Here is a 115,343-nt window from a genome sequence, read left to right as displayed (position 1 = left end):
TCGGTCCGGCGGGATTAGGCTTGACCACGGGTAGACGGAGACCATCTGTATGAAGAGCACGCACACGAGCATCACGTCGCTGCCGGACACACCGGAGCAGGACCGGGCGCACCGCCTGTCCCGCTACGTCTGGCAGATGGCCATCCGAGTGGTCCTCTTCATCTCCGCGGTGCTCGTGTACTCGATCTGGCACTCGTGGCTGGCGGTCATCCCGATCGTCCTGGCCGCGGTGATCCCCTGGGTCGCCGTCGTCATCGCGAACGCCGGCAGCCGGACCGAGAGCGACATGATCTCCCCCGCCGGGTCCATCGAGCTCTACGACGCCGTCGACCCGCGTCTCCGCGAACAGCAGGAGGACGCCCGGGCCCAGGCCTACCGCGACGAGCAGGACCGCCTCCGCCAGCAGGCGCAGCACGCGCAGGACGAGTGGCAGCGCAACGGCGACCGATCGAAGATGTGGGGACCCCGCTGATGGGTGCGACGTTCGACCTGCAGACCGAACCCGGTTCCACCCCGGTCTGCTCCCGCGCCGGCTGCGTGTCGACTGCCGGGTGGCGTGTGAACTGGCGCAACCCCCGGATCCACGCGATCGACCGCGTGAAGATCTGGGCCGCGTGCGACGAGCACCGCGACTTCCTCGCCGACTACCTGCGCTCCCGCTCGTTCCCGGTGCGCGTCACCGGCATGCACGAGGACGTCGACCACCTCGACGACGAGCGCGAGTCGACCGCGGCGCCGAAGAACGACGTCGGGGTGCGCTCCACCGGCACCTCGCGATGACCGACGGCTTCGACCCGCAGTCCCGGTACGGCCGCAAGCACGCCGCCAAGCTGCAGCGCGCGTCCGCCGAGTCGGGTGCCGCGGCGCAGCAGCACGACCCCCGCGAACCGTTCGTCGGCTGGCGCTTCGTCCGGAGCCGCCGCTGGCTCGGCTACTTCGCGATCGCCGTCGCCTTCGCCGTCGTCTGCGCGCTGTTCGGCATGTGGCAGTGGGACCGCCGCAACGAGGCCGTCCGGCAGAACGAGCAGGTCGCGCAGAACTACGACCACACCCCCGTCCCCCTCGACCGGGCGCTGCCGAAGGCCTCGAGCTGGCAGGACGAGCAGGAGTGGCTCCGGGTCTCCGTGACCGGCCGCTACGACGTCGACGCGCAGCTGCTCGTGCGCAACCGCGTACACAACGGGCAGCCCGGGTTCGAGGTCTTGACACCCCTGGTCACGTCCGAGGGCCGCGCCTTCATCGTCGACCGCGGGTGGGTGCCGACCGGCAACGCCCAGGACGCGCCCGACCACGTGCCCGCTCCCCCGTCCGGCGAGGTCACCGCGATCGTCCGCCTGCAGCAGAGCGAACCGCGCATCCCCGGCCGCTCCGACCCGAAGGACACCGACCAGGTGCAGTCGGTCACGCTGGCCGACGTGGCGAACAAGGTCGACGACCCGATCTGGACCGGTGCGTACGGGCAACTCGCATCCGAGTCCCCCGCCCCGACCGAGGCCCGCCCGCTCGGCTGGGAGCGTCCGACCGCCGACACCGGGCTGCACCTGAGCTACTTCATCCAGTGGTTCCTGTTCGCCGCCGGCGGCTTCGGTTTCCTGGCGTACGTGATGGTGCAGGAGTACCGGAACCTCAACCAGGACGACCCCGAGGAGCGCGAGCGCGCCCTCGAGCGCGAACGCCGCAAGAACGCGAAGCCGAAGACCGACGCCGAGATCGAAGACGAGCTCATCGCGTCACGTCGCTGACGCGCTGGTGCTGTTCCGCAAGACGCCGTCGTCATCGCAACACGCCGCCGAACACGGCGGCGTCGCGCCGCTTTCGGGGCGTCTCGCCGACGCGACGGGGTCTGACGTGTCCGCGAACGCGACCCCACAGCGGACGGGAAGCCCGTGGCGGCGTCGCCACGGGCCTCCCGTCCGCCTGTCCCCACGGCGAGTGCGCAAGACACCGTCTCGCAGGCAGCTACGCGAGCTCGATGAGCTCCGCGTAGTCCTTGTTCCAGTGGTCCTCGGTGCCGTCCGGCAGCAGCAGCACACGCTCGGGGTTGAGCGCCTCGACCGCGCCGGCGTCGTGGGACACCAGGACGACCGCGCCCTCGAAGCCGGCGAGGGCATTGAGGATCTCCTCGCGCGACGCCGGGTCCAGGTTGTTCGTCGGCTCGTCGAGCAGCAGGACGTTCGCGCCGGAGACCACGATCATCGCGAGCGACAGACGCGTCTTCTCACCACCGGACAGGACTCCGGCCTTCTTGTAGCCGTCGTCGCCGGTGAACAGGAACGACCCGAGCACCCGACGGGCCTCGGTCTCGTTGAGGTCGGTCGACGCCGACACCATGTTCTCGATCACGGTGCGGTTGATGTCGATGTTCTCGTGCTCCTGCGCGTAGTAACCGATGCGCAGACCGTGGCCGGGCTGGATCTCACCCGTGTCCGGCTGGTCCGCACCCGCCAGGATGCGCAGCAGCGTCGTCTTGCCCGCACCGTTGAAACCGAGGATGACCACGCGCGAACCGCGGTCGATCGCCAGGTCGACACCCGCGAAGATCTCGAGCGACCCGTAGGACTTCGACAGCCCCTCGGCCATCAGCGGGGTGCGGCCGCAGGGCGCCGGGGTGGGGAAGCGGATCTTCGCGACCCGGTCGGCGACGCGCTCGTCCTCCAAACCGGCGAGCAGCTTGTCGGCACGCGCGACCATCTGGTGGGCTGCCGCGGCCTTCGACGCCTTGGCGCCGAACCGGGCGGCCTGGTCCTTGAGCGTGGCGGCCTTCTTCTCGGCGCCCGCGCGCTCCTTGCGGCGGCGCTCCTCGTCGGCGACGCGCTGCCGCTGGTACAGCTTCCAGCCCATGTTGTAGATGTCGATGGTCTGGCGGTTGGCGTCCAGGTAGAAGACGCGGTTCACGACCTCGTCGACGAGCTCGACGTCGTGGGAGATGATGATGACGCCACCGGGGTAGGTCTTCAGGTGCTCGCGGAGCCACACGACGGAGTCGGCGTCGAGGTGGTTGGTCGGCTCGTCGAGGATCATCGTCTCGGCGTCCGAGAACAGGATCCGGGCGAGCTCGATGCGCCGCCGCTGACCACCCGAGAGCGTCTTGAGCTGCTGGTCGAGGATGCGGTCCGGCAGCTTCAGGTTCGACGCGATCGAGGCAGCCTCGGCCTCGGCCGCGTAGCCACCGAGCGCGTTGAACTGGTCGTCGAGGCGGCTGTAGCGCCGCATCGCCTTCTCGGCCACGGCCGCGTCGTCGCTCGCCATGTCGAGGGTCGCGAGGCGGATGCCCTCCACGAGCTCGCCGAGCCCGCGGGCGTCGAGGATGCGCTTCCGCGCGGTCTCCTCCGGGTCGCCGGAGCGGGGGTCCTGCGGCAGGTAGCCGATCTCCCCACCGCGCTCGATCTTGCCGCCGGTGGGCTGCGTCTCGCCCGCGAGGGCCTTGGTCATCGTCGTCTTCCCCGCGCCGTTGCGGCCGACGAGTCCGATCTTGTCGCCCTTCTCGACACGGAAGGACACGTCTTCCATGAGGAGACGAGCTCCGACGCGGATCTCGAGTTCGTGCACGGCAAGCACAGTGGACGTCCAATCAGTTGGTGGGTTTGCACAACGGTGTGTGCGTGAGGTGCACCGCTACGCTGACGGGACCGATGGTTCCGAACGGAACCAGCAGTCCATTCTAGGAGAATCCATGACGAACGCCACCGGGTTCGCTCCCCGCGCAGTCCTCGCCGACCGTCTGCGCACGCACGGGCTGGCCACCGACGCCGCCCTCGTCGCCGGCGGAGCCCTGTTCACCGCCGCGATGGCGCAGCTCGAGGTCCCGATGTGGCCGGTCCCGATCACCGGGCAGACGCTCGCCGTCGTGCTCGTCGGCGCGACCCTCGGCGCACGTCGCGGCATGCTCTCGCTGCTCGTCTACGCCGTCGCCGGACTCGCGGGTGCACCGTTCTTCGCCGACATGCAGGGCGGCCTGCAGGCCCTGGCCCTGCCGAGCTTCGGGTACGTCATCGGCTTCATCCCGGCCGCCGGGCTCGTCGGCTGGCTCGCGCGCCGCAACTGGGACCGCAACGTCGGTCGCGCGGCGGTCGCGATGCTGCTCGCGAGTGCCATCCCGTTCGTGACCGGCCTGCCGTACCTGGCCGTGGCGCTCGGCCAGCTCGGTGCCCCGAACGACGTCCAGTCGGTGCTCGCCGCCGGCCTGTACCCGTTCATCGTCGGTGGCGTCGCCAAGGCGTTCATCGCCGCCGGCATCCTGCCGCTCGCGTGGAAGGCCGTCGGCCGCCGCTGACGTCTCGCACGAGAACGGCCCCGCACCGATCGGTGCGGGGCCGTTCTGCGTTCGGTGCGGGGATGAACTGTCGGTGCGGGGACGTGCCGGGGCGTCGGTCGGTGCGGGGCCATGCAGGCGCGTCGGTGCGGGGACGTTCTGCGTCCGCTGCGGGGACGTGCCGGGGCGTCGGTCGGTCACGACTCCCCGCCGGCCTGACACCGAGTGGTCGCTTTCCGTCGTCTGGAGCACCGTCAGCCGACAGCACGTGACCACGCGGCGAACGTGAGCGGGCGGTCACGACCGATCGGCGGCGCGCCCCGCGCGTGGCATGCGCACAGACAGACGGGAGGCGGGGTGCCAGCTGGCACCGCGCCTCCCGTCCGTGGTGGGTCGCGACTAGATCGCGAACCCGAGGGCGCGCATCATCTCGCGTCCGTCGTCGGTGATCCGTTCCGGACCCCACGGCGGCATCCAGACCCAGTTGATCCGGAAGGCGTCCACGATGCCGTCGAGGGCGTTCGCGGTGTCACCCTCGATGACGTCGGTCAGGGGGCAGCCCGCGCTGGTGAGCGTCATGCTGATGACGAGCGCGTTGGCGTCGTCGTCCCAGGCGAGGTCGTAGATCAGGCCGAGGTCGACGATGTTCACGCCGAGCTCCGGGTCCTGGACCTCCTTCAGGCCCTCGACGACCTCGTCGAACTTGTCGGGAGCGAGTGCGGCGATCATCAGGCCTGCGCCTCGGCGGCAGCGGCCTGCACGTAGCGGTCGTAGCCCTCGTTCTCGAGGCGGTCGGCGAGCTCGGGGCCGCCCTGCTCCGCGACCTTGCCGGCGACGAACACGTGCACGAAGTCCGGCTTGATGTAGCGGAGGATGCGCGTGTAGTGCGTGATGAGCAGCACACCGAGGCCGGTCGCGGCCTTGGCGCGGTTGACGCCCTCGGAGACGATCTTCAGCGCGTCGACGTCGAGGCCGGAGTCGGTCTCGTCGAGGACGGCGAACTTCGGCTTGAGGAGCTCGAGCTGCATGATCTCGTGGCGCTTCTTCTCGCCGCCGGAGAAGCCCTCGTTGACGTTGCGCTCGGCGAACGACGAGTCCATCTTCAGGTCGGCCATCGACTGGCGGAGTTCCCTGATCCAGCCACGGAGCGCCGGAGCCTCACCGTCGATCGCCGTCTTGGCGGTGCGGAGGAAGTTCGACACCGTCACGCCGGGGATCTCGACCGGGTACTGCATCGCCAGGAACATGCCGGCACGGGCGCGCTCGTCGACGCTCATCGCGAGGACGTCCTCGCCGTCGAGGGTGATCGTGCCACCGACGACGTTGTACCGGGGGTGCCCGGCGATCGTGTACGCCAGGGTGGACTTGCCGGAGCCGTTCGGCCCCATGATCGCGTGGATCTCGCCCTCGTTGATGGTGAGGTCGACACCCTTCAGGATCTCCTTGGTGCCCTGATCGGTGTCGATCGAGACCTTGAGGTCACGGATTTCCAGAGTGGACATTGCGTTCCTTCGGTTGCAGCTGTGGTGCGGCGTCAGCCGCGGGAAGTGTTGGTGTGCTCAGTCGACCGGGACGACGTCCTGCACGTCGACGTAGACGTCGCCGTCGCGGACCTCGACCCGGAAGACCGGGACGGGCTCGTAGGCCGGGAAGTTCTGCGGCTTGCCGCTGGTCAGCGAGAAGCGGGACCCGTGGGCCCAGCACTCCAGCGAGTCACCCTCGACGAAGCCCTCGGCCAGCGAGATGTCGCCGTGCGTGCAGGTGTCGCCGATGGCGTGGACCGTGCCGGACGAGTCCTTCACGATCGCGACCGCCGTGCCGCCGACGACCACCCGCATCGGGCTGTCCACCGCGATGTCGGCTTCGGCGCAGACCTTCTCGGCCATCAGGCGCTGGCCTCCGCGCCGTCGGACTGCGCGGCGCCCGCTTCGGCCGGTGCGGCGATGACCGAGCGGCCCTCGGCCAGCTCCTGCTCGACCGCGGCGATGAGGCGCTCCTCGAGCTCGGGAGCACCGATCTTCTGGATGACCTCGACCAGGAAGCCGAGCACGACGAGGCGCCGGGCTTCTACTTCCGGGACGCCGCGGGACTGCAGGTAGAACAGCTGCTCGTCGTCGAAGCGACCGGTCGCACTCGCGTGTCCGGCGCCCTCGATGTTGCCCGTCTCGATCTCGAGGTTCGGGATGCTGTCGGCGCGGGTGCCGTCCGTCAGCACGAGGTTGCGGTTCTGCTCGTACGAGTCGGTGCCGTCGCCGGCGCGGCCGATCAGGACGTCACCGATCCAGACGGTGTGCGCGCCCTGGCCCTGCAGCGCGCCCTTGTAGTTGACCCGACCGCGCGTGTTGGGCGCGTCGTGGTTCACGTAGACCTGCTGCTCGATGTACTGGCCGGCGTCGGCGAAGTACACGCCGTACATCTCGGTGTCGGCGCCCTGCGCACCGAGGTGCGTCGAGGGGTTGACCCGGATGACGTCGCCGCCGAGCGAGACCACGACGTGCTTGAGGAACGCGTCACGACCGACCTCGGCGAAGTGCGTCGCGACGTGCACGGCGTCGTCGTCCCAGTCCTGCAGGCTGACGACGGTCAGTCGCGAGTTCTGCTGCGCGACGATCTCGACGTTCTCGCTGAGCAGGGCGCCGCCGCGGTTGTCGAGCACGACGATGCCCTGCGCGTTCGGCTCGGCCGTGATGACCGTGTGCGCGGCGCGGGGCTGCGACCCGAAGTCGGAGCGGGTCACGGTGATGAACTCGTGTGCCTCGGTGGCCTTGATCGTGATCGCCAGCACGGCGTCGCGCGCGGTCCAGGCCGCAGCCGAGGCGCGATCTTCGGGCAGCCCGGCGGAGCCGACGCGGGGGTCGTCGCTGCGACCCCACTCGACGTCGGCACCCTCGGACTGGCGGGCGAGGTACGGGTAGGCGGATCCGTCGAGTCCGCCGTCCAGAAGCGGCTGGAGCTTGGCGAGCGGCGCGAACTTCCAGTTGACCTCTCGGCCGGTGACCTTCGGGAACGCCTCGACGTCGCCGGACTGGAACCGCTCGGAGCGGGTCTGGACCGGCACCTTCTTGTCGGGGGCGTCCCAGCCGCCGTCGGAGTGGGCTCCGGCGCCGTGCTGGGCGCCGCCCTGCGCTGCGGCAGCGGGCTCGATCGGCTGGTCGATGTGGGGAGGGGTGGTGCTGGACATCTAGCCGACGGATCCTTCCATGCTCATCTCGATGAGCTTGTTGAGTTCGAGTGCGTACTCCATCGGGAGTTCGCGGGCGATCGGCTCGATGAAGCCACGGACGATCATCGCCATCGCCTCGTCCTCGGCCATGCCGCGGGACATGAGGTAGAAGAGCTGCTCCTCGCTGACACGCGAGACCGTGGCCTCGTGCCCCAGCTGCACGTCGTCGACACGGATGTCGATCGCCGGGTAGGTGTCGCTCCGGCTGATCGTGTCGACCAGCAGGGCGTCGCAGCGCACGGTGTTGGCGGCGTGGTGCGCGGCCGGGTCGACCCGGACCTCACCGCGGTAGCCCGCACGACCGCCACCACGGGCGATCGACTTCGAGACGATCGACGACGTCGTGTACGGCGCCATGTGGATCATCTTCGCGCCGGCGTCCTGGTGCTGACCGGGGCCCGCGAAGGCGACGGAGAGCGTCTCGCCCTTGGCGTGCTCGCCGGCGAGGTAGATCGACGGGTACTTCATCGTGACCTTGGACCCGATGTTGCCGTCGATCCACTCCATCGTCGCGCCCTCGTGTGCGATCGCACGCTTGGTGACGAGGTTGTAGACGTTGTTCGACCAGTTCTGGATCGTCGTGTACCGAACGCGGGCGTTCTTCTTCACGATGATCTCGACGACGGCCGAGTGCAGCGAGTCGGACTTGTAGATCGGGGCGGTGCAGCCCTCGATGTAGTGGACGTACGAGTCCTCGTCCGCGATGATCAGCGTCCGCTCGAACTGGCCCATGTTCTCGGTGTTGATCCGGAAGTAGGCCTGCAGCGGGATCTCGACGTGGACGCCCTTGGGGACGTAGACGAACGAGCCACCGGACCAGACGGCTGTGTTCAGCGCGGCGAACTTGTTGTCGCCGGCCGGGATCACGGTGCCGAAGTACTCCTCGAACAGCTCCGGGTGCTCACGGAGCGCCGTGTCGGTGTCCATGAAGATGACGCCCTGCTGCTCCAGGTCCTCGCGGATCTGGTGGTAGACGACCTCGGACTCGTACTGCGCGGCGACACCGGCGACGAGGCGCTGGCGCTCGGCCTCGGGGATGCCGAGCTTCTCGTAGGTCGCACGGATGTCCTCGGGGAGGTCTTCCCACGACTGCGCCTGCTTCTCGGTGGAGCGCACGAAGTACTTGATGTTGTCGAAGTCGATGCCCGTCAGGTCGGCACCCCACGTCGGCATCGGCTTGCGGCCGAAGAGCGACAGCCCCTTGAGGCGGTTCTTCAGCATCCACTCGGGCTCGTTCTTGAGGTTCGAGATGTCGGTGACGACCTCTTCCGAGATCCCACGACGGGCGGAGGACCCTGCCGAGTCGGAGTCGGACCAGCCGAACTCGTATTGGCCGAGCCCTTCGAGCTCGGGACGGTCGATGAGCACGTCGGACATGGTCTCCTCGTTTCCTTCTCGCGGGACAGCGTTACAGGTGTGAACCCGTGGCGTCTGGACGCCATTCCACCGCGGACCGCTGACATGCGGACCCGGTGCTGCTCCCTCGCAACGACAATGGTTCCACGCAGTCCGTGGAGTGATCGGCGATCTCGGCCCATTCGGAGCCGGCGCCTGCCTAGACTTGACTGCTGCTGAACCCTCGAATCCTACAGGTTCACCGCACGGAACAACAGGAAGGCACCACCCTCGTGACACGCGTCGGATCCCCCGTCGAGCAGGATCTCCGGACCGGACGGTGGTGGTCGCTCCCCCGCGTGGTCGACCGTCGCGTGGTCGCCCTGGCCTGGGCGTCCTTCGTGGTCGAGGTCGTGCTGATCGGCACCGGAGGCCTGGTTCGCCTGACCGCCTCGGGCCTCGGATGCCCCACCTGGCCCAAGTGCACGGCGGATTCGCTCGTCTCCACGCCGGAGATGGGCATCCACGGCATCATCGAGTTCGGCAACCGTCTGCTCACCTTCGTGCTCGTGATCGTGGCCGTCGCGATGTTCCTCGCGGTCGTCCGGATGCTCCGCACGCGCCCCGAACTCTTCTGGCTGGCGTTCGCTCAGGGCGTCGCGATCCCCGTGCAGGCCGTCATCGGCGGCATGAGCGTCTGGACGAACCTGAACCCCTTCGTGGTCGGGCTGCACTTCGTCGTCTCCGCCGCCCTCACCTCGGTGACCGCTGCGCTGGTCTACCGCACCACGCACGGTCCGCGCACCGCCCAGCGGCTCGTCCCCGGCTGGTACACGGGTGTCGTCCGCGGCACCGTCGCCGCCGTCGTCGTGACCGTCCTCGTGGGCATCCTGACCACCGGCAGCGGCCCGCACGCCGGAGCCGACGCCGCCGTCGACGGTGGCCGCCTGCACCGCACCGGGTTCGACCCGGCGGTCATGGAGCACGTGCACGCCTGGCCCGCGTACGCCCTCTTCGCCCTGACCCTGGTGCTCGTCATCGGAGCCGTCCGCCTGGGCCGACCGAGCAAGTGGCCGCTGCTGCTGCTCGTCGTCGAGTTCCTGCAGATCGCCGTCGGCCTCACGCAGGCACGCACGGGTCTGCCCGTCGGGCTCGTCGGCACGCACATGGTGCTCGCCGGGCTGCTCGTCGGTGCGGTGACCGCCGTGGTGCTGTCGACGCGGGCCTCGGCCGGCCGAGACGCCGTCCGGGAACCCATCGACGCCTGACGCCCGGGCGCGTCGCGCGCTCGACACCCGTTCTCCGACACCCCACGAGTCATTCGACTCGTGGGGTGTCGCGTTCGTGGTGGGCCTGGACGGGAGGGCGCTGCGGTCCGCGCCACGCGTCCGCCCCGCGGCCGACGCCGGCGAGACCGGACAGGAGGCCCGTGGCGGGCACGCACCGTGCCTCCAGTCCGCCCCGTGCCCGACGCAGGACGCCGGTGTCCTGCTGATACGCCGCCGAACGCGCGAGACGCCCCCGGATTCGGCGGCGTCTCGGCGGGTGGGGGGCGTCGTGCCCACACGACGGCGTCAACAGGACACGACGGCGTCGTGCGGACCGAGCGCGCGCGGGCGGCGCCCGCTCGACCGCCTAGAAGGTGAAGACCTGCGGCAGCAGCGGGTCGATGCCCACGGCGATGAAGAGCAGCGTCAGGTACGTGATCGAGCTGTGGAAGACCCGCATCGGCTGCACGTGCTCGACGTGCTGGATGGCCCGCGAGTACAGGCGGTGCGACTCGAGGACGAACCAGATGCCGCCGGCCAGCGCGACGACCGTGTAGAGCGGCCCCATGTGCCCGACCGGGATGAGCAGGAGCGAGCAGACGAGCGTCGCCCAGGCGTACAGCACGACCTGCAGGCCGACGACGGTGCGGCCGCGGACCACGGCGAGCATCGGGACGTCCGCCGCGTCGTAGTCGTCGCGGTACTTCATCGACAGCGGCCAGTAGTGCGGCGGCGTCCACAGGAAGATCACCATGAACAGGATGACCGGGGTCCAGGTCAGCGACCCGGTGACTCCCGCCCAGCCGATGAGCACGGGCATGCAGCCGGCCGAGCCGCCCCAGACGATGTTCTGCGGGGTGCGGCGCTTGAGCCACAGCGTGTAGACGAACACGTAGATGAGGATCGCGATGACGCTCAGCGCAGCGGCCAGCCAGTTCACCAGGAACCCGAGCACCGCGGTCGACAGGATGCCGAGCACCCACGAGAACACGAGGGCCTCGCGGTCCGACAGTTCACCGGTGACGAGCGGGCGGGTGCTGGTCCGCTTCATCAGCCGGTCGATGTCGCGGTCGATGTAGCAGTTGAAGGCCGACGCCGAACCGGCCGACATCGCTCCGCCGAGCATCGTCCAGAAGACGAGCCACAGGTCGGGGACGCCGCGTTCGGCGAGGAACATCGTCGGCGCCGTGGTGACGAGCAGCAGCTCCATCACGCGCGGCTTCGTCAACGAGACGTACGCACGGACCTTGCGGGACAGCGGCGATCGGGGTCGATCGGTGTCGGGCCGGGTCACGGTGGCAGTCGGCAAGAGAACCTCAGTCTGTTCGCATCAGCTCGCACACTCGGTGGACGACTGCGACGGCGTCCGGGCATGCGCTGACCCGGAATGTCCACGGGTCCCGACCAGTTTACGGGATGGAAGCGCCGCGACGGTGCCCCGCTCCGACATCCCGGCGTGATCCGGACGCGCTCGACACGCCCGGATCGACCGTCGGCGGCCACCCCGGTGTGAACATCGGGGGTCACCTGAACCCCTTCTGAGTACCGGGTCACTATGCTGGACACGCCCTCCCGCAGTGCGCGCCCCGATGACGTCGGCCGCGATGAGCCGGTCGGCCGCCGCTAGACGGCGACACGACTCGGCCCCGGGATGGCCACATGTCCGTGCGATGGCACGAGCCCTCGCACATGTCGCATCAAGAAGGGTCAACATCCAAGTGGCTGAATTCACCTGGGACGCCATCGACCGGAAGGCCGTCGACACGGCCCGCGTTCTCGCCGCCGACTCGGTCGAGGCCGCCGGCAACGGTCACCCCGGCACCGCGATGAGCCTCGCTCCGCTCGCCCACCTGCTCTTCCAGAAGGTGATGCGTCGCGACCCGAGCGACTCCACCTGGATCGGCCGCGACCGCTTCATCCTCTCCGCCGGTCACGCCTCGATCCTCCAGTACGTGCAGTTCTACCTGCACGGCTACGGGCTCGAGATCGACGACCTGCAGCACCTGCGCAAGTGGGGCTCGAAGACCCCGGGTCACCCGGAGTACGGCCACACCGACGGTGTCGAGATCACCACGGGCCCGCTCGGCCAGGGCCTCGCGTCCTCGGTCGGCTTCGCCTACGCCCAGCGGTTCGAGCGCGGCCTGTTCGACCCGGAGACCCCGGCCGGCCAGTCGCCGTTCGACCACTACACCTACGTGATCGCCGGCGACGGTGACATGCAGGAGGGCGTGACGAACGAGTCCGGCTCGCTCGCCGGTCGTCAGCAGCTCGGCAACCTCATCGCGTTCTACGACTCGAACCAGATCTCGATCGAGGACAACACCGACATCGCGTTCTCCGAGAGCGTCGCCGACCGCTACGAGGCGCTCGGCTGGCACGTCCAGATCGTCGACTGGAAGAAGACCGGCGAGTACTCCGAGGACGTCGAGGAGCTCCACGCCGCGATCGAGGCCGCCAAGCAGGTCACCGACAAGCCGTCGCTCATCGTCCTCAAGACGATCATCGGCTGGCCGTCGCCGACCAAGCAGAACTCGGGCAAGATCCACGGTTCGGCGCTCGGCGCCGACGAGATCAAGGGCCTCAAGGAGATCCTCGGCTTCGACACCGACAAGACCTTCGAGGTCGCTCCCGAGGTCCTCGAGTACACCCGCGGTGCCGTCGCCAAGGGCCAGGCCGAGCACGCCGAGTGGCAGAAGTCCTTCGACGCGTGGGCCGCGGCCAACGCCGACAAGAAGGCGCTGTTCGACCGTGTCCAGTCGAAGGAGCTCCCGGAGGGCCTCGAAGCAGCGCTCCCGGTCTTCCCGACCGACAAGGCCGTCTCGACCCGTGCCGCCTCCGGCAAGGTCATCAACGCCATCGCGCCGCTGATGCCCGAGTTCTGGGGCGGTTCCGCCGACCTCGCCGAGTCGAACCTCACCACGATTGAGGGCGCCAAGTCCTTCGGTCCGGCCGAGGCCTCGACGTCGACGTGGAGCACCGACCCGTACGGCCGCGTGCTGCACTTCGGCATCCGCGAGCACGCCATGGGCTCGATCCTGAACGGCATCGTCCTGCACGGGAACACCCGCCCCTTCGGTGGCACGTTCCTCATCTTCAGCGACTACATGCGTCCGGCGGTCCGTCTCGCCGCGCTCATGCAGGCGCCGGCGATCTACGTCTGGACCCACGACTCCATCGCCCTCGGCGAGGACGGCCCGACGCACCAGCCGATCGAGCAGGTCTCCTCGCTCCGTGCGATCCCCGGTCTCGACGTCGTCCGCCCGGCCGACGCCAACGAGGTCGCGTACGCGTGGCTCGAGATGCTCAAGCACACCGACCGCCCGGCCGGCATCGCGCTGAGCCGTCAGAACCTCCCCGTGTTCGAGCGTGGCGAGGGTGACGCCTCCGGTGAGGTCTTCGCCTCGGCGAAGAACGTCGCCAAGGGTGCGTACATCCTGGCCGAGGCGCCCAACGGCACTCCGGACGTCATCCTCATCGCGACCGGTTCCGAGGTCCAGATCGCGGTCGAGGCACGCGAGCAGCTCAAGGCCGAGGGCATCAACGCCCGCGTCGTGAGCGCCCCGTCGATCGAGTGGTTCCGCGCCCAGTCCGAGAACTACCAGGACCAGGTGCTCCCGAAGGACGTCACCGCTCGCGTGTCGGTCGAGGCCGGCATCGCCATGAGCTGGCGCGACATCGTCGGCGACAAGGGCCGCAGCGTCTCGATCGAGCACTTCGGTGCCTCGGCCGACTACCAGACGCTCTTCAAGGAGTTCGGCTTCACGACGGAGCACGTCGTGGCCGCCGCGAAGGAATCGATCGCAGCTTCCTGACCTGCAAGGGCCGGGTCCGGTTTCCGGATCCGGCCCTTCTTCCGGGAGGCCCGGCTCGGTTCCGCCACGGGCCTCCCGTCCCCGAAACCCCGACTCACGGTCCTCACGGACCCGTCGATGAAAGAAGAAGAGAAACACATGGCTGAGAACACCCCCACCGCCGCCCTCTCCGCGGTCGGCGTGAGCATCTGGCTCGACGACCTCTCCCGCGAGCTCCTCGAGACCGGCAAGCTCACCGAGCTCATCGAGCAGAAGAACGTCGTCGGTGTGACGACCAACCCGACGATCTTCGCGTCGGCCCTCGCCAAGGGCGAGCGCTACGACTCGCAGGTCAAGGAGCTCGCCGCTGCGGGCACCGACGTCACCGACGCGATCTTCGAGATCACCACGCAGGACGTCGCGAACGCCTCCGACGTCTTCAAGCCGATCTACGACGAGACCAAGGGCTTCGACGGCCGCGTCTCGATCGAGGTCGAGCCGGGCCTCGCGCACGACACCGCCAAGACCATCGAGCAGGCCAAGTTCCTGTTCGAGAAGGTCGGCAAGGAGAACGTCCTCATCAAGATCCCGGCGACGCTCGAGGGTCTCGAGGCGATCACCGAGGTCATCGGCGCCGGCATCTCCGTCAACGTCACCCTGATCTTCTCGCTCGAGCGCTACCGCGCCGTCATCGACGCCTACCTCGGTGGGCTCGAGAAGGCCAAGGCCGCCGGCCACGACCTCTCCAAGATCCACTCGGTCGCGTCCTTCTTCGTGTCGCGCGTCGACTCCGAGATCGACAAGCGCCTGGACGCCGTCGGCACCGACGAGGCCAAGGCCCTCAAGTCGAAGGCCGGCATCGCCAACGCGCAGCTCGCGTACCAGGTCTGGACCGAGGCGTTCGCCTCCGAGCGTGCCCTCGGCCTGCTCGAGTCCGGTGCCAACACGCAGCGTCCGCTCTGGGCCTCGACCGGTGTCAAGGACCCGTCGCTCCCCGACACGCTCTACGTGACCGAGCTCGCCGCCCCGAACACCGTCAACACGATGCCGGGCAAGACGCTCGACGCCACGTTCGACCACGGTGAGATCCACGGCGACGCCATCGCCGGCACGTTCGACCAGGCGCAGCAGGTCCTCGACCAGCTCGCCGCACAGGGCGTCGACTACGACGAGGTCGTCGCACTGCTCGAGAAGGAGGGCGTGGACAAGTTCATCGTCTCCTGGGGCGAGCTCGTCGACACCGTCAAGGCAGCGCTCGAGGGCGCCAAGTAGTGACGGTTTCCATCGCAGCCAGCGGCGACGCCGCGCGGGCCATCGAACAGGTGGTCCCGCGGCTCGTCGCTGACCTGGTGGCCTCGGGCATCACCGCCCAGGACGCCGATCTGTGGGGAACCGTCGCCGAGGCCGAGGCGTCGAAGCGCCTCGGCTGGGTGGAGGCCGTCTCGGTCTCCCGCCCGCTCGTCGCCGAGGTCACCGCGCTGCGCGAGTCGCTCCGTGCCGAAGGGGTCGACCACGTCGTCCTCGCCGGCATGGGCGGCTCGTCCCTCGCACCCGAGGTCATCACGCGCACCGCCGGCGTGCCCCTCACGGTCCTCGACTCGACCGACCCCGCACAGGTCCGCGCGGCCGTGACGACCGACCTCGAGCGCACGGTGCTCGTGGTCTCGTCGAAGTCCGGCTCGACCCTCGAGACCGATTCGCAGCGTCGTGTGTACGAGCAGGCCTTCCGCGACGCCGGCATCGACCCCGCCCGCCGCATCGTCGTCGTCACCGACCCGGGCTCCGCGCTCGAGGCCGCTGCGATCGACGCCGGGTACCGCGTCTTCACCGCCGACCCCACGGTCGGCGGACGCTACTCCGCGCTCACCGCCTTCGGCCTCGTGCCGTCCGGGCTCGCGGGAGCGGACATCGCCGAGCTCCTCGACGAGGCCGACGCGATCTCCGCGCTGCTCTCGGTCGACCTGGACGAGAACCCCGGGCTCGTGCTCGGTGCGGTCCTCGCCGGCACCGAGCCGCTGCGCGACAAGATCGCCATCGTCCCCGACGGCACGCACATCGTCGGTTTCGGCGACTGGGTCGAACAGCTGATCGCGGAGTCGACCGGCAAGGACGGCCGTGGCCTGCTGCCCGTCGTGCTGCACACGGACTCCCCCGAGGTCACCGCCGGCCTGCCCGACGTCCAGGTCATCCGCCTGGTCGGTTCGCGCGAGGACGAGCGTCACGTGGCCGAGGGCGAGGTCGAGATCACCGGCACGCTCGGTGGCCAGATCCTCGTCTGGGAGTACGCCGTCGCGGTCGCCGGTCGCCTGCTCGGCATCAACCCGTTCGACCAGCCCGACGTCGAGGCCGCCAAGGTCGCGACCCGCGCGCTGCTCGACGACCGCCCCGTTCCGGCCGAGCCGGCGTTCTCCGAGGAAGGCATCGCCGTCCGCGCGACGCCCGGACTCGTGGTCGGTGCGACGCTCTCGGAAGCCGTGTCGGGCCTCCTGTCCGCACTCGACCCGACCGGCTACGTGTCGGTGCAGGCGTACGTCGACCGCACCACGAACAGCGGCCTCGAGTCGCTGCGCGACGCCATCGCGGCGCGCACGGAGCGCCCTGTCACCTTCGGGTACGGTCCGCGGTTCCTGCACTCGACCGGCCAGTACCACAAGGGCGGCCCCGCCACGGGAGTGTTCCTGCAGATCGTGGCCGACGAAACAGACGACCTGGCGATCCCGGGTCGGCCGTTCACGTTCGGGCAGCTCCTCCGGGCCCAGGCTGCCGGCGACGCGAGTGTCCTCGCCGAGCACGGCCGGCCGGTCCTCACCCTCACCACGTCGGACGTCCACGCCGCCACCGCGGCGATCGCGTCCGCCGTCTCCCACTGACTCGTAAGGAGTTCACCGACTCATGTCACCGGTGGCAATCACCCCGGAGCACAACCCGCTCCGGCTGCCGACGGATCGTCGACTGAACCGGATCGCGGGACCGAGCACGCTCATCATCTTCGGCGTGACGGGCGACCTGTCACGCAAGAAGCTGATGCCCGCGGTCTACGACCTGGCCAACCGGGGGCTCCTGCCCCCGGGGTTCGCGCTCGTCGGGTTCGCTCGTCGCGACTGGGAGGACCAAGACTTCTCCCAGCTTGTCCACGACGCCGTCAAGGAACACTCCCGAACCCCGTTCGACGAGGACGTCTGGCGTCAGCTCGAACAGGGCATCCGCTTCGTGCAGGGCTCGTTCGACGACCCCGAGGCGTTCCGCGAGCTCAAGCGCACCGTCGACGACCTCGACGCCGAGCGCGGCACGCTGGGCAACCACGCGTTCTACCTGTCGATCCCGCCGAAGATGTTCCCCGTCGTCACCGAGCAGCTGAAGCTGTCCGGGCTGACCGAGAAGCGCGAGGGCTCCTGGAGCCGCGTGGTCGTCGAGAAGCCGTTCGGCTCCGACCTCCGCACCGCGCGCGAGCTCAACGCGATCGTCGAGAGCGTCTTCGCGCCCGACGACGTGTTCCGCATCGACCACTACCTCGGCAAGGAGACCGTCCAGAACCTCCTGACGCTCCGGTTCGCGAACCAGATGTACGAACCCATCTGGAACTCGAACTACGTCGATCACGTGCAGATCACGATGGCCGAGGACATCGGCGTCGCCGGGCGTGCCGCGTACTACGACGGCATCGGTGCGGCGCGCGACGTCATCCAGAACCACCTGCTGCAGCTCCTCGCGCTCACCGCGATGGAGGAGCCCGTCTCGTTCAAGGCCGCCGACCTGCGTGCCGAGAAGGAGAAGGTGCTCTCCGCCGTGCGCCTGCCCGAGGACCTGTCGACCGCCACCGCCCGCGGGCAGTACGACGGCGGCTGGCAGGGCGGCGAGAAGGTGCTCGGCTTCCTCGAAGAGGCCGGGATGAACCCCGAGTCCGGCACGGAGACCTACGCGGCGATCAAGCTCGACATCGCCACGCGCCGCTGGCAGGGCGTGCCGTTCTACCTGCGCGCCGGCAAGCGTCTCGGTCGTCGTGTGACCGAGATCGCGATCGTGTTCAAGCGCGTCCCCGAGGACGTCTACGGCAACACGCAGTCCCCGCTCGGTCAGAACGCGCTCGTGATCCGTGTCCAGCCGGACGAGGGCGTTACGCTCCGCTTCGGCTCGAAGGTCCCCGGCGTCGGCACCCAGGTGCGCGACGTGACGATGGACTTCGGCTACGGCCACGCGTTCACCGAAGCATCCCCCGAGGCGTACGAGCGACTCATCCTCGACGTGCTCCTCGGTGACCCGCCGCTGTTCCCGCGGCACCAGGAGGTCGAGCTGTCCTGGAAGATCCTCGACCCCATCGAGGAGTTCTGGGCCACGCAGGGCCAGCCCGAGCAGTACCGTCCCGGCACGTGGGGCCCGGCATCCGCCGACGCCCTGCTCGCCCGCGACGGTCGGACCTGGAGGCGTCCGTGAAGATCGACATGCCCGACACCACGGTGTCGAAGATCCAGAAGAAGCTCGTCCGCATCCGTGAAGAGGGTGGCGCCGTCGCCCTCGGCCGCGTGCTGACCCTCATCATCTCGACGGCCCTCGGCCACGAGGAAGAGGCGATCGAGGCGGCGAACGAGGCGTCCCGCGAGCACCCGATGCGCGTGATCATCGTCTCGAAGAACAGCGGTGACACGAAGTCCCCCGGCCGCCTCGACGCGCAGATCCGCGTCGGCAGCGACGCGGGCGCGAGCGAGGTCATCGTCCTCCGTGCGTACGGCGAGACCGCGACCGACGAGGAGAGCCTGGTCACCGGCCTCCTGCTGCCGGACGCACCCGTCGTGGCCTGGTGGCCGCAGACCGCTCCCGAGCAGCCCGCGGCGTCGGCCCTCGGCCGCATCGCGCAGCGACGGATCACCGACGCGGCCGCGCAGAAGGACCCGAACGGCGCGATCGAGGCGCTCGGTGCGTCCTACGTGCCGGGCGACACCGACTTCGCGTGGACCCGTCTGACCCTGTGGCGGAACCAGCTCGCCGCGGCGCTCGACCAGCCGCCGTACGAGCCGATCACCGCGGTCGAGGTCTCCGGAGCGTCCGACAGCCCGTCGACGATCCTGCTCGCCGCCTGGCTCCAGCTGCAGCTGCGGGTACCCGTGTCCGTCGTCACGTCGCCGCGCGCGACCGGGTCGAGCGGCATCCACGGCGTGAAGCTCGTGCGCGAGTCCGGCACCATCGAGCTCGAGCGCTCCCTGGTGGACGTCGCCACGCTCTCGATGCCCGGGCAGCCGACGCACGACCTGTCGCTGCCACGCCGCAACCTGCGCGACTGCCTGGCCGAGGAACTCCGTAGACTCGACCCGGACGTCCTCTTCGGAGACGTCGTCAAGCACGGGGTGCCCCAGCTGCGCGAGACCATCGCCCGCTGATCAACACCCCACACGGTCGGGCCGCCTGTCTGGTGCAGGCGGCCCGACCGGACCGAAGGCGGTCGGACGACCGGTCGGCCGCCACGAACACGGGAGTCACGTGACCAACGAACGGCGGGTGCTCGTGCACCCGGACAAGCAGGCCCTCGGCGCTTCGGTCGCCGCACGCTTCATCACCAAGATCATCGACGTGCTCGACGAGCAGGAGCGTGCCGACATCGCGATCAGCGGTGGCTCGGTGTCCTCCCTGGTCCTCGCCGCGATCGGCCAGTCGCCGGCGCGCGAGAGCGTCGACTGGTCGAAGGTGCACGTCTGGTGGGTCGACGAGCGCTGGGTTCCGGCGGACGACGCCGACCGCAACACGATCGGCACGCAGACCGACTTCTTCGACCACGTCGACATCCCCGCGTCGAACATCCACCCCATGCCGGCGTCGGACGGCGGGCTCGACATCGAGGCCGCTGCCACCCAGTACGAGCGCGAGCTGCAGGACGCCGCGCCCGAGGGTGCCGTCGCTCCGCGCTTCGACATCACGCTGCTCGGCGTCGGTCCCGACGGACACACCGCCTCGCTCTTCCCGGAGTTCCCGCAGCTCACCGTCACCGACCGTGCCGTCGTGTCGGTCGACGACTCCCCCAAGCCGCCGCCGCAGCGTCTGACCGTCACCTTCCCGGTGATCAACGCCTCGCAGCGCGTCTGGGTGATCCTCTCCGGTGCCGAGAAGGCCTCGGTCCTCGGGCTGGCCCTCGCGGGTGCGTCGATCGAAGACGTCCCCGTCGGTGGCGTGCAGGGTCGCAAGCGCACGGTCTTCTTCGTGGACCAGGACGCCGCACGCGACGTCCCCGAGAACCTGATCGCGTCGACGTACTAGACGCGCGTTCCAGACGGACGGGAGGCCGGGTGCCAGCTGGTACCGGGCCTCCCGTCCGTCTGTGGTTGCGCCCACTGCCGGCGCCGATCGGTCGCGACGCCCCGCCAGCGCGACGCCGAGTGGTCACGAACTGTCCGCCGCGGGCGCCGCAGGCGACAGAACGCGCCACCACGGCGCACCGCACGCAGCGTGTCGTGACCACCCGGCGAACCGGCACTCCGCGCGGCACCCGGACGCCGCACTCCGGCGCCGAGCGGTCGCGACGCCGAGTGGTCACGAACTGTCGGCCGCGGGCACCGCGGGCGACAGAACGTGCCACCACGGCGCACCGCACGCAGCGTGTCGTGACCACCCGGCGAACCGGCACTCCGCGCGGCACCCGGACGCCGCACTCCGGCGGCGAACGGTCGCGACACCCCGCCGGCGCGACGCCGAGTGGCCACGAACTGTCGGCAGCGGACGCCCCAGGCGACAGAACGTGCCACCACGGCGCACCGCACGCAGCGTGTCGTGACCACTCGGCGAACCAGGCAACCTCGAGCAGAGCGCTGCCGGCACTCCCCCGGACGCACGAAGGCCCCCGCACCATGGGTGCAGGGGCCTTCGCCAGCGTGAGTGCGCTAGGCCTTCTTCGCCGCGGTGCCGCGACGCTCTCGGAGCTGCTGGAGCGCGTCCTCGAGGAGCTGAGCTGCCTCTTCCTCGGTGCGGCGTTCCTTCACGTACGCGAGGTGGGTCTTGTAGGGCTCCGTCTTGGAGACCACGGGAGGGTTCTCCTTGTCGCGCCCGGCCGGCAGACCGCTCGACGGCGAGTCCACCGTCTCGGGGATCTCCTCGTCGGGCAGGTTCGCGGCGAAGTACCGCACGACCTCGTTGCCCAGGGCGTCCCAGTACGAGATCGCCACGCGCTCGGCCTGGACCCCGCGGTCCTGTTCGCCCATCGGGCCCGCACCGACGCGAGACCCTCGGATTGCACTGCCTCCGCTTGCCATGGATCAGACCCCCGCCGTGAACTTGTTGATGAGACCGAGCACGATGATGGAGACGATCCAGACCAGACCGAGGATCACCGTGATGCGGTTGAGGTTGCGCTCGGCCACGCCGGACGCACCGAGGTTGCTCGTGACCCCACCGCCGAACATGTCGGAGAGGCCACCACCGCGGCCCTTGTGCAGCAGGATGAGGAGCGTGAGCAGGAGGCTCGTGATTGCGAGCAGGACCTGCAGCACGACGGAGAGTATCGCCACGACGTACCTTTCGTGTCAGTCAGCCGTACCAGTGTACCGGCCGCGCGGAGCACGGCCGGTACCTGGACGGGAGTGGTGCGGACGACCGCCCGCGACGAGGTCGCCTGTGGACTACAGCCCGACGTGCTGACGGAACCGCGCGATGGCCGCGAACTCCTGCACGTCGAGCGAAGCGCCACCGACGAGCGCGCCGTCGATGTCGGGTTCGCGGAGGAACCCCGCGATGTTGCCCGACTTGACCGAGCCGCCGTAGAGCACCCGGGTGTCGGCAGCAGCCTGGTCGCCCCAGGCTGCGGCGATGCCACGACGGATGGCCGCGCACTCGTCCTGCGCCTGCTCGGCCGTGGCCGCCTGGCCGGAGCCGATGGCCCAGACGGGCTCGTACGCCACGACGATGTCGGCGGGCTCGACCGCGTCGAGCACGACGCGGAGCTGCTCGACCGGCACGACGCCGGCGCCGCGCTCCTCGCGCTGCTCGCCGGTCTCGCCGACGCACACGACGGGGACGAGACCGTGCTTGACGGCCGCTGCGGTCTTCGCTGCGACGACCTCGTCGGTCTCACCGTGCAGCGTGCGCCGCTCGGAGTGGCCGACGATGACGTACTGGGCGTCGAGTGCCGCGAGGAACGCGCCGGAGACGTCACCGGTGTAGGCGCCGGAGTCGAACTGCGACAGGTCCTGCGCACCGAAGTGGATCGGCAGCTTGTCGGCGGAGATGAGCGTCTGCACGCTCCGCAGGTCGGTGAACGGCGGGAACACCGCGACCTCGACGTCGTCGAAGTCGTGCCGGGCGTCCTTGAGCGTCCACGCGAGCTTCTGCACGGTGGCGATGGCCTGGAGATGATCGAGGTTCATCTTCCAGTTGCCCGCGATCAGGGGGACGCGGTTCATGCTGCGTCTCCCAACGCGCGACGGCCGATCAGTGGCGTCCGGGTCATGCGGTCCACCCCAGTGCTTCGAGACCGGGCAGCGACTTGCCCTCGAGGAACTCGAGGCTCGCACCGCCACCGGTCGAGATGTGGCCGAACTGGTCGTCCGAGAAGCCGAGCGACCGCACGGCGGCAGCGGAGTCGCCACCACCGACGACACCGAGGCCGTCGACCTCGGTCAGCGCCTGCGCGACGGTCTTCGTGCCGGCGGCGAAGGCCGGGAACTCGAACACGCCCATCGGGCCGTTCCAGAACACGGTCTTCGAACCCGAGACGGCCGAGGCGAACCGCGCTGCGGTCTCCGGGCCGATGTCGAGGCCGATGCCGTCCGTGCCGAACGACGAGGACTCGATGGCGTCGGCCGCCACCGTCTCGTGGTCGGCGTCGGCTGCGAAGCCGGAGGCCACCACGACGTCGGTCGGCAGGTCGATGGTGACACCGAGCTCCTTCGCCCGCGAGAGGTACTCGCGGACGACGTCGAGCTGGTCGGCCTCGAGCAGCGACTTCGCGACGCCGTGGCCCTGGGCCGCGAGGAACGTGAAGAGCATGCCGCCACCGATGCAGAGGGTGTCGACCTTCGGCAGGATGTGGTCGATGACACCGAGCTTGTCGCTGACCTTCGAGCCGCCGAGCACCACCGTGTAGGGGCGCTCCGGGTCCTTGGTCAGTCGCTCGAGCACGCGGAGCTCGGTCTCGATCAGCGAACCGGCTGCACTGGGCAGTGCGGACGCGAGCTCGTAGACCGAGGCCTGCTTGCGGTGCACGACACCGAAGCCGTCGGAGACGAAGGCGTCACCGAGGGCGGCGATGCGGTCCGCGAAGGCACCGCGCGTGGCGGCGTCCTTCGAGGTCTCCTCCGGGTTGAAGCGGAGGTTCTCGAGCAGCAGGACGTCGCCGTCCTCGAGGGCCTCGGCCGCGGCGGTCGCTTCGTCGCCGACGGTCTCGCCGACGAACGTGACCTCTTTGCCGAGCAGCTCGGAGAGCCGCTGGGCCACCGGTGCGAGCGAGAACTCGGGCTTGGGCTCCCCGTCGGGGCGGCCCAGGTGCGAGATCACGATGACGCGTGCGCCGGCGTTGACGAGGGTGTTCAGCGTGGTCAGCGACGCGCGGACACGGCCGTCGTCCGTGATGGTGCCGTCCTTGAGCGGCACGTTCAGGTCACAACGGACGACGACGCGCTTGCCGGCGAGGTCGCCGAGGTCCTCGAGGGTGCGGAGGGCCATGTGTTACAGACGCTCGCCGACGTACTCGGTGAGGTCGACGAGGCGGTTTGAGTAGCCCCACTCGTTGTCGTACCACGAGGTGATCTTCACGAGGCCGCCGATGACCTTGGTCAGGCCGGAGTCGTAGATCGAGGAGTGCGGGTCCGTGGTGATGTCGGTCGACACCAGCGGGTCCTCGCTGTAGAGCAGGATGCCCTTGAGGGGGCCCTCTGCGGCCTCCTTGTAGGCGGCGTTGATCTCGTCGACGGTGACCTCGGACTTGGTCTCGAGGGTGAGGTCGGTGATCGACCCGGTGGGGACCGGGACGCGCAGCGCGAAGCCGTCCAGCTTGCCGGCGAGCTCGGGGAGCACGAGGCCGATGGCCTTCGCGGCACCGGTCGAGGTCGGCACGATGTTCAGCGCGGCGGCACGGGCACGACGGGGGTCCTTGTGCGGGCCGTCCTGCAGGTTCTGGTCGGCGGTGTAGGCGTGCACCGTCGTCATCAGGCCACGCTCGATGCCGAACTTGTCGTGGAACACCTTGGCGAGCGGCGCGAGGCTGTTCGTGGTGCAGGACGCGTTCGAGATGATGTGGTGGTTCGCGGGGTCGTACTGACCCTCGTTCACGCCGAGCACGATGGTGACGTCGTCACCCGAGGCCGGAGCGGAGATGATGACCTTCTTGGCACCGGCGTCGATGTGCTTCTGCGCATCGGCGGCCTTGGTGAAGAAACCGGTCGACTCGATGACGATGTCGACGCCCAGCTCTCCCCAGGGGAGGTTGGCGGGGTCGCGCTCGGCGAGGACCTTGATGGCCTTGCCGTCGACGACGATGTTGTCGCCGTCGAGCTCGACGGTCGCGGGGAGCTTGCCCGTGATGGAGTCGAACTTCAGCAGGTTGGCGAGCGACGCGTTGTCGGTGAGGTCGTTCACCGCCACGATCTCGAGGTCGGAGCCCTTCGCGAGGGCGGCCCGGAAGAAGTTACGGCCGATGCGGCCGAAGCCGTTGATACCGATCTTGACGGTCAATGGATCTCCTGGTGAGTGTGGAGCGCCCAGGGGGCGCTGCTTTCGGGAGTCGCGCACCCTGGCGGGCCCGCGTGTGGTGGACGATACGCCCCGTAACGTCGCCGTAACGACCCTAGCAGTCGGACACTGCGTGCCCGAGCGGGATGACGGTCCGTCCGGACGGTCGCCGACCAGGCCGGGAACGGGTCCGAGAACGGGCCGGGAAACGGACGGGAGGCGCGGTGCCAGCTGGCACCGCGCCTCCCGTCCGCAGGGTCGACAGACCGCTCTCAGGCCCCTTCGAGCTCCTCGGGAACGCTCGCTTCGGTGCCCGGGATGCCGAGGTCGGAGGCCCGCTTGTCGGCCATCGCCAGCAGGCGACGGATGCGGCCGGCGATGGCGTCCTTGGTCATGGGCGGGTCCGCGTGCTGGCCGAGCTCGTCGAGCGAGGCGTCACGGTGCTGCAGGCGCAGGGTGCCGGCGTACTGCAGGTGGTCGGGGACCTCGTCGCCGAGGATCTCGAGCGCACGCTCGACCCGGGCGCAGGCGGCCACGGCGGCCTGCGCGGAACGGCGGAGGTTCGCGTCGTCGAAGTTGACCAGGCGGTTCGCGGTCGCGCGGACCTCGCGACGCTGGCGCATCTCCTCCCAGTCGGCGGTGGTGCGCGCGGCACCCATGACGGTCAGCATCTGACCGATGGCCTCGCCGTCGCGGATGACGACGCGGTGCACCCCGCGGACCTCGCGGCCCTTGGCGGCGACCCCGAGACGCGACGCGGCACCGACGAGGGCCATCGCGGCCTCGTTGCCGGGGCAGGTGACCTCGAGCGCTGCGGCCCGACCCGGGTCGGTCAGGGTGCCGGAAGCCAGGAAGGCGCCGCGCCAGATGGCGGCGAGGTCTTCGCGGTTGCCCGTGGTGAGGCGGTTCGGCAGCCCGCGCACGGGGCGGCGACGGGCGTCCATCAGGCCGGTCTGGCGGGCGAGGGTCTCCCCCGCCTCGAGCACGCGCACCAGGTAGCGGGTGCCACGGCGGGCGGACGCGGACGACCCCACCGACGCCTCGCTGCGCACGCCGTAGAGCTCGGCGAGGTCCTTGCGGACCCGGTGCACGATGATCCGGGTGTCGAGCTCGACCTCGACCGCGATGCGGCCCGAGATGACGTGCAGACCACCTGCGAACCGGAGGATCGTGGCCAGTTCGGCGGCGCGGACCGTGTTGCGGTTCACGGCGACCCTGGCCAGTTCGTCCTTGACCTCGGCAGTCAACGGCACAGCATCATTCCTAACGTTCGTTCAGTGGTTCCCGCAGATCCGGCGGCACGGGCGTGGGAGCGGCCGGAGGGACGGTCACTCCCGGCCGAGATCTCGGTTCTTCACACGCACGGCGACGCCTGGCATCCCGCGGAGGAGGTTCGCCAACTCGGCGACGATGGCGACCGAGCGGTGCTTCCCGCCGGTACAGCCGATGGCGATCGTAGCGTGTCTTTTGTTCTCGCGCTGGTACCCCTCGAACACCGGCTCGAGGACGGAGGCGTAGCGATCGACGAACGGACGGGCTCCGGCCTGGGCCAGGACGTAGTCCGAGACCGGCTGGTCGAGCCCGGTGTGGGGCCGCAGTTCCGGCACCCAGTAGGGGTTCGGGAGGAACCGCACGTCGGCCACCATGTCTGCGTCGGCGGGCAGTCCGTACTTGAAGCCGAAGCTCATCAGCGTGACCTGGACACCCACGAAGTGCTCGTCGGCGAAGTGCTCGATCACGGTGTTCGCGAGCTGGTGGATGTTGAGGTCGGAGGTGTCGATCACCACGTCGGACGCCTCGCGGAGGCCGGCGAGACGCGCCCGTTCGCGGGCGATGCCGTCGAGCAGGGTGTCCTCGCCCTGGAGCGGGTGGGGTCGACGGACCTGCTCGAAGCGCCGGACCAGCACGGCGTCGGTGGCTTCGAGGAACAGCACGCGGACCCGCGCGGACGTGCTCGAGCGGATCTGTTCGACCGCGTGCTCGGGGTCGGTGAAGAACCGCCCGCCTCGGACGTCGACCACCGTGGCGATCTTCGGGATCTTCTCCCCCGCGCGGTCGGCCAGCTCGGTCAGCGGGGCGAGCATCTGCGTGGGCAGGTTGTCGACGACGTACCAGCCCAGGTCTTCGAGGGCCTTGCCGACGGTGGACCGCCCGGCACCGGACATGCCGGTGACGATGAGGATGTCGTGCTGCGACGCGTGGGTGGTCGCGGTGGCGCTGTCGGTCATCTGGGAGTGGGCTCCGTCGTGGCGGCCCGGGCGCGTCGCCCGGGGAGGTCTCGGCTGCCGGACCAGGCTACCGCCCGGTGACGGCCGGGAGGCGCGGGGTTCGTCACGACGGTCGCTGCGGACCGTCGTCGGTCACCTCGGGGACCCGCACCGGGCCTCCGGGATCGGTGACGGGTCCGGTGTCGGCGATCGCGTCGGCGTCCGGTTCGGGGGCACTCGACGCGCTCGTGGCCGGTGCGCTCGTCGGCGTCTGGGCCAGCTTCGAGACCACGGCGGCAGCGGTCGCCGGGCCGATCCCGTTCACCTCGCCGATGTCCTCGGCCGTGGCCTCCCGCAGCCGGGCGACGGAACCGAAGTGCTTCAGCAGGGCGTTGACGCGGCTCGGGCCGAGACCGGGGATCTCGGACAACCGCGACCGGACGTCCCGCTTCCGCTTGCTGCGCTGGTGGGTGATCGCGAACCGGTGCGCCTCGTCGCGGATGCGCTGGATGAGGAAGAGCGCCTCGGAGTTGCGGGGAAGGATGACCGGGAAGTCGTCGTCGGGCAGCCAGAGCTCCTCGAGCCGCTTGGCGATGCCGACCAGGGCGATGTCGTGCACGCCGGCTTCGTCCATCGCGCGCTTCGCGGCCTGCACCTGGGGCTGGCCGCCGTCGACGATGAGCAGCTGCGGGCGGTACGCGAACCGTTTCGTCGGCTTCGACCCCTCGACGACCTCGTCGGTCGTGACGTCCGGGACGTCCGGGAGCTCGGCGTCCTCGTCCAGCCGCGCCAGGCGCCGTGCGAGCACCTGGTACATGCTGTCGGTGTCGTCGGTGGTCTCGGCGATCGAGTACCGGCGGTACTGGTCCTTGCGTGGCAGACCGTCCTCGAACACCACCATCGACGCGACGACGTTCGTGCCCTGCAGGTGCGAGATGTCGTAGCACTCCATGCGGAGCGGCGCCTCGGTCATGCCGAGGGCGTCCTGGATGTCGGCCAGTGCCGCGGCCCGGGTGGTGTAGTCGGCCGAACGCTTGGTCTTGTAGAGCATGAGCGCCTGCCCGGCGTTCTGCGCGGCCGTCCGCGCGAGACCGGCGCGATCGCCGCGCTGTGCGGTGCTGAGCTTCGTGCCGCGCCCGTTCCGGCGCTTGCTGAGCCACTCCTGGAGCGCGTCAGCGTCCTCGGGCAGTTCGGGGACGACGACCTCGCGCGGGGGCTCGTCGGTGACGTAGACGCCCTGCACGATCTGCTCGACGAGGTCGCCCGTGGCGATGTCGAGCTCCTTGTCGACCACCCAGCCGCGGACACCGCGGATGCGGCCACCACGGACGGAGAACAGCTGCACGGCCGCGGCGAGCTCGTCCTCCGCGATGCCGAACAGGTCGAGGTCGACCGAGTCGCGGAGCACCACGGCGGACTTCTCGAGCACGGCTTCGAGCGCCTCGACCTGGTCGCGGTACTTCGCGGCCTGCTCGTACTGCATCGCGTCGGCCGAGGCCCCCATGCGCTGCCGGAGCTCGGTGATGACCCGACGGTCGTACGAGTTCATGAAGCGCACGAACTCCTCGACGAGGGCGCGGTGCTCCTCGATCGTGACCTTCTGCGAGCAGGGGCCCCCGCACTTGCCGATCTGCCCCGGGAAGCACGGGCGGCCCGTCTGCATCGCCTTCTTGTACGACGAGTCCGAACACGTGCGGATCGGGAAGACCTTGATCATCAGGTCGATGGTGTCGTGCACCGCCCAGATCTTCGGGTACGGACCGAAGTACTTCGCGCCCTTGATCTTGCGGTTGCGCGTCACCATCACCCGCGGTGCCTCATCACCCAGGGTGACCGCCATGTACGGGTACGACTTGTCGTCGCGGAACTTGACGTTGAACGGCGGGTCGAACTCCTTGATCCAGGTGTACTCCAGCTGGAGCGCCTCGATCTCGGAGCCGACCGTCGTCCACTCCACACTGCGCGCCGTCAGGACCATGCGCCGCGTGCGCTCGTGCAGCGTCGGCAGCGGCGCGAAGTAGTTGCTCAGCCGGGCGCGGAGGTTCTTCGCCTTGCCGACGTAGAGCACCCGACCGGCTTCGTCACGCCAGCGGTAGACGCCCGGGTCGGTCGGGATCTCCCCCGCCTTCGGACGCCACGGGACGGTGTCCGCCACCTAGCGAGCACCCGCCTTCTGCTTGCTCGCCTTCTTGGTCGTGCCCTGCTGCTTCTGCGTGGCCTGACGTGCACCGACTGCCTGCTGCTTGCCGACGCGGGCGTCCTGCGCGTCGAAGATCTCGCGCAGGAAGACACCGGTGTGGCTCTCCGGCACGGTCGCCACGTGTTCCGGGGTGCCCGTCGCCAGGACCGTCCCGCCGCCGGAGCCGCCCTCGGGACCCATGTCGATCAGCCAGTCGGCCGACTTGATGACGTCGAGGTTGTGCTCGATCGTGATGACGGTGTTGCCCTTGTCGACCAGGCTCTGCAGCACGAGGAGCAGCTTGCGGACGTCCTCGAAGTGCAGACCGGTGGTCGGCTCGTCGAGCACGTAGACCGTGCGGCCGTTCGAGCGACGCTGCAGCTCGGTGGCGAGCTTGACGCGCTGCGCCTCACCGCCGGAGAGCGTGGTCGCGCTCTGGCCCAGGCGCACGTAGCCGAGGCCCACGTCGACGAGGGTCGCCATGTACCGGTGGATCGCCGAGATCGGCTCGAAGAACTCCGCCGCCTCGCTGATCGGCATGTCGAGGACCTCGGAGATGTTCTTGCCCTTGTAGTGCACCTGGAGCGTCTCGCGGTTGTAGCGCGCACCACCGCAGACCTCGCACGCGACGTAGACGTCGGGCAGGAAGTTCATCTCGATCTTGATCGTGCCGTCGCCCGCGCAGTTCTCGCAGCGGCCGCCCTTGACGTTGAAGCTGAAGCGGCCGGGCTGGTAGCCACGGGTCTTGGCCTCTTGCGTCTCGGCGAACAACTGACGGATGCGGTCGAACACGCCCGTGTAGGTCGCGGGATTCGACCGTGGCGTACGGCCGATCGGTGCCTGGTCGACGTGCACGACCTTGTCGAGCTGGTCGAGGCCCTTCACCCGGGTGTGCTTGCCCGCGATGTGCCGTGCGCCGTTGAGCTGGTTGGCGAGCACCTTGTACAAGATGTCGTTCACCAGCGTGGACTTGCCGGAACCGCTCACGCCCGTGACCGCGGTGAACACACCGAGGGGGAAGTCCGCGTCGATCGACTTGAGGTTGTTCGCGCGGGCACCCTGCACGGTGATGGCACGCTTCAGGTTGACCTTGCGGCGCTCGGCCGGCACCTCGATCGCGCGTCGGCCGGCGAGGTAGTCACCGGTGATCGACTCACGGTTCTCGATGATGCCCTCGTACGAGCCGGAGTGCACGACGTTGCCGCCGTTCACACCGGCGCCCGGGCCGATGTCGACGACCCAGTCGGCCGTGCGGATCGTGTCCTCGTCGTGCTCGACGACGATCAGCGTGTTGCCGAGGTCCTTGAGCTTGACCAGGGTGTCGATGAGTCGACGGTTGTCGCGCTGGTGCAGGCCGATGCTCGGCTCGTCGAGCACGTAGAGCACACCGGTCAGCCCGGAGCCGATCTGCGTCGCGAGTCGGATGCGCTGCGCCTCGCCGCCGGACAGACCACCGGCACCACGTGCCAGCGTGAGGTAGTTCAGGCCGACCTCGAGCAGGAACTCGAGCCGTGCGCGGATCTCGCGGAGGACCGCCGCGGCGATGTGCGCTTCACGGTCGGTGAGCGTCAGCTCGTCCATGAACGAGTACGCGTTGTCGAGCGACATGTCGGTGACGTCCGCGATGCTGCGGTCGTTGACCGTCACCGCGAGCACCTCGGGCTTGAGACGGGTTCCCTCGCACACCGGGCACGGGACCTCGCGCAGGTAGCCCTGGAAGCGCTGCCGCTGCGAGTCCGACTCGGCCTCGGCGAACTTGCGCTCGATGTAGGGCATGACGCCTTCGAACCCGCTCGTGTACCGCATCTCGCGGCCGAAACGGTTGCGCCAGGAGACGGACACCTGGAAGTCCTTGCCGGTCAGGATCGACGCCTGCACCGCCGGGTCGAGCTGGTTCCAGGGGGTGTCGAGCGAGAAGCCGAGCTCCTTGCCGAGGCCGCCGAGCAGCTTCTCGAAGTAGGAGTACAGCCCGCTCGTCCCGGTCCAGGGCAGCAGGACGCCGTCACGCAACGAGGCCTCGGGGTCGCCGAGCACCAGGTCGGGGTCGACCGACATGCGCGTGCCGAGCCCGGAGCACTCGGGGCAGGCACCGAACGGCGCGTTGAACGAGAACGTGCGCGGCTCGATCTCGGTGAGCGCGAGCGGGTGGTTGTTCGGGCACGAGAGGTTCTCGGAGTAGTTCCGGACCGCTCCGGGCCCCTCGTGGTCCACCAGGTCGATGCCGACGGTGCCGTCGGTCAGGCGCAGGGCGGTCTCGAGCGAGTCGGTGAGACGACCGAGGATGTCGTCGCTCGCCACCAGGCGGTCGACGATGACCGAGATGTCGTGCTTGACCTGCTTCTTCAGCTTGGGCGGGTCACTGAGCTGGATGCGCTCCCCGTCCACGATCGCGCGGGCGTAGCCGGACGCCGCGAGCTCCTGGAAGAGGTCGACGAACTCGCCCTTCTTCTTCGAGATCACGGGTGCGAGGACCTGGAACCGGGTGCCGGTCTCGAACTGCATGAGCTGGTCGGCGATCTGCTGCACGGTCTGCTTGCTGATCACCTCGCCACACGTCGGGCAGTGCGGGACCCCGATGCGCGCCCAGAGCAGACGCATGTAGTCGTAGACCTCGGTGATCGTGCCGACCGTCGACCGCGGGTTGCGGTTGGTCGACTTCTGGTCGATCGACACCGCCGGCGAGAGCCCCTCGATGAAGTCGACGTCCGGGCGGTCGACCTGGCCGAGGAACTGGCGCGCGTAGGCGGACAGCGACTCGACGTACCGGCGCTGCCCTTCGGCGAAGATCGTGTCGAACGCCAGCGAGGACTTGCCCGAGCCGGACAGGCCGGTGAAGACGACGAGCGAGTCGCGCGGGATCTCGAGGTCGACGTCACGCAGGTTGTGCACGCGCGCGCCGCGCACGCTGAGCGTGGAGGTGCTGTGCGGTGCGGTCCCGCCGGGGAGGTGGAGGTCAGCGGGCTCGCCGAAGGCGTTCCGGCCCGACGTCGAGGTACCGGGGTCAGAGGTGATGGTCATCGTCGTCGATTCTACGAAGCGGCACCGACATTCGGCCGGGATGGAGGGTCAGACGAGTGCGTCGAGAGCGAACGCGACACCCGATGCACGCTCGCTCGCCGCCCAGAGCTGGGCTGCGACCGTCCGGTCGTGCGCCCGTGGTTCGGCCGCGACCACCGTGGCCGGGCCACGGAGCTGCATCCAGCCCGCCGGGCCCCAGTACTCCCCCGAGCGCACGTCCGCACCGACGGCAGCGTGCACGAGCGGCTGGGCGCCGACGTCCTTGCCCTGGGCGACGAGGCGCTGCGCCGGACGGATCCACTCGGGTTCGGGCCGTGTCGGGCTGACGTCCGGGCGGGCCGGGGACAGTCGGTCGAGCGACAGGCCCGGGTGCGCGACGACGCTCGACACGGACGACCCCGAGTCCGCCAGTCGTTCGGCGAGCTCGAAGCCGAACAGCATCACCGCGAGCTTGCTCCTGGCGTACTGGCGGTGGCTCGAGTACCGACCGACCCCGAGTGGATCGGTCGCGTCGAGCTGGGCGAACCGGTGGGCGATCGACCCGAGGTGCACGACCCGGCCGGCTCGTCGTTCGAGCAAGGGCAGGACCAGCGCGGTCCACGCGAAGTGTCCGAGGTGGTTCGTGCCGATCTGCAGTTCGGTGCCCTGCGCCGTGCTCCCCCGCGTGGACGCCCCGACGACCCCGGCGTTGTTCACGACCGCGTCGACGCCGTCGGGTTCCAGCGCGGCGAGTTCGTGGGCGGCCGCGTCGATCGAGTCGAGGTCGGCGAGGTCGAGGTGGACGTGGGCGAGCGAGGCCCCGTCAACGTGCCGCCGGATGCTGCGCTCGGCGGCCTCCGCCCGGCGGCGGTCGCGCGTGGCCAGCACCACACGGTGCCCCGCCGCGGCGAGCTGCTCGGCGGCGTGGTAGCCGAGCCCGGCACTCGCACCGGTCACGACGACCGTCCGGGCGCCGTCAGCTGACATGCCCGGCCGACTCCATCTGGCGCAGGGCCTTCTTCAGGTCCTGCACCTCGTCGCGCAGTCGCGCCGCGAGCTCGAACTTCAGCTCGGCCGCAGCCTGCAGCATCTGGTCGTTCAGGTCGGCGATGGTGGCGCCGAGCTGCGTCGCGCCCTCGCCCGCGATGCCGCCGCGCTTGAGGTTCGGCGTGGGCGACCGACGACCGTCGGAGCCTGGGCGACCCTGCAGGAGCGCCTTCGTGTCGTCGTTCTCGCGCTGCAGGACCTCGGTGATGTCGGCGATCTTCTTGCGCAGCGGCTGGGGGTCGATGCCCCGCTCCAGGTTGTAGGCGACCTGCTTCTCACGACGGCGATCGGTCTCCTCGATCGCGGTCTTCATCGAGTCGGTCATCTTGTCGGCGTACATGAGCACCTGGCCCGACACGTTGCGGGCAGCGCGACCGATCGTCTGGATGAGCGACGTCGACGAGCGGAGGAAGCCTTCCTTGTCGGCGTCGAGGATCGCCACGAGCGACACCTCGGGCAGGTCGAGGCCCTCGCGCAGCAGGTTGATGCCGACGAGCACGTCGTAGACACCCTGCCGCAGCTCGGTCAGCAGCTCGACGCGCTTGAGGGTGTCGACGTCGGAGTGGAGGTACCGAACGCGCACGCCCGCGTTCCCGAGGAAGTCGGTGAGTTCCTCGGCCATGCGCTTGGTCAGCGTGGTGACGAGGACGCGCTCGTCCTTCTCGACCCGCTGCTTGATCTCCTCGAGCAGGTCGTCGATCTGGCCGTCGCTCGGCTTGACCACGATCTCGGGGTCGATCAGGCCGGTCGGGCGGATGATCTGCTCGACCACGCTGTCGGTGACACCGAGCTCGTAGCGCCCGGGGGTGGCCGACAGGTAGACCTTCTGCCCGACGCGCTCGAGGAACTCCTCCCACTTCAGGGGGCGGTTGTCCATCGCGCTCGGCAGGCGGAACCCGTGCTCGACGAGGGTGCGCTTGCGCGAGGCGTCGCCCTCGTACATCGCGCCGATCTGCGGCACGGTGACGTGCGACTCGTCGATGACGATGAGGAAGTCGTCGGGGAAGTAGTCGATCAGGCAGTGCGGTGCTTCGCCCGGACCACGGCCGTCCATGTGCCTGGAGTAGTTCTCGATGCCCGAGCAGAACCCGATCTGCTCCATCATCTCGATGTCGAACGTGGTGCGCATCCGGAGGCGCTGGGCCTCGAGCAGCTTGCCCTGGCCCTCGAGTTCGGCGAGCCGTTCCGCGAGTTCTTCCTTGATGGAGGCGATCGCCCGGTGCATCACGTCGGTGTCCGCGACGTAGTGCGAGGCCGGGAAGATCGACACGGCGGGCAGGTCGTCGATGACGTTGCCGGTGAGGGGGTGCAGCGACGAGAGCGCTTCGATCTCGTCGCCGAACATCTCGATGCGGATCGCGTGCTCTTCGTACATCGGGATGATCTCGATGGTGTCGCCGCGAACCCGGAACGTGCCCCGGGCGAAGTCGACGTCGTTGCGCTGGTACTGCATGGCGACGAACTTGCGGACGAGCTGGTCGCGCGAGATCGTCTGGCCGACGTGGAGCGCGACCGATGCGTTCATGTACTGCTCGGGGGTGCCGAGACCGTAGATGCAGGAGACGGTGGACACCACCACGGTGTCGCGCCGGCTGAGCAGCGAGTTCGTCGTGGAGTGCCGGAGCCGTTCGACCTCGGCGTTGACCGAGGAGTCCTTCTCGATGAAGGTGTCCGTCTGCGGGACGTACGCCTCGGGCTGGTAGTAGTCGTAGTACGAGACGAAGTACTCGACCGCGTTGTTCGGCATCAGGCTGCGGAACTCGTTGGCGAGCTGCGCCGCGAGGGTCTTGTTGTGCGCGAGCACGAGCGTCGGCCGCTGCACCTGCTCGATGAGCCACGCGGTCGTCGCCGACTTGCCGGTACCGGTCGCACCCAGCAGCACGACGTCGGTCTCACCGGCGTTGATCCGCCCGGCGAGTTCCGCGATGGCCGCGGGCTGGTCGCCACTCGGCGAGTACTCGCTGATGACCTCGAACGGACGCACCGCTCGGGTCGGTTCGATCGCAACACCCATGGGGACAACGGTAGTCGGCACCCCTGACACCGAGGCCCCCTGCTCGCCCTCGGCGTATTGTCCGCTGCAAGCAGGCTCCAAGTCGACTGATGGTGGCCGGGCATACCGTCCGATCCGTTCAGTCACCCGACTCCTTCCCACTCCCCCGAAGAGGCCTCATGACCACGGCGACCCCGGCCGCACCGATCAAGGGCACCCCGTTCCGCGGACGCATCCGCGGGCGCGTGCTCGTCCTGCTCTGCTGCATGTACGCGATCTCGTACATCGACCGGACGAACATCTCGACCGCGCTGCCGCACATCACCGAGGAGTTCGGGTTCAACGAGGCGACCGCCGGCCTCATCGTCTCCGCGTTCTCGTTGCCGTACGCCCTGCTGCAGGTGTTCGGCGGCACGATCAGCGAGAAGTTCGGCCCGCGCAGGGCGCTCTTCGTCATCACGGTGATCTGGGGCGTCGCGACGCTCTGGACCGGGTTCGCGGTCGGCTTCTGGACCCTCTTCGCCGCACGGGCCCTGCTCGGGCTGAGCGAGGCCGCCGCGTTCCCGACCGCCACGCAGGCGATGAGCCGGTGGATCCCCCGCGACCGGAACGGCTTCGCCCAGGGCGTGGTCCACTCGGCGGCACGGCTCGGCAACGCCCTGGCGCCGCTCATCGTCGCCTGGGTGATCGGCGCGACGGGCAGCTGGCGCTGGGCGTTCTTCGCCACCGCGGTGCTGTCCCTGGCGTGGGCCGTCGTCTGGTTCGTCTGGTTCCGCGACAAGCCCGAGTCCGCGAAGGGCATCACGCAGGTCGAGCTCGCCGAGCTCCCGCCGGTCGAGACCCGCGCGACCCGTCCCCCGGTGCCGTGGCGGCAGATGGCGAAGCAGATCCTGCCGGTCACCTTCGTCGACTTCGGGTACGGCTGGACGCTGTGGGTGTTCCTCACGTGGCTCCCGACGTTCCTCAGCTCCACCTACGGCCTGGAGATCGGCGACTTCGCGCTGTTCACCACCCTCATCCTGCTGGCCGGTGTCGTCGGGGACACGGTCGGTGGGATGCTCAGCGACCGCATCATCCACCGCGGCGGGAACACCCGGAACGCCCGCCGCACCATCCTGGTGATCGGGCTCGGCGGCTCACTCCTCTGCCTCATCCCGCTCGTGATCGGGCAGGGCCTGCTCGTCGCGACGATCTCGCTGGCCCTGTCGTTCTTCTTCCTCGAACTCTGCAACGCCAACCTCTGGGCGATCCCGATGGACGTCGCGCCGCAGTGGTCCGGCACGGCCTCGGGCTTCATGAACACCGGGTTCGGCATCGCCGGTGTGGTCTCGCCCATCGTGTTCGGCCTGCTCATCGACGCCTCGGGCTGGCAGGTGCCCTTCGCGCTCTCCTGCGTCCTGCTCGGAGCCGCGGCCGTCGTCGCCTGGTTCATGAAGCCGCAGCGGCTGACCTCCACCGACGGCGTCCTCGAGATCGGCACCCCGAAGGCCGAGCAGCGCCCGGCCTGAGGGCGACGCGCGGAACGGGCGCCGGCCCTGGTGGTCCGCACGCGACGGCCTGGAGGCGCGGGTCGGGCCCGCCACGTGCCTCCAGGCTGCCCGCCCCGCGTCCACCGCCCCGCACGGCTGGTGCGAGGTTCCGGAGTCCGTGGGACGGCGTCACCATCGCACCACGGACGGAACCTCGCACGAGAGCTGCGCGGTGCGCGGTGCGCTCTGCGCGCGGGCGCTCAGCGCGCGGCGCGCCGCCCGACGTCGTCGGTCTCGCCGACGAGGGCGTCGTCCGGCTCAACCGGTTCCGGGGACCGCGGGGGCACCGTCGCGGCCGCGGAACGACGCGCCCGCGCCGCTCTCGACGCCCGCGAGGACAACGACGGCCGGCCGGTCAGCGGCACGCTGAGCGGCGTCCGCCGGAACAGCTCGGTCACCGCGACGGACAGCACCAGCACGAGCACGTAGGTGACGAGGGTGAGCCACGGCCGTGGCACGACCGCCTCGAGCCAGCTGTCGCCGTGGAGCAGGATCCAGATGACGAACGGGTGGCTCAGGAAGATGCCGAACGAGCGATCGGACGCGTAGTCGACGAACCGGGCGGTGCGGCTGCCGGGTTGCCGGCGGTCCGCCCAGGCGGCGCCGATCGCCAGGAACCCGACGAACACCGCGGTGCTCCAGACCACCTGGATCGGCTGCAGCGGTGTCCCCGCGGCGTAGAGGGACTGCCCGAGGCCGACCTGCAGCGCCCACACGCCGAGGGTGAGCCCACCGACGCCGGCGAAGGCCCACAGCACCGAACGCCGGTGGACCCGGATGAACCGCAGGAACGCGTCCGCGTGGTCGGCGGCGATCGCCCCCGAGACGATGAAGAAGACGTACGAGAAGAAGAACTGCTTCTGGTACCCCTGCATCCACGCGTCGCTCGCCGGGAAGTACTTGTACCCGGCGAACACCACCAGCTGGACCAGGAACGCCACGACCAGCACGGTGACGTGGTGCCCGCGGGTCCGGCGCACCAGCCAGACGATCACCGGCAGGAGCAGGTACACCTGCATCGTCACGAGCAGGAAGTACAGGTGGTACCACGAGGTGCCGGTGACGATGCCCTCGGCCGCGGTGCGCACCAGGTCCGGGACGTCGCCACGGCGGGTCGGGCTCAGCAGCCACGCCGCCGCGACGTACACGAACGACCACGCCAGGTACGGCACGCCCACGAGCAGGAACCGCTTCGGCCAGAACTGCGCCATCGGCCGCGGCCGCAACGTGTAGCTGTACACGAGCACGAACGCGGTCAGCGAGAAGAAGACCAGCCGGGTGAAGTGCAGCAGTGCGAGCAGCGCGTTCAGCCCGACGTCGTCGGCGGCGGAGGTGTGGCTCGTGGTGTGCACCCCGATCACGCACGCGAACGTGAGGATGCGGAGCACGTCGACCTCGTACAGGTGCCGGGGCTTGCCCTCGGCCGTGCGCGTCGGCGTCTGCACCCCCGGCTCACCGCCGATCGACGCCGGGGACACGCGTGCTGGTCGGTTCACGAGGGTCGGGCCATGGTCCGGACCTTCGCACGCTGCACCTTGCCGGTGGGTGCACGCGGCAGGTCGGGCACGACGATGACCTCGACCGGTCGGCGGAACCGCGTCAGGTGCGCCTCCGCCCGGGCCACGAGATCAGCCACGAGGGCTGCGTGGTCGACGGGTTCGTCGGGCTGCGGGATCACGTAGGCGATGGGGACCGCACCGAGCACGTCGTCGGGGCGGCCGACGACGACCGCCTCGAGCACACGTGGATCGCCGAGCAGGACGTCCTCGACCTCGGACGGGTAGACCTTCTCGCCACCGCGGTTGATGACGTCGTCGGAACGCCCGGCCAGGGACACCCAGCCGTCCGCGCTCAGGGAGCCGACGTCACCGGTGTGGAGCCAGCCGTCGGCGTCGAACCGCTCGGACGCACGGCCCCCGAGGTACCCGCGGACGATCCCCGGACCACGCACCCACAGGGCGCCGATCTCGTCGGCGGCCAGGAGCGAGCCGTCCTCGCCGCGGACCTGCACCTCGGACCCGACCGGCACCCCGACGGTCCCCGGCCGGGCCGGTTCGTCCAGCGGGGTCGCCGTGATCTGCGAGGCACCCTCGGTCATGCCCCAGCTCACGACGAGCGGCACGTCGCCGAGGGCGGCGCGCACGGGATCGGGCAGCGGCGCCGACGCACTGCGCACGAACCGCAGGCCCGACGGGAACTCGAGCGGCCCGGTCTTCGCCAGGACGGCCAGGACGGCCGGGACGGCGTTCAGCCAGGTGACCCGTCGTTCGGCGAGCAGGTCCCAGAAACCGGTGCGGCGGAAGCGCCGGTCGAGCACCAGGGTCGCGCCGGCGACGAGCGTCGCGAGCAGCCCGACCACCTCGGCGTTGACGTGGAACAGCGGCAGCGAGTTGAACCCGCGGTCGTCCGGCACCAGCCGGTTGTGCCGCGCGACGGCCCGGGCGACGAACAGCAGCTGCGTCTCGGGCAGCTCGACGCCCTTCGGCGTGCCGGTCGACCCGGAGGTGAACAGCACGACGGACCCCTGACCCGGCGCGTGCGGGCTGTCGGCGGGCAGGTCGCCGTCACGGACGGCGGTCGGGAGGAACGTGGCGGGGTCGATCCCGCTGGCCGGCGCCCCGGGGACGGTCGCGTCCACCGCGCGGTCGGACACGACGATGGACGCGCCGCCGATCAGGTCGGCGAGACGGCCGGGCTCGGTGGCCGGCTGGCCGGTGTCGACGGGGATCGCCCGGAGACCTGCGGCGACGGCGCTCAGGTGCACGACCGCGAACGCGAGCGGGTCGCCCACGTCGACCAGGACCGCACCCGACGGGGCCATGCCGATCGCGTCGAATGTCCGCGACCAGGCGGTGACCGCGTCGTCCAGCGCACGGTACGTCAGGACGCGCTCGGAGCGAGCGTCCTCGAGGAAGCGGCGCTCGCCCCCGTCGGCCGCACGGGCCCGGATGAGCGAGCGCAGGTCGGGTTCATCGCGAACGGGCTGCACGCAGGAAGGCTATTGCGCGACCCTATGAGCGGTCGGAGGGAACAGCGGGATCTGTGGAGAACCGGTGCAGCATCCACTGCCAGAGCGGGAGCATCCGGGGAACGCCCTCACGGGTGAGCGGTGTCGAGTCCTTGATGATCAGGGAGTGCGCCTTGCCGTCGCCGCCGAGGTCGGTGAGGATCGCGTGCGGGTCCGCGCCGGCGAGGGGCGGGGTGGTGTCCGTCTCGAACGGCCCGGACACGCCACTCAGCCCGAGGACGTCCCACGAGCCGGTGATGCGGGGGCCGAACGTGTCACGGACGTCGTCGATGGCGTACATCCGGTCGACCGGTGTCCGGCCAGGGCGGTCCATCCACGCTGCGTGCGACGGCCCACGGGACTCGACGGGCGAGGAGAACATCAGCGCGCCGTGGACACTGCGGATGTGCGCGATGTACGCCGCCTCTCCGCCGCCCTGCGAGTGTCCGGCCACGACGACGTCGTTCCAGACGATGCGGTCGTCGCCCTGGACGAACCGCCCCCAGCCGCCGTCGGGGTCGTGGTCGTCGAGGTAGGCGACGGCGTCGCGGAAGCGCGAGACGATGGACCCGGCCGGACTGACCGCGCTGAACTCCGACGGCCGGGTGCCGTCGAAGCGGTTCCGCTGGACCATGCCGTAGCAGCGCGCGTCCGCCTCGCACGTGCCGGACAGCGTGCGACCGAGGTTCCAGTAGTCGAGGCCGAGCACGTGGTAGCCGTCGGCCAACGCGGCCCCGAGGAACCGCTGGTACTCGGCCGGACGGGCCCGGGTCGCGGGCAGGAACAACAGGAGCGGACCGTCGGCCGACGTGCGGGCGGCGAAGTCGTCGCGGTTCGGGGTGAGCCGCTCACCGTTCACCGTGCCGAGCCGGAACCGGTGGAACTCGCCGTCAGGCCCGTGTTCGTCACCCGACGGCCGCTCGTGCACCGCGACCCGGCCGTTGTCCGCCACACGCTGGGCACCGAGGACGTTCGCGGCGACGAGCGAACCGGCCCCGATCGCCACGAGGACGATCGCGGCGAGGACCAGCAGCAGACGGTGACTCATGCCGTGATCCGCGCCCACACCTCGTCAGCGGAGCGGATCGTCTGCTCGAGCGTCCCGGTGGCGTCGACGACGTGGTCGGCGAGGGCGAGACGCTCGGCATCGCTCGCCTGGGCGGCGACGCGACGCTCGGCTTCGTCACGGGCCATCCCGCGGTGCTCGACGAGCCGTTCGATGCGCTGCGCCGCGGGGGCGTCGACCACCACGACCGCGTCGAACCGGAGCGGGCGCGAGCCGCGGGCCTCGGCGAGCAGCGGCACGTCGTAGACCACCACGGCGTCGGGGTCGGCGGCCTCGGCGGCGTCGAACGCCTGCTGCGCGAGCCGCCAGACCTCGGGGTGCGTGATGGCTTCGAGGTCCTTCCGCGCCGCGGCGTCTGCGAACACGATCGACCCGAGCGCCGGCCGGTCGAGGGAACCGTCGGCGGCGATCACCGACGGTCCGAACCGCTCGGCGACCTGCGCCAGGCCCGGGCTGCCGGGTGCCACGGCGTCCCGCGCGAGTCGGTCGGCGTCGACCACGACGGCCCCGTGCTCGGTCCAGCGCCGGGAGACGGTCGACTTGCCCGCGGCGATGCCGCCCGTGAGTCCGATGATGTGCACGGCAACAGGGTAACGACCCCGATGCCCGGAAACGCCGGAAGCCCGGCACCCTGTCAGGGGTGCCGGGCTTCCGGTCGGGACGAACCGCTCGATCAGTTGTTGGTCGAGCTGAGCTTCTCGCGGAGTGCAGCGAGCGACGCGTCGTCGGCCAGGGGGCTTGCGCCACCCGTCTCGCCGGCGAACGACGAGGTCGACGACGACGAGGAAGCCGTGGCCGGGAGGTCGAAGCCACCCTGCGCCTCGTCGGCGATGGTCTTCGCGACCTGCGCCTTGTGGGCTTCCCAACGCGCCTGGGCGGCCGCGTACTGGCCCTCCCACTCGGTGCGCTGCGTGTCGTAGCCCTCGAGCCACTCGTTGGTCTCCGGGTCGAAGCCCTCGGGGTACTTGTAGTCACCCTTGTCGTCGTACTCGGTCGGCATGCCGTAGAGCGCCGGGTCGAACTCGTCGCTCTCCGGGTCCACGCCCTCGTTCGCCTGCTTGAGGCTGAGCGAGATGCGGCGACGGTCGAGGTCGATGTCGATGATCTTGACGAAGACCTCGTCGTTGACCGACACGACCTGCTCGGCGAGCTCGACGTGCTTGTTCGAGAGCTCCGAGATGTGCACGAGCCCCTCGATGCCGTCGGCAACGCGGACGAAGGCACCGAACGGGACGAGCTTCGTGACCTTGCCCGGTGCGATCTGACCGATCGCGTGGGTGCGGGCGAAGACCTGCCACGGGTCCTCCTGCGTCGCCTTGAGCGAGAGCGACACGCGCTCGCGGTCCAGGTCGACCTCGAGGATCTCGACGGTGACTTCCTGACCGACCTCGACGACCTCGCTGGCGTGCTCGATGTGCTTCCAGCTGAGCTCGGAGACGTGGACGAGACCGTCGACGCCGCCGAGGTCCACGAACGCACCGAAGTTGACGATCGAGGACACGATGCCCTTGCGGACCTGGCCCTTGTGGAGGTTGTTGAGGAACGTCGTCCGGGACTCGGACTGCGTCTGCTCGAGGAGCGCACGGCGCGACAGGACCACGTTGTTGCGGTTCTTGTCGAGCTCGAGGATCTTGGCCTCGATCTCCTGGCCGAGGTACGGCGTGAGGTCGCGGACACGACGGAGCTCGATGAGTGAGGCGGGGAGGAAGCCACGGAGGCCGATGTCGACGATGAGACCGCCCTTGACGACCTCGATGACCGTCCCGGTCACGACGCCGTCGGACTCCTTGATCTTCTCGACGTCGCCCCACGCACGCTCGTACTGCGCACGCTTCTTCGACAGGATGAGGCGGCCTTCCTTGTCCTCCTTCTGGAGAACCAGGGCCTCGACCTCGTCGCCGACCTCGACGACCTCGTTGGGGTCGACGTCGTGCTTGATCGAGAGCTCGCGCGAGGGGATGACGCCCTCGGTCTTGTAACCGACGTCGAGGAGGACCTCGTCGCGGTCGATCTTCACGACGGTGCCGGAGATGAGATCACCGTCGTTGAAGAACTTCAGGGTCTTCTCGACCTCGGCCAGGAAGTCATCAGCCGAACCGATGTCGTTGATGGCGACCTGCTTAGGAGCCTTGGTCGTAGTGGTTGTCATGTAGAGATTGCTCCGAACGGACATGAGTCGGGCCATGGCGTGCGGGGACTCGGCCCCCGTGGTGCACCGCCGTGGCGATTGATTGAGTGGCGCGGATTGCGCCGCACAAGTCTAACCGCACCGGCGGAGGCCCCACAACCGGGCGTGTCGACGGCGCGTCACCCGACCAGCGCGGTCCGGAGGGTGTCGAGGCCGATGCTGCCGAGCGAGAGCGCCCGGTGGTGGAACGCCTTCAGGTCGAACTCGGCTCCCTCGCGCGCCGCGACCTCGTCGCGGATGGACTCCCAGACGCGCTGGCCGACCTTGTACGAGGGTGCCTGCCCCGGCCACCCGAAGTACCGGGCGACCTCGAACCGGACGAACGCCGGGTCCATGTTGACGTTCTGCCCCATGAAGTCGAGCGCGTACTCCCACGTCCAGCCGCCGCCGTCGGGGTTCGTCTTCTGCAGGTGCACGCCGATGTCGAGCACGACGCGGGCCGCACGCATCCGCTGCCCGTCGAGCATGCCGAGCCGGTCGCCGTCGTCGTCGAGGAACCCGAGCTGCTCCATCAGCCGCTCGGCGTACAGCGCCCAGCCCTCGACGTGCCCGGAGGACCCGGACAGCTGTCGGCGCCAGGTGTTCAGCTCGCCGCGGTTGTAGACGCCCTGGCTGATCTGCAGGTGGTGTCCGGGGACGCCCTCGTGGTAGACCGTCGTCTTCTCGCGCCAGGTCCCGAACTCGGTGACGCCCTCGGGCACGGACCACCACATGCGGCCGGCACGGGAGAAGTCGTCGGAGGGGCCGCTGTAGTAGATGCCGCCCTCCTGCGTGGGGGCGATCCGGCACTCCAGACGACGGATCGGGTCCGGGATGTCGAAGTAGGTTCCGGCCATCGCGGCGATCGAGGCGTCGCTCGTCTCCTGCATCCACCGCTGCAGCGCGTCGGTTCCGTGCAGGATCCGGGACGGGTCGGTGTCGAGCACCTCGATCGCCCGGGCGACGCTCGCGCCGGACTCGATGCGGTCGGCGATGCGCTCCTGCTCGTCCCGCATGCGCGCCAGTTCCTCGAGGCCCCACTCGTACGTCTCGTCGAGGTCGACGACCGCACCGAGGAACCGGCGCGAGTGCAGCTCGTAGGCTTCGCGACCGACGGCGTCCACCGGGGTGGCGAGCGGCAGCAGCTCGTGCTCCAGGAACTGCCCGAGCGAGCGGTACGCGGCCGAGGCGACCTGGGCTCCGCGGGTGAGCTCGGCGCGGAGCGTGTCCGGCACCGGCGAACCGTCGTCGAACGCGGCGCCTTCGGCGAGGCGCGCGAAGAAGCCGTCCTCGGCGCCGTTCCGCGCTGCCTGCTCGGCGACCAGGGCGACCTGGCGCTTGGCCGGGGTGACGTCTTCGCGGGTGCCCTCGAGCAGGGTCTCGCGGATGCCCTCGAGGGCGTCCGGCAGCGCGTGCAGCCGGCTCGCGATGTCCTGCCAGTCGCCCTCGGTCGCGGTCGGCATCAGGTCGATGATCTCGCGGACCGACTGCGCCGGGCTCGCGATGACGTTGAGGTCGCGGAGGTGCAGCTTGCGCTCGTACGACTCCTGCACCAGGTCCAGCTCGGCGCCGAGGTCGGCCTTCGTCACCTGGTCCACGGAGTCGACGGCGGGAGCGGCGTCGAGCGCACGCTTCGCACCGCGCGCGGCCTCGGCCATCGAGGCGGCACCGGCGGGCGAGGTGTCGCCATACTCCCCCGTGCGCCCCGGGACGCCGATGTACGTGGCGGTCGTCGGGTCGAGGTCGACGAGGGTGGTGACCCAGTCCTCGGCGACGCGGTCGACGGCGGACGGCTGGCGGACAGGACGCTCTTCGCTCATGCCCCGACCCTACCGACCCGTGGGTCGACAGGACCCCCGGGCCGCCCGGGTCAGTGGGCGGCGCTCTCCCAGTTCGGCCCCACGCCGACCGAGACGTCGAGCGGGACGCTCAGCTCGGCAGCGCTGCCCATCCGGTTGCGGAGGATCTCCTCCACACGCTCCTGCTCACCGGGCGCGACCTCGAGGATGAGCTCGTCGTGCACCTGGAGCAGCAGGTGGGACTGCAGCTCGCCCTCGCGCAGGTCGTCGGCGACCCCGAGCATCGCGATCTTGATGATGTCGGCGGCCGAACCCTGGATCGGGGCGTTCAGCGCGGCGCGTTCGGCGTTCTCACGCAGGACCCGGTTCGGGCTCTTCAGGTCGGGGAACGGGCGACGGCGACCGAAGATCGTCTCGGTGTAGCCGTCCTCGCGCGCCTGCTCGACGACGTTGCGCAGGTAGTCGCGCACCGCACCGAAGCGGGCGAAGTACTCGGTCATCAGGGTGCGGGCCTCGGACTGCTCGATGCGCAGCTGCTTCGACAGACCGAAGGCACTCAACCCGTAGGCCAGGCCGTAGGACATCGCCTTGACCTTGGTGCGCATCTCGTTGGAGACCTCGGACGGGTCGACGCCGAACACCCGGGCGCCGACGAAGCGGTGCAGGTCCTCGCCCTCGTTGAAGGCCTGGATGAGCCCCGGGTCGCCGGAGAGGTGCGCCATGATCCGCATCTCGATCTGCGAGTAGTCGGCGGTCACGAGCGTCGTGTACGGCTCGGCGACCGCGAACGCCGACCGGATCCGGCGACCGACGGCCGTCTTCACCGGGATGTTCTGCAGGTTCGGGTCGGTCGACGAGACCCGGCCGGTGCTCGTACCGGTCTGCTCGTAGCGGGTGTGGATGCGCCCGTCGACCACGGCGGCGTCGAGCGTGTCGACGATCTGCCGGAGCTTCGTGGCGTCGCGGTGCTGCAGCAGGAGCCCGAGGAACGGGTGCGGGTGCTGTTCCTGCAGGTCGGCCAGGCTCGCGGCGTCGGTCGAGAACCCGGTCTTGGTCTTGCGGGTCTTCGGCATCGCGAGCTCGGTGAACAGGACTTCCTGCAGCTGCTTCGGCGACCCGAGGTTGACCTCGTGCCCGATCTCGGCGAAGGCCTGCTGCGCGAGTTCGGCGGCGCGCTCCCCGAGTTCCTTGGACAGACCGGTGAGCACCGGGCGGTCGATGCCGACACCGATGGTCTCCATGCCGGCCAGCACCGACACGAGCGGCAGCTCGATGTCGTCGAGGACCTGCAGCGAGGACGCGTCGATCCGGGCGCGCAGGGCCGTGGTGACGCGGAGCACGAACCACGCGTGCACCCCGACGTTGACCGGGTCGGTCTCGGGGACCAGCTGGTTCGGGTCGGCCGTCGGCAGTTCTTCGCCGAGCTCCTGGTAGACGAGGTCGGACAGCGGCTGCCCCTGCTTGCCGGGCTGCGCGAGCCACCCCATGATCCGGGCGTCGCCGGCGATGCCGTTCACGACGAAGCCGGCGGTGCCGAGCGCCTTGATGGCGGCCTTGGCGTCGTGGAAGTGCTTCGGGGCGTCGGAGGCGAACCAGGCCGAGAGCTGCTCGTAGTCCTTCGCGCCGCTGCCACCCGGCACCAGCACGGCGTCGTCGTGGGTCGCGATGCCGATGGCGCTGAGGCGTCCGTCGATGACCTCGACCGCGACGCCGTAGCCGTTCGCTGCCTCGGTCGCGTTGCGGCGCTCGAGCCAGTAGCCGAGTTCTTCGTCGATCAGGGTCTTGACGAGCGGCGGGGTCGGCGCGCCGTCGGTGACGGTGCCCTCGGCAGCGGGCTCGGCGGGGTCGCCCGACCCGGCCACCTTGAAGACGCGGTCGAGCAGCGTGCGGAACTGCAGCTTGGCGAAGAGCTCGCGCACCGCGGTCTCGTCGACCGGGCGGAGCGCGACGTCGGCGGGACCGACGGGCAGCTCGACGTCGGTGACCAGGCGGTTGAGCCGGCGGTTCCGGATCGCCCGGTCCTGCTGCTCGCGCAGGTTGTTGCCGACGACGCCCTTGATCTCGTCGGCGTGCTCGAGGACGCCGTCGAGCGACCCGTACTGGGTCACCCACTTGACCGCGGTCTTCTCGCCGACCTTGTCGATGCCGATCAGGTTGTCGCTAGTCTCGCCGACCAGAGCCGCGATGTCCGGGTACTGGTGGGGTTCGATGCCGTACCGCTCGTAGACCTTGTCGCGGTCGTAGCGGGTGAGTTCGGAGACACCGCGGACCGACGGGTAGAGCAGCGTGACGTCGTCGTTGACGAGCTGGATCGAGTCGCGGTCACCGGAGACCACGTAGACCTTGAAGCCCTGGTCGGCACCCTGCTTGGAGAGGGTCGCGAGGATGTCGTCGGCCTCGTAGTCCTCTTTCGTGACGGTGGTGATGCCCATCGCCTCGAGCGCCTGCTGCAGGAGCGGGATCTGTCCCTTGAACTCGGCCGGGGTCTCGGAGCGGGTGCCCTTGTACTCGGCGTACTCACGCGTGCGGAACGAGAACCGGGAGATGTCGAACGCCACCGCCAGGTGGGTGGGCTTCTCGCGCTGCAGGAGCATCAGCAGCATCGAAATGAAGCCGTGGATCGCGTTGGTGTGCTGCCCCTCGCGGTTCACGAAGCTGTCGACCGGCAGCGCGTAGAAGGCCCGGAAGGCGAGCGAGTGGCCGTCGATGACCATGAGGGTAGGCTTTGCGGAGTCCGACACCCGGACAGCCTACCGACGCCCGCTGACACGGAAGGTCGACGCAGACCGTGACCGACGACACCACATCGACCACGATCGATCCCCGCATCGACGAACGCGGCATGGGCGAGCTTGCCGAGAAGATGGGCATGGTCATCACCGAGCTCTCGGCCGAGCGCGCGGTCGGTTCGATCCCCGTCGAGGGCAACCGTCAGCCGGTCGGCCTGCTGCACGGCGGTGCCTACGTCGTCCTCGCGGAGAGCCTCGGTTCGATGGCCGCGAACGTGCACGCCGGGCCCGGCCGCTACGCCGTCGGCATCGAGCTCAACGCCTCGCACTCCCGGAGCGCCATGAGCGGCATCGTCACGGGCACGTGCACCGCCATCCACCTGGGCGGCACGCTCACCACCCACGAGATCGTCCTGACCGACGACCAGGGTCGCCGGTGCTCCACCGTCCGGATCACGAACATGATCCGCGAGCGTCGCTGACCGACGGACCGACGGACCGACGGCTCAGTCCTCGGGCGGACGCTGCAGCAACAGGCGGGCGTCGCCGAACCCGAGCCTCCGGTAGAGCCGCTCGCCGTCCACGCTCGAGTGCACCGACGTCCGCTCCACGCCGAGTTCGTCGGCGAGCTCCAGCAGGGCCGTGACGAGCCGACCGGCGACGCCGGAACCGCGCAGCTCCGGGTGCACGTAGACCGTCTGCAGCTCAGCGGCGAACCGGTCGCCGTCGACGTGCGGCGCCGGCGGTCGCGGGTTGACCGCCAGCCACGCCATGCCGAGCACCACACCGTCCCGCTCGGCGACGACGCACCGGTGCGACTCCCGGTGGTCGACCGCGAACCCCGTCATCGCACGGCGGTACTCGTCCGGCGTCTGCACCGGCGTGCGGCCGTCCTCGTCGACGCTCCACCGCCACCGCAGGTCGGCCACCGCCGGCATGTCGTCAGGCCGGGAGGCCCGGATCACCACGTCGTCCATGGGCCCAGCCTGCCAGGTGGTCGCGGCACACGCCCCGCCCCCGGACGCAGGAACGCCGCCGACCCCAGGGGGTCCGGCGGCGTTCCGTGAGCGACGGTGGAGCGCTGGACTACTTCTTGGCGCTGAGCTGCTCGATGATCGCCTTCGCGACGTCGTGCATGGTCAGGCGGCGGTCCATCGAGGCCTTCTGGATCCAGCGGAACGCCTCGGGCTCGGTGAGGCCCATCTTCTCGTTCAGCAGGCCCTTGGCGCGGTCGACGAGCTTGCGGGTCTCGAAGCGCTCGACGAGGTCGGCGACCTCGGCTTCGAGCGTGATGATCTGCTGGTACCGCGAGAGGGCGATCTCGATCGCGGGGAGCAGGTCGTTCGGGGTGAAGGGCTTGACCACGTAGGCCAGCGCGCCGGCCTCGGTGGCACGCTCGACGAGGTCCTTCTGGCTGAACGCGGTCAGCAGGACGACGGGCGCGATGTGGTTCTTGGAGAGCTTCTCGGCTGCGGAGATGCCGTCGAGCTGGGGCATCTTGACGTCCATCACGACGAGGTCGGGGCGGAGGTCGGTCGCGAGCTGGACGGCGGTCTCACCGTCACCGGCTTCACCGACCACGTCGAACCCGTTGTCGCGGAGGATCTCCACGATGTCGAGGCGGATGAGCGACTCGTCCTCGGCGACGACGACGCGACGGGGTGCTGGTGCTGTTGCTTCTGTGTCACTCACGGACGAAAGCCTACTAGACGACGGAAGTGCCGTATCCCAGACCCACCGGTTTGGTACGAGTGGCGGGACGCGGATCCGAACCGCCCCGCACGCCGTAAGCAACTTGGTACGAGTGGCGGGACTTGAACCCGCACGCCGTGAGGCAGAGCATTTTGAGTGCCCCGTGTCTGCCGATTCCACCACACTCGCGAGGAGGCCAACACTACCAGCCCGACCCGCGCCTCCCGGCCCATCGTCGACCGTCTCAGGAGCCCTCGAGCGCCTCGATCGCCGCCACGAGACCCGCCCGCCGCGGCGACCGCCGCGGCAGCACCGCGAGCAGCGCGCGGAGCACGAGCGCGTCGGTCGCACCGTCCGGGGTGCGCGCCCACGCGAGCAGGGCGTCGACGCCGCCGTCGGCGACGACCGACTCGCGGAACCGCAGCCGCACCAGGTCACGGACCGCGTCGACGCCGGGTGCGGCGGAACCCGGCAGGACCGGTCCGGCGTAGCGGTCGACGGCCTGGAGGCGCGCCCCGCGTTCGAGCGCGGACAGCACGCCGTCGACGTCGGTCCGGACCCCGGTCACCCGGTACGGCCGCGACGTCATGGTCACGTCCGGCGCGTGCTGCGCGAGGAACCGTCGGAGCCGGACGACCTCGGCGCGCAGGGTGACGACCGAGCCCGGGTCTCCGTAGACGGCGGCGGCGAGGTCGGTCGCCGCGAGGCCGTCGGGGTGCGCGGCGAGCACGACGAGCAGTTCCGAGTGCCGGGCGGACAGCTCGACCCGGCGGTCGGCGATCCGGAGCACGGCGGTGTCGGTCCCGAGCACGGTCAGCTCGGCGGACGGCACGCGCGGCGTCCGCGCGCGTGGGCGGACCGCGGCCAGGGCCAGCTGGGCCTCGGCGGCGGCGACCGTGGCGGCGAGCAGCGACAGCGTGTGCCGCTCGACGGCTCGGTCGTCGCCCGTCAGGTCGAGCACCCCGACCGTGGTGCCGCTCGCGTCGTGCACCGGGACGGCCGTGCACGAGAACGGCTTGACGGCGTTCGCGTAGTGCTCGTCGGACCGGATCTGCACCGGACGGTCCAGACGCAGTGCCGTGCCGGGCGCGCTCGTGCCGACGCGGTCCTCCGACCAGTCGGCTCCGGGGACGAAGCCCATGTCCTCGGCGGCGCGACGCGTGGAGCGGGCGCCGTCGACCCAGACCAGACGACCCGCGGCGTCCGCGACGGCGACGACGCACCCGGCCGAGCGGGAGTCGTCGAGCAGCAGCCGACGGACCACCGGCAGCAGGGTGGCGAGGGGGCCGTCCTGCCGTACGGCGTCGAGTTCGTCGTCGTCGAGGGCGAGGACCGGGGTGGCGTCGGGGTCGACCCGGGCGGACCGCTGCCACGACGCGGCGACGAGCGGGCGGAGCCGACCGGGTGCGCGCATGCGTCCTCCGATCGACCCCACCCGCCGCTCCGTCGCGACGCCTCCGGTCAGCCTACGTCCGGGCCACCCGCGGGACCAGGCCGAGATCGGCGAGCTCGGCCTCGTCGAACATCCGCGACCGGGTGAGGAACCGTTTGCCCTCCGGGACCTCGACCGAGAACCCGCCGCCCCGACCGTCGACGACGTCGATCGTCAGGTGCGTGTACTTCCAGTACTCGAACTGCGACACCGACATGTAGACCTCGACCGGGTCCAGCCCGTCGACCTGCAACGCGCCGAGCAGGACGTCCCCCGGACCGGTCCGGAACATGCCAACGGGGTAGCACATCGGGCTCGAGCCGTCGCAGCAGCCGCCGGACTGGTGGAACATCAGCGGGCCGTGCCGGGCGGTGAGGGTGCCGAGGAGCGCCCCCGCCGCCGGCGTCACCGCGACGCGTGCGGTGTCGGGCATCAGAAGAAGCCCATCGGTCCGTCGGCGTAGGAGACGAGCAGGTTCTTCGTCTGCTGGTAGTGGTCGAGCATCATCTTGTGGTTCTCGCGCCCGATGCCGGACTGCTTGTAGCCGCCGAAGGCCGCACCCGCCGGGTACTGGTGGTAGGTGTTCGACCACACCCGCCCGGCCTGGATGTCACGTCCGGCGCGGTACAGGGTCGTGACGTCACGGCTCCACACCCCGGCGCCGAGCCCGTACAGGGTGTCGTTGGCCGTGGCGATCGCGTCGTCGTAGCCGCTGAAGGACGTCAGGGCGAGCACGGGCCCGAAGATCTCCTCCTGGAAGATCCGCATCGAGTTGTCGCCCTCGAACACCGTCGGGGTGACGTAGTAGCCGCCCGAGAGCTCGCCGCCCAGGTCCGCGCGTTCACCACCGGTCAGGAGCGTCGCACCCTCCTGCTTGCCGATGTCGATGTAGCTCAGGATCTTCTCGAGCTGGTCGTTCGACGCCTGGGCGCCGATCATCGTCGACAGGTCGAGCGGGTGTCCCTGCTTGACGGCACGGACCCGTTCCAGGCCGTCGGCGACGAACCCGTCGTAGATCTCCTTCGCCACGAGTGCCCGGGACGGACACGTGCAGACCTCGCCCTGGTTCAGGTTGAAGAACGTGAAGCCCTCGAGCGCCTTGTCGTAGAAGGAGTCCTTCTCGGCCGCCACGTCGGGGAAGAACACGTTCGGGCTCTTGCCGCCGAGCTCGAGCGTCACCGGGATGAGGCTCTGCGAGGCGTACTGCATGATCAGCCGCCCGGTGGTGGTCTCCCCCGTGAAGGCGATCTTCCGGATGTCCGGGTGCTGCGCGAGCGGTGCGCCGACCTCGATGCCGAAGCCGTTGACGACGTTGAGCACCCCGGCGGGCAGCAGGTCGCGGATGAGCTCGACGAGCACGTGGATGGACGCCGGGGTCTGCTCGGCGGGCTTCAGCACGACGCAGTTGCCGGCGGCGAGGGCCGGTGCGAGCTTCCACACCGCCATCAGGATCGGGAAGTTCCACGGGATGATCTGCCCGACGACGCCGAGCGGTTCGTGGAAGTGGTAGGCCACGGTGTCGTGGTCGATCTCGCCGGCGGAGCCCTCCTGCGCACGGATCGCCCCGGCGAAGTACCGGAAGTGGTCGATGGCGAGCGGGATGTCCGCACCGAGGGTCTCGCGGATCGGCTTGCCGTTCTCCCACGTCTCGGCGACGGCGAGCATCTCGAGGTGCTCCTCCATGCGGTCCGCGATCTTGTTGAGGATGACCGCGCGCTCGGCCGCGCTCGTCCGGCCCCAGGCCGGGAACGCCTTCCATCCGGCGGCGACGGCGCGGTCGACGTCCGTCGAGTCGCCGCGGGCGACCTCGGTGAAGACCTTGCCCGTGACGGGCGTCGGGTTCTCGAAGTACTGCCCACTGGCGGACGGCACGTACTCGCCGCCGATGAAGTGGTCGTACCGGGAGCGGTACTCGACCAGGGAGCCGGGCTCGCCGGGTGCGGCGTAGCTGGTGGGCGAGGGTGCGATGGTCATGGTGGTGCCCTTTCGACGACGCTGTCGGGGCGCACGGGTCGCGCGCCTGCTCCGCACGGTACGACCGCGGGGGTTGCAGGTCGTTGCACGGTCCGGGGCTCCGACGGGTAGCGTGCTGGACACCAGCGCTGGCGATCAGGGAGGAGCGCTCGTGGATTCTCGTGCCGTCAGGACGTTCCGGGTGTTCGTCGTCGTCACCGCCGTCGTCGCCATCGCACTGGGCATCGTGGCCATCGTCTGGCCCCGCCCGTCGCTCGTGCTCGTGGCGCTGCTGTTCGGCGTGTACCTCGTCGTGGCCGGGGCACTGCGCGTCTTCGCCGCGGTGCGGGGCCACGGCACCCGCCCGGTGTGGCGGTGGACGTCCGGCATCGTCGGCGGCCTGGTCGCGGTCGCGGGGCTCGTGACGCTGCTCGACCCGGCGATCCCGCTCGTCGTCTACGCCGTGCTCGCCGGGGTCGGGTTCCTGATCGAGGGGGTCGCCGCGATCGTCGGCGGCTTCGTCGGCCACCCGGGATCATCTCGCGTCCCGACCGTCGTCAGCGGCGTGCTGTCGATCATCGGGGGCATCGTCGTGCTCGTCGCGCCCGGACTCGCGCTCACCGTCTTCATGGTCTTCGCGGGCATTGCGCTCATCGTCGTCGGGGCCGCGGCCCTGCTGCTCCTGCCGCCGCGGGCCGCCGTCCGCCGGTAGCCGCGGCGCGCCGCCGTCCGCCGCTAGGCCGACCCGGTGCCGAAGAGCAGCCCGAGTGCGTAGGTGACGATCGCCGCACCGAACCCGATGGCGAGCTGCCGGAAGGCGCGCTTGCCGGGAGACGCTCCGCTCAGCACGCCGACGACGGCACCGGTGCCGAGCAGGGCGATGCCCACCAGCCCGCCGGCCACCGCGATCGCCGGCCACCCCTGCATGCCGAACAGGAACGGCAGCACCGGGATGATCGCGCCCGACGCGAAGAAGCAGAAGCTCGACACCGCGGCGCTCAGGCCGGTGCCGACCGCCTCGTGGTCGTCCGTGACCGCGGTGGAACCGGTCGCCGGACGCCGCTCACCGATGCCGGACAGCACCTGTGCGGCGTGCTCGGTCGCCTCGGCCTCGGACATCCCGCGCGCCCGGTAGACCAGGGCGAGCTCGTTCGCGTCGACGTCGAGGTCCGACACCGCCCTGCCGGCCTCGGGGTGCGGCGCGGACGCCTCGAGCAGCTCGCGCTGCGACCGGACGGAGACGTACTCCCCCGCCCCCATCGACAAGGCGCCGGCCAGCAGGCCGGCGATGCCGCTCAGCAGCACGAAGTGCCGGTCGGCACCGGACGCGCTGATGCCGATGATGAGCGCCAGGTTGGACACCAGGCCGTCGTTCGCGCCGAACACCGCCGCCCGGAACGTGCCGGACAGCCGCATCCGGCCGCGGTTCGCGAGCCCGCGCACGACCTCGCCGTGGATCCGCTCGTCGGCGGCCATCCGCGCGGTCGCGTCCGAGTCGTCGGCGTACGGCGAGCGGTCCTCGGCGCGCTGCATGAGCGCGAGGACGAAGACCGACCCGAACCGCTTGGCCAGCACGGCGAGCACCCGGGTGCGCAGGCTCCCCCGCCGCGGCCGTCCGACGTCGTCGCCGAGCAGGTCGAGCCAGTGGTCGGCGTGCCGTCCCTCGGCCTCGGCCAGCGCGGCGAGGATCTCGCGCTCCTCGCCGGAACGGCGGGCGGCGAGGTTGCGGTACACGGCCGCCTCGGCGCGTTCGTCGGCCAGGTAGCGACGCCAGCGGCGGACGTCGGCGCGCGGCGCCGGGGTGTCGGATCGGAGGCTCACAGCGACCATCCTGCCGCCTGCGGCCGACGTCCGGTCACCACCAGGGCCGTGGAGACGCGGCAGGGCGCGGACCGGAAGCGGTCGGTGCTGCTCGCACCGGGCCTCCAGTCCGCGCCCTGGTGGGGACGGATCCTCGGGATCAGTCCCGGACGTACGCCGGCGCGGCCTCGGCGTGGGCGTCGCCCACCCGGTGCACGCGCAGGTCGTTCGTCGAGCCCTCGATGCCGGGAGGGGACCCGGCCGTCACGATGACGCGGTCGCCGGGGGCGGCCAGGCCGTTCTCGAGGAGGACGTCGTCCACCTGCGAGAAGAGCTCGTCGGTGTGGGTCTTCCGCTCCACCAGGAACGAACGGACACCCCACGTGAGGGCCATCCGGCGGCGCGTGGCCTCGTTCGGGGTGAAGGCGATGATCGGCAGACCGTGGCGCAGGCGCGACATGCGGCGGGCCGAGTCGCCGGACTCGGTGAAGACGCAGAGGTACGACGCCTCGGTGAACTCGGCGATCTCGACGGCGGCGAGGGTGATCGCTCCGCCGAGGGTGCGCGGCTTGGTGCCGAGCGGGGCGATGCGCTCGAGCCCGTGGTCCTCGGTGGACTCGACGATGCGTGCCATGGTGCGGACGGTCTGCACCGGGTACTCACCGACGCTCGTCTCACCGGACAGCATGACCGCGTCGGCACCGTCGAGGACGGCGTTGGCGACGTCGGACGTCTCGGCGCGCGTGGGGATCGGCGACGAGATCATCGACTCGAGCATCTGCGTCGCCACGATGACCGGCTTCGCCATGCGGCGGGACAGCTCGACGGCGCGCTTCTGCACGATCGGGACGGCCTCGAGCGGGAGCTCGACGCCGAGGTCACCGCGGGCGACCATGATGCTGTCGAAGGCGTCGATGATCTCCTCGAGGGCGTCGACGGCCTGGGGCTTCTCGACCTTGGCGATGACCGGCAGGCGCTTGCCCTCTTCGTCCATGATCTCGTGGGCACGCACGACGTCGCTCGCGTTGCGCACGAACGACAGCGCGATGAGGTCGGCGCCCTGACGGATGGCCCAGCGCAGGTCGGCCTCGTCCTTCTCGCTCAGCGCGGGGACGTTGACGGCGACACCGGGCAGGTTGATGCCCTTGTTGTTGGACACCGTGCCCGGGACGACGACCTCGGTGCGGACCCGCACGCCGTCGGTGTCGAGGACACGGAGGCGGACACGGCCGTCGTCGATGAGCAGCGGGTCACCGGGCTTGACGTCCTGCGGCAGGCCCTTGAACGTCGTGCCGCAGATCTCCTTCGAGCCGGGGACGTCCTCGGTCGTGATGGTGAAGATGTCACCGACCGCCAGGTCGTGCGGGCCGTCGGCGAACCGAGCCAGACGGATCTTCGGACCCTGCAGGTCGACGAGGATCGCGACGGGCTTGCCGAGTTCTTCGGCGGCACGACGGACGTTGACGTAGTTGGCCTCGTGGACGCTGTAGTCACCGTGGCTGAGGTTGAGGCGGGCGACGTCGACGCCCGCTTCGATGATCTCCTTGACGGTCTCGTAGTCCGACGTTGCCGGTCCGAGCGTCGAAACGATCTTTGCGCGTCTCAATGGATTCCTTCGTGGTGGTGGATGGAGCTTGGGTTTCCGCGCTGTGGGGCCGCGCGGAACGAAGCGAGGCCACCAGCACCCTACCGAGTGCTGGTGGCCTCATGCTCACGGGAGCGTGAGCATCTGGTGGAGACGGTCCGCCGTCTGGCGGCGGCCCGACATCTGGTGCGCGTCCGACATCAGACGGAGATCGCCCGGTCGGTCGCCTTGACCGGTGCCGGCAGGATCGTGGAGCCCTCGAGGTACTCGTCGACCTGTGCGGCCGCGGCACGGCCCTCGGCGATCGCCCACACGATGAGCGACTGCCCACGACCCGCGTCGCCGGCGACGAACACGCCGGCCTCGTTGGTCGCGTAGTCGGCACGGCGGTCGAGCGCCCCGGAGACCGTGGTCGGCAGACCGAGCTGCGGCTCGATCGTGTCCGACTCGGGACCGGTGAAGCCCATCGCGATGAGGACGAGGTCGGCCGGGATCTCCCGCTCGCTGCCCGCCTTCGGGACCCGTCGGCCGTCGAGGTACTCGGTCTCGGCGACCCGCAGTGCTCGGACCTCGCCGGCGTCGTTCGACAGGAACTCGACGGTGGAGGCGAGGAAGTGCCGCTCGCCGCCCTCTTCGTGGGCGCTCGTGATCTCGAACACGGTCGGGAACATCGGCCACGGCTGGTCGGACGGACGCTCGAGCGGCGGCTGCTTGCCGATCGCCAGGTTCGTCACGCTCAGCGCGCCCTGGCGGTGGGCGGTACCGATGCAGTCCGCGCCGGTGTCACCGCCGCCGATGACGACGACGTGCTTGCCCTCGGCCGTGATCTGGTTGTCGACGGTCGTGCCCGCGTTCGCCTTGTTCTGCTGGACCAGGTAGTCCATGGCGAAGTGCACGCCCTCGAGGTCGCGCCCCGGGATCGGCAGGTCGCGCGGCACCGTGGCACCGGTGGCGACGACGACCGCGTCGTAGCGTGACTTCAGGTCGTCCCAGGTGATGTCCCTGCCGATCTCGACCCCGGCACGGAACCGGGTGCCCTCGGCCTGCATCTGGGCGAGGCGCGCGTCGATCTGGCGCTTCTCCATCTTGAAGTCCGGGATGCCGTAGCGGAGCAGGCCGCCGATGCGGTCGTCCCGCTCGTAGACGGCGACCGTGTGGCCGGCACGCGTGAGCTGCTGCGCGGCGGCGAGCCCGGCGGGGCCGGAGCCCACGACGGCGACGGTCTTGCCCGTCAGGCGCTCCGGCGGGTGCGGGGTGACCCAGCCGTTCTGGAACGCCTGGTCGATGATCGAGACCTCGACCTGCTTGATCGTCACCGGGGGCTGGTTGATGCCGAGCACGCACGACGACTCGCACGGGGCGGGGCAGAGCCGACCCGTGAACTCCGGGAAGTTGTTCGTCTCGTGCAGGCGCTCGATCGCCTGTCGGCCCTCACCGCGCCAGGTCAGGTCGTTCCACTCCGGGATCAGGTTGCCGAGCGGGCAGCCCTGGTGGCAGAACGGCACGCCGCAGTCCATGCAGCGGCCGGCCTGGCGCTTCAGGACACCGGACTCCTGCTGCTCGTAGACCTCTTTCCAGTCCATGAGCCGCACGGGCACGGGTCGCCGGGGCGGGAGTTCGCGTTCCTGGACCTTCAGGAATCCCTTGGGGTCAGCCACCGGTCACCTCCAGGGTTGTGATGAGCTCTGTCGATTCCGGACGTGCGTGACGGTCAGCCACCGGTCACCTCCATGATCCGATTCCAAACGATGTCACCGTCGGGGTCGAGCCCCTCGTCGACGGCCTGTCTGCGCGTCTCGAGCACCGCCGCGTAGTCGCGCGGCAGCACCTTGACGAAGTCGCTCAGGTCTCCGGACGCCAGCAGGTCGGACGCGAGCGTCGACCCCGTCTCGTCGGCGTGCCGGGTGAGCAGGTCGGTGACGATCTCGACGTCGGCGCTGTCGAGCGCCTCGAGCCGGAGTTCGCCGGACGCCAGGGCGTCGGTGTTGACGTGCTCCTCGCGGAGCCCACGGACGTACGCCGTGCCGCCGGACATGCCGGCACCGAGGTTCCGGCCGGTCTCGCCGAGGATGAGCGCGAGCCCGCCCGTCATGTACTCGAGCGCGTGGTCGCCCACGCCCTCGACGACGGCCGTTGCACCGGAGTTCCGCACCAGGAACCGCTCGCCCACGATGCCGCGGATGAACATGCTGCCCTGGGTGGCGCCGTACCCGATGACGTTGCCGGCGATGACGTTCTCGGCGGGGTCGAAGCCCGAACCGGCGTCGGGGCGGACGACGATCTGGCCGCCGGAGAGCCCCTTGCCGACGTAGTCGTTGCTGTCGCCGATGAGTCGCAGCGTGATGCCCGCCGGCAGGAACGCGCCGAGCGACTGCCCGGCGGAACCGCGCAGCGTCACGTCGATCGAACCGTTCGGCAGACCGTGTTCGCCGTGCCGCAGGGTCACCTGGTGGCCGAGCATGGTGCCGACGGCACGCTCGGTGTTGCGGATGGGCAGGTCGAGCGCGATCGAACCGCCGTGGTCGAGCACGTCCGCGGTCTGCTGGATGAGCTGCACGTCGAAGTGCTGGTCCAGCTCGTGGTCCTGCTCGCGGTGGTGGCGGCGCGGTTCGGCGTCGTCGAAGTGCGGCCCCTTGAGCACCGGCGCGAGGTCGAGCCCCGAGGCCTTCCAGTGCTCGACGGCACGGTCGACGTCGAGCGCGTCGGTCTGCCCGATGGCCTCGTCGAGGCTGCGGAAGCCGAGCTCGGCGAGGAGCTCGCGGACCTCCTGCGCGATGAACTCGAAGAAGTTCACGACGAACTCGGGCTTGCCGGAGAACCGCTTGCGGAGCTCGGGGTTCTGCGTGGCGACGCCGACCGGGCAGGTGTCCAGGTGGCAGACGCGCATCAGGATGCAGCCCTCGACCACGAGCGGCGCGGTCGCGAAGCCGTACTCCTCGGCACCGAGCAACGCGGCCACGACGACGTCGCGCCCGGTCTTCATCTGCCCGTCCACCTGCACGACGACGCGGTCGCGCATGCCGTTCAGCATGAGCGTCTGCTGGGTCTCGGCCAGGCCGATCTCCCACGGGGTGCCGGCGTGCTTGAGCGAGTTCAGCGGGCTCGCGCCGGTGCCGCCGTCGTGGCCGGACACGAGCACGACGTCGGCCAGGGCCTTCGTCACACCGGCCGCGACCGCACCGATGCCGGACTGGCTCACGAGCTTCACGTGGACGCGGGCGGCCGGGTTGGCGCGCTTGACGTCGAAGATCAGCTGCTTGAGGTCCTCGATGGAGTAGATGTCGTGGTGCGGCGGCGGCGAGATGAGGCCGACGCCCGCGGTGGCGTGCCGGGTGCGGGCCACCCACGGGTAGACCTTCGCCGGGGGCAGCTGACCGCCCTCGCCGGGCTTCGCGCCCTGCGCCATCTTGAGCTGGATGTCGGTGGCGTGCGTGAGGTACATGCTCGTCACGCCGAACCGGCCGGAGGCGACCTGCTTGATCGCGCTGCGGCGCTCGGGGTCGAGGAGCCGGTCGACGTCCTCGCCGCCCTCGCCCGTGTTCGATCGCCCACCGAGCCGGTTCATCGCGATGGCGAGCGTCTCGTGGGCCTCCTTCGAGATGGACCCGTAGGACATCGCACCGGTGTTGAACCGCTTGACGATCGACTCGATCGACTCGACCTCGTCGAGCGCGATGGGCTTCCGAGCGCCCTGCTTGAACCGGAACAGCCCGCGGAGCGTCATGAGCTGCTCGGACTGGTCGTCCACGGCGCTCGAGTACTCGCGGAAGATGTCGTACCGGCGGGCACGCGTGGCGTGCTGCAGGCGGAACACCGTGTCCGGGTTGAACAGGTGCGGCGGGCCCTGACGGCGCCACTGGTACTCGCCACCGATCTGCAGCCGCTCGTGGGAGAGCACGGCACCGTCCTGCGGGTACGCCTGGGCGTGCCGCTCGGCGTTCTCCTTGGCGATGACGTCGATGTCGACGCCGCCCAGGATCGACGAGGTGCCCGTGAAGTACTTGTCGACGAACTCCTGGCTGAGCCCGACGGCCTCGAACGCCTGCGCACCGGCGTAGCTGGACACCGTGGAGATGCCCATCTTCGACATGATCTTCAACACGCCCTTGCCGAGCGCCTTGATGACGTTCTTGACGGCCTGCTCCGGGGTGATCCCGGGGATCATGCCGGCGCGGACCAGGTTCTCGCAGGTCTCCATCGCCAGGTAGGGGTTGATCGCCGAGGCGCCGTACCCGATGAGGGTCGCCACGTGGTGGACCTCGCGCACGTCGCCGGCCTCGACGATGAGCCCGACCTTCATGCGCTGCTCGGTGCGGATCAGGTGGTGGTGGACCGCGGCGAGGAGCAGGAGGCTCGGCACCGGTGCCTGCTCGGAGTTGCCGTCGCGGTCGGACAGCACGATGAACTGCTTGCCGGACTCGATCGCGGCGTCGACCTCGTCGCACACGGCGGCGATGCGCTTCTGCATCGCCTTCTTGCCGGCGTCGACGCGGTACAGGCCCTTGATCGTGACGGTCAGGTGGCGACCCGACTCGGTCTCGAAGTGCTGGACCTTGGCGAGCTGGTCGTTGTCGATCACCGGGAAGTCGAGCGTGATCTGCTTCGCGTGCTCGGGACCGGCGGAGAGCAGGTTGCGCTCCGGACCGAGCCCCATCCCCATCGAGGTGATGACCTGCTCACGGATCGAGTCGAGCGGCGGGTTGGTCACCTGCGCGAACTGCTGCGTGAAGTAGTCGAAGAGCAGTCGCGGACGCTCCGACAGCACGGCGATCGGGGTGTCCGAGCCCATCGCGCCGAGGGGTTCGGCTCCCGCTGCCGCCATCGGGCGCAGCAGGATCCGGACCTCTTCCTCGGTGTACCCGAACGCGCGCTGCCGACGGGTGACCGAGGCCGGGGTGTGCACGATGTGCTCGCGCTCCGGCAGGTCGTTGAGGTTGATGCGGCCGGCTTCGAGCCAGTCACCCCAGGGACCCGAGGCAGCGAGTTCGCGCTTGACCTCGTCGTCCTCGATGATGCGGCCGGCCTCGGTGTCCACCAGGAACATCCGGCCCGGACGCAGGCGCCCCTTGCGCACGACCTTGGCGGCCGGCACGTCGATGACCCCGGTCTCGGAGCCCATCACGATGAGGCCGTCGTCCGTGACCAGGAAGCGTCCGGGGCGCAGGCCGTTGCGGTCGAGGGTGGCGCCGACGAGCGAGCCGTCGGTGAAGGTGATCGCGGCGGGGCCGTCCCACGGCTCCATGAGCATCGAGTGGTACTCGTAGAACGCGCGGAGGTCCGGGTCCATCCCGACCTGGTTCTCCCACGCCTCTGGCACCATCATCGACACGGCGTGCGGCAGGGTCCGGCCGGTCAGGGTCAGCAGCTCGAGGACCTCGTCGAACGAGGCCGAGTCGCTCGCCCCCGGGCTCACGATGGGCAGGAGCGGGGCCATGTCGCCGAGCAGTTCGCTCTCGAGCTGCGACTGCCGGGCGCGCATCCAGTTGCGGTTGCCGCGCACGGTGTTGATCTCACCGTTGTGGGCGATCGTCCGGAACGGCTGCGCGAGCGGCCACGACGGGAACGTGTTGGTGGAGTAGCGCGAGTGCACGATCGCGAGCTTCGACGCGAAGCGCTCGTCGCTGAGGTCCGGGTAGAACGGCTCGAGCTGGAGCGTCGTGACCATGCCCTTGTAGACCATGGTGCGGCTCGACAGCGACATGAAGTACAGGTCGTTGTCGTGCTCGGCGCGCTTGCGGAGCCGGAAGGCCTGGCGGTCCAGCGCGATGCCGCTCCACGAGGCACCGTGCACGTCGTGCCGGATGGAGGCGACGAACAGCTGCTCGAACGCCGGCATCGCGGCACGGGCGAGCGTTCCGAGGACCTCCGGACGCACCGGGACCTCGCGCCACCCGAGGACCTTCAGGCCCTCTTCGCGGGCGAGCCGCTCGACGGCACCCTTCACCGCGTGGCGCGCGTCGTCGTCCAGGGGCAGGTAGGCGGTACCGACGGCGTACTCCCCCGCGGCCGGCAGCTCGAAGGGCACGACGGCCCGGAGGAACTCGTCGGGCACCTGGCACAGGATGCCCGCGCCGTCACCGGTGCCCGCGTCGGAGCCCACGGCACCGCGGTGCTCGAGGTTCCGGAGCGCACCGAGCGCCGCGTCGACGATGTCGTGACCGGGTGTGCCGCGCAGGGTCGCGACCATCGCGAGTCCGCAGGCGTCCTTCTCGTTCGCCGGGTCGTACATGCCCGTGGCGTCCGGGATCGCGGAGAAGCGGCGGTGCGGCGGCACGAGGCTCGTCGGTGCCGAGGGCTGGGTTGGCTGGAGCGCCATGGGGAACCGTCCTCACGAGGAAGTGGAACAGGGACAGCGGTGGCCCGGTGGTGCGTTCCGCCCGAGCGGGCGGGACTGGTGCCCGTGCCCGCCGTCAGTGAGTTGCCCTGCCGGCCGGCGAGGTTGCTGGGCCCCGCTTGTGGCGGAGACCGTCTGGTGCTGCTGGTGGTGCTGCGCGTGACCGGTGGTCGTCGGGAGCGGGTGCTCCCACCACGGGATCAGCGAGTGGTCGTGACCGGTTCGTCGCTCGTGACGCCGTCTGCTGCGTCGTCGTCGTGCTCCGAGAAGGTGTCCTCGGAGTCTACAACGGAGGTCGGACGGGGCCCGCGACCCGGCAGGTACGGGCTCGGCTCCTTGCCGGTGTGCCGGCGGCTCTGCACCACGAAGATCAGGATGCCGATGACGACCGCGGCGAGGGCCACCCACACGTTGGTGCGGACCCCGAAGAAGGTCTCGCTCGTGTCGACGCGGATGGACTCGAGCACCGAGCGTCCGGCGCCGTACCAGATCAGGTACAGGCCGAGGACCTTGCCCCACTGCAGCGTGAACTTGCGCGCGAGGAACAGGATGACGACGACACCGAGGACGTTCCAGATGATCTCGTACAGGAACGTCGGGTGGAACAGCGTGCCCTCGGGCAGGCCCTTCGGGAACGCGGCGTTGCTCGAGTCGATCTCGAGGCCCCAGGGCAGGCTCGTCGGCATGCCGAAGAGCTCCTGGTTGAAGTAGTTGCCCAGACGGCCGAACGCCTGTGCGAGCAGGACGCCCGGCACCACGGCGTCGATGAACGAGGTGAACCGCAGGCCCACCTGGCGGCAGCCGATCCACGCGCCGACCGACCCGAGGATGAGTGCGCCGAAGATGGCGAGCCCGCCCTCCCAGATGTACAGGAAGGACAGCGGGTCGATGCCTGGGCCGAAGTAGTCGGACACGTGGGTGAACACGTGGAAGAGGCGACCGCCGATGATGCCGGCGGGCACGGCCCAGATCGCGATGTCGATGATGATCCAGCGCTCGACGCCGCGGGCGTTGAGTCGGCGGTTCGCCAGGACGACCGCGGCCACGATCCCGATCAGGATGCAGATCGCGTACGCGTGGATGCGGAAGTCGAGGGGCAGCGACCAGCCGAACGCGTCGCGCAGCCAGGCGGTCAGGTCGAAGTACTGCCAGGCGGTGCTCGGGCTCGGGATGCTCAGGAGGGGCATGGAGGTGCTGTCGCCTTTCGGAACTGACGGGGCGCGGTCGACGTGGCGTCGGCCTCGCTCACTGTAGCGCGGGTCGCGGGCCCGACAGGAACTGGACTAGCGGCGGCGGGCGCCGGTGGCGAGGTCGGCGGCACGGTCGGCCACACCCTGCACACCGAGGTCGGCCAGCGCGCGGACGAACGCGGACCCGACGATGGCACCGTCGGCGTACTCGAGCACCTCGCCGACCTGCTCGGCCGTCGAGATCCCGAGACCCACGCAGGTGCGCTCGACCCCGGCGTCGCGCAGGCGCGACACCACCGTGCGTGCGGCGACGTCGACCCCGGCCCGGGCACCGGTCACACCCATCGTGGAGACGGCGTAGACGAACCCACGGCTGGCCTCGACCGCCTGGCGCATGCGCTCGTCCGACGAGGACGGTGCCGCGAGGAAGACCCGGTCGAGCCCGGTCCGCTCGGAGGCCTCGGTCCACGCCGAGGCCTCGTCGGGGATGAGGTCGGGCGTGATGAGGCCGGCGGCTCCGGCGGCGACGAGGTCGTCGGCGAAGCGGTCCACGCCGTAGCGCAGCACCGGGTTCCAGTAGGTCATGACGAGCACCGGCACGTCGGCCCGCTCGGTGATCTGCTGCACGGCGTCGAAGACCTGTGCGACCCGGAAGCCGTTCGCCAGGCTCTCCTCGGCCGCCCGCTGGATCACGGGGCCGTCCATCACCGGGTCCGAGTACGGCAGGCCGAACTCGATGACGTCCACGCCGTTCTCGGCGAGGGCGACGGCGGCGTCGACGCTGGTCTGCAGGTTCGGGTACCCGGCGGGCAGGTAGCCGACGACGGCTCCGGCGCGCTCGGCGTTGGCGGTGTCGATCGTCGTGGCGACGGTCCGGTTCGTGGTCACAGCTGCACCGCGTTCTCGTCGAGGATGCCGAAGTAGCGACTGGCGGACGCGACGTCCTTGTCGCCCCGGCCGGACAGGTTCACGAGCACGACGCCCTCGGGGCCGAGCTCCTTGCCGAGCTTCATGGCACCGGCGAGGGCGTGGGACGACTCGATCGCCGGGATGATGCCCTCGGTCTGGCTCAGCAGGCGGAACGCCTCCATCGCCTCGGTGTCGGTGATCGGCTGGTACTTCGCGCGGCCGATCGACGCCAGGTACGCGTGCTCCGGTCCGACGCTCGGGTAGTCGAGTCCGGCGGAGATGCTGTGGCTCTCGATCGTCTGGCCGTCCTCGTCCTGCATCAGGTACGACTTCGCACCCTGCAGCACGCCCTCGCGACCGAGCGTGATGCTCGCCGCGTGCCGACCGGTCTCGACGCCGTCGCCGCCGGCCTCGAAGCCGTGCAGCGCGACGGACTCGTCGTCGAGGAACGCCTCGAAGATGCCCATCGCGTTCGATCCGCCGCCGACGCAGGCCGCGACGGCGTCCGGCAGGCGCCCGACGCGGTCGAGGACCTGCTGGCGCGCTTCCTCGCCGATGACCTTGTGGAACTCGCGCACCATCTCGGGGAACGGGTGCGGACCGGCGACCGTGCCGAGCAGGTAGTGCGTCGACTCGACGTTGGCCACCCAGTCGCGCAGGGCGTCGTTGATGGCGTCCTTCAGGGTGCGCGAGCCGGTCTCGACGGGGATGACCTCGGCGCCGAGCAGGCGCATCCGGGCCACGTTGAGGGCCTGTCGCTCGGTGTCCACGGCGCCCATGTAGACGACGCACTCCATGCCGAACAGCGCGGCAGCGGTCGCGGTGGCGACGCCGTGCTGGCCGGCACCGGTCTCGGCGATCAGCCGGGTCTTGCCGAGCCGACGGGCGACGAGGGCCTGGCCGAGGACGTTGTTGATCTTGTGGGAACCGGTGTGGTTCAGGTCCTCGCGCTTCAGGATCACCCGAGCGCCACCGGCGTGCTTCGCGAACCGCGGCACCTCGGTGATGATCGACGGGCGCCCGGTGTAGTCGCGCTGCAGCTCGTCGAGCTCCGCACGGAACGCCGGGTCCGCCCAGGCCTGACGGAAGGCGGCCTCGAGCTCGTCGAGCGCGAGGACGAGGGACTCGGGGACGAAGCGTCCGCCGAAGTCACCGAAGTAGGGGCCGTGCAGGTCGCGGAGTGAGGTCACGATGTGTCTCCCGGGACGAGTCCGACGCGGCCGGTGGGCCGCGTCGGACGGGTGGAACGTGCGGCCGCGGTCGGCGGCCTCGATGCGTGGGCGGTCCGGGCCGCCGGTCAGCGGTCCGGTGAGCCGGTCAGGCCTGGTCGGCGGCGTCGACGAACGACGCCAGGGTCGCGGCGGGGTCGTCACCCGTCACGAGCGCTTCGCCGACCAGCACGACGTCGGCGCCGGCTGCCCGGTAGTGGGCGACGTCGGCCGGACCGGAGACCGCGGACTCGGCGACCCGCACGACCCCGGTGGGGATGCGGTCGGCGAGCGACCCGAACAGGTCGCGGTCGAGCGAGAAGTCGGTCAGGTCACGGGCGTTGACGCCGAGGATGCGGGCGCCGGCGTCGAGGCCACGCGTGACCTCGTCACCGGAGTGCGCCTCGACCAGCACGCGCATGCCGAGTTCTTCGGCCAGGGTGTGCAGTTCGACCAGGCGGGCCTGTTCGAGCGCCGCCACGATGAGCAGCACGACGTCGGCTCCGGACGCCCGGGCCTCGATCACCTGGTACGGGTCGGCGATGAAGTCCTTGCGGAGCACGGGGACCCCGACGCGGGCCTTCACGGCTTCGAGGTCGGCGAGACTGCCGAGGAACTTGCGGCCCTCGGTCAGGACGCTGATCGTCGAGGCCCCACCACGCTCGTAGTCGGCGGCGAGGGCAGCCGGGTCGGCGATCGCGGCCATCGACCCGCGGGACGGGCTGGCGCGCTTGACCTCGGCGATGATCTTCACCCGGTCGCCCGGGCTCAGGAACGCGAGGGCGTCGAGCGGCGACGCCACCCGGTCGAGGTCGCGTTCGACGTCCGAGTACGGACGGTCGACACGACGGGCGGCGGCGTCCTCGAGCGCGCCCGCGACGAGGGTCTCGAGCACGTTCGGCATCGGGAGACCCCTACTCGCCGTGGTGCTTGGGGACGAACTTCGGACCGTCGACGCCGTAGCCGGCCTTCTTCATCACGCCACCGACGATGAGGCCGATGAGGACGACGCCAGCGGAGGCCCAGACGCCCCACGGCTGGTCGAACCAGAAGAACAGCGTGCCTGCCGCGAATCCGATCAGCATGATCACGACGGCGGTCCAGGCGGCCGGCGAGTGGCCTTCGCCGAGTTCTGCGGGCTCAGTGTTGCTCACGGTGCTCCTCGTTCTGCTCCGGCGTCGTCGGTCGAGCGACGCCCTGTCGATCCTACCGTGTCGTCACTCGGCGCCCCCGCGCCCGCGCCGTCGGCGGTGGTCGGGTCCACGCCCGCGCTCAGGTCGTCCCAGTCGACGACCGCGTCGCGCTGGACGGGTGCTGCCGCGCGTGCCGCCGCGGCGGCTCCGGCGGTCGCTGCGCCGTACTTCCGGCTCGGGCCGGGCCAGGCACGCTGGACCACGATGACGACCACACCGAGCAGCACGGCGAGCACGCCGCCCGCGATCCCGACGGCGGGCCACGGGCTCACGGAGACGCTCGACACGACACCGCGGACGGCGCCGAGGTCACTGACCCCGGCGACCTCGCCGACGGCACCGCGTGCAGCGGCGATCGGGTCACGGAGTGCGGTGATCCCGCTGACGACGACCCCGAGGCCGAGCAGGATCTCGACGGCGGCGAGCACGATGCGCAGCACACGTCCGGCGATGGTCATCGCCAGGAAGAGCGCGAGGCTCGCGATCGCCAGCGCGGTGTACTGCGGCACGACCGCCGCCCCGTCGGCCGAGACCGTCGAGGTGACGGCGGCGCCCGCGTGCAGGCGCACGGTGAACCAGGTCTGGGTCCAGGCGAGCATGATGACGCCGGCGACCAGGAGCCCGGCGACGACGACGATCGGACGCGATCGCTTCACGAGCGGACCTCGCGCATCCGGTTGGCCGTGGCGACGGCACGCAGCGGGGCGGCGGCCTTGTTGACCGCCTCGACGTGCTCGGTCTCCGGGTCGGAGTCCGCGACGAGTCCGGCACCGGCCTGCACGCGGGCGACGCCGTCCTTGATCAGGGCGGTGCGGATCGCGATCGCCAGGTCGGCGTCACCGGCGAAGTCGAAGTACCCGACGACACCGGCGTACGCACCGCGCTTCGCCGGCTCGAGCTCGTCGATGATCTCGAGCGCACGCGGCTTCGGCGCGCCCGAGAGCGTGCCGGCCGGGAACGTCGCCCGGAACACGTCGATCGCCGAGGCGTCGGGACGCACCCGCCCCTCGACGCTCGACACCAGGTGCATGATGTGGCTGAACCGCTCGACGGTCATGAACTCGGTGACGCTGACGGTGCCCGGCTCGCACACCTTCTGCAGGTCGTTGCGGGCGAGGTCGACGAGCATCAGGTGCTCGGCGCGCTCCTTCGGGTCGCCGAGCAGGTCCTCGCCGAGGTGGACGTCCTCTTCCGGGGTCGCACCACGCGGGCGCGACCCGGCGATCGGGTGCGTGATGGCGCGGTCGCCCTGCACCTTGACCAGCGCCTCCGGGGACGCGCCGACGATCCAGAACCGCTCGTCGGCGGTATCCGCGAGGGCGAGGAAGTACATGTACGGGCTCGGATTCAGCGTCCGGAGCACCCGGTAGACGTCGAGCGGGTCGGCCGTGACCTCGTGGTCGAACCGCTGCGAGATGACGACCTGGAACACGTCACCGTCGCGGATGAAGCCCTTCGAGCGCTCGACGGCCGCCATGTAGTCGGCCGGGCTCGTGCGGTGGGTCGGGTTCGGCTCGGCGATCTCGAACGCCTCGGCGACGGTCGCGACGCTCGGCTGCACCAGGTCGCCCTGCATGCGGTCGAGGCGCTGCTGCGCGTCCGCCCAGAGGGTGTCCGCGTCGTCGGTGCCGTCGTTCAGCACGCTCGCGACCAGCAGCACGAGACCGGTGCGGTGGTCGAGCGCGGCGAGTTCGGAGACGAACGACAGCGCCTGTCCGGGCACGTCGAAGTCGGCCGGCGGCACGTTCGGCAGGTGCTCGAGCTGGCGCACGGCCTCCCACCCGATGAAGCCGACGGTCCCGCCGACGAGCGGCGGCGAGCCGGGCACGCGGGGCGTCGCCCAGCGCTCGTGCAACCGTGCGAGGACCTCGAGCGGGGCACCGTCGAGCGACCCGACGGCGCGCTCGGCGTCGATGCCGGTGTCGATCCAGGCCGCGCGGTCGCCCTCCTGGGTCAGGACGCCGAAGCTCCGCACGCCGACGAACGACCAGCGCGACCACAGGCCACCCTGACCGGCGGACTCGAGCAGGAAGGACCCGGGGCGGCCGTCGGCGAGCTTGCGGTAGACGCCGACCGGCGTCTCGCTGTCGCCGTACAGCGCACGGACGACCGGCAGGACGCGGTGGTCGCCGAGCAGGCCGTCGAACTCCGGTCGGGAGGTCGTGTGCGGGGTCTCGGAGATCGTCGCGGTGGTCATCGGGTCGGCTCCACGGCCGTGTCCGCCGGGGCGGACATGGTCACGGGCGCGAGCGGGTCGACGTCGAAGCACCGGTGCGCACCGGTGTGGCACGCCGCCCCGACCTGCTGCACCGTGACGAGGAGCGTGTCGTCGTCGCAGTCCAGCGCGGCACCGCGGACGTACTGGGCGTGTCCCGACGTGTCGCCCTTCCGCCAGTACTCGTTCCGCGACCGCGACCAGAAGGTCACACGGCCTTCGGTGAGGGTGCGGCGGAGGGCTTCCCGGTCCATGTAGCCGAGCATGAGGACGTCCTTCGACGATTCCTCCTGCACGATGGCGGGGAGCAGGCCGTCCGCACCGAAGTGTGCGCGGTCGAGGACCGCCTCGGTGTCGGTGCTGGTGCTGTCGGTCATGAGGCTCCTAGCCTACGGCGGCGGATCAGCGGACGGTGTGGCCGGTCGCGCGGAGCGCGGCCTTCACGTCCCCCACGGTCATCTCGCCACGGTGGAAGACACTGGCGGCGAGGACTGCATCCGCTCCCGCGTCGACGGCCGGGGCGAAGTGCTCGACGCGACCCGCGCCTCCCGAGGCGATCACCGGGACGGACGAGACGGCGCGCACCGCGGCCACCAGTTCGAGGTCGAACCCGTTCTTCGTGCCGTCGGCGTCGATGGAGTTGACGAGCAGTTCCCCCGCGCCGCGCTCGACGGCCTCGCGTGCCCACGCGATGGCGTCGAGGTCGGACTCGGTCCGCCCGCCGTGGGTGGTGACCACGAAGCCCGACGGCATCCGGTCGGATCGCTTGACGTCGAGCGACAGCACGACGGCCTGGGCACCGAACCGGTCGGCGATCTCCCCGATGAGCTCGTGCCGGGCGATCGCTGCGCTGTTCACGCCGATCTTGTCCGCGCCGCACTGCTGCAGGCGCGAGACGTCGTCGACGCTGCGCACCCCACCACCGACGGTGAGCGGGATGAAGACCTGCTCGGCCGTCCGGGTCACGGTGTCGTACATCGTCGCCCGGTTCTCGACCGTGGCGCCGACGTCGAGGAAGGTCAGCTCGTCGGCACCCTGCTCGTAGTACCGAGCCGCGAGCTCGACGGGGTCACCGGCGTCCTGCAGGTCGAGGAAGTTGACGCCCTTGACGACGCGGCCGCCCTTGACGTCGAGGCACGGGATGACCCGGACCGACACGCCACCGGCGGTCACAGGCGTGCGGCGTGGATCGGGCTGACGAGGATCGCCCGGGCGCCGAGGTCGTAGAGCGCGTCCATGATGAGGTTCGCGTCGTCCCGCGGGATCATCACGCGGACGGCCGCCCAGTCGCGGTCGTGCAGCGGCGACACGGTTGGCGACTCGATGCCGGACGCCACCGCCGTCGCCTGCTCGAGCAGGGCCGTGGGGACGTCGTAGTCGAGCATCACGTAGCCACGGGCGACGAGGACGCCCTGCAGGCGTCGGCGGAGCACGTCGATGCCGGGGATGGTCTCGTCGGTGGAGACGAGCACCGCGGTCGACTCGAGGATCACCGGGCCGAAGATCTCGAGGCCCGCCTGCCGGAGCGTGCTGCCCGTCGACACGACGTCGGCCACGGCGTCGGCGACCCCGAGCCGGACGGCGCTCTCGACCGCGCCGTCGAGCTTCACGAGCGTGGAGCTGACCCCGTGCTCGGCGAGGAACGCACCGACCAGTCCGGGGTAGCTCGTGGCCACACGCACGCCGTCGAGGTCCTGCAGCGAGGCGAACCGACCCGGGGTGCCGGCGAACCGGAAGGTGGAGTCGGCGAAGCCGAGCGCGTCGACCTCGTGCGCCTCGGAACCGGAGTCGAGCAGCAGGTCGCGGCCGGTGATGCCGACGTCGAGCGCGCCGGACCCCACGTACGTGGCGATGTCCCGCGGGCGGAGGAAGAAGAACTCGACGCCGTTGCGCTCGTCGAGCAGGTGCAGCGCCTTCGGGTCGCGGCGGCCGGCGTACCCGGCCTCCCGCAGCATGTCGGACGCGGTCTCGGACAGGGAGCCCTTGTTGGGCACGGCGATGCGGAGCATCAGTGGGTCTGCTTTCTGTGGGGTCGTCGGCGGTCGTCGGTGCGCCGGGCGGCGCTTCCTACAGATGTCGCCAGACGTCCGCCGGGGTGAGCCCCTTGGCGACCATGAGGACCTGGAGGTGGTAGATCAGCTGCGAGATCTCCTCCGAGGTGCGCTCGTCGCCCTCGTACTCGGCCGCCATCCAGACCTCGGCGGCTTCTTCCACGATCTTCTTGCCGATCTGGTGCACGCCGGCGTCCAGTTCGGCGACGGTGCCGGAGCCCTCGGGGCGCGTACGCGCCTTCTCGGTGAGCTCCTGGAACAGGTCGTCGAACGTCTTCACGGGGTCCAGGCTACCGGTCTCCGCCGACGCGGCCGACGCACCGTCCGGACGGGAGGCAGTGGTCGCCTCGGTGACGCCGGTGCGCTCCGGCGCTCCCCCGGTCACGAGCGCGCCCGGGCGGCAGCCTCGCGCAGGTCGGCGATGCGCGCGGCGGGTTCGCCGCCGTACACCGCGGAGCCCGCCACCAGGGTGTCGGCACCGCTCCGCACGGCTTCGGGCACGGTGTCGACCGCGATCCCGCCGTCCACCTCGAGCCAGACGTCGAGCCCGGACGCGTCGACGGCGGCGCGGGCGTCGGCGAGCTTCGGCATCACCGACGGCATGAAGGACTGGCCGCCGAACCCGGGCTCGACAGTCATCAGCAGGATCATGTCGTAGGCGTCGAGGTGGTGCAGCACCTGCGTGATCGGGGTACCGGGCTTCACGGCGACGGCGGCCCGGGCACCGTTCGACCGGATCGCCGCGGCGGTCGCCACCGGGTCGTCGGCTGCCTCGAAGTGGAACGTGACGCTCGACGCACCCGTCTCGGCGTACTTCGGCGCGTTGCGGTCGGCATCGGTGATCATCAGGTGCACGTCGAGCGGCACCGGCGACACCTGCTGCAGGCGCTGCACGATCGGCAGCCCGAGCGTCAGGTTCGGGACGAAGTGGTTGTCCATCACGTCGACGTGCACCAGGTCGGCGGTCTCGATGCGCTGGAGTTCGCGCTCGAGGTTCGCGAAGTCGGCGGACAGGATGCTCGGCGAGATGCGGATCGTCACCGGGCAAGCCTACCGGCGTGCGCCTGCCTGGCTGCGCTGCCCGGGTGCGCGCGGCGCCGTCCGGGGGCGGGGTCAGCCGTCGCCGAGGGCGCGCGTGCCGAGGTCGGACCGGAGCATCGTCCCGAGTGCTGCTTCGACCAGCCGCTCGCCCTGCGGGCGGTCGATCCGGCGCGACACGACGAGGCCCGCGATCCCCTGCATGGTCGCGGCGAACAGGAGCTTGAAGGTGGTCCGGGCGTCCTCGCCGGGCTCCGGCGCGGACGCTCCGAGCGCGCCGTCGAGCACGGCGAACAGCGATTCGGCGGCGGTCTGCACGGGGCCGGACCGGCCGGCCGTCGACGCCTGGAACATGAGCTCCATGAGCGCCGCGTCGTCGATGGCGAAGTCGACGTACGCCATGGCGACCCGACGGAACCGGTCGTCGAGGTCGCCCGAGCCGGAGAGGGCCCGGCGCACCGCGGTGGTCAGTCGCTCGAAACCGAGCACGGCGAGGGCGTCGAGGAGTGCCTGGCGGTCGACGAAGTGGCTCCGCGGCGCACCGTGGCTGACCCCGGCGCGCCGCGCCAGGTCACGGAGGGACAACCCGTCGACGCCGTCCTCGCGCAGGACCTGGACGGCCTCGTCGAGCAGCACGGCCCGCAGGTTCCCGTGGTGGAAGGGACGCTCCGGCATGGGGAGAGCCTATCGCAGTACTAGGCATTGCCTATTTTCTAGTCATTGCCTAGATTGGGTGGATGACACCTCGACAGCACCTGCTCGTGTTCGGCGCGACCGGACAGACCGGCCAGCACTTCACCCGGCTCGCACTCGATGCCGGACACCGTGTCCGCGCCGTCGTCCGGACACCGTCGAAGCTGGCGGTCCAGCACGACGACCTGCAGGTCGTGCAGGGCTCGGTCACCGACGGCCTCGACCTCGACGCGCTGCTCGAGGGCGTGACGGGCGTGGTTGTGATGCTCGGGGACGTCGCCGCGCAGCGCAAGCGACCGGTCAACACCGCGTTCGTCCGCACGCTCGTGCCGGCCATGCGCCGGAGCGGCACCCGGCGGCTGCTCTACCAGGCCGGTGGGCTGAGTGCGCCTCCCGGCAAGCGGCTCGCGCCCGTGCTCCGCCTCGTCCGGTCGACGCTCGCGCGGGAGTACATCGGACAGCACGCGGACAACGAGTCGGTGATGCGCTACCTCGACGCCGAGGCGCAGGACATCGCCTGGACGGTCCACCGCGCCGGCATCGGTTCGGACGGCCCATCCAAGGGCGAGCTGCGCCGCTCGGCGCGGTGGATCAGCATCGGTACCTTCCGGGACTGCGCCGCGTACAACCTGCGCACCTTGTTCGACGACACGGCCGTGCACACGTGCGACGGCAGTGCCTACCGACGGTCGCGCTGAGCCCGATCCCGGTCGGCGGGGTGGTCAGTCGACGCGACGGAACAGCGCGATGAACATCGCGTCCGTCCCGATGCGGTGCGGCCACAGCTGCGCCGTGGCACCGTCGGCGATCTCGGGGTCACGTGCGGCGACACCCCGGACGATCGTGGCAGTGTCGAGCTGCTCGAGCCGGTCGCTGTGCCGCCCCATCAGCGCGTCGACCTGCCCGCGGGTCTCGGCCAGGTGCGGCGAGCACGTCACGTACGCCAGGGTCCCACCCGGTGCGAGCACCCGGACGGCGGCGTCGAGCAGTTCGGTCTGCAGGGCAGCGAGCTCCTCGACGTCCTCGGGGAGCTTCCGCCAGCGTGCCTCCGGTCGACGACGCAGCGCGCCGAGCCCGGTGCACGGTGCGTCGAGCAGGATGCGGTCGAAGGTCATCCCGGTGCCGTCGCGTCCGTACCGACGGGCGTCGCCCTCGACGACCCGCACGTGGTCACCGAACACGCCGAGGGCGTTCCGCACGAGTCCGGCGCGGGCGGGCACGAGCTCGTTGGCGACCAGGGTCGCCCCGCCCTGCTGCGCCTCGGCGGCGAGCAGCGCGGCCTTGCCGCCGGGCCCGGCGCACATGTCGAGCCACCGCTCCCCCGCACGCACGTCCGACGAGCGGCTCAACGCCAGCGCGGCGAGCTGCGACCCCTCGTCCTGCACGCGCAGGCGTCCGGCGGCGACGCCCGGCACGCGCGCCGGGTCGCCGCTGATGCCGCGGATGCCGACGGGCGACACCGGCGCGGCGTCCGCCTGCACGACGGGCTCGTCGGCCCGGACGGGAGGCACGGTGCCGGTCGCGCCGTCGGCCTCCGGTTCGTCGTCCGCGGGCACCAGGGCCGCGGGCACGTCGTCCGCACCGGTCGCGTCGGCGAACGCGGCGTCGGTGTCGTCGTCTGGGGAAGTGCGGGCGGTCGCCGTGGCGATGTCCTCGTCGGTGGCGAGTCCGGGCAGGGCCGCGAGCTGCACCCGGGGTGCGGCGTTGTCGGCGGCGAGCAGGGCGGCGAGCTCGTCGCGGGAGCGTTCCGCGGCCAGGGCGTCGCGGAGCGCCGAGACGACCCAGACGGGGTGCGACCAGCGGGTGGCGAGCAGGGCGTCCCCGGCGCGGCCCTCGGTGATCAGGGCGTCCCACTCCTGATCGGTGCGGGCGGCGATCTTGCGCATCACGGCGTTCACGAACCCGGTCGCGCGGCGGGCACCGACCTCGCGGGCGAGCTCGACCGTGGCGTCGACGGCGGCGTGCGTCGGCGTGCGCATGGCGAGCAGCTGGTGCGCACCGAGGCGCATCACGTCGAGGACGTCCGCCTCGATGTTCTCGGCCCGGCGACCGGAGGCCAGCGCGATGATCACGTCGTAGCGGCCGAGCATCCGGATCGACCCGTAGGTGAGCTCGGTCGCGAACCCGGCGTCGCGGGCGGTGAGCCCGGCGCGGCGGATGCGCGTCGGCAGCAGCAGGTTCGCGTAGGCGTCGTCGACCTGCACGGCGCGGAGCACGTCGAACGCCACGCGGCGGGCGCTGGCCGGACGCGGGCCGCGGCGGGCACCCTGGGGCTTCGTCTGGGGGCTCATGCGAGGACCTTCCCGTCCAGTTCGCCGAGGCCACGGGCCCAGGCGGCGGCGTCCATCGCCTTCTTGCCGGCCGGCTGCACCTCGAGCAGCACCAGCGGGGTGTCGGCGGTCCCGACCAGCAGCCGACCGCCGTGGAGTGCGAGCGCACCCGGCGCGAGCGACGGGGCGGGGTCCTGCGTGCCTCCCGGCTGGAGGGTGCTGCGGAGCAGCTTCACGCGGGTCTCGCCCAGGTGGGCGTACGCGCCGGGCTCGGGCGTGACCCCGCGCAGCCGCGCGTGCACGACGGTGGCGGGCGCGGCGAAGTCGATGCGGCCGTCGTCGATCGTGAGCTTCGGTGCGAGCGTGGGCTCGCCGGACTGTTCGGTCGCGACGGCGGTGCCGTCGGCGATGGCGTCCACGACGTCCGCCACCACGTCGGCGCCGACCTCGGCCATCGCCGCGAGGACCTCGCCCGAGGTCGCCTCGGGGTCGATCTCGAAGGGCCGCGCGGCGTAGACCGGGCCGGCGTCGAGCGCCTCGACCAGCTGGAAGACCGTCGCGGCGGTCCGGGTGTCGCCGGCCATCACCGCACGCTGCACGGGAGCAGCACCGCGGTACGCCGGCAGGTCGGAGAAGTGCAGGTTGATCCAGCCGTGCCTCGGGGCGTCGAGCGCCGGGCGGCGGAGCAGTGCACCGTAGGCGACGATCACGCCGAGGTCGACGTCGAGGTCCGCGATCCGGGCGGTGACGGCGTCGTCGACGCGCGAGGCCTCGATGACCGGCAGTCCGAGCTCCGCGGCGACGACGGCCACCGGGGTCGGGGTGAGGACACGCTTGCGGCCCTGCGGGGTGGCCGGCCGCGTGAGCACCGCGACGATCTCGTGGTCGGACGCCGCCAGACGGCGGAGGGTGGGGACGGCCGCAGCGGGGCTGCCGGCGACGACGAGACGCATGGGTTCGATCCTCCCACGCCGACGGGCCCACCCGACCCCCACCGCCTGTCCGGAGCACGCGGTGCTCGGCACTGCCTGTGCACCAGCAGAGCGTGGGCTGCGTACGTTCTGGCGGTATCGGAGGAAGGAGCACCATGACCGACCGAGACCTGCCCATCCCGGACTTCGACCACGTCCCGCTCGGCAACCTGACGGAGCACCTGACGGCCCTCGACCGCGAGCAGCTCGAGGTGCTGCTCGACCACGAGAACGCCCACGGCGCACGGTTGCCGGTGCTGGAGCGGATCCGTCACCGGATCGAGGCCCTGGACGGCGGTGCGGAGCCGACCGGTTCCGTGCCGGAGCAGCTCCCCGAGACGTCTGCGGGGGCCTCGGCACCAGCGGACGTCACGCCGGCCACCGCCGGTCCGACGATCAACCCGCCGTCCCACGGCGTGCCCACCAACCCCGCGCAACCGCGCTGAGATCAGGAGACACCATGAGTGACGTCACCACCGCCACCAACCGCTACGCCGGTTCGTCCGTCCAGAAGGCCGCCCTCGTGGTCGGCATCGTGTTCCTGCTCGTCGGGATCGCCGGGTTCGTCCCCGGCATCACGACCGGCGACCTGGCCGGGGCCGGACACGAGTCGATGGGCATGCTGCTCGGCATCTTCCAGGTGTCCGTGCTGCACAACATCGTGCACCTGCTGTTCGGCGTCGTCGGACTGCTCGCCGCCAACCGTGCCTCCGGCTCGCGGATGTACCTGGTGATCGGCGGGATCGTCTACTTCGTGCTGTGGATCTACGGCCTGTTCACCGCCGGCCACAGCTCGGGTGCGAACTTCGTCCCGCTGAACAACGCCGACAACTGGCTGCACCTCGTCCTCGCCATCGGCATGGTCGCCCTCGGCGTCGTGCTGCCGCGGGAGCGTCGCCGGCCCGCCAACGCCTGACCGACCCGCACCAGTCGGTCGCCGCACGGCGGCAGACCCCGAACGACACCGCCGACGTCCCACGACGTCGACGGTGTCGCTCTGCGTCGTGCAGCAATCGGACCCGCCCGGGCCCGACGGCGTCAGACCTCGGAGAACGGTTCGGCGTCGTCCAACCGCACCCGCAGCGTCGGAGCGGCCCGTCGGCGGTTGCCGCCCTTGAGCACCCGCCGGGTCGACGAGCGCCGGATGACCTCGGCCTTGAGCGTGGCGGCGACCTCGGCCCCGTGCGCGTACGGGAACCGCACGATCGCCCGGACCGTGCCCGGCAGGGCGTCGTCCTCGACCGGGACCGGGCCGAGCACCGGACCGACGACGGCGTCGCCGAGCGCTTCGACCGCCGCGGTGACGGCTTCGTCGGTACCGGTCATCGTCGCCACCCGGACCGCCGGCGGGAAGTGGAGTTCGCGGCGGTCGGTCAGCTCGTCGTGCGCGGGTCCGTCGAGTCGCCACAGGGCCATCGCCGAGGCCAGCCGCCCGCCGATCCCGACCAGGTACACCTCGGCCCCGGGAGACGACTTCGCCGCCGCGTTCGTCCAGAAGCGCAGGACGTCCTCCTGCACGCGCAGCCCCTCGCGGGCGAGCATCTTCTCACCGTCCAGCAGCAGGACGCAGGCGTAGCCCCCCGGCACCGACGGCTCGGCCCCACGGGTGGCGACGACGACGGACGGGCGGGCGGGGACCTCGTCGAGCGGGCGAGAGCCGTCGGCGACGACGATCCGCGTGCCCGGGAACGCCCGCCCGAGTTCGTCGGCGGTCCGTTGCGCTCCCTGGCCGACCGGCTTCACGGTGCCGTTGCCGCACGTCGGGCAGCGGAACCCGACGGCCAGCGCTCCGCAGAAGCGGCACTGGGGCGTGGCGCCACGGTGCGGGCTGCCGAGCGGCCCGCCGCAGACCCGGCAGTGCGCGCGTTCGCCGCACTCGGCACAGACCAGCCCGGTGCCGAAGCCGGGGCTCGCGACCTGCACCAGGACGGCACCGTGCTGGCTGGCCTCGCGCGCGGCACGCCACGCGGAGCTCGGGATGCGCGCCTGCGCGGCGAACCCCTCGGCCCCGGTCTGCTGCACGGTGGGGATGACCTTCGGGGTCTTCACGCGGTACGGCACGACGTCCTGCAGCCACTGCAGCTCGACCAGGCGCTGCACGTCGGTGCTGCGCGCGTGTGAGACGAACAGCAGCGCGGCACCGGACTGGGCGGCCCGCACCAGGGCGACGTCGCGCGTGTGCACGTAGGGCGCCCGCTGCTCGATGAACGAGGCATCGCCGTCGTCCCACATGGCGATCAGGCCGAGCGCCGTCGCCGGTGCGTACATCGCCGTGCGGTTGCCGATCGCGACCACCGGGTGCGTGCGGGCCTGCAGCAGTGCCTTCGCGCGCTGCCCGTTCGTCTGCTTGGCGTCGAACCGCACCACCCGCTCCGGCGGCAGCACGGCGAGCAGGGCACGCTCGAGGTCGATGACGTCGCGGAAGTCCGGAACGGCGATCACCGCGGACTGCTCGGCCGCCATCGTGTGCGCGGCTGCCTGGGCGAGCGTCGCGGCCCACCCCGGGACCCAGACCGGCGCGTCCGCGTCGCCCATCGCCACGGGCTGGGGCACGGCGGCGACCGCAGCGCGTCCGTGCTCCGTCACCACGGCCTCCAGGACGCCGTCGGCGTAGCCGGTGACGGGCGGGGCGGTCACCGGCGGCGGCGACCACGCGGTGTCACGGGCAAGCCAGGCCTTCTCGGCGCGCACCTGCCGCGGGGGCACGGCGAGGCGCAGGACGTCGGAGGCGACCCCCGCGGCCCGGTCGGCGACGGCGCGCGCGAGGGTCCAGATCTCCGGCGCCAGGACGGGCACCGGGGACAGGACGGCCTCGATCTGGCTCAGCTCACCTGGGTACTCACCCTCGGTGACGATCTCGACCACGTAGCCGTCGGACATCCGCGCCCCGGTGCGCAGCGGCACCTTGACGCGGACCCCCGCGACGCAGTCGTCCTCGAGCTCGGCCGGTACCCGGTAGTCGAACAGACGGTCCAACTGCGGGAGCGGCGAGTCGAGGACGACGCGCGCGACGGTGGTCACGCGGTGCTTCAGACGGTCGCGGCGACGAGTCCTGCGGCGGCGCGGAGTTCCTCGACACGGTCGAGCTGCTCCCACGTGAACCCGGGGAGCTCGCGGCCGAAGTGGCCGTAGGTCGCGGTCTGCGCGTAGATCGGTCGGAGCAGGTCGAGGTCGCGGATGATCGCGGCCGGACGCAGGTCGAACACCTGGCGGATGGCGGCCTCGATCGTGGCGTCGTCGACGTGTCCGGTGCCGAAGGTCTCGACGTAGAGCCCGACGGGCTTCGCACGGCCGATCGCGTACGCGACCTGCACCTCGAGCCGGTCGGCGAGCCCCGCGGCGACCGCGTTCTTGGCGACCCAGCGCAGCGCGTACGCCGCCGAACGGTCGACCTTCGACGGGTCCTTGCCGCTGAACGCGCCGCCACCGTGACGGGAGGCCCCGCCGTAGGTGTCGACGATCACCTTGCGGCCGGTCAGCCCGGCGTCGCCCTGGGGGCCGCCGATCTCGAAGCGACCGGTCGGGTTCACGATGACGTCGACGTGCGACGAGTCGAGGTCGACCAGGTCGAGGACCGGACGGATCACGTGCTCGGTGATCGCGGCGGTGAGCTCGTCGAGCGTGACGCTCGGCGAGTGCTGCGTGGAGAGCACGACGGTCTCGACGGTCTTCGGCACGACGCCGTCGTACCCGATGGTGACCTGCGTCTTGCCGTCCGGGCGCAGGAACGACAGCTCGCCCGACTTCCGGACCGCGGCCAGCCGCTCGGCCAGGCGGTGCGCCAGCCAGATCGCGACCGGCATGTACTCGGGCGTCTCGTTCGTCGCGAAGCCGAACATGATGCCCTGGTCGCCGGCGCCCTGGCGGTCGAGCGGGTCGACCGCACCGGTGCGGGAGTCGAGCGACTCGTCCACACCCTGCGCGATGTCCGGCGACTGCGCACCGATCGAGACCTCGACACCACAGGTGGCACCGTCGAACGAGACGTCCGACGAGTTGTAGCCGATGCCGGTGATGACGTCACGGACGAGCTTGGGGATCTCGACGTAGCCGGAGGTCGTGACCTCGCCGGCGACGTGCACGAGCCCGGTGGTCACCATCGTCTCGACGGCGACGCGCGCGTTCGGGTCGACCGTCAGCAGTGCGTCGAGGATGCTGTCCGAGATCTGGTCGCAGATCTTGTCGGGGTGCCCCTCGGTCACCGACTCGGACGTGAAGAGGCGGAGAGCAGCTGCAGTCACCGGGATCAGTCGGTGGGCTGCTGCTGCTTGGTGACGGTGAGCTTGTCCTCGTTGATCTCGTGGAGCGCGACGGACAGCGGCTTGTCGTCGATCGTCGAGTCGACGAGCGGTCCGACGTTGTCGAAGAGCGAGCCCTCGTGCAGGTCGGCGTAGTAGTCGTTGATCTGGCGAGCGCGCTTGGACGCGAAGATGACGAGCGCGTACTTCGACTCGACCTTGCTGAGCAGGTCGTCGATGGGCGGGTCGATGATGCCCTGGGGGTTGGCCATGGTGTCTCCTCGAAGTCAGTGCACCCGTCAGGGCGCAGAGAACAAGTCTACGACCTCACGTGCCGCGGTGCCGACATCGGAGTTCACGATCCGCACGTCGAACTCGTCCTGGGCGGCCAGCTCGACCTTCGCGGTCTCGAGGCGACGCGCTTGTTCCTCCGCGGATTCGGTCCCACGGCCGATGAGCCGGCGCACCAGTTCCTCCCACGTCGGGGGCAGCAGGAACACGAGCACCGCCTCGGGCATGGCGTCGCGGACCTGCCGGGCGCCCTGCAGGTCGATCTCGAGCATGACCTTCTCGCCGGCGTCGAGCGCGCGGTCGATCGGCGGGCGCGGGGTGCCGTAGCGGTACGAGTTGTGGACGGTCGCCCACTCGAGCAGCTCGCGGTCGCGGATCATGCGGTCGAACTCGTCGTCGTCCACGAAGTAGTAGTGCACGCCGTCGACCTCGCCGGGGCGCGGCTTCCGGGTGGTGGCGGAGACGCTGAGGTTGACGTCCGGGTAGTGCTGTCGGATGTGTGCGCTGACCGTGCCCTTGCCGACCGCGGTGGGTCCGGCGAGCACGACGAGCTTCGAGGCACCACGCTTGCGACCGCGGGCGGCGAGCCAGTCGGCCAGGGCCGCGCGCTGCCGGGTCCCCAGGCCACCGAGGCGCTTCGACGGTGCGATCCGCAGGGACCCCATGATCGCCTCGGCTCGCGCGGGGCCGATGCCCGGCAGGCTCACCAGCAGGTCACGGACCCGCAGCGAGCGTTCGGCCGAGGTCGTCTCGACCAGCGAGTCGTCCCACGCGGCACGGGCGACGTCGAGCGCGGAGCGCTCCCCCGACGCGATCGCGGCCTTCACCGCGGCCCGGGCGCGTCGCGCGGCCACGGCGGCCTTCGCCGCGGCGACGCGGTCGACCTCTGGCGGGGTGCGGTGGGCGGGCAGGCCCTCGTGGTCGTCGGTCACGCTGCCGCCGCCAGTGCGGTGCGGATGCGATCGGCGCGGTCGGCGACGAGCGCCGCGGCACCGTCCGGACCGTCGGTCAGCAGGCCGCGCGACTCGCTCACGAGCACCTGCTCGGCACGCGCGCCGTACAGCGCACGGAGGTCCTCGATGCGGGCGCCCTGGGCACCGAAGCCCGGTGCGAGGACCGGCGCGGTGCCGATCGCGTCCGCGTCGATGCCGAAGTCGTCGAGGTGAAGGGTCGCGCCGAGCACGAGCCCGACGTCGCCGAGGGCCTGATCGCCCACGGACCGGTTGTCGTCTGCCACGTCCAAGACGATACCGGCCGCGACCGTCCGGCCGGTACGCGGTCCCTCGGCGAGCACCGCGGTCTGCAGTACCCGGGCCTCGGGGTTGCTCGTCGCCGCGAGCACGAAGACCCCGGCACCGTTCCGGCGCGCGACGTCGATCGTGCCCCGGAGCGAGCCGTACCCGAGGTACGGCGACACGGTCATCGCGTCGGCCGCGAACGGCCCGTCGCGGTCGAGCCACGCGAGCGCGTAGTCGTCACCGGTGGTCCCGATGTCGCCCCGCTTCACGTCGGCGACGACCAGGAGGCCCGCATCGCGTGCCCGGCGGATCGTCGCGTCGAGCGCACGGTAGCCCGCAACCCCCGCCGCCTCGAAGAAGGCGACCTGCGGCTTCACGATTGCCGCGCGGCCGGCGGCCGCGTCGACCAGCGTCGCGCCGAACGCCGTGAGGCCCTGCTCGTCGCGGGCGAGCCCCCACGCCGCCAGGGTGGCGGCGTGGGGGTCGATCCCGACGCAGAGCGGTGAACGCTCCCCCATGGCGGACGCGAGGCGGTCGCCGAAGGAGGCCGGGCCTCCCGACCGGGGCGTGTCCACGATGGCAGCCGTCACCAGGTCGCGCGCTCGCGCGCGTAGTCCTGCAGGCTGCGGACGTTGAGCGGCGAACCGATCGTCTCGATCGCCGCGACGGCCGCCCCGATCTGCGCGATCGTCGTGAACAGCGGCTTGTCCGCCGCCACCGTGGCGGCGCGGATCTCGTACCCGTCCGCACGACCGGCGGCACCAGACGGCGTGTTGATGACGATGTCGACCTCGCCCGTGGCGAGCAGGTCGACGACGCTCTCGCCACCCTGGCTGTACTTGCCGACGATCCCGACCTCGATGCCGTTGCGGCGGAGGATCTCCGCCGTGCCCTCGGTCGCGATGATCGTGAAGCCGAGCTGCTGCAGGCGGTGCACCGGCAGCACGATCGCGCGCTTGTCGGTGTCGGCGACGCTCACGAAGACCGTGCCGCTGGTCGGCAGGCCGCCGTACGCGGCGTCCTGCGACTTGAGGAACGCCCGCGGGAAATCGCGGTCGATGCCCATGACCTCGCCGGTGGAGCGCATCTCGGGGCTGAGCACCGAGTCGACGACCTGGCCCTCGCGGGTGCGGAAGCGACGGAACGGCAGCACGGCTTCCTTCACGGCGACCGGCGACTGCGCGGGCACGAACGCGCCGTCGCGCTCGGGCAGCATGCCCTCGGCGACGAGCTCGGCGACCGTGGTGCCGGTCATGATGCGGGACGCGGCCTTGGCCAGCGGGATGCCGAGCGCCTTCGAGACGAAGGGCACCGTGCGGCTGGCGCGCGGGTTCGCCTCGAGGACGTAGAGCACGCCGGCGCCGATGGCGAACTGCACGTTGAGCAGGCCCTGCACGCCGATGCCGCGGGCGATCTTCTCGGTCGCGTCGACGACGCCCTGGATCTCCGCGCGGCCGAGGCCGACCGGGGGCAGGGTGCACGCCGAGTCGCCGGAGTGGATGCCGGCCTCTTCGAGGTGCTCCATGATGCCGCCGATGTACAGCCGCTCGCCGTCGAAGAGCGCGTCCACGTCGATCTCGACGGCGTCGTCCAGGAACCGGTCGACCAGCAGCGGGAGCTCCGGGCCGATGATCGCCTGGTCGGCCATCCGGTCGAAGTAGTCCGCCAGCGACGGGGAGTCGTACAGGATCTCCATGCCGCGGCCGCCGAGCACGAACGACGGGCGGACGAGGACGGGGTACCCGATCTCCTCGGCCACCGTGGTCGCGCTCGCCAGGTCGTGGGCGGTGCCGTTGCGCGGTGCGAGCAGGCCGGCGGCGTCGAGGATGGCGGAGAACTGCCCGCGCTCCTCGGCCGAGTCGATCGCGGTGGGGCTGGTGCCGAGGATCGGGATGCCCGCGGCCTCGAGCGGCTTCGCCAGGCCGAGGGCGGTCTGACCACCGAGCTGCACGACGACACCGACGAGCTCGCCGGACGCGGCCTCGGCCTCGATGACCTCGAGGACGTCCTCGGCGGTCAGGGGCTCGAAGTACAGGCGGTCCGAGGTGTCGTAGTCGGTCGACACGGTCTCGGGGTTGCAGTTGATCATGATCGTCTCGAACCCGGCGGCGCTCAGCGCGAAGGACGCGTGCACGCAGGAGTAGTCGAACTCGACGCCCTGCCCGATGCGGTTCGGGCCGGAGCCGAGGATGACGACCTTCTTGCGGTCGCTCGGGACGACCTCGGTCTCGGTGTCGTACGACGAGTAGTGGTACGGCGTCAGGGCCGGGAACTCGCCGGCGCAGGTGTCGACCGTCTTGAAGACGGGCCGGATGCCCTGGGCGTGCCGCTCGTCGCGGACCTGCTGCTCGGAGACCGGTGCCGCGTCCGAGCTGCGCAGGCTCGCGATCTGGGTGTCGCTGAAGCCGTGCTCCTTCGCCCAGCGCAGGGTGTCCGCGTCGAGGGTGTCGGCGGCACGGACCTCGTCCGCGACCTCGTTGATGAGCACGATCTGGTCGATGAACCAGGGGTCGATCTTGGTGGCCTCGAAGACCTCGTCCGCGGTGGCGCCCGCGACCAGGGCCTGCTGGACCGTCACGATGCGACCGTCGGTCGGGATCGACGACTTCGCCAGCAGGGCGTCCTTGTCGAGCTCGGCCGCCGGGGTGTCCCAGTGGAAGCTCGACCCGCGCTTCTCGAGCGAGCGCAGCGACTTCTGCAGTGCGGTGGCGTAGTTCCGGCCGATGGCCATCGCCTCGCCGACGCTCTTCATCGTCGTGGTGAGGGTGGCGTCGGCGGCCGGGAACTTCTCGAACGCGAACCGCGGGGTCTTCACGACCACGTAGTCGAGCGTCGGCTCGAAGCTCGCCGGGGTGACCTTCGTGATGTCGTTCTCGATCTCGTCGAGCCGGTAGCCGATGGCGAGCTTCGCCGCGATCTTGGCGATCGGGAAGCCCGTGGCCTTCGACGCGAGGGCCGACGAGCGTGACACGCGGGGGTTCATCTCGATGACGATGACGCGGCCGTTGGACGGGTCGACGGCGAACTGGATGTTGCAGCCGCCGGTGTCGACACCGACGCGACGGATGATGTCGATGCCGATGTTCCGCATGTTCTGGTACTCGCGGTCGGTCAGGGTCAGCGCGGGGGCGACCGTGATCGAGTCACCGGTGTGGACACCGACCGGGTCGACGTTCTCGATGGAGCAGATGACGACGGTGTTGTCGTAGTTGTCGCGCATCAGCTCGAGCTCGTACTCCTTCCAGCCAAGGATGGACTCCTCGAGCAGGACCTCGGTCGTCGGGCTGGACTGCAGCCCGTCGCCGACGAAGCGGACGAGTTCGGCCTCGTTGTAGGCGAAGCCCGAGCCGAGGCCGCCCATGGTGAAGGACGGGCGGACGACCAGCGGGTACCCGAGGTCCTTCGCGAACTCCTTCGCTTCTTCGAGCGTGTGCGCGATGTGGCTGCGGGCGACGTCGGCGCCCGATTCGAGCACGAGCTCCTTGAAGAGCTGGCGGTCCTCGCCGCGCTGGATCGCCTCGACCTTGGCACCGATGAGCTCGACGCCGTGCTTGGTGAGGATGCCGGCCTCGTCGAGCGCGATGGCCGCGTTCAGGGCCGTCTGGCCGCCGAGGGTCGGCAGGACGGCGTCCGGCTTCTCGATGCGGATGATCTCCTCGAGCGACGCGTTCGTGATCGGCTCGATGTAGGTCGCGTCGGCGAAGTCGGGGTCGGTCATGATCGTCGCCGGGTTCGGGTTGACCAGGATGACCCGGACGCCCTCGGCCCGGAGGACGCGGCACGCCTGGGTGCCGGAGTAGTCGAACTCGGCGGCCTGACCGATGACGATCGGGCCGGAACCGATGACGAGGACGGAGTTGATGTCTGCGCGCTTGGGCATCAGTTCGCTTCCTTGGTGATGTCTGCTGCGGGGGTCGTGGCATCGGCGGTGGCCGCGTCGAGCGGCTCCCCGTCGCGACGCTCGCGCACCATGTCCGCGAACCGGTCGAAGAGGTACATGCTGTCGTGCGGTCCGGCGGCGGCCTCGGGGTGGTACTGCACGCTGAACGCCGGCACGTCGAGCGCGCGGAGGCCCTCGACCACGTTGTCGTTCAGCGAGTAGTGCGAGACCTCGACCCGACCGAACCCGGCCGGGGACTCGAGGACCTCGCCGAGGGGCGCGTCGACCGCGAAGCCGTGGTTCTGGCTCGTGATCTCGACCTTGCCCGTGGTCGTGTCGAGCACCGGCTGGTTGATGCCGCGGTGGCCGAAGGGCAGCTTGTAGGTGCCGAAGCCGAGCGCGCGGCCGAGCAGCTGGTTGCCGAAGCAGATGCCGAAGAACGGCCGGCCGGTGCGCAGGCTGTCCTGCAGCAGTTCGACCTGCGCGTCCGACGCGGCGGGGTCGCCGGGGCCGTTCGAGTAGAACAGGGCGTCGGGTGCGAGGGCTTCCAGCTCCGGAGCGGAGATGTCCTGCGGCACCACGTGCACCTCGAAACCGCGCGCGGCGAGGTACCGGGTGGTGGACGCCTTCACACCGAGGTCGAGCACGGCCAGGGTGCCGATCTGCTCGCCCTCGGCGGGGACGACGTAGGTCTCCGGGGTGGACACGACCGCCGAGAAGCTCGCACCGGCCATCGTCGCCTGCGACACGACCGCGTTCAGCTGCTCCGACTCCGGCAGTGCGGCGTCCGCACCGCTGAAGACGCCGCCCTTCATGGCGCCGGCGTCACGGATGCGGCGGGTGAGTGCGCGAGTGTCGATGCCAGAGATACCGACGATGCCGTCGCGCACCAGGTGGTCGTCGAGCGTGGCGTTCGCGCGGTGGTTCGACACCACGCGGCTGGGGTCGCGCACCACGTACCCGGCGACCCAGATGCGACGGGACTCGGGGTCCTCGTCGTTCACGCCCGTGTTGCCGATGTGCGGCGCGGTCTGCACCACGATCTGCCCGGCGTAGGAGGGGTCGGTCAGCGTCTCCTGGTAGCCGGTCATGCCGGTCGCGAAGACCACCTCACCGAGCGTGCGCCCACGGGCGCCGTAGGCCCAGCCGTCGTACCGGGTGCCGTCTTCGAGGACCAGGACGGCCCGTTCGCGTGTCATGCTTTCTTCCCTTCGCCCGCGGTTCGCGGAGCATCGGCCGCAGTCGCCTGCGGCCCGGTCTCGGTCAGTCCCTGCAGGGCGTGCAGCGCGGCTGCGTCGCCCTCCGGGAACCGGAAGTAGGTGTCCAGGTCCGTCGCACCTGCGGCGCCGGTCGCCGTCCATCGCAGACGGACCAGTCCCCCGGGTTCGACCACTCGGTCGATCGCCCACGTGGAGCGGTCGGCACCGCGGACCGCGTCACGCGCGATCCAGCGGTCGTCCGTGCCGGCGAGGCGCATCACCACGCCGGTCGCGTGGACCGTCACCCCGCCGCGGCCGCGGAACCCGAGGCCGCCTGCGGTGATGCGTTCCAACGGCTGGTCGGCACGGGTCGTCGCGACGGTGAACCCGTCCCACGACCCGACCGCAGGTGCCAGATCGGCCGGTACCCGGACCGGAGGCACGGCTTCCGCCTGCTTCCTGGTCCGCGTCCGCCAGGTGCGCGCCATCGCCACGAACAGGGCGGCGACCGCGAGCAGGATCACCGCGCCGAGGAGCCAGCGCTGGGCGTCGCCGCTCATGCGCGCGCCCCCGTCCGGAGCGCCGCGGCGTGCGCCGCGATCGTCTCCGCGTCGACGACCACGCCGTCGAGCACCGTCGCGTACCCCTGGTGGAAGGTGGCGACGACCTGGCCCGGCAGCGTCATGCCGAGGTACGGCGAGTTCTGCGACTGCCCGGCGAGGTCGGTGACCGCGAACTCGCGACTGGCCGACGGGTCGTAGAGGGTGATCTCGGCGGGGGCGCCCGCGGCGATCCGCTGCCCGTGCCCCTCGACCTGGCCGATCCGCGCCGGTGCCTCGGACAGCACCCGGGCGACGTCGGCCCAGTCGAGCCGGCCGTCGTCGACCACCGCGGCCTGCACCACGCTCAGCGCCGATTCGAGGCCGACCATGCCGTTCGCGGCGGCGGGCCACTCGCAGCACTTCGCCTCGGCGGTGTGCGGTGCGTGGTCGGTCGCGACGATGTCGATGGTGCCGTCGGCCAGGGCCGCGCGGAGTGCCTCGACGTCCTCGCGGGCGCGGAGCGGCGGGTTCACCTTGTAGCGGGCGTCGTACCCGGGGGCACCGTCGCGGCCGGCGATGAGGTCCTCGGTGAGCACCAGGTGGTGCGGCGTGACCTCGGCCGTGACGTCGATGCCGCGGGACTTCGCCCACCGGATCACCTCGACGCTGCCGGCCGTCGAGACGTGGCAGACGTGCAGGCGTGCTCCGACGTGGTCGGCGAGCAGGACGTCGCGGGCGATGATCGCCTCTTCCGCGACGGCGGGCCAGCCGGCGAGGCCGAGCTCCGAGGACAGTCGGCCCTCGTTCATCTGCGCGCCGATGGTCAGCCGGGGCTCCTGGGCGTGCTGCGCGAGCACCCCGCCGAAGCCCTTGATGTACTCGAGTGCGCGGCGCATGAGCAGCGGGTCGGCCACGCAGGAGCCGTCGTCCGAGAAGACCCGGACCTTCGCCCGGGAGGTCGCCATCGCGCCGATCTCGGACAGGTGCGTGCCCTGCAGCCCCTGTGACACGGCGCCGATCGGGCGGACCGTCACGTAGCCGGCGTCGTCCCCGAGGGCCTGGACCTGCTCGACGACCCCGGCGGTGTCCGCGACGGGGCTCGAGTTCGCCATGGCGTTGACGGCGGTGAACCCGCCGGCAGCCGCGGCACGCGAGCCGGTCAGGACCGTCTCGGACTCCTCGTGACCGGGCTCGCGCAGGTGCGTGTGGAGGTCCACGAGACCGGGCAGGGCGATGAGGCCGTCCGCGTCCACGGTGGTGGCGCCGGCCGTGTCGAGACCGGTCCCGACCGCGGTGATGCGCCCGCCCTCCAGACGGATGTCGGCACGCGAGCCGTCGACCAGCTGCGCGCCACGGATCAGGTGAGCGGTCATGCGGCGGACTCCTTCGCGTCGGTGCCGTTGCCGGCACTGCCCGTCAGGGCGAGGTAGAGGACGGCCATCCGGACCGAGACGCCGTTCTCGACCTGCTCGACGACGGTCGAGCGGGGGTCGTCGGCGGCGACGCCGGCGATCTCGAGTCCGCGGTTCATCGGACCGGGGTGCATGATCAGCGTGCGCTCGGACAGCCGCCCGAAGCGCGCCGCCGTCAGGCCCCAGTGCCGCGTGTACTCGCGCGGGTTCGGGAAGAAGGCGTCGTTCATGCGTTCCTGCTGGATGCGGAGCGTCATGACGACGTCCGGGTCCTCGGCCAGGGCGGTGTCGAGGTCGTGGTGCACCGCGGCGCCGAACGGGGTCGGGGTGGCGGGCAGCAGCGTCGGCGGCGCGGCGAAGGTCACGCTCGCCCCGAGGGTGCGGAGCAGCCACGCGTTCGACCGGGCGACCCGGCTGTGCAGCACGTCGCCGATGATCAGGACGCGCACGCCGTCGAGGCCCTGGCCGCGTGAGCCGGCGCCGTGCAGGCGGCGGCGCATGGTGAAGGCGTCGAGCAGCGCCTGCGTCGGGTGCTCGTGGGTCCCGTCACCGGCGTTGACCACGGGGACGTCGATCCAATCGGCGTCGGCGAGCACCCGCGGGGCGCCCGAGGCACCGTGGCGCATGACGATGCCGTCGATGCCCATCGCGCCGAGGGTCTGCACGGTGTCCTTCAGGGATTCGCCCTTCGAGACGCTCGAGCCCTTCGCGGCGAAGTTCAGGACGTCGGCGGACAGGCGCTTCGCGGCGGCCTCGAACGAGATGCGCGTGCGCGTGGAGTCCTCGAAGAACAGGTTCACCACGGTCTTGCCGCGCAGGGCCGGGAGCTTCCGGACCTCGCGCGTGTTGACCTCGGCCATCTCCTCGGCGACGTCGAGGATGTGGACGGCCTGGTCGCGGGACAGGTCGGCGGTGGAGAGCAGGTGCCGCATCACGCCACCCCCTGCTCGATGAACACGGTGTCGTCGCCGTCGGTCTCGGCCAGGTGCAGCGTGACCCGCTCGTCGGACGCGGTCGGCAGGTTCTTGCCCACGTGGTCCGCGCGGATCGGCAGCTCGCGGTGGCCGCGGTCGACGAGCACGGCGAGCCGGACGGCACGCGGCCGCCCGATGCCCTGCAGCGCGTCGAGCGCGGCGCGGACGGTGCGACCGGAGTAGAGCACGTCGTCGACGAGCACGACGACCTTGCCGTCGATGCCGCCGGCGGGGATGACCGTCCGGTGCGGCGCGCGACCGATGCCGTGGCCGAGGTCGTCCCGGTGCATGGTGACGTCGAGCGTGCCGACACGCTCCGTCCCGATGCCGCCTGCGGCCGAGGACCACTCCGGCTCGATGCCGGCCAGGATCCGGCCGAGGCGCTCCGCCAGGACGGCACCCCGGGTCGGGATGCCGAGGAGCACGAGGTCCGAGCCCCCGTGGTTGGCTTCGAGGATCTCGTGCGCGATGCGTGTCAGGGCACGCGTGATGTCGGGCTGTTGCAGGACCGTTCTGGTTCCCACGTCGACCCCCTTCCCCGCCTCACTGGACGGCATTAAAGGATGCTGACGTGGTCAACCCTACCGGGACTCCTGGTCTCCTGCGACCGTCCGACCGGACGGTGCGCGACCGCCGGCGACGGCCCCGAGCACGCCGTTGACGAAGCCCGCCGAGTCCTCGGTGGACAGCGACTGCGCGAGCTCGACCGCCTCGGCGATGGCGACGGCGTCGGGGACCTCCGGGTTGAACCGGAGCTCCCAGACGGCCATCCGCAGGATGCAGCGGTCGAGGACCGGCATCCGGGCGATCGACCAGCCCTGGGCGTGGTCGACGATGACGGAGTCGATCTCGTGACGGGCATCGTCGAAACCGGTGACGATCTGGCGCGCGTAGTCCCAGCTGGAGGCTCGCTCCGGCTGGTCCAGGTGCCTGACCGTCTCAGTGGCGAGCACGTCCGCGATCGGCAGCTCGCGCACCTCGGCCACGTACAGCATGTCGAGGGCGCGCTTGCGGGCCTTCGAACGAGCACTCATACGGTCAGCGCCTAGGAGTTGACGCGGCCGAGGAAGCTGCCGTCGCGCGTGTCGATCTTCACCAGGGTGCCGCTCTCCAGGTACAGCGGGACCTGGATGCGGTGGCCGGTCGCGATGATGGTCGCGTCCTTGGTGCCACCGGAGGAACGGTCACCCTGCAGGCCGGGCTCGGTCTCGACCTCGGTCACGATCGACGTCGGGAGCTCGACGTACAGCGGGTTGCCCTCGTTCATCGCGATGGTGACCATCGCGGACTCGAGCAGGTAGTTCTTGGCGTCGCCGACCACGGTCGCGGAGACCGGGATCTGGTCGTACGTGTCGGTGTCCATGAACACGTAGGAGTCGCCGTCCTCGTAGAGGAACTGGTAGTCACGACGGTCGACGGTCGCGGTGTCGATCTTCGCGCCGGCGTTGAACGTGCGGTCGACGACCTTGCCGGAGACGACGTTCTTGAGCTTCGTGCGGACGAACGCGCCGCCCTTGCCCGGCTTGACGTGCTGGAACTCGACGACCGACCACAGCTGGCCGTCGATGATGAGAACGGCGCCGTTCTTGATGTCTGTGGTACTGGCCATGAGTCGTCGGTGTCCCGTTCGGTCGTGTTGTGAAGTGTCCTCGGGCCGCGGACGGCCCCGGACGAGTGTAGCGGACGCCCGCCCGGCGGCCGGAGCGGTGCGCGCCGCGGTCAACGCCGCCGTCGGGCGAGCCAGGCGTCGATCGCCGCCCAGCCGAGCAGCACCACCGCCGCTCCCCCGAGCAACCCGCCCGCGACCCCGGTGGACAGGGCCGCCGTCGGTCGCGCCGGCAGCGCCAGGTAGACGATCGCCAGGATCCCCGCCCCCGCGCCGAGCAGCACGAGCAGGATGCGCCGGATCATGCCGGACACGAGCTGCCGGTCGCGGCTGTCCGCGAAGAGCCGGATGTTCACCGTGAACCGTCCGGTCTCGATCGCCTCGCCGATGCGGTCCACCCGGCGGGGCAGGCGACGGGCGGCCGACACGACGCCGAGCAGTTCCTTCGCCGCGAGGTCGCGGAGCTTGCCCGGCCGGAGCTGGTCGGTGATCTGCTCCCGGGCGAGTCCGCGGGACTCCTCGAGCAGGTCGAACGACGGTGCGAGCGTGCGGAGGGTGCCCTCGAAGATGGCCAGGGCACGGGCCGCGGCGACGAAGTCCGGCGGCGGCTTCAACCGGTACCGCCCGAAGACCTCGACCGCGTCGTCCACGGTGTCGACACCGATGCGCGCACCCGGGCCGAGCTCGTCCGCGACGAAGCGGGCGATGTCCCGACGGAAGTCGGGCTCGTCGTGCGCATCGCGCACGGGTGCCATCCGCAGGACCGCATCGGCGATCCGCGACGTGTCGTCCTGCAGGTAGGCGGCCAACAGGTCCTGGACCGTGTCCCGGAGACCCGGGTCGAGCCTCCCGACCGATCCGAAGTCGATCAACGCGGGCCGCCCGTCGGGCAGCACCAGGACGTTCCCCGGGTGCAGGTCCGCGTGGTACAGGCCGTCGAAGACGACCTGGCGCAGGAAGGCGCGGAGGATCGCGCGCATCGGCGCGTCGAGGTCGCGCTCGGAACGCTCGGCGCGGATCGCGCTGAGGGTGTCGCCCTCCAGGAACTCCATCACGAGCACACGCCGGCCGGACAGGTCCGGGTAGGGGTCCGGGAACCGGACCTCGTCCGGACGCGCGCTGCGGGCCTGGGCCGCACGCAGCGCCGTGAGGTTCCGGAGCTCGGAGACGAAGTCGACCTGCCGGATCAGGTCGTCCGCGTACTGGCCGGCGATGTCCTGCACCCCGACCTGCCGCGCCTCGGTCGACCACCGAGCCATGAACCGGACGACCCGCAGCGCGATGTCGACGTCGCGGCGCACCGCGGCGTCGATCCCCGGCCGCTGCACCTTCACGGCGACCGCGGTGCCGTCGGGCAGCCGGGCGCGGTGTACCTGCGCGATGGACGCCGCTGCGACGGGCACCGGGTCGAAGGTCGCGAAGACCTGGTCGACCGGAGCACCGAGCTCCTGCTCGAGGAGCGCACGGACCTCGTCCGCCGGCGCCGCCGTGACGTTCCGCTGCAGGTGTGCGAGTCCCTCGGTCCACTCCTCGGGCAACAGGTCGTCGCGGGTGGAGAGCAGCTGGCCCATCTTCACGAACCCGCCACCGGCTTCCTCGAGCGCCCGGCGCAGGTGCTCGGCCTGGTCGCGACGCAGGTCCGAGGTGGCCGGGTCGTGCGAGAAGTCGAGACGACGGAACGGCACCAGGTGGTGGCGGCGGGCGATCGAGAGGGGTTCGGTGAAGCGTCGACCACGGGAGCGCAGATTGCCGGTGTCGGCATCGCGCGGGCCGGAGAGGTCGCTCAGTCGGGGTGGGGTGGGCACGCCCGCCAGTCTGCTCCCCGGTGCTGGGTCCGCAGCGTGCGGGTGGCCCGGTCCGTCGCGTCGCTCTGTCCTCCTCCACAGCCTGGAGGCCCGGCTCGGCTTCCACAGGTCGGCGCGGGCCCGGCGCGGGGCTCGGTCATGGAGCGGACACTCGTGCCGGGGAGACAGCAGCGATCGCGGCGTGCATCGCCGCCGGAGCGGCGATCGTCGCGGCCGTCTTCAGCCGGTTCGACGGGAGGCCTGGCATCGGTTCACCTGGGTCACCGTCTCGACGCGTGTCACCTGGTGGTGGCGCAGGACGCGACGGGCCCTGCGCTGACCGGCGTGGCTAGACGCCGACCTCCTGGTAGGCGGTGAAGAGCAGGTGGTCCTCGGGGCCCTCGAGCACGACGGGCTTGCCGACGCCGTCCAGGATGATGAACCGCAGCATGCCGGCACGGGCCTTCTTGTCGCGACGCATCGTGGCGAGCAGCCCCTGCCACCGACCGACACCGTACGAGGTCGGCAGGTCGAGCGACTCGAGGATCGCCCGGTGCCGGTCGACCGTGGCGTCGTCCAGGTGGCCGGTGAGTCGGGCGAGTTCGGCGGCGAACACCATGCCGACCGACACCGCCGCCCCGTGGCGCCACTGGTACCGCTCGGCGTGCTCGATCGCGTGCCCGAGGGTGTGTCCGTAGTTCAGGATCTCGCGTCGGCCCTGCTCGGTGAAGTCGTCCGAGACGACCTCGGCCTTGAGCGCGATGGCGAGCTCGACGACCCGCCGGAACTCCGGCGTCGTCGGGTCGGTCACCCGGTCGACGTCGGCCTCGACGATGTCCAGGATCTCGGGCACGGCGATGAACCCCGCCTTCACGATCTCCGCGAAGCCGGTCAGGATCTCGTTGCGCGGCAGCGTGCGGGCGAGGTCGAGGTCCACGACGACGGCGCGGGGGGCGTAGAAAGCGCCGACCAGGTTCTTGCCCTCGTTCGTGTTGATGCCCGTCTTCCCGCCGACGCTGGCGTCCACCATGCCGAGCACGCTGGTCGGGACGGCCACGTACGGCACACCGCGCAGCCAGGTCGCGGCGACGAAGCCGGCCAGGTCGGTGACGGCACCGCCACCGAGGCCGATGACCGCGTCGGTGCGGGTGAAGTCGGCCTGCCCCATGATCTGCCAGCAGAACGCCGCGACCTCGACGCGCTTGGCGCCCTCGGCATCGGGGACCTCGGCGATCAGGGCTTCGAGCCCGGCCTCGACCAGCAGCGCCCGGAGCTCGTTCGCCCGGGCACCGAGCGTCGGCGAGTGCACGATGAGGACCTTGGCGACACGCGGGCCCAGGATCGCGGGCAGGGCGCCGAGCAGGTCCGTACCGACGGCCACCGTGTAGCCGTCGTCACCGCCGACCCGGATCTCGGTGGTCCCGGCGGGCAGGGTCGACTCGGTCACGGTGCTCCTTCGGTGCTGGTGGTGCTGGTGGTGCTGCTGGTCGTGCTGCCGGGCGCGGCGGTGGTGCCGCTGCGCTCGGTGGTGCCGGCGTCGCTGCGCTCGGTGGTGCCGGCGTCGCTGCGCTCGGTGGTGCCTGCGTCGCTGCGCTCGGTGGTGCCGGCGTCGCTGCGCAGCCACGTGACGACCTCGTCGACCACGCGGGACATCGGCCGGCGGGACGTGTCGACCACGACGTGCGCGAGCTCGGCGTAGGTGGCGGCCCGCTCGTCCATGATCGTCTGCCAGGCGTCGATCCCGCCGTTCGCCAGCAGGGGCCGGTCGGACCCGGCGATGCGGTCGGCGACGGCCTCGGGCGACACGGTGAGCAGGACGATGCGCGCCCCGCCCAGGGCCTGCCGGGTGTCCGCGTGGGTGACGGCTCCCCCGCCCACGGCGATCACGCCGCCGGTGGCGAGCGCTGCCCGGACGGCCTCGGCTTCGAGGGCGCGGAACGCCGGCTCACCGCGGTCGGCGAAGATCCCGGGGATCGGTCCGTGCTCGCGCACGATGACCCGGTCGGTGTCCGTGAACGGGACGCCGAGGGCCTTCGCCACCCGCTTGCCGACGCTCGACTTGCCGGCGCCCATCGGGCCGATGACGACCACGGGCGCGTCGGCGCGTCGGACGTCGGTGCTCACAGGTCGGTCGAGGTCGCCGACGGTTCGGTCCGGCGCGTCCGCAGGGTCTCCGGGATCGCCGCGAGGTAGGCGTCGAGGTTGCGCTTCGTCTCGACGACGTTGTCGCCGCCGAACTTCTCGAGCACCGCGTCGGCGAGCACCAGGGCCACCATCGCCTCGGCGACGACGCCCGCCGCGGGCACGGCACAGACGTCCGAGCGCTGGTGGTGCGCCGAGGCGTCCTCACCGGAGACGACGTCCACGGTGTGCAGGGCGTGCGGGATGGTCGCGATCGGCTTCATGCCGGCGCGGACCCGCAGCACGGTGCCCGTGGACATCCCGCCCTCGGTCCCACCGGCGCGGTCGCTCGTGCGGTAGATCTCGCCGTCCTCGCGGTACAGCTCGTCGTGGGCGGCGGAGCCCCGGCGCCCGGCGGTCGCGAAGCCGTCGCCGACCTCGACGCCCTTGATGGCCTGGATCCCCATGATCGCCGCGGCAAGGCGGGCATCGAGCCGGCGGTCCCAGTGCACGTGCGAGCCGAGGCCCGGCGGGACGCCGTAGAACAGCACCTCGACGACGCCGCCGAGGGTGTCGCCGTCCTTCTTCGCGGCCTCGACCTCGGTGACCATCCGTGCCGAGGTCTCGGGGTCGAAGCAGCGCAGCTGGTCCTCGTCGAGGCGGTCCACGTCGTCGGGCAGCGGCAGCTCCGTGCCGTCCGGGACCCGGACGGTCCCGACCTGCAGCGTGTGCGCCACCGAGCGGATGCCGAGTTCGGCCAGGAACGACTTCGCGACGGCGCCGAGCGCCACACGGGCAGCGGTCTCGCGGGCGCTCGCACGCTCCAGGATCGGGCGGGCCTCGTCGAAGCCGTACTTCTGCATGCCGACCAGGTCGGCGTGACCCGGACGCGGTCGGGTCAGCGGGGCGCTCCGCCCGCGGGACATCTCGGTCGACTCGATCGGCTCGGGGTTCATGACCTCGACCCACTTCGGCCACTCGGTGTTGCCGATGCGGATCGCGATGGGGCTGCCGAGCGAGTAGCCGTGCCGGACGCCGCCGGACACGTGCAGCTCGTCCTGCTCGAACTTCATCCGCGAGCCACGGCCGTAGCCGAGCTTGCGGCGCGCGAGATCGGCACGGATGGACTCGAACGACACCGGGACACCCGCGGGCAGGCCCTCGAGCATGGCGATCAGTTCGGGTCCGTGGGACTCACCAGCAGTCAACCAACGAAGCATGCGGCAATCCTCCCACAGCGCACCGCCGTGCGACGTCGCCGTCCTACTGGTAGTCGGGGTGCGCCCGGAGCCACGCCTGGAACTGCTTCACCGCGACGAGGTGCTCGTCGTAGGTGTTCGAGAACACCGTCTCGCCGGTTTCCAGGTTCACCGTCACGAAGTACAGCCACTTGCCCGGGGCCTCGTTCGTCACGGCCTTGATCGCGATGTCACCGGGGTTCGAGATCGGTGCCGGCGGCAGCCCCTCGTGCACGTACGTGTTGTACGCGTTCGACTCGTCGGCCCGTTCGGCGTCGGTCGTCGTCACGGTGTGCGTGTTGCCCGTGCCGTAGGCGACGGTGGCGTCGGACTGCAGGCGCATGCCCTGGTCGAGGCGGTTCTGGAACACCCGGGCGACCTTCGGGTAGTCGGCCGCGAGGCCGGCTTCCTTCTGCACCAGCGACGCGAAGACGATGGTGCGCTCCTGGTCGGCCTCCTTGACGCCGGCGGCGGACAGGCGCTCCTTCATGGTGTCGACCATCGACTTGAAGTACTGCTCGGCGGTCCAGCCCGGGTTGATCGGGTAGGTCGCGGGGAAGAGCCAGCCCTCGAGCGTCGTGACGCCGGACGGCAGGTCGTAGGCCGACAGGTCCTTCGCGGCCGCGTCGACCTCCTGCTTGGTCAGGCCGGCCTTCGAGACCATCCCGGCCTCGATGTCGGCGAGTGCGGTGCCCTCCGGGATGATGATCGACGCCTGCACGCGGTTCTTCGTGTCCTGCAGTGCCGCGAGCGCGGACTTCGAGCTCATCTGCTTCTTCAGCGCGTACGAACCCGGCTGGAACTGCACGTCCGGCGAGGCCAGCAGGAGCTTGTAGAACACCTTCGAGTCCTTGACGACGCCGCTGCGCTGCAGCGTCGCGGCGACGTTCTCGCCGATGTCGCCCTGCTTGATGGTGATGGTCACCTTCGAGGTGCCGTCGCCGGTGTAGTCGTCGGGCTCCTGGGCGCCGCTGATCGCCGCGATGAGCTGCTGGATCTTGGGGGCGGCGAAGGTGTACGCCCCGACGCCGGCGGCGAGCACCACCGCGACGATGACGAGTCCGGCGACGAGCGGTCCGCGTCGGCGCTTCGGCCGTGGCTCCCGGGGCGGCCTGGAGGCGCGTCCTCCCCCGCCTCGTCCCCCGCGGCCACCGCCTCCCGCGGCGCCACCGCCGCCGGTCACGTCACCGTCGTCCGTCCCGCCGGCCCCGGATCCGCCGCCCGCAGCGGTCGCCGCGGGCTCGGTCGGCAGCTCGCCGGTCAGCAGTGCGGCGACCTCGGGGTGCAGGTCTTCGGGGCGGGTGGCGATCGGCGCGTCGGCGGGTGACGCGGGGCGTTCGTCGCGTGCGGCTGGCGGGGAATCGGTGGTCCGCTCGGGGACCGGCGACTCGTCGGTCGCTGCGACGCGGGCTCGTTCGGCCTCGAGGGCTCGGGCTTCACGTCGGGACATCGGCGGCGGCGGGGTCACCTGACCAGCGTCGTCGCGGTCATCGGTGCCTGTCGTGCGGTCGGAAGTCGCCTTCCGCCGCTCGGCGTCGTTGCCGGGCGCGATGATCGCGTTCCAGTCCAGATCGTCTGCCAACGTCCTCGGTCTCTCGGTCGGGAACTCCACCTGGGCACCGTCGTCCTCGCAGCTGACGACGAGAGCACCCATGTGCGGTACCGGGCAGCCCTGTCAGGGAAGCGTGGCGCCCGGAGGGGCACCGGCACTGCGCTCGTGGTCGAGCGCGTGTTGCAGAATGATAACAGCGGCTGCTTGGTCGATCACGGCCCGGGACTTCTTCGTGTTCTTGCCGGCCTGGTGCAGCCCCCGCTGGGCCGTCACGGTCGACAGTCGTTCGTCGACCAGGCGCACCGGCCGACGCGTCGCGATCCGGGCGGCGAAGACACGGGCGTCCTCGGTGGAGGCCGTGTCCCCACCCGACATCGACAGGGGCAGCCCGACGACGACCTCGAGCACGTCGTACTCGTCCGCGAGCTCGAGGATCCGCCGGAGGTCCGTCGAGTCGTCACGACGGACGGTCTCGACCGGCGTCGCCAGCAGGCCGTCGCAGTCGCACACGGCGACCCCGATCCGGGCGCGTCCGACGTCCACGCCGAGGCGACGCCCGGACCGGATGTCCACGGTCAGCCCGCGAGCCGTGCGGTCACGGCACGCAGCGCCGCGGGGAGCGCGGCCGCGTCGGTCCCGCCGCCCTGCGCCAGGTCCGGCTTGCCGCCGCCACCGCCACCGAGCACGCCGGCGGCCTCCTTCGCGAGGGGGCCCGCCTGCACGCCCGCAGCACGAGCGGCGTCGTTGGTCGCGACGATCACGATCGGCTTGCCACCGACGACCGCCCCGAGCACGACCACGGCCGCGCCGTCACCGAGCTGGCCCCGCACGCCGGTGGCGAGCGAGCGCAGGTCGTCGCCGGACTGCAGGCCGTCGACCGTCTCGGCGACCACCGTGGTGGCACCGACGGTCGTGGCGTTGCGGGCGATGGCGGGCACGCGCTGCTGCAGGTTGGCCGACTCGTACTCGGCGAGCTTCTTCTGGGCGGACCGGAGGTCCTCCATCAGGTTCTGGACGCGGGCCGGCAGGTCGGCCCGGGGTGCCTTGAGCGCGCTGGAGAGCTGCGACACGATCGTGCGTTCGACGGCGAGGTCGCGGAACCCCTCGAGCCCGACCAGTGCCTCGACGCGGCGGTTGGTCGAACCGACGCTCGACTCCCCCACCAGGTTGACGAGCCCGATCTGCGCGCTCGAGGCGACGTGCGTGCCACCGCAGAGCTCGCGGGACCACGGGCCGCCGATGTCGACCATGCGGACCTCGGCGCCGTACTTCTCACCGAACAGGGCCTGTGCCCCGAGGGCCTTCGCCTCGTCGATGGGCAGGATGCGCGTGGAGACCTCGAGGTCGGTGCGGATCGCGGTGTTCACGACCTCCTCGATCTCGGAGCGTGTCTCGAGCGAGACCGGCTGCGACCACGAGAAGTCGAGGCGCATGTAGCCGGACTTGTTGTACGAACCGGCCTGCAGCGCCTCCGGCCCGAGGATGTCGCGGAGGGCCGCGTTGACCAGGTGCGTCGCGGAGTGCGCCTGGGTCGCACCGCGGCGGTACTCCGCGTCGACGACGGTGCTCGCGGCGTCGCCGACGCCGACCTCACCGGAGCGGACCTGCACGGTGTGGCTCCAGAGCCCGGAGACCGGTCGCTGGACGTCGAGGACCTCGAGGTCGAACCCGTTGCCGACGATCGAGCCCTGGTCGGCGTCCTGGCCGCCCGACTCGGCGTACAGGGAGGTCTCGCCGAGGATCACCTCGGCGATGTCACCGGCGACCGCACGGTCGACGCTCACACCGCCGACGATGATGCCGAGCACGCGCGTCTCGGCCTCGAGCGCGTCGTAGCCGAGGAACGTCGTCTCGCCCTTCGCCCGGAACGCGCTGTACACGCTCAGGTCGGCGATCGCGGTCTTCTTGCTCTTCGCGTCGGCCTTCGCCCGGGCACGCTGCTCGGACATCAGGGTCTCGAACGCCGTGCGGTCGACGTGGACGCCGGCTTCCTCGGCCATCTCCATCGTCAGGTCGATGGGGAACCCGAAGGTGTCGTGCAGCAGGAACGCCGTGTCGCCGCCGATCGACGGGGCGCCGTCCTGCTTCGCGCGCTCGACGGCGACGTCGAGGATGGTCGTGCCCTGTGCCAGGGTGCGGAGGAAGGTCTCCTCTTCCGCGTAGGCGATGCGGGAGATCCGGTCGTAGTCGGACGCCACCTCGGGGTAGGCGTCGCGCATGGCGTCGCGGGACGCCGGGAAGAGCTCGGGGAACGTGGGGGCCTCGACACCGAGCAGGCGCATCGCACGGACGGTGCGACGGAGCAGCCGACGGAGGATGTACCCGCGGCCCTCGTTCGACGGGCTCACGCCGTCGGCGATGAGCATCAGCGAGGAACGGACGTGGTCGGCGATGACGCGCATCCGCACGTCGTCCTCGTGCACGGCACCGTAGCGCCGGCCGGAGATCTCGGCCGCACGGTCGAGCACCGGGCGCACCTGGTCGATCTCGTACATGTTGTCGACGCCCTGCTTGATGAAGGCGACGCGCTCGAGCCCCATGCCGGTGTCGATGTTCTTGTTCGGCAGCTCGCCGGTGATCTCGAAGTCGTACTTCGACCGCACGTCGGCGATCTGGTACTGCATGAAGACGAGGTTCCAGATCTCGACGTACCGGTCGTCGTCCGTCGCCGGGCCGCCGTCGATGCCGTACTCGGGGCCACGGTCGAAGAAGATCTCCGAGCAGGGACCCGCCGGTCCGGGCTGTCCGGTCGACCAGTAGTTGGTGTCCTTGCCGAGGCGCTGGATCCGCTCGTCGGGCAGCGAGGAGTGCTGCTTCCAGAAGCCGATCGCCTCGTCGTCCTCTTCGTAGACGGTGACCCAGAGGTCGTCCGGCGAGAAGCCGAGCCCGCCGTCGGTCTCCGGCTTGGTCAGGAACTCCCAGGCGAACTGGATCGCCTGCTCCTTGAAGTAGTCGCCGAACGAGAAGTTCCCGTTCATCTGGAAGAACGTGCCGTGGCGAGGGGTCTTGCCGACCTCTTCGATGTCGTTCGTGCGGATGCACTTCTGCACGCTCGTCGCCCGCGGGAACGGCGCAGGGATGAGACCGGTCAGGTACGGGATGAACGGCACCATGCCGGCGACCGTGAAGAGGAGCGACGGGTCGTCGGAGACGAGGGACGCGGACGGGACGACGGTGTGGCCGCGGTCACCGAAGTACTGGAGCCAACGGCGGCGGATCTCTGCGGTCTGCATGGTGCTTCCTGGGTTCAGGTCGTGGGTGGAGGAGGGTCGTGGCTGCTCGGTCGGAGCGCTCAGACGTCGGTACGGAGCTCGGCCTCGCGCGACCGGTAGCCGTCCGCGACGGCTCCCGTGAAGGCCTTCGTCTTGGCGTTCACCTCGGCGAAGAGCCGGGCGCCACCGGAGGTCTGGGCGACCCGGTGTGCGACGGCGAACCCGATGACGATGCCGACGGCGACGAAGAACAGCTGCTTCACGGTGCCTCTCCCTCTGTGCACCCGGGCGGTGCATGCCCGGACAAGCTTAGTCGCCGGGCACTTCCGCGCGTCCCCGTCCGCAAGACGCCGTCGTGTCGGCAGGACGGCGCCGAACTCGGGGGCGTCTCGCGCACCCGGAGGCGCGTCGCGGAGACGACGGCGTGTTGCGAAGCGGAGGCGGTGCCGGAACGCCGAACGGCGGGTCGCCCTCGAGAGGACGACCCGCCGTTCGGGTGTGATCAGTGGATCAGCGAGCTGCGTAGTACTCGACGACGAGCTGCACTTCACAGGTCACGGGGACCTCGGCGCGCTTCGGGCGACGCACGAGGCGGGCCTGGAGCTTCTCGATCTCGACCTCGAGGTAGCCCGGGACCTTCGGGAGGACTTCCTGGTGGCCACCGGCAGCGGCGACCTGGAAGGGCTCCATCGACTCGGACTTCGCCTTGACGTGGATCAGCTGGCCCTCCTTGACGCGGAAGGAGGGGCGGTCGACGAGCTTGCCGTCGACCAGGATGTGGCGGTGCACGATCAGCTGACGGGCCTGCGCGGTGGTGCGGGCGAAGCCGGCACGGACCACGAGGGCGTCGAGGCGCTGCTCGAGGAGCTCGACCAGGTTCTCACCGGTCAGGCCCTTCGTCTTGCGGGCCTCTTCGAAGACGATGCGGAGCTGCTTCTCGCGGATGCCGTACTGGGCGCGCAGACGCTGCTTCTCACGGAGGCGGACGGCGTAGTCGCTGTCCGCACGACGGCGCGTACGGCCGTGCTCACCGGGCCCGTAGGGGCGCTTCTCGAGGTAACGGGCAGCCTTCGGCGTCAGCGGGATGCCGAGTGCGCGCGACAGGCGGGTCTTGCTGCGGGTACGTGACTTGGTAGACACAGGGTCCTTTTCTCTGTTCGAACTGAATACTCACCGGAGGCCGGGCACGCGAGTGCCGGTGGCCCCGACGACGGGATCCAGAGGGATGAGCCTGTGGGATCGGACGGCTACAGTCCGAACCTCTGCCCCCGTACCACCGGAGTGGCACTCTGTCCTCGACGCAGCCGTGCTCGAGGACCAGGACGTAGGCCCGGCAATGCTAGCAGCATCGGGGCGGGCGCAGAAGCACCGACGCTAGTGGCCGCGTGTGATCTTCCGGAGTCGTTCGAGCCGCGGCCCGACCTCGCGCTCGTAGCCGTTGGCCGTCGGCGTGTAGTACTCGGTGCCCTCGAGTGCGTCCGGCAGGTACTGCTGCTCGGCGACCCCGTGCTCGGCGTCGTGGGAGTAGACGTACCCCTTGCCGTGCCCGAGGCGCTTCGCCCCGGCGTAGTGCGCGTCGCGCAGGTGCATCGGGACCGTGCCCATGCGCCCCGCCTTGACGTCGGCCATCGCCTGGTTGACCCCGTTGTAGGCGGCGTTCGACTTCGGCGCCGTCGCCAGGTAGACGACCGCCTCGGCCAGCGGGATCCGCCCCTCGGGCATCCCGATGAGCTGGACGGCCTGAGCCGCCGCGACCGCGATGGGCAGCGCCTGCGGGTCCGCCATGCCGATGTCCTCGGACGCGGAGATGATGATCCGCCGCGCGATGAACCGGGAGTCCTCACCGGCCTCGATCATCCGGGCGAGGTAGTGCAGGGCGGCGTCGACGTCGCTCCCCCGCACCGACTTGATGAAGGCGCTGATGACGTCGTAGTGCTCGTCACCCTGTCGGTCGTAGCGCAGCAGGGCCCGGTCGACCGCAGCCGCGACGGTGTCGGCGTCGACGACGGGCACGGTGTCGTCGTCCTCGTCCTGCTCGGCGGTGGCCGACGCCGCCGCGGCCTCGAGCGCCGTCAGAGCACGTCGGGCGTCACCGGACGCGAGGCGGATGATCGCGCTGCGGGCTTCGTCGCCGAGGACGACGGCACCGCCGAGCCCGCGGGGGTCCTCCACCGCGCGGTCGACGAGCATGCCGAGGTCGGGATCGGTGAGCGGTTTGAGCGTCAGGAGCAGTGAGCGGGACAGCAGGGGCGAGATGACCGAGAACGACGGGTTCTCGGTGGTGGCGGCGATCAGGATGACCCACCCGTTCTCGACTCCGGGCAGCAGGGCGTCCTGCTGGGCCTTGCTGAACCGGTGGATCTCGTCGAGGAACAGCACCGTGGTCGACCCGTACAGGTCGCGGTGGGTCAGCGCCTTCTCCATGACCTCGCGCACGTCCTTCACGCCGGCGGTCACGGCGGAGAGCTCGACGAACTCGCGACCGGACTGCCGTGCTATGGCCTGCGCCAGCGTGGTCTTGCCAGTGCCGGGCGGTCCCCACAGGATCACGGAGACCCCGCCGGGGTTCTCACGCGTGCCGGTGGCGAGCTGCACCAGGGGCGAACCCCGGCCGAGCAGGTGCTGTTGACCGGCGACCTCGTCGAGGCTGGTGGGGCGCATCCGGACGGCGAGCGGGACGGAACCCTGCGCGAGACCGGCGCGACCACCCGTCGTGGGTGCGTGCATTCCCGAACGATCCGCTGCCATCCTGCAATCGTAGGCCGGTCCACCGACGCAGGCCGCGCCTCCCTGCTGGTGACGGCGACCGTTCGGCTACGCTCGTTGCACACTGCGACGAGAGGGCAGACCAGCACCGTGGCACCGAAGAACCCAGCGCGTGACAACCGTGAGGCGCGCGAGCGCCTCCGCCTCTACCAGGCCCGCCAGGGCCTCCACGAGCGGCAGCGACGCCGCCGCGTGCGGGACAACCTGATCGGCGCCGGTGCCCTCGTCCTCGTCGCGGCCCTCGCCACCGGGTCGCAGCTCGCCTTCGCCGGATCGCGGGGGTCGGACGCCCCGGCCCCGAGCGCCTCCGCGTCGTCGACGGCGACGCCGTCGGCCAGTGCCACGGCCGGCAACACCGGCGACGTGCCGAGCAAGTCGATCGCGAAGGGCGCGACCTGGACCGGCACCCTCACGCTCAACAAGGACATCGACCTCGGCATCGAGCTGGACGGCGCGAAGGCGCCGCAGGCCACGAGTGCCGAGATCTCCTTGATCCGCGAGCAGTTCTACAACGGCACCACCTGCCACCGGCTCGCCGACAGCGACGGACTGAAGTTCCTGCAGTGCGGCTCCGCGAACGGCGACGGCACCGGCGACGCCGGCTTCGAGTACGGTCCGCTCGAGAACGTGCCGGAAGACGGCGTCTACGGGAAGGGCACGATCGCGATCGCACGGTCGGACTCCCCGTACTCGCAGTCGACGCAGTTCTTCATCGTCTACGGGGACACCACGCTCGACGGCTCGACGGGCGGCTACACGGTCGTCGGCAAGGTCACGAGCGGGCTGTCCGAGCTCGAGTCGAAGATCGCCGCGAAGGGCATCGCGTCGCCCGGCAGCGACGGCACCGGCGAGCCGAAGGTGGCGACGAAGATCACCGACGCGACCATCGCGGAGCAGAAGTAGTCCACAACCCGTCGCACCGGTCGGGCGGCGGAGCCCGTCCGTGCAATAGGCTGACGACCTGACCGTGCCGACGGTGACGTCGGCGATGCACGACCACGATCGAGGCGAGACCTGTGGGATCTGACGAAGCAACGACCTGGGGGCGGGTCGACGAGAACGGGACCGTGTACGTCCGGTACGAAGAGACCGAACGTGCTGTCGGTGAGTACCCGGACGCCACCCCCGAAGAAGCCCTCGCCTACTTCGCGCGGAAGTACGCCGACCTCGAGGGGCAGGTGAAGATAGCCGAGCAGCGCGTCCAGCGCGGTGCGTCGGCGAACGACGTCGCCCGGACGGTCGAGCACCTGACCGCCCTGGTCGCCGACGCGCGCGTGGTGGGTGACATCAAGTCGCTCGAGACCCGCGTGGGCGCGCTCACCGAGCAGCTCGGCTCGCTCACCAAGGAGCAGGCGGAACAGGCGCAGCAGGCGCTGCAGGACGCCCTGGCGCACCGCACCGCCCTGGTCGAGGAAGCCGAGGCACTCGCCGCGGTGGACCCCGCACGCGCGCAGTGGAAGCAGATCACGGCGCAGCTCGACGACGTGTTCGCGCGCTGGCAGCAGCACCAGCACGACGGGCCGCGGATCCCCAAGAACGAGGCCAACGACCTCTGGAAGCGGTTCCGCGCAGCGCGGTCCACCGTCGACCAGCACCGTCGTGCGTTCTACTCCGAGCTGGACGCACAGCACCGTGATGCCCGGACCCGCAAGCAGGAGCTCGTGGCGCAGGCCGAGGCCCTCGCACCCCGCGGCTCCGATGCGATCCCGGACTACCGCCAGCTCCTCGACGACTGGAAGAACGCCGGGCGTGCCGGCAAGCGGCACGACGACGCACTCTGGGCGCGCTTCAAGGCCGCCGGGGACGTGCTGTTCGAGCAGCGCCACGCCGAGAGCGCAGCCGAGAACGAAGAGTTCTCCGCCAACCTCGAGGCGAAGCAGGCCCTGCTGACCGAGGCCGAGCCGCTCCTGCAGGCGACCGACCGGGTCGCCGCGCGCAAGACCCTCACCGGCATCCAGCGCCGCTGGGACGAGATCGGCAAGGTGCCCCGCGGTGACGTCCGTCGGGTCGAGGACCGCCTGCGCGCCATCGAGGACCACGTCCGTGGGCTCGAGGACGCGCACTGGAAGGAATCGAACCCGGAGCGCAAGGCCCGTCAGAACGGCCTCGCGAGCCAGCTGGAAGACGCGATCGGCAAGCTCCAGTCCGAGCTCGCCGCGGCGCAGGCCACCGGCGACGCCCGGAAGATCAAGGACGCGCAGGAAGCCCTCGACGCCCGCAAGATCTGGCTCGACGCCCTGGGCGGCTGAGCCTCCGCACCACGAACGACGCCCCCGTGACCGAACGGTCACGGGGGCGTCGTCATACCAGGAGCACCAGCGGGCGAACCAGGCCAGCGTGCCGGCAGGTCAGACCGGAGCAGGCAATCCGAGCAGCAGTCGGATGTCGAGGTCGTCCTGCCGCATCTGCGCGGCGAGCTCGTCCATCGACGAGAACTTCACCATGCCGCGCACGTACGACACGAACAGCACCGAGATCCGATCGCCGTACAGGTCGATGTCGACGTCGAGCAGGTGCGCCTCGATCTGCTTCGCCGGCACGCCCTCGAACGTCGGGTTGTTGCCGACCGACACCGCTGCCGGGTAGACGGTGCCGTCGTGCAGCACCCGGGCGGCGTAGACGCCGTCGGCGGGGACGAAGCCCTCGCACGCCGGGTCGAGGTTCGCGGTGGGGTACCCCATCGCCCGGCCGCGCTGGTTGCCGTGCACCACGACGCTCCGCACGGCGTGCTCCCGCCCGAGGAGTCGTGCGGCCTCGGCCACGCGACCCTGGCCCAGGAGCTCCCGGATCCAGGTGGAGGACACCCGGCGCTCACCGTCGGGTCGGACGTCGTCGATCAGGTCCACGTCGTCGATGAGCTCGACCGTGAACCCGTGCTGCTCCCCCAGGGCACGCAGCAGCGCGACGTCGCCGGCGCCCTTCGCGCCGAAGCGGAAGTCGCTGCCGACGAAGACGAGCCGGGCGTGCAGGGTGTCGACGAGGATCTCGGACACGAAGGCCTCGGGCGACTTCGACTGCAGTTCCTGGTCGAAGCGGAGCAGCAGGGTGGCGTCGACCCCGGCGTCCTCGAGCAGTTCGCGGCGCTGCGCGGTGCTCGTCAGGGCCGGCGGGACGTGCGGCGGGTCGATGACGTTGAGCGGGTGGCGGTCGAACGTGACCACGGTGGCCACGAGGTCGTGCTCGCGGGCGGCACGCTCGAGGTGTGCAATGACGGCTCGGTGCCCGACGTGCACGCCGTCGAACTTGCCGATGGTGACCGCACTCGGCCCGAACCCGTCCGCCACGTCGGCGGTGTCCTCGTAGAACTGCACGGTGGCTCCTACTCGCTCGCCGGGGCGGTGGACGAGGACGCAGCCGGTGCCGTCGACTCGGTGACGGCGGTGCGGTGGTGCTTGCGGAGCCACCAGAGCCCGGCGATCGGCAGCACGAGCGGCGCGAAGGCATAGCCCATGCCGTAGTACGACCAGATGGTGTCGTCGGGGAACAGCTGGCGGTCGAACAGCGACAGGGTGCCGATGACGAGCACGCCGGTCATCTCGAACACGATCGTGACGCAGGCGACCCGGTACCAGAACCGACCGGGCACGATGAGGGCGATCATCGCGACGATGTAGACGACGGCAGCGATGGCACTGAGCGTGTAGGCGAACGGTGCGAACGAGAACTTCTCGATGATCTGCACGACGCTGCGTCCGGTCGCCGCCAGCGCGAGGATGCCGTACACGGCGATGAGGACGCGGCCGATGCCGGTCGCGAGTGAGGATCTGGTCGCCATTGCACCGATTCTACCGACGCGCGGCTCCGCGCATGACCTCCGGCGTCAGTTCAGCGCGAACCAGATCTGGTACATCCGGTAGACCATCACCGCGACGGTGAAGGCACCGGCACCGAGCACCACAGTGCTCCACTTCGTGCGGTCGATCAGTGCCCACACGACCGCGGCTGGTGGGACGAGCAGCACCGACACGGCGTACACCCCGAACTCGAGCGCGTTGCCGTCGGGCGGACTGCCCGTCGCCGGCAGCACGATCGAGATGACGCCCTGCACCAGGAGCAGCAGTTCGATGAGCACGAGGGCGCCGACGGTGTAGTCGTTCGGCTTCCAGCCGATGAACCCCACGACGACCGCGAAGAGCCCCACCACGACGGCGAGCACCAGCTGCACCCACATGTACCACTCGATCACGCGCGGGCTCCGGTCTGCGAGGAGGACGACGCACCGGGCGTCGGGAAGTTCGTGATGACCCGGAGCAGCCCACGGCGGACGGAGACGAGGCCGACCAGCCGGTCGTCGGACGCGGTGACCGCTGCCACCGGACCGTCCGAGTCGGGGTGCTCGGCCGCGACGCGCTTGCCGTCGGTGAGGTCCTTCGCCGAGGCTGCGTCGAGGGTCACGGACGAGAAGAGTCGCCGGGCGATGTCCGCCGGACGTACGAGCGCGGCGCGGACGTCGACGGCGTCGTCCTCGAGGTCGATGGCGTCCTGCACGTCGAACGGTCCGACGCGGGTCCGCCGGAGCGCGACGAGGTGTCCCCCGGTGCCGAGGGCAGCGCCGACGTCACGGGCGAGCGCGCGGACGTAGGTGCCCGACGAGCAGGTCACGACGACGTCGAGGTCCACCACGGCGACGTCGGTGCCGTCGACGGCGACGGTCCGCTCGTTCCGCGTCGTCACGTCGAACTGCGAGACGGTCACCGTGCGGGACTTGAGCTCCACCGCCTCGCCCTTGCGCGCCAGGTCGTAGGCGCGGCGCCCGTCGACCTTGATCGCACTGACCGTGGACGGGACCTGGTCGATCACGCCCCGCTGTGCTGCGACGGCGGTCTCGACGGCGTCGTCCGAGACGTCGGCAGCGGCCACACCGACAGCAGCGGTCGGCGTGCCGTCGGCGTCGTCGGAGTCCGTCGAGACGCCGAGCCGGATGGTCGCGGTGTAGGTCTTGTCGAGGCCCACCAGGTGCGTCAGCAACCGGGTGGATGGCCCGATGCCGAGCAGCAGCAGCCCGGTGGCCATGGGGTCGAGGGTCCCGGCGTGGCCGACTTTCTTCAGGCCGAGGCGCCGTCGGGCGATGGAGACCACCCGGTGGCTGGAGATCCCCTGCGGTTTGTCGACGAGGAGGATGCCGTCCGGCGCGGTTTCGAGCACCAGGCGAGATTACCAGCGCCGGTCAGCAGGCGTCGTTCCACTCGCGGCGGGGGTGCTCGGGATCGGTGACGTCGAGCACGGCGGAGGCTGCGATCTTCACGTCGGCGCGGCGCTCGAGCCGACCGGACTCCTGCTCCACCCACAGCGACCAGCGCCACAGGGTGCGCACCCCGGGGGCCAGGACGCCCCGTCCGTGCACGATCAGGACACCGTCACCGGCTCCGGTCGTGCGGAAGGGCGTCACCAGGTCGGACCGCAGCGTGTCCTGGTCGGCGGACGGCGCGGCGGCCGCCATCGCGGAGACCCCGTGCTGCTCGAAACCGGTGACGAGCGCGGCCGCGACCCGCTCGAGGTCGGTGCCGTCCTGCCCGTCGACACCGATGACCGTGCGGTTCGTGCCGACCTGCGCGATCGCCTCTGCGGCGATCGCAGCCATCGTGTCGGTCTCTTCGGGTGCCCAGCGTGCCATGCGTCCACCGTAGGCTGTCGAGGTGAACGCGAGTCGTGCCTCCAGACCGGATGTGGACAAACCGACCGCGCGACGCGGTGTGCAGGAGCCGGCCACGCCGGAACGGCCCGACATCGCGACCCCGCTGATCGCGTGGTTCCGGCAGCAGGCGCGGGACCTGCCGTGGCGCCGCCCCGGCTTCCCCGCGTGGGGGACGCTCGTCAGCGAGATCATGCTGCAGCAGACGCAGGTCGCGCGCGTGATCCCCCGTCTGGAGGCGTGGCTCACCCGGTGGCCGACGCCTCGCGACCTCGCGGACTCGCCGCCGTCCGAGGCGGTGCGCGCCTGGGACCGGCTCGGCTACCCGAGGCGCGCGCTCGCGCTCCACGCGGCGGCGACCGCGATCGCGACCCACCACGGCAACGTCGTGCCGCGCGACGTCGACGCGCTGCTCGCACTGCCGGGCATCGGCGGCTACACCGCGCGGGCCGTCGCGGTCTTCGCGTACGGCGACCGGCACCCGGTCGTGGACGTCAACGTGCGCCGTGTGCTCGCTCGTGCGGTCCTCGGCCAGGGCGAACCCGGGCCGGCGAAGGCGAAGCAGGACCTCCCGCTGATGGAGTCCGTGCTGCCGGCGGACCGGGACGACGCAGCTGCCACGAACGCGGCCGTGATGGAGCTCGGCGCGCTCGTGTGCGTGTCCCGCTCCCCCGCGTGCGATGCGTGCCCGATCGCGGACCGCTGCGCGTGGCGTGCGGCCGGGTACCCGGAGCACGACGGGCCGCGGGCTCCGCGGCAGGCGAGGTTCGCCGGCAGTGACCGCCAGGTGCGTGGCCTGATCATGGCCGAGCTGCGCGCCAGCGACGTGCCGGTCACCCGGTCCGAGATCGAACCGGTGTGGCCGGACGCCGACCAGCGCGACCGGGCGCTCGCGTCGCTCCTGCGTGACGGACTGGCCGTCGGGGACGACGCGAGCGGCTACCAGCTGCCCGGGATCTAGGAACGCGGCTCGGCGGAGCCGTCGGGCTCGGCGGCGTCGTCGGTGTCGTCGTCCTCGTCGCGCTTGTACGGGTCGGCGTCGCCGGCGTACGTCGCGCCGACCGAGGCTGCCCGCACCTGCTCGTCACGCACCTGGGCCTGCACGAGCAGGTCCTCCATGTGCGCCGAGGTCTCGGGCAGGGCGTCGGCGATGAACTCGAGCGACGGCGTGAGCCGGGCGGTGATGTTCTTACCGACCTCGGACCGGAGCATGCCGGTCGCGGCCTTGAGCGCCGCGGCGGAGTCCGCACGCTCCTCGTCGGTGCCGTACACGGTGTAGAAGATCGACGCGTGCTGCAGGTCACCGGTCACACGGACGTCGGTGATCGTGACGAACCCGAGTCGCGGGTCCCGCAGACCCTTGTCGAGTCGGCGTGCGACGACTTCCTTGATGCGGTCCGCCATCTTGCGTGCGCGCTGCGGATCGGCCATTGGGTGCCTCCTGAGGCAGTGGCGGGACGCTTCCCGCCGGTGGTCCTGCGTGGGAAAGGGGTCGGGCCCCGGCCTCCCACACGGGGAGGCCGGGGCCCAGAGGAGTCACGCGATCAGTCGCGCGGCTTCTCGACGAGTTCGGTCGTCTCGACCTCGTCGCCGATCTGGATGTCGTTGAACTTGCCCAGACCGATACCGGCTTCGAAGTCCGTGCGGACCTCGGTCACGTCGTCCTTGAAGCGACGCAGCGACTCGATGGCCAGGCCATCGGCGATCACCACACCTTCGCGGATGACGCGCGCCTTGGCGTTGCGCGTGATCGTGCCGGAGCGGACGATGACACCCGCGATGTTGCCGAACTTCGAGGAACGGAACACCTCGCGGATCTCGGCGACGCCCGACTGGACCTCTTCGTACTCGGGCTTGAGCATGCCCTTGAGGGACTGCTCGATGTCGTCGAGTGCGTTGTAGATGACCGAGTAGAAGCGCACGTCGATGCCTTCACGCGCCGCACGTTCACGGGCCTTGACGTCCGGACGGACGTTGAAGCCGATGACAATGGCGTTGTCGATCGTGGCGAGGTCGATGTCCGACTCCGTGATCGCACCGACACCGCGGTGCAGGATGCGGAGCTGGACGCTGTCGTCGACCTCGATGTCCAGGAGCGACTGCTCGAGTGCCTCGACGGCACCGGAGACGTCACCCTTGATGATGAGGTTGAGCGACTCGACCTTGCCCTCTTCGAGCGCACGGGTGAAGTCCTCGAGCGAGATGCGCTTGCGCGACTTCGCCAGCAGGGCGTTGCGCTCGGCGGCTTCACGCTTCTCGGCGATCTGACGAGCCGTGCGGTCCTCTTCGGTGACGAGGAAGGTGTCACCGGCGCGGGGCACCGACGACAGACCCTGCACCTGGACCGGGCGGCTCGGCGTCGCGGCCTTGACCGCGACCCCGTTCTCGTCCGTCATCGCACGGACTCGGCCGTAGGCCGTGCCCGCCACGATGGCGTCACCGACGTGGAGCGTGCCGGACTGGATGAGGACCGTGGCGACTGCACCGCGACCCTTGTCGAGCCGGGCCTCGATCGCGACACCACGGGCGTCCTTGTCGGGGTTCGCACGCAGGTCGAGACCGGCGTCCGCGGTGAGCAGCACGGCGTCCAGGAGCTCCTGGATGCCGATGTTCTGCCGCGCCGACACGTCGACGAACATGACGTCGCCGCCGTACTCCTCGGCCACCAGGTTGTACTCGGTGAGCTGCTGGCGGACCTTGGCGGGGTTCGCGCCTTCCTTGTCGATCTTGTTGACCGCGACGACGATCGGCACACCGGCCGACTGCGCGTGGTTCAACGCCTCGATGGTCTGGGGCATGATGCCGTCGTCCGCCGCGACCACGAGGATCGCGATGTCCGTCACCTGGGCACCACGAGCACGCATGGCCGTGAAGGCCTCGTGACCCGGGGTGTCGATGAAGGTGATCGGGCGGTCGATGCCCTCGTGCTGCGCGACGATCTGGTACGCACCGATGTGCTGGGTGATGCCACCGGCCTCGCCCTCGACGACCTTCGAGTTGCGGATCGCGTCGAGGAGGCGGGTCTTGCCGTGGTCGACGTGACCCATGACGGTGACCACCGGCGGCCGCTGCTGCAGCACGTCGTCGTCTTCGTCCTCGAGTTCTGCGTCGAGGTCGATGTCGAAGCCCTCGAGGAGCTCCTTGTCCTCGTCCTCGGGCGAGACGATCTGGATCTTGTAGCCCAGCTCGTCACCGAGGACCTCGAACGTGGCCTCGTCCAGCGACTCGGTCGCGGTCGCCATCTCACCGAGGTGGAACAGCACCGTCACGAGGTTGCCGGGCATGGCGTCGATCTTGTCCGCGAAGTCCGAGATGCTCGCACCACGACGGAGTCGGACGACCGTGTTGCCGTCGCCGCGAGGGACCTGCACACCGCCGAGCGACGGTGCCTGACGCATCTCGTACTCGGCGCGCTTCGTCCGCTTCGACTTGCGGGCACGGCTCTTGCCGCCACCGCGACCGAACGCACCGGCGGTACCACCACCGGGGCCACGACCACGGCCACCGCCACCGGCGGGACGCGGGCCGCTGAAGGCCGGACGCGGGAAGCCGCCACCGGCACCGCCGCCGGCACCCGGACGGGCACCGGGGCCGCCACGGCCACCACCCTGGCCCGGGCGCTGCCCGAAGCCGTTGGGACGGTTGCCCTGACCGGGACCACCCGGACGCGGAGCACCCGGACGGGGCGTGCCCGGACGCGGGGGCTGCGGACGCGGGATGCCGCCGCCACCGGCTGCGCCGGCGGCCGGGCGCTGGCCCATGCCCTGGTTGGACGAGTACGGGTTGTTGCCGGGGCGCGGCGGGCGCGAGCCCATGCCCTGGTTCGACGAGTACGGGTTGTTGCCCGGACGTGCACCGGGCTTGGGGCCACCCGGCTTCGGACCGGCGGCCGCGGGAGCCTTCGGGCTGGTGCCCGGCTTCACGGCGTCGGACTTCGGCGCCGCGTCGGTCGTCCCGCCAGCCTCGGCGGCCTGCTGCTCAGCGGCCTGCTTCTCGGCGCGGGCCTTCTGCGCTGCCTCGGCCTCGGCCTGTCGCTGGGCGACGGACTTCGGTGCGGCCGGCGCGGGCACGTCGGCAGCGGGTGCTGCCGGGGCCTCGGGCTCGGGAGCCGGTGCCGGACGAGCCGGACCCGGACGGGGGCCGCCGGGCTTGGGTGCACTCGACTTCGGCGCGCTGGCCTTGGCGGGTGCGCTCGGCGTGGAGGCCGAGGCGGCGGGCTTCGCCGCGGGGGCGCCGTCTGCCTGGAGGGCGGCACGGAGCTTCCGTGCCACGGGGGGCTCGATGCTCGAGCTGGCACCCCGGACGAACTCGCCGAGCTCCTTGAGCTTCTCGAGTGCGGTCTTGCTGTCGACGCCGAGTTCGCTTGCGATCTCGTGTACGCGTGGTTTAGCCACTGTTCTCCTTCACGGGTCCCACCCCGTGAAGGGGCAGGACTCAATGGATGACGGGTCTCATTTCGAGCCGCTCATCAGTTGTCCATAAGCCGTTCAGCCTGTTCTGTCATGTCCGGGCGCTCGGCCGGTTCCTGTGGGAGACCGACGATGTGGTCGAGCACCGCGGACGTGTCGGGATCGCGATCCAACCGGAGCGCACGGCGGAAAGCCCTGCGCTTGACGGCCAGATCGTAGGCATCGACGGTCGGTGTGAGCCATGCTCCCCGCCCCGGCATGACTGCCTTCGGATCCGCCACGACACGACCGTCGCTCAGGGCGACGACTCGGAGGAGGGAGGATCGGGAAGCGCGACGACGACTGCCGATGCACGTTCTGACGGGAACCACTCTACTCCTTGCCTCGGACGTGCGCGATCCGGCGCGCCCTCGCAGGGCGCGCCGGGAGCGAAATCGTCCTAGTCCTCGCCGTCCAGGATGGAGTCCGGCTGGATGTCGATGCGGGCACCGGTGAGCTTCGCGGCCAGGCGGGCGTTCTGCCCTTCCTTGCCGATCGCGAGCGACAGCTGGTAGTCCGGCACGAGCGCGCGGACGGCCTTCGTCGAGGCGTCGAGCACGAACGCGCTCGTCACCTTGGCCGGCGACAGGGCGCTCGCGACGAACGACGCCAGGTCGGACGAGTAGTCGACGATGTCGATCTTCTCGGCACCGAGCTCGTTCGTGACGGCCCGGACACGTGCGCCGAGCTCACCGATGCAGGCACCCTTCGCGTTCACACCGGGCTCGTTCGCCTTGACGGCGATCTTCGTGCGGTGTCCGGCCTCGCGGGCGAGCGAGGTGATCTCGACGACACCGGACGCGATCTCCGGGACCTCGAGCGCGAAGAGCTTCCGGACCAGGCCCGGGTGTGTGCGCGACACGATGATCTGCGGGCCCTTGTTGCCACGGGCCACGCTCGTCACGTAGACGCGGATGCGGGAGCCGTGCGTGTAGGACTCCCCCGGCACCTGCTCCTCGGGCGGCAGGATCGCCTCGATCGTGCCGAGGTCGACGTGCACCATCTTCGGGTTCGGGCCCTGCTGGACCACGCCCGCGACGATGTCGCCTTCCTTGCCGCGGAACTCGCCGAGGATCTTGTCGTCGCCGATGTCGCGCAGGCGCTGGTTGATGACCTGCTTCGCCGCGAAGGCCGCGATGCGACCGAAGTCGCTCGGCTGGTCGACGGCTTCACCGATGACGGTGCCCTCGTCGTCGAGCTCGGGGACGTAGACGCTGACCTCGCCGGACTTGCGGTCGAGCTCCACACGCGACTGCGCGTGGGCCGGCTCGCCGTTCTCGTCGGCGTGCTTCTGGTAGGCGGTCAGGATGGCAGATTCGATGATCTGGACGAGCTCGTCGAACGGGATCTCCCGCTCGCGCTCCATGAGTCGCAGGACTGCGAGATCGATCTTCACCGAGGTGCCTCCGTATTCAGATGAGTCGCTCCTGCGGGGTGGAACTG

The 115,343-nt window shown here is 70.7% G+C and carries 101 protein-coding genes and 1 tRNA gene; 20 read left to right on the top strand and 82 right to left on the bottom strand.

What is annotated here, in order from left to right:
- Nucleotides 1-49: 49 nt before the first annotated feature.
- The 3 genes from DEJ00_RS03580 to DEJ00_RS03570 are packed head-to-tail and all read left to right on the top strand — an operon-like array spanning nucleotide 50 to nucleotide 1,742.
- Nucleotides 50-472, top strand: a complete 423-nt coding sequence (locus DEJ00_RS03580) for a DUF3099 domain-containing protein (RefSeq protein ID WP_051596733.1) — start codon at nucleotides 50-52, stop codon at nucleotides 470-472.
- On the top strand, nucleotides 472-780 hold the full coding sequence (locus tag DEJ00_RS03575) for a hypothetical protein (RefSeq protein ID WP_375537587.1): 309 nt from the start codon (nucleotides 472-474) through the stop codon (nucleotides 778-780). Before DEJ00_RS03580 ends, DEJ00_RS03575 begins: the two co-directional genes overlap by 1 nt.
- A complete protein-coding gene (locus DEJ00_RS03570; protein WP_083404129.1) occupies nucleotides 777-1,742 on the top strand; it encodes an SURF1 family protein in 966 nt (321 codons plus the stop codon). The genes DEJ00_RS03575 and DEJ00_RS03570 overlap by 4 nt, the downstream gene beginning before the upstream one ends.
- 217 nt (nucleotides 1,743-1,959) lie before the next feature.
- Here DEJ00_RS03570 and DEJ00_RS03565 read toward each other — a convergent pair whose 3' ends face one another.
- Nucleotides 1,960-3,558 (bottom strand): ABC-F family ATP-binding cassette domain-containing protein, encoded by a 1,599-nt coding sequence (locus DEJ00_RS03565; protein ID WP_027465675.1) that lies wholly within the window; start codon nucleotides 3,556-3,558, stop codon nucleotides 1,960-1,962.
- A 115-nt stretch (nucleotides 3,559-3,673) separates the two neighbouring features.
- On the opposite strand from DEJ00_RS03565, the gene DEJ00_RS03560 reads away from it, so the two are divergent.
- Nucleotides 3,674-4,273, top strand: a complete 600-nt coding sequence (locus DEJ00_RS03560) for a biotin transporter BioY (protein WP_111056423.1) — start codon at nucleotides 3,674-3,676, stop codon at nucleotides 4,271-4,273.
- Nucleotides 4,274-4,651: 378 nt separating this feature from the next.
- Here the strand turns inward: DEJ00_RS03560 and DEJ00_RS03555 are convergent, their stop codons facing one another.
- The 5 genes from DEJ00_RS03555 to sufB are packed head-to-tail and all read right to left on the bottom strand — an operon-like array spanning nucleotide 4,652 to nucleotide 8,852.
- Nucleotides 4,652-4,981 carry a metal-sulfur cluster assembly factor gene (locus DEJ00_RS03555; RefSeq protein WP_017887270.1) on the bottom strand — a complete coding sequence of 110 codons (330 nt, stop codon included), beginning with the start codon at nucleotides 4,979-4,981 and terminating at the stop codon, nucleotides 4,652-4,654.
- Nucleotides 4,981-5,754, bottom strand: coding sequence for a Fe-S cluster assembly ATPase SufC (gene sufC / locus DEJ00_RS03550; RefSeq protein ID WP_111056422.1), 774 nt, complete (start codon nucleotides 5,752-5,754; stop codon nucleotides 4,981-4,983). Before sufC ends, DEJ00_RS03555 begins: the two co-directional genes overlap by 1 nt.
- A 57-nt stretch (nucleotides 5,755-5,811) precedes the next feature.
- A complete protein-coding gene (locus tag DEJ00_RS03545) occupies nucleotides 5,812-6,138 on the bottom strand; it encodes a non-heme iron oxygenase ferredoxin subunit (RefSeq protein ID WP_372445448.1) in 327 nt (108 codons plus the stop codon).
- A complete protein-coding gene (gene sufD, locus DEJ00_RS03540) occupies nucleotides 6,138-7,433 on the bottom strand; it encodes a Fe-S cluster assembly protein SufD (protein ID WP_258373517.1) in 1,296 nt (431 codons plus the stop codon). Before sufD ends, DEJ00_RS03545 begins: the two co-directional genes overlap by 1 nt.
- Nucleotides 7,434-8,852 (bottom strand): Fe-S cluster assembly protein SufB, encoded by a 1,419-nt coding sequence (gene sufB / locus DEJ00_RS03535; protein ID WP_027465678.1) that lies wholly within the window; start codon nucleotides 8,850-8,852, stop codon nucleotides 7,434-7,436. It abuts the gene before it with no gap.
- A 251-nt stretch (nucleotides 8,853-9,103) separates the two neighbouring features.
- Here sufB and DEJ00_RS03530 point away from each other — a divergent pair, with 251 nt between their 5' ends.
- Nucleotides 9,104-10,078: a heme A synthase gene (locus tag DEJ00_RS03530; RefSeq protein WP_051596734.1), complete on the top strand. Its 975-nt coding sequence runs from the start codon at nucleotides 9,104-9,106 to the stop codon at nucleotides 10,076-10,078.
- Nucleotides 10,079-10,445: 367 nt separating this feature from the next.
- Here DEJ00_RS03530 and DEJ00_RS03525 read toward each other — a convergent pair whose 3' ends face one another.
- Complete coding sequence (locus DEJ00_RS03525; RefSeq protein ID WP_027465679.1) at nucleotides 10,446-11,372, bottom strand: heme o synthase; 927 nt, start codon at nucleotides 11,370-11,372, stop codon at nucleotides 10,446-10,448.
- A gap of 424 nt (nucleotides 11,373-11,796) precedes the next feature.
- On the opposite strand from DEJ00_RS03525, the gene tkt reads away from it, so the two are divergent.
- The 6 genes from tkt (at nucleotide 11,797) to pgl (ending at nucleotide 20,112) form a co-directional block, all read left to right on the top strand.
- A complete protein-coding gene (gene tkt / locus DEJ00_RS03520; RefSeq protein ID WP_111046387.1) occupies nucleotides 11,797-13,890 on the top strand; it encodes a transketolase in 2,094 nt (697 codons plus the stop codon).
- A 138-nt stretch (nucleotides 13,891-14,028) separates the two neighbouring features.
- Complete coding sequence (gene tal / locus DEJ00_RS03515) at nucleotides 14,029-15,141, top strand: transaldolase (protein WP_027465681.1); 1,113 nt, start codon at nucleotides 14,029-14,031, stop codon at nucleotides 15,139-15,141.
- Nucleotides 15,141-16,739 carry a glucose-6-phosphate isomerase gene (locus DEJ00_RS03510; RefSeq protein WP_111056420.1) on the top strand — a complete coding sequence of 533 codons (1,599 nt, stop codon included), beginning with the start codon at nucleotides 15,141-15,143 and terminating at the stop codon, nucleotides 16,737-16,739. The genes tal and DEJ00_RS03510 overlap by 1 nt, the downstream gene beginning before the upstream one ends.
- Nucleotides 16,740-16,761: 22 nt before the next feature.
- Nucleotides 16,762-18,300 (top strand): glucose-6-phosphate dehydrogenase, encoded by a 1,539-nt coding sequence (zwf, locus tag DEJ00_RS03505; RefSeq protein ID WP_027465683.1) that lies wholly within the window; start codon nucleotides 16,762-16,764, stop codon nucleotides 18,298-18,300.
- The gene (locus DEJ00_RS03500; protein WP_071244913.1) at nucleotides 18,297-19,241 is read left to right on the top strand and encodes a glucose-6-phosphate dehydrogenase assembly protein OpcA; all 945 of its coding nucleotides are present in this window, start codon (nucleotides 18,297-18,299) and stop codon (nucleotides 19,239-19,241) included. Before zwf ends, DEJ00_RS03500 begins: the two co-directional genes overlap by 4 nt.
- Before the next feature lie 100 nt (nucleotides 19,242-19,341).
- The gene (pgl, locus tag DEJ00_RS03495) at nucleotides 19,342-20,112 is read left to right on the top strand and encodes a 6-phosphogluconolactonase (RefSeq protein WP_027465685.1); all 771 of its coding nucleotides are present in this window, start codon (nucleotides 19,342-19,344) and stop codon (nucleotides 20,110-20,112) included.
- Nucleotides 20,113-20,732: 620 nt separating this feature from the next.
- Here the strand turns inward: pgl and DEJ00_RS03490 are convergent.
- The 11 genes from DEJ00_RS03490 to uvrB all read right to left on the bottom strand — a co-directional run bounded on the left by DEJ00_RS03490 (nucleotide 20,733) and on the right by uvrB (nucleotide 34,945).
- A complete protein-coding gene (locus DEJ00_RS03490) occupies nucleotides 20,733-21,101 on the bottom strand; it encodes an RNA polymerase-binding protein RbpA (protein ID WP_027465686.1) in 369 nt (122 codons plus the stop codon).
- A gap of 3 nt (nucleotides 21,102-21,104) precedes the next feature.
- Entirely contained in the window at nucleotides 21,105-21,356 is a 252-nt protein-coding gene (gene secG / locus DEJ00_RS03485) for a preprotein translocase subunit SecG (RefSeq protein ID WP_017887256.1), read from the bottom strand.
- Between the two features lie 111 nt (nucleotides 21,357-21,467).
- Entirely contained in the window at nucleotides 21,468-22,247 is a 780-nt protein-coding gene (gene tpiA, locus DEJ00_RS03480; RefSeq protein ID WP_111056419.1) for a triose-phosphate isomerase, read from the bottom strand.
- A gap of 43 nt (nucleotides 22,248-22,290) precedes the next feature.
- The gene (locus DEJ00_RS03475) at nucleotides 22,291-23,508 is read right to left on the bottom strand and encodes a phosphoglycerate kinase (RefSeq protein WP_071244734.1); all 1,218 of its coding nucleotides are present in this window, start codon (nucleotides 23,506-23,508) and stop codon (nucleotides 22,291-22,293) included.
- A 3-nt stretch (nucleotides 23,509-23,511) separates the two neighbouring features.
- Nucleotides 23,512-24,516 carry a type I glyceraldehyde-3-phosphate dehydrogenase gene (gene gap / locus DEJ00_RS03470; RefSeq protein WP_027465689.1) on the bottom strand — a complete coding sequence of 335 codons (1,005 nt, stop codon included), beginning with the start codon at nucleotides 24,514-24,516 and terminating at the stop codon, nucleotides 23,512-23,514.
- Between the two features lie 269 nt (nucleotides 24,517-24,785).
- The gene (gene whiA / locus DEJ00_RS03465; RefSeq protein WP_027465690.1) at nucleotides 24,786-25,766 is read right to left on the bottom strand and encodes a DNA-binding protein WhiA; all 981 of its coding nucleotides are present in this window, start codon (nucleotides 25,764-25,766) and stop codon (nucleotides 24,786-24,788) included.
- 75 nt (nucleotides 25,767-25,841) lie between these two features.
- Nucleotides 25,842-26,741, bottom strand: a complete 900-nt coding sequence (gene rapZ, locus DEJ00_RS03460) for an RNase adapter RapZ (protein WP_111056418.1) — start codon at nucleotides 26,739-26,741, stop codon at nucleotides 25,842-25,844.
- Nucleotides 26,742-26,844: 103 nt separating this feature from the next.
- Nucleotides 26,845-28,875 (bottom strand): excinuclease ABC subunit UvrC, encoded by a 2,031-nt coding sequence (uvrC, locus tag DEJ00_RS03455; protein WP_111056417.1) that lies wholly within the window; start codon nucleotides 28,873-28,875, stop codon nucleotides 26,845-26,847.
- A complete protein-coding gene (gene uvrA, locus DEJ00_RS03450; protein ID WP_258373516.1) occupies nucleotides 28,876-31,917 on the bottom strand; it encodes an excinuclease ABC subunit UvrA in 3,042 nt (1,013 codons plus the stop codon).
- A 48-nt stretch (nucleotides 31,918-31,965) separates the two neighbouring features.
- Nucleotides 31,966-32,883 carry an SDR family NAD(P)-dependent oxidoreductase gene (locus DEJ00_RS03445; protein WP_111056416.1) on the bottom strand — a complete coding sequence of 306 codons (918 nt, stop codon included), beginning with the start codon at nucleotides 32,881-32,883 and terminating at the stop codon, nucleotides 31,966-31,968.
- A complete protein-coding gene (gene uvrB / locus DEJ00_RS03440) occupies nucleotides 32,873-34,945 on the bottom strand; it encodes an excinuclease ABC subunit UvrB (RefSeq protein WP_027465695.1) in 2,073 nt (690 codons plus the stop codon). Before uvrB ends, DEJ00_RS03445 begins: the two co-directional genes overlap by 11 nt.
- A gap of 170 nt (nucleotides 34,946-35,115) precedes the next feature.
- On the opposite strand from uvrB, the gene DEJ00_RS03435 reads away from it, so the two are divergent.
- Nucleotides 35,116-36,444 (top strand): MFS transporter, encoded by a 1,329-nt coding sequence (locus tag DEJ00_RS03435; RefSeq protein WP_071244739.1) that lies wholly within the window; start codon nucleotides 35,116-35,118, stop codon nucleotides 36,442-36,444.
- Nucleotides 36,445-36,665: 221 nt separating this feature from the next.
- Here the strand turns inward: DEJ00_RS03435 and DEJ00_RS03430 are convergent, their stop codons facing one another.
- From DEJ00_RS03430 to polA, 7 genes are all read right to left on the bottom strand, one after another.
- On the bottom strand, nucleotides 36,666-37,961 hold the full coding sequence (locus DEJ00_RS03430) for an acyltransferase (protein ID WP_111056415.1): 1,296 nt from the start codon (nucleotides 37,959-37,961) through the stop codon (nucleotides 36,666-36,668).
- Nucleotides 37,958-39,454 carry a class I adenylate-forming enzyme family protein gene (locus DEJ00_RS03425; protein WP_111056414.1) on the bottom strand — a complete coding sequence of 499 codons (1,497 nt, stop codon included), beginning with the start codon at nucleotides 39,452-39,454 and terminating at the stop codon, nucleotides 37,958-37,960. Before DEJ00_RS03425 ends, DEJ00_RS03430 begins: the two co-directional genes overlap by 4 nt.
- A 22-nt stretch (nucleotides 39,455-39,476) precedes the next feature.
- Nucleotides 39,477-40,520, bottom strand: a complete 1,044-nt coding sequence (locus DEJ00_RS03420) for a hypothetical protein (protein ID WP_146247865.1) — start codon at nucleotides 40,518-40,520, stop codon at nucleotides 39,477-39,479.
- On the bottom strand, nucleotides 40,517-41,119 hold the full coding sequence (gene coaE, locus DEJ00_RS03415) for a dephospho-CoA kinase (protein ID WP_111056412.1): 603 nt from the start codon (nucleotides 41,117-41,119) through the stop codon (nucleotides 40,517-40,519). The genes DEJ00_RS03420 and coaE overlap by 4 nt, the downstream gene beginning before the upstream one ends.
- 92 nt (nucleotides 41,120-41,211) lie before the next feature.
- The gene (gene rpsA / locus DEJ00_RS03410) at nucleotides 41,212-42,687 is read right to left on the bottom strand and encodes a 30S ribosomal protein S1 (protein WP_027465699.1); all 1,476 of its coding nucleotides are present in this window, start codon (nucleotides 42,685-42,687) and stop codon (nucleotides 41,212-41,214) included.
- Between the two features lie 158 nt (nucleotides 42,688-42,845).
- The gene (locus DEJ00_RS03405) at nucleotides 42,846-44,525 is read right to left on the bottom strand and encodes a DUF885 domain-containing protein (protein WP_111056411.1); all 1,680 of its coding nucleotides are present in this window, start codon (nucleotides 44,523-44,525) and stop codon (nucleotides 42,846-42,848) included.
- A 50-nt stretch (nucleotides 44,526-44,575) separates the two neighbouring features.
- Entirely contained in the window at nucleotides 44,576-47,245 is a 2,670-nt protein-coding gene (gene polA, locus DEJ00_RS03400) for a DNA polymerase I (RefSeq protein ID WP_111056410.1), read from the bottom strand.
- Between the two features lie 101 nt (nucleotides 47,246-47,346).
- Here polA and DEJ00_RS03395 point away from each other — a divergent pair, with 101 nt between their 5' ends.
- Nucleotides 47,347-47,715 carry a PaaI family thioesterase gene (locus tag DEJ00_RS03395; RefSeq protein ID WP_111056460.1) on the top strand — a complete coding sequence of 123 codons (369 nt, stop codon included), beginning with the start codon at nucleotides 47,347-47,349 and terminating at the stop codon, nucleotides 47,713-47,715.
- Between the two features lie 24 nt (nucleotides 47,716-47,739).
- On the opposite strand, the gene DEJ00_RS03390 is transcribed toward DEJ00_RS03395, so the two are convergent.
- From DEJ00_RS03390 to DEJ00_RS03365, 6 genes are all read right to left on the bottom strand, one after another.
- Entirely contained in the window at nucleotides 47,740-48,210 is a 471-nt protein-coding gene (locus DEJ00_RS03390; protein WP_111056409.1) for a GNAT family N-acetyltransferase, read from the bottom strand.
- Nucleotides 48,211-48,319: 109 nt separating this feature from the next.
- Nucleotides 48,320-48,925, bottom strand: coding sequence for an ANTAR domain-containing response regulator (locus DEJ00_RS03385; RefSeq protein ID WP_017887240.1), 606 nt, complete (start codon nucleotides 48,923-48,925; stop codon nucleotides 48,320-48,322).
- 104 nt (nucleotides 48,926-49,029) lie between these two features.
- Nucleotides 49,030-49,114: transfer RNA gene (locus DEJ00_RS03380), tRNA-Leu, on the bottom strand.
- Nucleotides 49,115-49,169: 55 nt separating this feature from the next.
- Complete coding sequence (locus tag DEJ00_RS03375) at nucleotides 49,170-50,339, bottom strand: helix-turn-helix domain-containing protein (RefSeq protein ID WP_146247864.1); 1,170 nt, start codon at nucleotides 50,337-50,339, stop codon at nucleotides 49,170-49,172.
- Nucleotides 50,340-50,391: 52 nt separating this feature from the next.
- The gene (locus tag DEJ00_RS03370; RefSeq protein WP_111056407.1) at nucleotides 50,392-50,790 is read right to left on the bottom strand and encodes a DUF779 domain-containing protein; all 399 of its coding nucleotides are present in this window, start codon (nucleotides 50,788-50,790) and stop codon (nucleotides 50,392-50,394) included.
- Nucleotides 50,790-52,331, bottom strand: coding sequence for an aldehyde dehydrogenase family protein (locus DEJ00_RS03365; protein WP_027465714.1), 1,542 nt, complete (start codon nucleotides 52,329-52,331; stop codon nucleotides 50,790-50,792). The genes DEJ00_RS03370 and DEJ00_RS03365 overlap by 1 nt, the downstream gene beginning before the upstream one ends.
- Nucleotides 52,332-52,482: 151 nt before the next feature.
- Here DEJ00_RS03365 and DEJ00_RS03360 point away from each other — a divergent pair, with 151 nt between their 5' ends.
- Nucleotides 52,483-53,022 carry an HdeD family acid-resistance protein gene (locus tag DEJ00_RS03360; protein ID WP_173033968.1) on the top strand — a complete coding sequence of 180 codons (540 nt, stop codon included), beginning with the start codon at nucleotides 52,483-52,485 and terminating at the stop codon, nucleotides 53,020-53,022.
- 23 nt (nucleotides 53,023-53,045) lie between these two features.
- Here the strand turns inward: DEJ00_RS03360 and DEJ00_RS03355 are convergent, their stop codons facing one another.
- From DEJ00_RS03355 to DEJ00_RS03275, 17 genes are all read right to left on the bottom strand, one after another.
- A complete protein-coding gene (locus DEJ00_RS03355; RefSeq protein WP_027465716.1) occupies nucleotides 53,046-54,140 on the bottom strand; it encodes a VIT1/CCC1 transporter family protein in 1,095 nt (364 codons plus the stop codon).
- A gap of 130 nt (nucleotides 54,141-54,270) precedes the next feature.
- The gene (gene pyk, locus DEJ00_RS03350; RefSeq protein WP_017887208.1) at nucleotides 54,271-55,716 is read right to left on the bottom strand and encodes a pyruvate kinase; all 1,446 of its coding nucleotides are present in this window, start codon (nucleotides 55,714-55,716) and stop codon (nucleotides 54,271-54,273) included.
- Nucleotides 55,717-55,895: 179 nt separating this feature from the next.
- Nucleotides 55,896-57,353 carry a glutamate synthase subunit beta gene (locus DEJ00_RS03345; RefSeq protein ID WP_110858958.1) on the bottom strand — a complete coding sequence of 486 codons (1,458 nt, stop codon included), beginning with the start codon at nucleotides 57,351-57,353 and terminating at the stop codon, nucleotides 55,896-55,898.
- Nucleotides 57,354-57,406: 53 nt separating this feature from the next.
- A complete protein-coding gene (gltB, locus tag DEJ00_RS03340) occupies nucleotides 57,407-62,011 on the bottom strand; it encodes a glutamate synthase large subunit (RefSeq protein WP_375334829.1) in 4,605 nt (1,534 codons plus the stop codon).
- A 218-nt stretch (nucleotides 62,012-62,229) separates the two neighbouring features.
- Nucleotides 62,230-63,216: a prolipoprotein diacylglyceryl transferase gene (gene lgt / locus DEJ00_RS03335; RefSeq protein WP_071244753.1), complete on the bottom strand. Its 987-nt coding sequence runs from the start codon at nucleotides 63,214-63,216 to the stop codon at nucleotides 62,230-62,232.
- Between the two features lie 96 nt (nucleotides 63,217-63,312).
- A complete protein-coding gene (gene trpA / locus DEJ00_RS03330) occupies nucleotides 63,313-64,107 on the bottom strand; it encodes a tryptophan synthase subunit alpha (protein ID WP_027465720.1) in 795 nt (264 codons plus the stop codon).
- The gene (gene trpB / locus DEJ00_RS03325) at nucleotides 64,104-65,318 is read right to left on the bottom strand and encodes a tryptophan synthase subunit beta (protein WP_071244754.1); all 1,215 of its coding nucleotides are present in this window, start codon (nucleotides 65,316-65,318) and stop codon (nucleotides 64,104-64,106) included. The genes trpA and trpB overlap by 4 nt, the downstream gene beginning before the upstream one ends.
- Nucleotides 65,319-65,445: 127 nt before the next feature.
- Nucleotides 65,446-66,231 (bottom strand): indole-3-glycerol phosphate synthase TrpC, encoded by a 786-nt coding sequence (trpC, locus tag DEJ00_RS03320; protein WP_027465722.1) that lies wholly within the window; start codon nucleotides 66,229-66,231, stop codon nucleotides 65,446-65,448.
- A 19-nt stretch (nucleotides 66,232-66,250) separates the two neighbouring features.
- Nucleotides 66,251-66,490 carry an HGxxPAAW family protein gene (locus DEJ00_RS03315; protein WP_017887200.1) on the bottom strand — a complete coding sequence of 80 codons (240 nt, stop codon included), beginning with the start codon at nucleotides 66,488-66,490 and terminating at the stop codon, nucleotides 66,251-66,253.
- A complete protein-coding gene (locus DEJ00_RS03310; RefSeq protein WP_027465723.1) occupies nucleotides 66,487-67,185 on the bottom strand; it encodes a Trp biosynthesis-associated membrane protein in 699 nt (232 codons plus the stop codon). Before DEJ00_RS03310 ends, DEJ00_RS03315 begins: the two co-directional genes overlap by 4 nt.
- Entirely contained in the window at nucleotides 67,182-68,726 is a 1,545-nt protein-coding gene (locus DEJ00_RS03305) for an anthranilate synthase component I (RefSeq protein ID WP_111056406.1), read from the bottom strand. Before DEJ00_RS03305 ends, DEJ00_RS03310 begins: the two co-directional genes overlap by 4 nt.
- Nucleotides 68,723-69,121 (bottom strand): phosphoribosyl-AMP cyclohydrolase, encoded by a 399-nt coding sequence (gene hisI, locus DEJ00_RS03300; protein WP_110864563.1) that lies wholly within the window; start codon nucleotides 69,119-69,121, stop codon nucleotides 68,723-68,725. The genes DEJ00_RS03305 and hisI overlap by 4 nt, the downstream gene beginning before the upstream one ends.
- A 25-nt stretch (nucleotides 69,122-69,146) precedes the next feature.
- Entirely contained in the window at nucleotides 69,147-69,917 is a 771-nt protein-coding gene (hisF, locus tag DEJ00_RS03295; RefSeq protein ID WP_111056405.1) for an imidazole glycerol phosphate synthase subunit HisF, read from the bottom strand.
- Nucleotides 69,914-70,753 (bottom strand): ATP phosphoribosyltransferase, encoded by an 840-nt coding sequence (hisG, locus tag DEJ00_RS03290; protein WP_027465727.1) that lies wholly within the window; start codon nucleotides 70,751-70,753, stop codon nucleotides 69,914-69,916. Before hisG ends, hisF begins: the two co-directional genes overlap by 4 nt.
- A gap of 58 nt (nucleotides 70,754-70,811) precedes the next feature.
- Entirely contained in the window at nucleotides 70,812-71,075 is a 264-nt protein-coding gene (locus tag DEJ00_RS03285; RefSeq protein WP_027465728.1) for a phosphoribosyl-ATP diphosphatase, read from the bottom strand.
- Between the two features lie 101 nt (nucleotides 71,076-71,176).
- A complete protein-coding gene (gene rpe, locus DEJ00_RS03280; protein WP_110864565.1) occupies nucleotides 71,177-71,836 on the bottom strand; it encodes a ribulose-phosphate 3-epimerase in 660 nt (219 codons plus the stop codon).
- 72 nt (nucleotides 71,837-71,908) lie between these two features.
- Nucleotides 71,909-72,508 carry a TetR/AcrR family transcriptional regulator gene (locus tag DEJ00_RS03275; protein WP_111056404.1) on the bottom strand — a complete coding sequence of 200 codons (600 nt, stop codon included), beginning with the start codon at nucleotides 72,506-72,508 and terminating at the stop codon, nucleotides 71,909-71,911.
- 62 nt (nucleotides 72,509-72,570) lie between these two features.
- Between DEJ00_RS03275 and DEJ00_RS03270 the strand changes: the two genes are divergently transcribed.
- Nucleotides 72,571-73,224 carry an NAD(P)-dependent oxidoreductase gene (locus tag DEJ00_RS03270; RefSeq protein WP_111056403.1) on the top strand — a complete coding sequence of 218 codons (654 nt, stop codon included), beginning with the start codon at nucleotides 72,571-72,573 and terminating at the stop codon, nucleotides 73,222-73,224.
- A 24-nt stretch (nucleotides 73,225-73,248) separates the two neighbouring features.
- On the opposite strand, the gene DEJ00_RS03265 is transcribed toward DEJ00_RS03270, so the two are convergent.
- Nucleotides 73,249-74,817, bottom strand: coding sequence for an RsmB/NOP family class I SAM-dependent RNA methyltransferase (locus DEJ00_RS03265; protein WP_258373515.1), 1,569 nt, complete (start codon nucleotides 74,815-74,817; stop codon nucleotides 73,249-73,251).
- Nucleotides 74,814-75,749 carry a methionyl-tRNA formyltransferase gene (gene fmt, locus DEJ00_RS03260; protein WP_111056402.1) on the bottom strand — a complete coding sequence of 312 codons (936 nt, stop codon included), beginning with the start codon at nucleotides 75,747-75,749 and terminating at the stop codon, nucleotides 74,814-74,816. Before fmt ends, DEJ00_RS03265 begins: the two co-directional genes overlap by 4 nt.
- A 134-nt stretch (nucleotides 75,750-75,883) precedes the next feature.
- Between fmt and DEJ00_RS03255 the strand changes: the two genes are divergently transcribed.
- Both DEJ00_RS03255 and DEJ00_RS03250 read left to right on the top strand, forming a co-directional pair.
- On the top strand, nucleotides 75,884-76,213 hold the full coding sequence (locus tag DEJ00_RS03255; RefSeq protein ID WP_111056401.1) for a hypothetical protein: 330 nt from the start codon (nucleotides 75,884-75,886) through the stop codon (nucleotides 76,211-76,213).
- 14 nt (nucleotides 76,214-76,227) lie between these two features.
- On the top strand, nucleotides 76,228-76,683 hold the full coding sequence (locus DEJ00_RS03250; protein ID WP_071403720.1) for a DUF4383 domain-containing protein: 456 nt from the start codon (nucleotides 76,228-76,230) through the stop codon (nucleotides 76,681-76,683).
- A 122-nt stretch (nucleotides 76,684-76,805) separates the two neighbouring features.
- Here DEJ00_RS03250 and DEJ00_RS03245 read toward each other — a convergent pair whose 3' ends face one another.
- The 23 genes from DEJ00_RS03245 to DEJ00_RS03135 all read right to left on the bottom strand — a co-directional run bounded on the left by DEJ00_RS03245 (nucleotide 76,806) and on the right by DEJ00_RS03135 (nucleotide 103,781).
- The gene (locus DEJ00_RS03245) at nucleotides 76,806-78,788 is read right to left on the bottom strand and encodes a primosomal protein N' (protein WP_111056400.1); all 1,983 of its coding nucleotides are present in this window, start codon (nucleotides 78,786-78,788) and stop codon (nucleotides 76,806-76,808) included.
- 8 nt (nucleotides 78,789-78,796) lie between these two features.
- Complete coding sequence (gene metK, locus DEJ00_RS03240) at nucleotides 78,797-80,008, bottom strand: methionine adenosyltransferase (protein ID WP_110858970.1); 1,212 nt, start codon at nucleotides 80,006-80,008, stop codon at nucleotides 78,797-78,799.
- Between the two features lie 5 nt (nucleotides 80,009-80,013).
- Nucleotides 80,014-80,277: a DNA-directed RNA polymerase subunit omega gene (rpoZ, locus tag DEJ00_RS03235; RefSeq protein WP_017887186.1), complete on the bottom strand. Its 264-nt coding sequence runs from the start codon at nucleotides 80,275-80,277 to the stop codon at nucleotides 80,014-80,016.
- 27 nt (nucleotides 80,278-80,304) lie between these two features.
- Nucleotides 80,305-81,228, bottom strand: coding sequence for a guanylate kinase (gmk, locus tag DEJ00_RS03230; protein WP_232536487.1), 924 nt, complete (start codon nucleotides 81,226-81,228; stop codon nucleotides 80,305-80,307).
- Entirely contained in the window at nucleotides 81,225-82,109 is an 885-nt protein-coding gene (gene pyrF / locus DEJ00_RS03225; RefSeq protein ID WP_258373514.1) for an orotidine-5'-phosphate decarboxylase, read from the bottom strand. Before pyrF ends, gmk begins: the two co-directional genes overlap by 4 nt.
- Before the next feature lie 11 nt (nucleotides 82,110-82,120).
- Nucleotides 82,121-85,414, bottom strand: coding sequence for a carbamoyl-phosphate synthase large subunit (gene carB / locus DEJ00_RS03220; RefSeq protein ID WP_111056398.1), 3,294 nt, complete (start codon nucleotides 85,412-85,414; stop codon nucleotides 82,121-82,123).
- A complete protein-coding gene (carA, locus tag DEJ00_RS03215; protein ID WP_111056397.1) occupies nucleotides 85,414-86,613 on the bottom strand; it encodes a glutamine-hydrolyzing carbamoyl-phosphate synthase small subunit in 1,200 nt (399 codons plus the stop codon). The genes carB and carA overlap by 1 nt, the downstream gene beginning before the upstream one ends.
- Complete coding sequence (locus DEJ00_RS03210; protein WP_051596738.1) at nucleotides 86,610-87,173, bottom strand: hypothetical protein; 564 nt, start codon at nucleotides 87,171-87,173, stop codon at nucleotides 86,610-86,612. The genes carA and DEJ00_RS03210 overlap by 4 nt, the downstream gene beginning before the upstream one ends.
- On the bottom strand, nucleotides 87,170-88,528 hold the full coding sequence (locus DEJ00_RS03205; RefSeq protein ID WP_111056396.1) for a dihydroorotase: 1,359 nt from the start codon (nucleotides 88,526-88,528) through the stop codon (nucleotides 87,170-87,172). Before DEJ00_RS03205 ends, DEJ00_RS03210 begins: the two co-directional genes overlap by 4 nt.
- Nucleotides 88,525-89,499, bottom strand: coding sequence for an aspartate carbamoyltransferase catalytic subunit (locus DEJ00_RS03200; protein ID WP_027465742.1), 975 nt, complete (start codon nucleotides 89,497-89,499; stop codon nucleotides 88,525-88,527). Before DEJ00_RS03200 ends, DEJ00_RS03205 begins: the two co-directional genes overlap by 4 nt.
- Nucleotides 89,499-90,098: a bifunctional pyr operon transcriptional regulator/uracil phosphoribosyltransferase PyrR gene (gene pyrR / locus DEJ00_RS03195; RefSeq protein ID WP_017887177.1), complete on the bottom strand. Its 600-nt coding sequence runs from the start codon at nucleotides 90,096-90,098 to the stop codon at nucleotides 89,499-89,501. Before pyrR ends, DEJ00_RS03200 begins: the two co-directional genes overlap by 1 nt.
- Before the next feature lie 24 nt (nucleotides 90,099-90,122).
- On the bottom strand, nucleotides 90,123-90,575 hold the full coding sequence (gene nusB, locus DEJ00_RS03190; protein WP_111056395.1) for a transcription antitermination factor NusB: 453 nt from the start codon (nucleotides 90,573-90,575) through the stop codon (nucleotides 90,123-90,125).
- A gap of 11 nt (nucleotides 90,576-90,586) precedes the next feature.
- Complete coding sequence (gene efp / locus DEJ00_RS03185) at nucleotides 90,587-91,150, bottom strand: elongation factor P (RefSeq protein ID WP_027465745.1); 564 nt, start codon at nucleotides 91,148-91,150, stop codon at nucleotides 90,587-90,589.
- A gap of 110 nt (nucleotides 91,151-91,260) precedes the next feature.
- Nucleotides 91,261-92,952 carry an AarF/ABC1/UbiB kinase family protein gene (locus DEJ00_RS03180; protein WP_111056394.1) on the bottom strand — a complete coding sequence of 564 codons (1,692 nt, stop codon included), beginning with the start codon at nucleotides 92,950-92,952 and terminating at the stop codon, nucleotides 91,261-91,263.
- A gap of 328 nt (nucleotides 92,953-93,280) precedes the next feature.
- The gene (aroB, locus tag DEJ00_RS03175) at nucleotides 93,281-94,378 is read right to left on the bottom strand and encodes a 3-dehydroquinate synthase (RefSeq protein WP_027465746.1); all 1,098 of its coding nucleotides are present in this window, start codon (nucleotides 94,376-94,378) and stop codon (nucleotides 93,281-93,283) included.
- Complete coding sequence (locus tag DEJ00_RS03170; RefSeq protein ID WP_111056393.1) at nucleotides 94,375-95,055, bottom strand: shikimate kinase; 681 nt, start codon at nucleotides 95,053-95,055, stop codon at nucleotides 94,375-94,377. Before DEJ00_RS03170 ends, aroB begins: the two co-directional genes overlap by 4 nt.
- Nucleotides 95,052-96,272 carry a chorismate synthase gene (gene aroC, locus DEJ00_RS03165; RefSeq protein WP_027465748.1) on the bottom strand — a complete coding sequence of 407 codons (1,221 nt, stop codon included), beginning with the start codon at nucleotides 96,270-96,272 and terminating at the stop codon, nucleotides 95,052-95,054. The genes DEJ00_RS03170 and aroC overlap by 4 nt, the downstream gene beginning before the upstream one ends.
- Before the next feature lie 43 nt (nucleotides 96,273-96,315).
- Entirely contained in the window at nucleotides 96,316-97,872 is a 1,557-nt protein-coding gene (mltG, locus tag DEJ00_RS03160; protein WP_258373513.1) for an endolytic transglycosylase MltG, read from the bottom strand.
- Between the two features lie 93 nt (nucleotides 97,873-97,965).
- Nucleotides 97,966-98,409 (bottom strand): Holliday junction resolvase RuvX, encoded by a 444-nt coding sequence (gene ruvX / locus DEJ00_RS03155; protein ID WP_181440079.1) that lies wholly within the window; start codon nucleotides 98,407-98,409, stop codon nucleotides 97,966-97,968.
- Nucleotides 98,410-98,417: 8 nt separating this feature from the next.
- A complete protein-coding gene (gene alaS, locus DEJ00_RS03150) occupies nucleotides 98,418-101,075 on the bottom strand; it encodes an alanine--tRNA ligase (protein ID WP_111023067.1) in 2,658 nt (885 codons plus the stop codon).
- A 59-nt stretch (nucleotides 101,076-101,134) separates the two neighbouring features.
- Nucleotides 101,135-101,317 (bottom strand): hypothetical protein, encoded by a 183-nt coding sequence (locus DEJ00_RS03145; RefSeq protein WP_027465751.1) that lies wholly within the window; start codon nucleotides 101,315-101,317, stop codon nucleotides 101,135-101,137.
- A 247-nt stretch (nucleotides 101,318-101,564) separates the two neighbouring features.
- The gene (rpsD, locus tag DEJ00_RS03140; protein WP_017887166.1) at nucleotides 101,565-102,194 is read right to left on the bottom strand and encodes a 30S ribosomal protein S4; all 630 of its coding nucleotides are present in this window, start codon (nucleotides 102,192-102,194) and stop codon (nucleotides 101,565-101,567) included.
- Nucleotides 102,195-102,428: 234 nt separating this feature from the next.
- The gene (locus tag DEJ00_RS03135) at nucleotides 102,429-103,781 is read right to left on the bottom strand and encodes a replication-associated recombination protein A (protein WP_111056391.1); all 1,353 of its coding nucleotides are present in this window, start codon (nucleotides 103,779-103,781) and stop codon (nucleotides 102,429-102,431) included.
- Between the two features lie 129 nt (nucleotides 103,782-103,910).
- Between DEJ00_RS03135 and DEJ00_RS03130 the strand changes: the two genes are divergently transcribed.
- Nucleotides 103,911-104,723: a peptidylprolyl isomerase gene (locus tag DEJ00_RS03130; protein WP_027465753.1), complete on the top strand. Its 813-nt coding sequence runs from the start codon at nucleotides 103,911-103,913 to the stop codon at nucleotides 104,721-104,723.
- Nucleotides 104,724-104,836: 113 nt separating this feature from the next.
- Nucleotides 104,837-106,069 (top strand): DUF349 domain-containing protein, encoded by a 1,233-nt coding sequence (locus tag DEJ00_RS03125; RefSeq protein WP_173034022.1) that lies wholly within the window; start codon nucleotides 104,837-104,839, stop codon nucleotides 106,067-106,069.
- Nucleotides 106,070-106,168: 99 nt separating this feature from the next.
- On the opposite strand, the gene DEJ00_RS03120 is transcribed toward DEJ00_RS03125, so the two are convergent.
- From DEJ00_RS03120 to DEJ00_RS03100, 5 genes are read right to left on the bottom strand one after another with little or no spacing between them, the layout of a single operon-like run.
- Complete coding sequence (locus DEJ00_RS03120; RefSeq protein WP_111056390.1) at nucleotides 106,169-107,131, bottom strand: bifunctional riboflavin kinase/FAD synthetase; 963 nt, start codon at nucleotides 107,129-107,131, stop codon at nucleotides 106,169-106,171.
- A gap of 8 nt (nucleotides 107,132-107,139) precedes the next feature.
- Nucleotides 107,140-107,595: a hypothetical protein gene (locus tag DEJ00_RS03115; protein ID WP_027465756.1), complete on the bottom strand. Its 456-nt coding sequence runs from the start codon at nucleotides 107,593-107,595 to the stop codon at nucleotides 107,140-107,142.
- A gap of 45 nt (nucleotides 107,596-107,640) precedes the next feature.
- Nucleotides 107,641-108,006 (bottom strand): hypothetical protein, encoded by a 366-nt coding sequence (locus DEJ00_RS03110; RefSeq protein ID WP_071244774.1) that lies wholly within the window; start codon nucleotides 108,004-108,006, stop codon nucleotides 107,641-107,643.
- Nucleotides 108,003-108,965, bottom strand: coding sequence for a tRNA pseudouridine(55) synthase TruB (gene truB / locus DEJ00_RS03105; RefSeq protein ID WP_111056389.1), 963 nt, complete (start codon nucleotides 108,963-108,965; stop codon nucleotides 108,003-108,005). The genes DEJ00_RS03110 and truB overlap by 4 nt, the downstream gene beginning before the upstream one ends.
- 22 nt (nucleotides 108,966-108,987) lie before the next feature.
- Nucleotides 108,988-109,434 (bottom strand): hypothetical protein, encoded by a 447-nt coding sequence (locus DEJ00_RS03100; RefSeq protein WP_051596740.1) that lies wholly within the window; start codon nucleotides 109,432-109,434, stop codon nucleotides 108,988-108,990.
- Between the two features lie 52 nt (nucleotides 109,435-109,486).
- Between DEJ00_RS03100 and DEJ00_RS03095 the strand changes: the two genes are divergently transcribed.
- On the top strand, nucleotides 109,487-110,413 hold the full coding sequence (locus DEJ00_RS03095) for an A/G-specific adenine glycosylase (protein ID WP_375537586.1): 927 nt from the start codon (nucleotides 109,487-109,489) through the stop codon (nucleotides 110,411-110,413).
- On the opposite strand, the gene rbfA is transcribed toward DEJ00_RS03095, so the two are convergent.
- From rbfA to nusA, 4 genes are all read right to left on the bottom strand, one after another.
- Nucleotides 110,410-110,883 (bottom strand): 30S ribosome-binding factor RbfA, encoded by a 474-nt coding sequence (rbfA, locus tag DEJ00_RS03090; RefSeq protein ID WP_027465760.1) that lies wholly within the window; start codon nucleotides 110,881-110,883, stop codon nucleotides 110,410-110,412. The two genes, DEJ00_RS03095 and rbfA, sit on opposite strands and share 4 nt — an antisense overlap.
- 113 nt (nucleotides 110,884-110,996) lie before the next feature.
- Nucleotides 110,997-113,846 (bottom strand): translation initiation factor IF-2, encoded by a 2,850-nt coding sequence (gene infB, locus DEJ00_RS03085; protein ID WP_111056388.1) that lies wholly within the window; start codon nucleotides 113,844-113,846, stop codon nucleotides 110,997-110,999.
- A gap of 74 nt (nucleotides 113,847-113,920) precedes the next feature.
- A complete protein-coding gene (locus tag DEJ00_RS03080; protein ID WP_031259737.1) occupies nucleotides 113,921-114,232 on the bottom strand; it encodes a YlxR family protein in 312 nt (103 codons plus the stop codon).
- 68 nt (nucleotides 114,233-114,300) lie between these two features.
- Complete coding sequence (nusA, locus tag DEJ00_RS03075) at nucleotides 114,301-115,296, bottom strand: transcription termination factor NusA (protein WP_027465762.1); 996 nt, start codon at nucleotides 115,294-115,296, stop codon at nucleotides 114,301-114,303.
- Nucleotides 115,297-115,343 lie beyond the last annotated feature (47 nt).

The organism is Curtobacterium sp. MCLR17_039 (assembly GCF_003234745.1).
GTDB lineage: Bacteria > Actinomycetota > Actinomycetes > Actinomycetales > Microbacteriaceae > Curtobacterium > Curtobacterium flaccumfaciens.
This window is presented reverse-complemented; position numbering and strand designations above follow the sequence as displayed.

Excerpts from the sequence above, each read along its gene's own strand:
- DEJ00_RS03580 (WP_051596733.1), top strand. The coding sequence starts at position 50 with ATGAAGAGCACGCACACGAGCATCACGTCGCTGCCGGACACACCGGAG.
- DEJ00_RS03575 (WP_375537587.1), top strand. The coding sequence starts at position 472 with ATGGGTGCGACGTTCGACCTGCAGACCGAACCCGGTTCCACCCCGGTC.
- DEJ00_RS03570 (WP_083404129.1), top strand. The coding sequence starts at position 777 with ATGACCGACGGCTTCGACCCGCAGTCCCGGTACGGCCGCAAGCACGCC.
- DEJ00_RS03560 (WP_111056423.1), top strand. The coding sequence starts at position 3,674 with ATGACGAACGCCACCGGGTTCGCTCCCCGCGCAGTCCTCGCCGACCGT.
- DEJ00_RS03555 (WP_017887270.1), bottom strand. The coding sequence starts at position 4,981 with ATGATCGCCGCACTCGCTCCCGACAAGTTCGACGAGGTCGTCGAGGGC.
- sufC (WP_111056422.1), bottom strand. The coding sequence starts at position 5,754 with ATGTCCACTCTGGAAATCCGTGACCTCAAGGTCTCGATCGACACCGAT.
- DEJ00_RS03545 (WP_372445448.1), bottom strand. The coding sequence starts at position 6,138 with ATGGCCGAGAAGGTCTGCGCCGAAGCCGACATCGCGGTGGACAGCCCG.
- sufD (WP_258373517.1), bottom strand. The coding sequence starts at position 7,433 with ATGTCCAGCACCACCCCTCCCCACATCGACCAGCCGATCGAGCCCGCT.
- sufB (WP_027465678.1), bottom strand. The coding sequence starts at position 8,852 with ATGTCCGACGTGCTCATCGACCGTCCCGAGCTCGAAGGGCTCGGCCAA.
- tal (WP_027465681.1), top strand. The coding sequence starts at position 14,029 with ATGGCTGAGAACACCCCCACCGCCGCCCTCTCCGCGGTCGGCGTGAGC.
- zwf (WP_027465683.1), top strand. The coding sequence starts at position 16,762 with ATGTCACCGGTGGCAATCACCCCGGAGCACAACCCGCTCCGGCTGCCG.
- DEJ00_RS03490 (WP_027465686.1), bottom strand. The coding sequence starts at position 21,101 with ATGGCAAGCGGAGGCAGTGCAATCCGAGGGTCTCGCGTCGGTGCGGGC.
- tpiA (WP_111056419.1), bottom strand. The coding sequence starts at position 22,247 with ATGAACCGCGTCCCCCTGATCGCGGGCAACTGGAAGATGAACCTCGAT.
- DEJ00_RS03475 (WP_071244734.1), bottom strand. The coding sequence starts at position 23,508 with ATGGCCCTCCGCACCCTCGAGGACCTCGGCGACCTCGCCGGCAAGCGC.
- rapZ (WP_111056418.1), bottom strand. The coding sequence starts at position 26,741 with ATGACCGACAGCGCCACCGCGACCACCCACGCGTCGCAGCACGACATC.
- uvrA (WP_258373516.1), bottom strand. The coding sequence starts at position 31,917 with ATGACCATCACCTCTGACCCCGGTACCTCGACGTCGGGCCGGAACGCC.
- DEJ00_RS03445 (WP_111056416.1), bottom strand. The coding sequence starts at position 32,883 with ATGTCAGCTGACGGCGCCCGGACGGTCGTCGTGACCGGTGCGAGTGCC.
- DEJ00_RS03435 (WP_071244739.1), top strand. The coding sequence starts at position 35,116 with ATGACCACGGCGACCCCGGCCGCACCGATCAAGGGCACCCCGTTCCGC.
- DEJ00_RS03420 (WP_146247865.1), bottom strand. The coding sequence starts at position 40,520 with ATGAGTCACCGTCTGCTGCTGGTCCTCGCCGCGATCGTCCTCGTGGCG.
- rpsA (WP_027465699.1), bottom strand. The coding sequence starts at position 42,687 with ATGACAACCACTACGACCAAGGCTCCTAAGCAGGTCGCCATCAACGAC.
- DEJ00_RS03405 (WP_111056411.1), bottom strand. The coding sequence starts at position 44,525 with ATGAGCGAAGAGCGTCCTGTCCGCCAGCCGTCCGCCGTCGACCGCGTC.
- DEJ00_RS03395 (WP_111056460.1), top strand. The coding sequence starts at position 47,347 with ATGGGCGAGCTTGCCGAGAAGATGGGCATGGTCATCACCGAGCTCTCG.
- DEJ00_RS03390 (WP_111056409.1), bottom strand. The coding sequence starts at position 48,210 with ATGGACGACGTGGTGATCCGGGCCTCCCGGCCTGACGACATGCCGGCG.
- DEJ00_RS03375 (WP_146247864.1), bottom strand. The coding sequence starts at position 50,339 with ATGCGCGCACCCGGTCGGCTCCGCCCGCTCGTCGCCGCGTCGTGGCAG.
- DEJ00_RS03370 (WP_111056407.1), bottom strand. The coding sequence starts at position 50,790 with ATGCCCGACACCGCACGCGTCGCGGTGACGCCGGCGGCGGGGGCGCTC.
- DEJ00_RS03365 (WP_027465714.1), bottom strand. The coding sequence starts at position 52,331 with ATGACCATCGCACCCTCGCCCACCAGCTACGCCGCACCCGGCGAGCCC.
- DEJ00_RS03355 (WP_027465716.1), bottom strand. The coding sequence starts at position 54,140 with ATGGTCGCTGTGAGCCTCCGATCCGACACCCCGGCGCCGCGCGCCGAC.
- gltB (WP_375334829.1), bottom strand. The coding sequence starts at position 62,011 with ATGGCGCTCCAGCCAACCCAGCCCTCGGCACCGACGAGCCTCGTGCCG.
- lgt (WP_071244753.1), bottom strand. The coding sequence starts at position 63,216 with ATGCCCCTCCTGAGCATCCCGAGCCCGAGCACCGCCTGGCAGTACTTC.
- DEJ00_RS03305 (WP_111056406.1), bottom strand. The coding sequence starts at position 68,726 with ATGACCACCGCGACGATCTCCGAGACCCCGCACACGACCTCCCGACCG.
- hisI (WP_110864563.1), bottom strand. The coding sequence starts at position 69,121 with ATGACCGACAGCACCAGCACCGACACCGAGGCGGTCCTCGACCGCGCA.
- hisG (WP_027465727.1), bottom strand. The coding sequence starts at position 70,753 with ATGCTCCGCATCGCCGTGCCCAACAAGGGCTCCCTGTCCGAGACCGCG.
- DEJ00_RS03275 (WP_111056404.1), bottom strand. The coding sequence starts at position 72,508 with ATGCCGGAGCGTCCCTTCCACCACGGGAACCTGCGGGCCGTGCTGCTC.
- DEJ00_RS03270 (WP_111056403.1), top strand. The coding sequence starts at position 72,571 with ATGACACCTCGACAGCACCTGCTCGTGTTCGGCGCGACCGGACAGACC.
- DEJ00_RS03265 (WP_258373515.1), bottom strand. The coding sequence starts at position 74,817 with ATGAGCCCCCAGACGAAGCCCCAGGGTGCCCGCCGCGGCCCGCGTCCG.
- fmt (WP_111056402.1), bottom strand. The coding sequence starts at position 75,749 with ATGCGTCTCGTCGTCGCCGGCAGCCCCGCTGCGGCCGTCCCCACCCTC.
- DEJ00_RS03255 (WP_111056401.1), top strand. The coding sequence starts at position 75,884 with ATGACCGACCGAGACCTGCCCATCCCGGACTTCGACCACGTCCCGCTC.
- DEJ00_RS03250 (WP_071403720.1), top strand. The coding sequence starts at position 76,228 with ATGAGTGACGTCACCACCGCCACCAACCGCTACGCCGGTTCGTCCGTC.
- rpoZ (WP_017887186.1), bottom strand. The coding sequence starts at position 80,277 with ATGGCCAACCCCCAGGGCATCATCGACCCGCCCATCGACGACCTGCTC.
- carB (WP_111056398.1), bottom strand. The coding sequence starts at position 85,414 with ATGCCCAAGCGCGCAGACATCAACTCCGTCCTCGTCATCGGTTCCGGC.
- carA (WP_111056397.1), bottom strand. The coding sequence starts at position 86,613 with ATGACACGCGAACGGGCCGTCCTGGTCCTCGAAGACGGCACCCGGTAC.
- DEJ00_RS03210 (WP_051596738.1), bottom strand. The coding sequence starts at position 87,173 with ATGAGCGGCGACGCCCAGCGCTGGCTCCTCGGCGCGGTGATCCTGCTC.
- DEJ00_RS03205 (WP_111056396.1), bottom strand. The coding sequence starts at position 88,528 with ATGACCGCTCACCTGATCCGTGGCGCGCAGCTGGTCGACGGCTCGCGT.
- DEJ00_RS03200 (WP_027465742.1), bottom strand. The coding sequence starts at position 89,499 with ATGCGGCACCTGCTCTCCACCGCCGACCTGTCCCGCGACCAGGCCGTC.
- pyrR (WP_017887177.1), bottom strand. The coding sequence starts at position 90,098 with ATGCCGTCCAGTGAGGCGGGGAAGGGGGTCGACGTGGGAACCAGAACG.
- nusB (WP_111056395.1), bottom strand. The coding sequence starts at position 90,575 with ATGAGTGCTCGTTCGAAGGCCCGCAAGCGCGCCCTCGACATGCTGTAC.
- efp (WP_027465745.1), bottom strand. The coding sequence starts at position 91,150 with ATGGCCAGTACCACAGACATCAAGAACGGCGCCGTTCTCATCATCGAC.
- aroC (WP_027465748.1), bottom strand. The coding sequence starts at position 96,272 with ATGCTTCGTTGGTTGACTGCTGGTGAGTCCCACGGACCCGAACTGATC.
- alaS (WP_111023067.1), bottom strand. The coding sequence starts at position 101,075 with ATGCAGACCGCAGAGATCCGCCGCCGTTGGCTCCAGTACTTCGGTGAC.
- DEJ00_RS03135 (WP_111056391.1), bottom strand. The coding sequence starts at position 103,781 with ATGCACGCACCCACGACGGGTGGTCGCGCCGGTCTCGCGCAGGGTTCC.
- DEJ00_RS03115 (WP_027465756.1), bottom strand. The coding sequence starts at position 107,595 with ATGGCGACCAGATCCTCACTCGCGACCGGCATCGGCCGCGTCCTCATC.
- DEJ00_RS03100 (WP_051596740.1), bottom strand. The coding sequence starts at position 109,434 with ATGGCACGCTGGGCACCCGAAGAGACCGACACGATGGCTGCGATCGCC.
- rbfA (WP_027465760.1), bottom strand. The coding sequence starts at position 110,883 with ATGGCCGATCCGCAGCGCGCACGCAAGATGGCGGACCGCATCAAGGAA.